This is a genomic window from Gracilimonas halophila, assembly GCF_042684365.1.
Classification (GTDB): domain Bacteria; phylum Bacteroidota; class Rhodothermia; order Balneolales; family Balneolaceae; genus Gracilimonas; species Gracilimonas halophila.
The window spans coordinates 115,343-230,685 of the sequence record NZ_JBHULI010000001.1 but is presented as its reverse complement, the minus strand read 5'-3'; the positions used below and the strand labels follow the sequence as shown (position 1 = coordinate 230,685).

At 42.4% G+C, this 115,343-nt stretch carries 97 protein-coding genes and 1 tRNA gene (2 of these 98 running past the window's edge); 48 read left to right on the top strand and 50 right to left on the bottom strand.

All coding sequences use genetic code 11. The annotated features are described in order from the left end of the window. The 5 genes in view from ACFSVN_RS01015 to gcvT are tightly spaced (at most 13 nt apart) and all read right to left on the bottom strand, a layout consistent with a single transcriptional unit that may run on beyond the window. Positions 1 to 871 carry the 5' portion of a lysylphosphatidylglycerol synthase transmembrane domain-containing protein gene (locus ACFSVN_RS01015; protein WP_390297269.1) on the bottom strand. The gene continues 155 nt to the left of window position 1, outside the view, so only the first 871 of its 1,026 coding nucleotides appear in the window; its start codon is at positions 869 to 871; the stop codon falls past the left edge of the window. Positions 872 to 876: 5 nt separating this feature from the next. Beyond that, the gene (locus ACFSVN_RS01010) at positions 877 to 1,557 is read right to left on the bottom strand and encodes a LolA family protein (protein ID WP_390297266.1); all 681 of its coding nucleotides are present in this window, start codon (positions 1,555 to 1,557) and stop codon (positions 877 to 879) included. After that, complete coding sequence (locus ACFSVN_RS01005) at positions 1,544 to 4,063, bottom strand: FtsK/SpoIIIE family DNA translocase (protein ID WP_390297263.1); 2,520 nt, start codon at positions 4,061 to 4,063, stop codon at positions 1,544 to 1,546. The genes ACFSVN_RS01010 and ACFSVN_RS01005 overlap by 14 nt, the downstream gene beginning before the upstream one ends. Continuing rightward, the gene (locus ACFSVN_RS01000; RefSeq protein ID WP_390297260.1) at positions 4,056 to 4,793 is read right to left on the bottom strand and encodes a 2-phosphosulfolactate phosphatase; all 738 of its coding nucleotides are present in this window, start codon (positions 4,791 to 4,793) and stop codon (positions 4,056 to 4,058) included. Before ACFSVN_RS01000 ends, ACFSVN_RS01005 begins: the two co-directional genes overlap by 8 nt. A gap of 13 nt (positions 4,794 to 4,806) precedes the next feature. Then, complete coding sequence (gene gcvT / locus ACFSVN_RS00995) at positions 4,807 to 5,907, bottom strand: glycine cleavage system aminomethyltransferase GcvT (protein WP_390297257.1); 1,101 nt, start codon at positions 5,905 to 5,907, stop codon at positions 4,807 to 4,809. Between the two features lie 570 nt (positions 5,908 to 6,477). Between gcvT and ACFSVN_RS00990 the strand changes: the two genes are divergently transcribed. Both ACFSVN_RS00990 and ACFSVN_RS00985 read left to right on the top strand, forming a co-directional pair. Continuing rightward, positions 6,478 to 7,602, top strand: a complete 1,125-nt coding sequence (locus ACFSVN_RS00990) for an Mrp/NBP35 family ATP-binding protein (protein WP_390297254.1) — start codon at positions 6,478 to 6,480, stop codon at positions 7,600 to 7,602. 130 nt (positions 7,603 to 7,732) lie between these two features. After that, positions 7,733 to 8,341, top strand: a complete 609-nt coding sequence (locus ACFSVN_RS00985; RefSeq protein ID WP_390297251.1) for a trimeric intracellular cation channel family protein — start codon at positions 7,733 to 7,735, stop codon at positions 8,339 to 8,341. A 72-nt stretch (positions 8,342 to 8,413) separates the two neighbouring features. Here the strand turns inward: ACFSVN_RS00985 and ACFSVN_RS00980 are convergent, their stop codons facing one another. From ACFSVN_RS00980 to ACFSVN_RS00960, 5 genes are all read right to left on the bottom strand, one after another. Next, on the bottom strand, positions 8,414 to 9,907 hold the full coding sequence (locus tag ACFSVN_RS00980) for a sodium/proline symporter (RefSeq protein ID WP_390297248.1): 1,494 nt from the start codon (positions 9,905 to 9,907) through the stop codon (positions 8,414 to 8,416). Positions 9,908 to 9,980: 73 nt separating this feature from the next. After that, positions 9,981 to 11,387, bottom strand: coding sequence for a Glu/Leu/Phe/Val family dehydrogenase (locus ACFSVN_RS00975; protein WP_390297245.1), 1,407 nt, complete (start codon positions 11,385 to 11,387; stop codon positions 9,981 to 9,983). 77 nt (positions 11,388 to 11,464) lie between these two features. Beyond that, the gene (locus ACFSVN_RS00970) at positions 11,465 to 12,184 is read right to left on the bottom strand and encodes a hypothetical protein (protein WP_390297242.1); all 720 of its coding nucleotides are present in this window, start codon (positions 12,182 to 12,184) and stop codon (positions 11,465 to 11,467) included. A gap of 30 nt (positions 12,185 to 12,214) precedes the next feature. Continuing rightward, positions 12,215 to 12,523 (bottom strand): hypothetical protein, encoded by a 309-nt coding sequence (locus tag ACFSVN_RS00965; RefSeq protein ID WP_390297239.1) that lies wholly within the window; start codon positions 12,521 to 12,523, stop codon positions 12,215 to 12,217. A gap of 181 nt (positions 12,524 to 12,704) precedes the next feature. After that, the gene (locus ACFSVN_RS00960; RefSeq protein WP_390297236.1) at positions 12,705 to 12,971 is read right to left on the bottom strand and encodes a GlsB/YeaQ/YmgE family stress response membrane protein; all 267 of its coding nucleotides are present in this window, start codon (positions 12,969 to 12,971) and stop codon (positions 12,705 to 12,707) included. 129 nt (positions 12,972 to 13,100) lie between these two features. On the opposite strand from ACFSVN_RS00960, the gene ACFSVN_RS00955 reads away from it, so the two are divergent. Together ACFSVN_RS00955 and ACFSVN_RS00950 are read left to right on the top strand one after the other, a co-directional pair. After that, entirely contained in the window at positions 13,101 to 14,378 is a 1,278-nt protein-coding gene (locus ACFSVN_RS00955) for a dipeptidase (protein ID WP_390297233.1), read from the top strand. Between the two features lie 233 nt (positions 14,379 to 14,611). Further along, positions 14,612 to 15,103 (top strand): GNAT family N-acetyltransferase, encoded by a 492-nt coding sequence (locus ACFSVN_RS00950; protein ID WP_390297230.1) that lies wholly within the window; start codon positions 14,612 to 14,614, stop codon positions 15,101 to 15,103. A 179-nt stretch (positions 15,104 to 15,282) separates the two neighbouring features. Here the strand turns inward: ACFSVN_RS00950 and ACFSVN_RS00945 are convergent, their stop codons facing one another. Beyond that, entirely contained in the window at positions 15,283 to 17,127 is a 1,845-nt protein-coding gene (locus ACFSVN_RS00945) for a M56 family metallopeptidase (RefSeq protein WP_390297227.1), read from the bottom strand. Continuing rightward, positions 17,124 to 17,495 (bottom strand): BlaI/MecI/CopY family transcriptional regulator, encoded by a 372-nt coding sequence (locus tag ACFSVN_RS00940; protein WP_390297224.1) that lies wholly within the window; start codon positions 17,493 to 17,495, stop codon positions 17,124 to 17,126. The genes ACFSVN_RS00945 and ACFSVN_RS00940 overlap by 4 nt, the downstream gene beginning before the upstream one ends. Positions 17,496 to 17,606: 111 nt before the next feature. On the opposite strand from ACFSVN_RS00940, the gene ACFSVN_RS00935 reads away from it, so the two are divergent. Beyond that, positions 17,607 to 18,932 (top strand): TlpA family protein disulfide reductase, encoded by a 1,326-nt coding sequence (locus ACFSVN_RS00935; protein WP_390297221.1) that lies wholly within the window; start codon positions 17,607 to 17,609, stop codon positions 18,930 to 18,932. Between the two features lie 24 nt (positions 18,933 to 18,956). Here ACFSVN_RS00935 and ACFSVN_RS00930 read toward each other — a convergent pair whose 3' ends face one another. Next, positions 18,957 to 19,733, bottom strand: coding sequence for a lytic murein transglycosylase (locus ACFSVN_RS00930; protein ID WP_390297218.1), 777 nt, complete (start codon positions 19,731 to 19,733; stop codon positions 18,957 to 18,959). Positions 19,734 to 20,311: 578 nt separating this feature from the next. On the opposite strand from ACFSVN_RS00930, the gene lpdA reads away from it, so the two are divergent. The 7 genes from lpdA to ACFSVN_RS00895 all read left to right on the top strand — a co-directional run bounded on the left by lpdA (position 20,312) and on the right by ACFSVN_RS00895 (position 26,949). Then, the gene (gene lpdA, locus ACFSVN_RS00925) at positions 20,312 to 21,730 is read left to right on the top strand and encodes a dihydrolipoyl dehydrogenase (protein WP_390297216.1); all 1,419 of its coding nucleotides are present in this window, start codon (positions 20,312 to 20,314) and stop codon (positions 21,728 to 21,730) included. Between the two features lie 383 nt (positions 21,731 to 22,113). Continuing rightward, complete coding sequence (gene lipB, locus ACFSVN_RS00920) at positions 22,114 to 22,839, top strand: lipoyl(octanoyl) transferase LipB (protein ID WP_390297213.1); 726 nt, start codon at positions 22,114 to 22,116, stop codon at positions 22,837 to 22,839. Between the two features lie 162 nt (positions 22,840 to 23,001). Next, entirely contained in the window at positions 23,002 to 23,883 is an 882-nt protein-coding gene (gene lipA / locus ACFSVN_RS00915) for a lipoyl synthase (RefSeq protein ID WP_390297210.1), read from the top strand. A gap of 86 nt (positions 23,884 to 23,969) precedes the next feature. Next, the gene (gene plsY / locus ACFSVN_RS00910) at positions 23,970 to 24,674 is read left to right on the top strand and encodes a glycerol-3-phosphate 1-O-acyltransferase PlsY (RefSeq protein ID WP_390297207.1); all 705 of its coding nucleotides are present in this window, start codon (positions 23,970 to 23,972) and stop codon (positions 24,672 to 24,674) included. Beyond that, complete coding sequence (locus tag ACFSVN_RS00905; RefSeq protein ID WP_390297204.1) at positions 24,671 to 25,687, top strand: NAD(P)H-dependent glycerol-3-phosphate dehydrogenase; 1,017 nt, start codon at positions 24,671 to 24,673, stop codon at positions 25,685 to 25,687. The genes plsY and ACFSVN_RS00905 overlap by 4 nt, the downstream gene beginning before the upstream one ends. Positions 25,688 to 25,767: 80 nt before the next feature. Beyond that, the gene (locus ACFSVN_RS00900; RefSeq protein ID WP_390297201.1) at positions 25,768 to 26,466 is read left to right on the top strand and encodes an AlbA family DNA-binding domain-containing protein; all 699 of its coding nucleotides are present in this window, start codon (positions 25,768 to 25,770) and stop codon (positions 26,464 to 26,466) included. 33 nt (positions 26,467 to 26,499) lie between these two features. Next, positions 26,500 to 26,949 (top strand): HesB/IscA family protein, encoded by a 450-nt coding sequence (locus ACFSVN_RS00895; RefSeq protein ID WP_390297198.1) that lies wholly within the window; start codon positions 26,500 to 26,502, stop codon positions 26,947 to 26,949. Between the two features lie 12 nt (positions 26,950 to 26,961). Here ACFSVN_RS00895 and ACFSVN_RS00890 read toward each other — a convergent pair whose 3' ends face one another. The 9 genes from ACFSVN_RS00890 to ACFSVN_RS00850 all read right to left on the bottom strand — a co-directional run bounded on the left by ACFSVN_RS00890 (position 26,962) and on the right by ACFSVN_RS00850 (position 36,523). Continuing rightward, the gene (locus ACFSVN_RS00890) at positions 26,962 to 27,150 is read right to left on the bottom strand and encodes a ribbon-helix-helix protein, CopG family (RefSeq protein WP_390297318.1); all 189 of its coding nucleotides are present in this window, start codon (positions 27,148 to 27,150) and stop codon (positions 26,962 to 26,964) included. Positions 27,151 to 27,314: 164 nt separating this feature from the next. Further along, on the bottom strand, positions 27,315 to 28,562 hold the full coding sequence (locus tag ACFSVN_RS00885) for an NAD(P)/FAD-dependent oxidoreductase (protein ID WP_390297195.1): 1,248 nt from the start codon (positions 28,560 to 28,562) through the stop codon (positions 27,315 to 27,317). A gap of 21 nt (positions 28,563 to 28,583) precedes the next feature. After that, the gene (locus ACFSVN_RS00880) at positions 28,584 to 29,405 is read right to left on the bottom strand and encodes a hypothetical protein (RefSeq protein ID WP_390297192.1); all 822 of its coding nucleotides are present in this window, start codon (positions 29,403 to 29,405) and stop codon (positions 28,584 to 28,586) included. Positions 29,406 to 29,416: 11 nt separating this feature from the next. Continuing rightward, positions 29,417 to 30,319: an Hsp33 family molecular chaperone HslO gene (hslO, locus tag ACFSVN_RS00875; protein ID WP_390297189.1), complete on the bottom strand. Its 903-nt coding sequence runs from the start codon at positions 30,317 to 30,319 to the stop codon at positions 29,417 to 29,419. Between the two features lie 435 nt (positions 30,320 to 30,754). Further along, a complete protein-coding gene (locus ACFSVN_RS00870) occupies positions 30,755 to 32,053 on the bottom strand; it encodes a M28 family metallopeptidase (protein ID WP_390297316.1) in 1,299 nt (432 codons plus the stop codon). A gap of 103 nt (positions 32,054 to 32,156) precedes the next feature. Further along, complete coding sequence (locus tag ACFSVN_RS00865; protein WP_390297186.1) at positions 32,157 to 32,579, bottom strand: hypothetical protein; 423 nt, start codon at positions 32,577 to 32,579, stop codon at positions 32,157 to 32,159. Positions 32,580 to 32,710: 131 nt separating this feature from the next. After that, positions 32,711 to 34,027, bottom strand: coding sequence for a murein hydrolase activator EnvC family protein (locus tag ACFSVN_RS00860; protein ID WP_390297183.1), 1,317 nt, complete (start codon positions 34,025 to 34,027; stop codon positions 32,711 to 32,713). After that, complete coding sequence (locus tag ACFSVN_RS00855) at positions 34,024 to 34,785, bottom strand: DUF4292 domain-containing protein (protein ID WP_390297180.1); 762 nt, start codon at positions 34,783 to 34,785, stop codon at positions 34,024 to 34,026. Before ACFSVN_RS00855 ends, ACFSVN_RS00860 begins: the two co-directional genes overlap by 4 nt. 1 nt (position 34,786) lies before the next feature. Continuing rightward, positions 34,787 to 36,523, bottom strand: a complete 1,737-nt coding sequence (locus ACFSVN_RS00850; RefSeq protein ID WP_390297177.1) for a tetratricopeptide repeat protein — start codon at positions 36,521 to 36,523, stop codon at positions 34,787 to 34,789. Between the two features lie 292 nt (positions 36,524 to 36,815). Between ACFSVN_RS00850 and ACFSVN_RS00845 the strand changes: the two genes are divergently transcribed. The 9 genes from ACFSVN_RS00845 to ACFSVN_RS00805 all read left to right on the top strand — a co-directional run bounded on the left by ACFSVN_RS00845 (position 36,816) and on the right by ACFSVN_RS00805 (position 45,791). After that, positions 36,816 to 37,466 (top strand): GNAT family N-acetyltransferase, encoded by a 651-nt coding sequence (locus tag ACFSVN_RS00845; RefSeq protein ID WP_390297174.1) that lies wholly within the window; start codon positions 36,816 to 36,818, stop codon positions 37,464 to 37,466. Positions 37,467 to 37,468: 2 nt separating this feature from the next. After that, positions 37,469 to 38,671 carry an argininosuccinate synthase gene (locus tag ACFSVN_RS00840; RefSeq protein WP_390297172.1) on the top strand — a complete coding sequence of 401 codons (1,203 nt, stop codon included), beginning with the start codon at positions 37,469 to 37,471 and terminating at the stop codon, positions 38,669 to 38,671. Further along, on the top strand, positions 38,664 to 39,629 hold the full coding sequence (gene argC, locus ACFSVN_RS00835; RefSeq protein WP_390297169.1) for an N-acetyl-gamma-glutamyl-phosphate reductase: 966 nt from the start codon (positions 38,664 to 38,666) through the stop codon (positions 39,627 to 39,629). Before ACFSVN_RS00840 ends, argC begins: the two co-directional genes overlap by 8 nt. Before the next feature lies 1 nt (position 39,630). Further along, on the top strand, positions 39,631 to 40,758 hold the full coding sequence (locus tag ACFSVN_RS00830) for an aspartate aminotransferase family protein (RefSeq protein WP_390297167.1): 1,128 nt from the start codon (positions 39,631 to 39,633) through the stop codon (positions 40,756 to 40,758). A 249-nt stretch (positions 40,759 to 41,007) separates the two neighbouring features. Beyond that, the gene (locus tag ACFSVN_RS00825; protein WP_390297164.1) at positions 41,008 to 41,961 is read left to right on the top strand and encodes an N-acetylornithine carbamoyltransferase; all 954 of its coding nucleotides are present in this window, start codon (positions 41,008 to 41,010) and stop codon (positions 41,959 to 41,961) included. Next, entirely contained in the window at positions 41,958 to 42,722 is a 765-nt protein-coding gene (gene argB / locus ACFSVN_RS00820) for an acetylglutamate kinase (protein WP_390297161.1), read from the top strand. The genes ACFSVN_RS00825 and argB overlap by 4 nt, the downstream gene beginning before the upstream one ends. A 33-nt stretch (positions 42,723 to 42,755) precedes the next feature. Further along, positions 42,756 to 43,820 (top strand): M20 family metallo-hydrolase, encoded by a 1,065-nt coding sequence (locus ACFSVN_RS00815; protein ID WP_390297157.1) that lies wholly within the window; start codon positions 42,756 to 42,758, stop codon positions 43,818 to 43,820. A 73-nt stretch (positions 43,821 to 43,893) separates the two neighbouring features. Further along, the gene (gene argH, locus ACFSVN_RS00810) at positions 43,894 to 45,183 is read left to right on the top strand and encodes an argininosuccinate lyase (RefSeq protein ID WP_390297154.1); all 1,290 of its coding nucleotides are present in this window, start codon (positions 43,894 to 43,896) and stop codon (positions 45,181 to 45,183) included. A gap of 59 nt (positions 45,184 to 45,242) precedes the next feature. Beyond that, a complete protein-coding gene (locus ACFSVN_RS00805) occupies positions 45,243 to 45,791 on the top strand; it encodes a 2'-5' RNA ligase family protein (RefSeq protein ID WP_390297151.1) in 549 nt (182 codons plus the stop codon). Here the strand turns inward: ACFSVN_RS00805 and ACFSVN_RS00800 are convergent. Then, the gene (locus ACFSVN_RS00800; protein WP_390297148.1) at positions 45,763 to 46,542 is read right to left on the bottom strand and encodes a lysophospholipid acyltransferase family protein; all 780 of its coding nucleotides are present in this window, start codon (positions 46,540 to 46,542) and stop codon (positions 45,763 to 45,765) included. The genes ACFSVN_RS00805 and ACFSVN_RS00800 overlap by 29 nt on opposite strands. Positions 46,543 to 46,569: 27 nt before the next feature. Further along, a complete protein-coding gene (locus tag ACFSVN_RS00795) occupies positions 46,570 to 47,328 on the bottom strand; it encodes a GNAT family N-acetyltransferase (protein ID WP_390297145.1) in 759 nt (252 codons plus the stop codon). Between the two features lie 313 nt (positions 47,329 to 47,641). Here ACFSVN_RS00795 and ACFSVN_RS00790 point away from each other — a divergent pair, with 313 nt between their 5' ends. Together ACFSVN_RS00790 and ACFSVN_RS00785 are read left to right on the top strand one after the other, a co-directional pair. Continuing rightward, a complete protein-coding gene (locus tag ACFSVN_RS00790) occupies positions 47,642 to 48,865 on the top strand; it encodes an MFS transporter (protein WP_390297142.1) in 1,224 nt (407 codons plus the stop codon). A gap of 128 nt (positions 48,866 to 48,993) precedes the next feature. Beyond that, the gene (locus tag ACFSVN_RS00785; RefSeq protein WP_390297139.1) at positions 48,994 to 49,950 is read left to right on the top strand and encodes an NADP-dependent oxidoreductase; all 957 of its coding nucleotides are present in this window, start codon (positions 48,994 to 48,996) and stop codon (positions 49,948 to 49,950) included. A 124-nt stretch (positions 49,951 to 50,074) separates the two neighbouring features. Here the strand turns inward: ACFSVN_RS00785 and ACFSVN_RS00780 are convergent, their stop codons facing one another. Next, positions 50,075 to 50,608, bottom strand: coding sequence for an REP-associated tyrosine transposase (locus tag ACFSVN_RS00780; RefSeq protein WP_390297136.1), 534 nt, complete (start codon positions 50,606 to 50,608; stop codon positions 50,075 to 50,077). A gap of 252 nt (positions 50,609 to 50,860) precedes the next feature. On the opposite strand from ACFSVN_RS00780, the gene ggt reads away from it, so the two are divergent. After that, positions 50,861 to 52,597 (top strand): gamma-glutamyltransferase, encoded by a 1,737-nt coding sequence (gene ggt / locus ACFSVN_RS00775; protein ID WP_390297133.1) that lies wholly within the window; start codon positions 50,861 to 50,863, stop codon positions 52,595 to 52,597. A gap of 84 nt (positions 52,598 to 52,681) precedes the next feature. Here ggt and ACFSVN_RS00770 read toward each other — a convergent pair whose 3' ends face one another. From ACFSVN_RS00770 to ACFSVN_RS00760, 3 genes are all read right to left on the bottom strand, one after another. After that, entirely contained in the window at positions 52,682 to 56,062 is a 3,381-nt protein-coding gene (locus tag ACFSVN_RS00770; RefSeq protein ID WP_390297130.1) for a DEAD/DEAH box helicase family protein, read from the bottom strand. 4 nt (positions 56,063 to 56,066) lie between these two features. Beyond that, a complete protein-coding gene (locus ACFSVN_RS00765; protein ID WP_390297127.1) occupies positions 56,067 to 57,152 on the bottom strand; it encodes a Fic family protein in 1,086 nt (361 codons plus the stop codon). Positions 57,153 to 57,239: 87 nt separating this feature from the next. Continuing rightward, complete coding sequence (locus tag ACFSVN_RS00760) at positions 57,240 to 57,869, bottom strand: type IV toxin-antitoxin system AbiEi family antitoxin domain-containing protein (protein ID WP_390297124.1); 630 nt, start codon at positions 57,867 to 57,869, stop codon at positions 57,240 to 57,242. A 1-nt stretch (position 57,870) separates the two neighbouring features. Here ACFSVN_RS00760 and ACFSVN_RS00755 point away from each other — a divergent pair, with 1 nt between their 5' ends. Next, positions 57,871 to 58,650 carry a gamma-glutamyltransferase gene (locus tag ACFSVN_RS00755; protein WP_390297121.1) on the top strand — a complete coding sequence of 260 codons (780 nt, stop codon included), beginning with the start codon at positions 57,871 to 57,873 and terminating at the stop codon, positions 58,648 to 58,650. Between the two features lie 58 nt (positions 58,651 to 58,708). On the opposite strand, the gene ACFSVN_RS00750 is transcribed toward ACFSVN_RS00755, so the two are convergent. Continuing rightward, the gene (locus ACFSVN_RS00750) at positions 58,709 to 58,978 is read right to left on the bottom strand and encodes a hypothetical protein (protein ID WP_390297118.1); all 270 of its coding nucleotides are present in this window, start codon (positions 58,976 to 58,978) and stop codon (positions 58,709 to 58,711) included. Between the two features lie 406 nt (positions 58,979 to 59,384). Here ACFSVN_RS00750 and ACFSVN_RS00745 point away from each other — a divergent pair, with 406 nt between their 5' ends. Together ACFSVN_RS00745 and ACFSVN_RS00740 are read left to right on the top strand one after the other, a co-directional pair. Next, positions 59,385 to 61,757 carry a restriction endonuclease subunit M gene (locus ACFSVN_RS00745; protein WP_390297115.1) on the top strand — a complete coding sequence of 791 codons (2,373 nt, stop codon included), beginning with the start codon at positions 59,385 to 59,387 and terminating at the stop codon, positions 61,755 to 61,757. 1 nt (position 61,758) lies between these two features. After that, positions 61,759 to 63,153, top strand: coding sequence for a restriction endonuclease subunit S (locus tag ACFSVN_RS00740; RefSeq protein ID WP_390297112.1), 1,395 nt, complete (start codon positions 61,759 to 61,761; stop codon positions 63,151 to 63,153). A gap of 111 nt (positions 63,154 to 63,264) precedes the next feature. On the opposite strand, the gene ACFSVN_RS00735 is transcribed toward ACFSVN_RS00740, so the two are convergent. After that, positions 63,265 to 63,337: transfer RNA gene (locus tag ACFSVN_RS00735), tRNA-Phe, on the bottom strand. Positions 63,338 to 63,415: 78 nt separating this feature from the next. Then, positions 63,416 to 65,122: a single-stranded-DNA-specific exonuclease RecJ gene (gene recJ / locus ACFSVN_RS00730; protein WP_390297109.1), complete on the bottom strand. Its 1,707-nt coding sequence runs from the start codon at positions 65,120 to 65,122 to the stop codon at positions 63,416 to 63,418. Positions 65,123 to 65,415: 293 nt separating this feature from the next. Between recJ and ACFSVN_RS00725 the strand changes: the two genes are divergently transcribed. Continuing rightward, on the top strand, positions 65,416 to 66,591 hold the full coding sequence (locus tag ACFSVN_RS00725; protein ID WP_390297106.1) for a Glu/Leu/Phe/Val family dehydrogenase: 1,176 nt from the start codon (positions 65,416 to 65,418) through the stop codon (positions 66,589 to 66,591). Between the two features lie 270 nt (positions 66,592 to 66,861). On the opposite strand, the gene ACFSVN_RS00720 is transcribed toward ACFSVN_RS00725, so the two are convergent. Then, positions 66,862 to 67,233 carry an endonuclease domain-containing protein gene (locus ACFSVN_RS00720; RefSeq protein WP_390297103.1) on the bottom strand — a complete coding sequence of 124 codons (372 nt, stop codon included), beginning with the start codon at positions 67,231 to 67,233 and terminating at the stop codon, positions 66,862 to 66,864. A 247-nt stretch (positions 67,234 to 67,480) separates the two neighbouring features. Beyond that, positions 67,481 to 69,067 carry a Ppx/GppA phosphatase family protein gene (locus ACFSVN_RS00715; protein ID WP_390297100.1) on the bottom strand — a complete coding sequence of 529 codons (1,587 nt, stop codon included), beginning with the start codon at positions 69,065 to 69,067 and terminating at the stop codon, positions 67,481 to 67,483. Between the two features lie 154 nt (positions 69,068 to 69,221). On the opposite strand from ACFSVN_RS00715, the gene ACFSVN_RS00710 reads away from it, so the two are divergent. Then, positions 69,222 to 69,725 (top strand): nuclear transport factor 2 family protein, encoded by a 504-nt coding sequence (locus tag ACFSVN_RS00710; protein ID WP_390297097.1) that lies wholly within the window; start codon positions 69,222 to 69,224, stop codon positions 69,723 to 69,725. Beyond that, complete coding sequence (locus tag ACFSVN_RS00705) at positions 69,725 to 72,232, top strand: M14 family zinc carboxypeptidase (RefSeq protein ID WP_390297094.1); 2,508 nt, start codon at positions 69,725 to 69,727, stop codon at positions 72,230 to 72,232. The genes ACFSVN_RS00710 and ACFSVN_RS00705 overlap by 1 nt, the downstream gene beginning before the upstream one ends. Positions 72,233 to 72,308: 76 nt before the next feature. Here ACFSVN_RS00705 and ACFSVN_RS00700 read toward each other — a convergent pair whose 3' ends face one another. The 3 genes from ACFSVN_RS00700 to frr form a co-directional block, all read right to left on the bottom strand. Next, complete coding sequence (locus ACFSVN_RS00700; RefSeq protein WP_390297091.1) at positions 72,309 to 73,241, bottom strand: tetratricopeptide repeat protein; 933 nt, start codon at positions 73,239 to 73,241, stop codon at positions 72,309 to 72,311. 697 nt (positions 73,242 to 73,938) lie between these two features. Then, on the bottom strand, positions 73,939 to 77,466 hold the full coding sequence (gene smc / locus ACFSVN_RS00695) for a chromosome segregation protein SMC (RefSeq protein WP_390297088.1): 3,528 nt from the start codon (positions 77,464 to 77,466) through the stop codon (positions 73,939 to 73,941). Positions 77,467 to 77,561: 95 nt separating this feature from the next. Next, positions 77,562 to 78,131, bottom strand: a complete 570-nt coding sequence (gene frr / locus ACFSVN_RS00690) for a ribosome recycling factor (RefSeq protein ID WP_390297085.1) — start codon at positions 78,129 to 78,131, stop codon at positions 77,562 to 77,564. A gap of 279 nt (positions 78,132 to 78,410) precedes the next feature. Here frr and sucB point away from each other — a divergent pair, with 279 nt between their 5' ends. The 6 genes from sucB to ACFSVN_RS00660 all read left to right on the top strand — a co-directional run bounded on the left by sucB (position 78,411) and on the right by ACFSVN_RS00660 (position 85,788). Continuing rightward, entirely contained in the window at positions 78,411 to 80,153 is a 1,743-nt protein-coding gene (gene sucB / locus ACFSVN_RS00685) for a 2-oxoglutarate dehydrogenase, E2 component, dihydrolipoamide succinyltransferase (RefSeq protein ID WP_390297083.1), read from the top strand. A 60-nt stretch (positions 80,154 to 80,213) separates the two neighbouring features. Then, positions 80,214 to 81,065: a pantoate--beta-alanine ligase gene (panC, locus tag ACFSVN_RS00680; RefSeq protein WP_390297080.1), complete on the top strand. Its 852-nt coding sequence runs from the start codon at positions 80,214 to 80,216 to the stop codon at positions 81,063 to 81,065. Between the two features lie 9 nt (positions 81,066 to 81,074). After that, positions 81,075 to 81,497, top strand: coding sequence for an aspartate 1-decarboxylase (gene panD / locus ACFSVN_RS00675; protein ID WP_390297077.1), 423 nt, complete (start codon positions 81,075 to 81,077; stop codon positions 81,495 to 81,497). A 178-nt stretch (positions 81,498 to 81,675) separates the two neighbouring features. After that, positions 81,676 to 82,935 (top strand): efflux RND transporter periplasmic adaptor subunit, encoded by a 1,260-nt coding sequence (locus tag ACFSVN_RS00670; RefSeq protein ID WP_390297074.1) that lies wholly within the window; start codon positions 81,676 to 81,678, stop codon positions 82,933 to 82,935. 11 nt (positions 82,936 to 82,946) lie between these two features. Next, positions 82,947 to 84,320, top strand: a complete 1,374-nt coding sequence (locus ACFSVN_RS00665) for an ABC transporter permease (protein ID WP_390297071.1) — start codon at positions 82,947 to 82,949, stop codon at positions 84,318 to 84,320. Then, complete coding sequence (locus ACFSVN_RS00660) at positions 84,313 to 85,788, top strand: TolC family protein (RefSeq protein WP_390297068.1); 1,476 nt, start codon at positions 84,313 to 84,315, stop codon at positions 85,786 to 85,788. Before ACFSVN_RS00665 ends, ACFSVN_RS00660 begins: the two co-directional genes overlap by 8 nt. 23 nt (positions 85,789 to 85,811) lie before the next feature. Here the strand turns inward: ACFSVN_RS00660 and ACFSVN_RS00655 are convergent, their stop codons facing one another. The 6 genes from ACFSVN_RS00655 to ACFSVN_RS00630 all read right to left on the bottom strand — a co-directional run bounded on the left by ACFSVN_RS00655 (position 85,812) and on the right by ACFSVN_RS00630 (position 91,698). After that, positions 85,812 to 87,185 (bottom strand): dipeptidase, encoded by a 1,374-nt coding sequence (locus tag ACFSVN_RS00655; RefSeq protein ID WP_390297065.1) that lies wholly within the window; start codon positions 87,183 to 87,185, stop codon positions 85,812 to 85,814. Positions 87,186 to 87,282: 97 nt separating this feature from the next. After that, the gene (locus tag ACFSVN_RS00650; RefSeq protein ID WP_390297062.1) at positions 87,283 to 88,041 is read right to left on the bottom strand and encodes an SH3-like domain-containing protein; all 759 of its coding nucleotides are present in this window, start codon (positions 88,039 to 88,041) and stop codon (positions 87,283 to 87,285) included. Further along, positions 88,038 to 89,786, bottom strand: coding sequence for a BatD family protein (locus ACFSVN_RS00645; protein ID WP_390297058.1), 1,749 nt, complete (start codon positions 89,784 to 89,786; stop codon positions 88,038 to 88,040). The genes ACFSVN_RS00650 and ACFSVN_RS00645 overlap by 4 nt, the downstream gene beginning before the upstream one ends. Beyond that, on the bottom strand, positions 89,770 to 90,300 hold the full coding sequence (locus ACFSVN_RS00640; RefSeq protein WP_390297055.1) for a hypothetical protein: 531 nt from the start codon (positions 90,298 to 90,300) through the stop codon (positions 89,770 to 89,772). The genes ACFSVN_RS00645 and ACFSVN_RS00640 overlap by 17 nt, the downstream gene beginning before the upstream one ends. After that, positions 90,290 to 90,901 carry a tetratricopeptide repeat protein gene (locus ACFSVN_RS00635; RefSeq protein WP_390297052.1) on the bottom strand — a complete coding sequence of 204 codons (612 nt, stop codon included), beginning with the start codon at positions 90,899 to 90,901 and terminating at the stop codon, positions 90,290 to 90,292. The genes ACFSVN_RS00640 and ACFSVN_RS00635 overlap by 11 nt, the downstream gene beginning before the upstream one ends. A 41-nt stretch (positions 90,902 to 90,942) precedes the next feature. Beyond that, entirely contained in the window at positions 90,943 to 91,698 is a 756-nt protein-coding gene (locus ACFSVN_RS00630) for a YebC/PmpR family DNA-binding transcriptional regulator (RefSeq protein ID WP_390297049.1), read from the bottom strand. 229 nt (positions 91,699 to 91,927) lie between these two features. Between ACFSVN_RS00630 and bshA the strand changes: the two genes are divergently transcribed. After that, on the top strand, positions 91,928 to 93,076 hold the full coding sequence (gene bshA / locus ACFSVN_RS00625) for an N-acetyl-alpha-D-glucosaminyl L-malate synthase BshA (RefSeq protein WP_390297046.1): 1,149 nt from the start codon (positions 91,928 to 91,930) through the stop codon (positions 93,074 to 93,076). Here bshA and ACFSVN_RS00620 read toward each other — a convergent pair. After that, positions 93,054 to 93,425: a hypothetical protein gene (locus ACFSVN_RS00620; protein WP_390297043.1), complete on the bottom strand. Its 372-nt coding sequence runs from the start codon at positions 93,423 to 93,425 to the stop codon at positions 93,054 to 93,056. The two genes, bshA and ACFSVN_RS00620, sit on opposite strands and share 23 nt — an antisense overlap. Positions 93,426 to 93,525: 100 nt before the next feature. Further along, on the bottom strand, positions 93,526 to 94,731 hold the full coding sequence (gene sucC, locus ACFSVN_RS00615) for an ADP-forming succinate--CoA ligase subunit beta (RefSeq protein WP_390297040.1): 1,206 nt from the start codon (positions 94,729 to 94,731) through the stop codon (positions 93,526 to 93,528). A gap of 207 nt (positions 94,732 to 94,938) precedes the next feature. On the opposite strand from sucC, the gene pyrR reads away from it, so the two are divergent. The 4 genes from pyrR to ACFSVN_RS00595 all read left to right on the top strand — a co-directional run bounded on the left by pyrR (position 94,939) and on the right by ACFSVN_RS00595 (position 98,542). Beyond that, positions 94,939 to 95,490 carry a bifunctional pyr operon transcriptional regulator/uracil phosphoribosyltransferase PyrR gene (gene pyrR / locus ACFSVN_RS00610; protein WP_390297037.1) on the top strand — a complete coding sequence of 184 codons (552 nt, stop codon included), beginning with the start codon at positions 94,939 to 94,941 and terminating at the stop codon, positions 95,488 to 95,490. Next, a complete protein-coding gene (locus tag ACFSVN_RS00605) occupies positions 95,483 to 96,433 on the top strand; it encodes an aspartate carbamoyltransferase catalytic subunit (RefSeq protein ID WP_390297034.1) in 951 nt (316 codons plus the stop codon). Before pyrR ends, ACFSVN_RS00605 begins: the two co-directional genes overlap by 8 nt. Before the next feature lie 98 nt (positions 96,434 to 96,531). After that, entirely contained in the window at positions 96,532 to 97,587 is a 1,056-nt protein-coding gene (locus ACFSVN_RS00600) for a glycosyltransferase family 2 protein (RefSeq protein WP_390297313.1), read from the top strand. 142 nt (positions 97,588 to 97,729) lie between these two features. Further along, a complete protein-coding gene (locus ACFSVN_RS00595; RefSeq protein WP_390297031.1) occupies positions 97,730 to 98,542 on the top strand; it encodes a glycosyltransferase family 2 protein in 813 nt (270 codons plus the stop codon). A gap of 5 nt (positions 98,543 to 98,547) precedes the next feature. On the opposite strand, the gene ACFSVN_RS00590 is transcribed toward ACFSVN_RS00595, so the two are convergent. From ACFSVN_RS00590 to ACFSVN_RS00570, 5 genes are read right to left on the bottom strand one after another with little or no spacing between them, the layout of a single operon-like run. After that, on the bottom strand, positions 98,548 to 99,729 hold the full coding sequence (locus tag ACFSVN_RS00590; RefSeq protein WP_390297028.1) for a glycosyltransferase: 1,182 nt from the start codon (positions 99,727 to 99,729) through the stop codon (positions 98,548 to 98,550). A gap of 7 nt (positions 99,730 to 99,736) precedes the next feature. Beyond that, on the bottom strand, positions 99,737 to 100,975 hold the full coding sequence (locus tag ACFSVN_RS00585) for an O-antigen polymerase (RefSeq protein ID WP_390297027.1): 1,239 nt from the start codon (positions 100,973 to 100,975) through the stop codon (positions 99,737 to 99,739). Position 100,976: 1 nt separating this feature from the next. Continuing rightward, positions 100,977 to 102,101 (bottom strand): GumC family protein, encoded by a 1,125-nt coding sequence (locus tag ACFSVN_RS00580; RefSeq protein ID WP_390297023.1) that lies wholly within the window; start codon positions 102,099 to 102,101, stop codon positions 100,977 to 100,979. 14 nt (positions 102,102 to 102,115) lie between these two features. After that, entirely contained in the window at positions 102,116 to 103,843 is a 1,728-nt protein-coding gene (locus ACFSVN_RS00575) for an SLBB domain-containing protein (protein WP_390297020.1), read from the bottom strand. Continuing rightward, positions 103,840 to 104,757 (bottom strand): DMT family transporter, encoded by a 918-nt coding sequence (locus ACFSVN_RS00570; protein WP_390297017.1) that lies wholly within the window; start codon positions 104,755 to 104,757, stop codon positions 103,840 to 103,842. Before ACFSVN_RS00570 ends, ACFSVN_RS00575 begins: the two co-directional genes overlap by 4 nt. Before the next feature lie 224 nt (positions 104,758 to 104,981). On the opposite strand from ACFSVN_RS00570, the gene ACFSVN_RS00565 reads away from it, so the two are divergent. The 7 genes from ACFSVN_RS00565 to ACFSVN_RS00535 all read left to right on the top strand — a co-directional run bounded on the left by ACFSVN_RS00565 (position 104,982) and on the right by ACFSVN_RS00535 (position 115,069). Next, positions 104,982 to 105,686 (top strand): TetR/AcrR family transcriptional regulator, encoded by a 705-nt coding sequence (locus ACFSVN_RS00565; RefSeq protein WP_390297014.1) that lies wholly within the window; start codon positions 104,982 to 104,984, stop codon positions 105,684 to 105,686. Positions 105,687 to 105,752: 66 nt separating this feature from the next. After that, complete coding sequence (locus ACFSVN_RS00560) at positions 105,753 to 107,222, top strand: TolC family protein (protein WP_390297011.1); 1,470 nt, start codon at positions 105,753 to 105,755, stop codon at positions 107,220 to 107,222. A 32-nt stretch (positions 107,223 to 107,254) separates the two neighbouring features. Further along, positions 107,255 to 108,340, top strand: a complete 1,086-nt coding sequence (locus ACFSVN_RS00555; protein ID WP_390297008.1) for an efflux RND transporter periplasmic adaptor subunit — start codon at positions 107,255 to 107,257, stop codon at positions 108,338 to 108,340. A gap of 18 nt (positions 108,341 to 108,358) precedes the next feature. Beyond that, complete coding sequence (locus tag ACFSVN_RS00550; protein WP_390297005.1) at positions 108,359 to 111,853, top strand: efflux RND transporter permease subunit; 3,495 nt, start codon at positions 108,359 to 108,361, stop codon at positions 111,851 to 111,853. 102 nt (positions 111,854 to 111,955) lie between these two features. Continuing rightward, complete coding sequence (locus tag ACFSVN_RS00545) at positions 111,956 to 112,363, top strand: DUF4293 family protein (protein ID WP_390297002.1); 408 nt, start codon at positions 111,956 to 111,958, stop codon at positions 112,361 to 112,363. Between the two features lie 6 nt (positions 112,364 to 112,369). After that, positions 112,370 to 113,287, top strand: a complete 918-nt coding sequence (locus tag ACFSVN_RS00540; RefSeq protein ID WP_390296998.1) for a DMT family transporter — start codon at positions 112,370 to 112,372, stop codon at positions 113,285 to 113,287. A 270-nt stretch (positions 113,288 to 113,557) separates the two neighbouring features. Then, positions 113,558 to 115,069, top strand: coding sequence for an MltF family protein (locus ACFSVN_RS00535; protein WP_390296995.1), 1,512 nt, complete (start codon positions 113,558 to 113,560; stop codon positions 115,067 to 115,069). Here ACFSVN_RS00535 and ACFSVN_RS00530 read toward each other — a convergent pair. Then, a protein-coding gene (locus ACFSVN_RS00530) for a GAF domain-containing SpoIIE family protein phosphatase (RefSeq protein ID WP_390296992.1) crosses the window boundary here: on the bottom strand, positions 115,062 to 115,343 show its 3' end. 1,446 nt of this gene lie beyond the right edge of the window; the window shows 282 of its 1,728 coding nt (coding positions 1,447-1,728); its start codon lies beyond the right edge, outside the window; its stop codon occupies positions 115,062 to 115,064. The genes ACFSVN_RS00535 and ACFSVN_RS00530 overlap by 8 nt on opposite strands.

The window sequence follows — 115,343 nt, the reverse complement described above, 5'->3', positions numbered from 1 at the left end:
TGGTAATGAAAAGGTGATAGGTCCCAATTCCTCCCGGTGTGGGGATGGCAATACCGACTGCACTCACTACGGTTAACACGGTGGCTTCTGTAAAGCCAAGCCCGAATTCACCCTGCATATCAAACATAAAAAAGCCGATGTAGGTCATGCTGATGTAAAAGATCCAGATCAACAGGGAATGGAAAATGAATAGTGGCCAGTTTTTAAGTTCCCGGATGGCAAGTACGCCATCCACAAAAGTGCGAATGATCTTCTGGATCTTGTGAACGAAGTCGGCGGCTTTCCCTTCCGTTTGCTCGCCCGCTTTCCTGAATAGCCAATATAGAATTCCGAGTACTGCCAGGGCGATAGCGCCATACTTCACTAAAGAAAAGATGAGGTTAAGCTGTGTATCGGGATCAGTAATGTCGACACCAAAAAGCCGGGAAAGAACCTGTGGATCTGCGATCAGAAAAACGACCACGAAAGCCATTAGCAAAAGCATTCCAATTACATCTATAATTCGCTCCAAAACAATAGTACCGATGATCTTGCTGCTGCTTTCATCCACTTGTTTGGCTACATAAACCGGACGGGCCACTTCACCCACTCTGGGAAGGGGAATATTAACGAGATACCCAAACATCACTCCGGTAAACAAAGTGGTTTTTGCAGGTACTTTCTCTTTATTGGTGAAGAGCATCTCCCAGCGTAGAGCCCGGATATAATGAGCGCCGAGGGTAACAAGGGCAAAGGGTAGTATCCATAACCATGACATGCCACGTGTTGATTCAACGACTTCAGAAAACTCGACTTCTTTAAAGGCCAGCCAAAGGAAGAGGACTCCCAGTAAGATACTCCCGATCACTTTTAATAATTTCTTTCCCTGCATATTAATCAATATCTCATATCAATGATTTCGGCATCATCCGGATAGGAAAGTTCAAATAACCCCGTCTCAGATTGTTGAAAAGTACCGTTCGTGAAGGTTGTAACGATCTCATTATCTGAAATGTCCCAGGCTTTAATTTCCAATGGGCGAAGTTGGGCATCAAGCAGTATCTCGACTCTAACAAAGACTGCAAAATCATCATTAGAAGTAAGGGTAACTCTCGTTCGCCCACTGATCTTTTCTTCTGAAACGGAATAGGTGGAATCAATACCGCTGAGCATCCGGGATGGAGCAAAGTCATCGTCTTCGGGGTAGTAGGTATCTATGATAACCCGATTCCGGTTGGGGTCATACACCCGGGAATTTTCACCATCCACCACCACGGTTTGACCTTCACTTTCCAGTTTATAGCGGACCTTATCGATCCAGATGCTGCCTGAGCTGCTTACTACTTCTTCGGTGTAGGAATCCGTGTAGGTGTGATCAAATTCAGCAGAAAAAACCTCCCCGGTATCAAAGCGTTCTTTAAGCTGATCAAAGTTCGGAGTCTGAGCAAAAAGACCGGCACTTGAGATCAGAATTAAGACAAGAAGTGACAATAATCCCTTTGCAAACCTTCCGAACCCACGGTTCGGAACAAACTGAGTTCTGAATTCTGCGTTCTGACTCCTTTTAATCATACTCATCCAGGTTATCCAAAAGTTCCTGAAGTTCATCTTCGTCCTGAATAAGCACGTCGCGTGCGGTACTGCCTTGATATGGTCCAACAATGCCTGCATTAAATAATTGATCTATGATTCTGCCGGCGCGGTTATAGCCGATCTTGAGTTTGCGCTGCAACAATGAGACTGAGCCCTGCTGATGAAGGATCACCAGTTTGGCGGCTGCCTCAAAGTATTCATCTATATCCTCTAACGGATCGGGGATCTCTGAAGTATCATCTTTTATGATAGGCAGATGGAAAGGTTCCTTATACCCTGCCTGTTGACCAATAAAGGAGTTTATCTTCTCAACTTCTTCAGTTGAAACGAATGCATTTTGGATTCGGATCATACCGGTTCCGTTGTTGAACAACATATCTCCCATCCCGATCAATTGATCGGCACCACCCTGATCTAAAATAGTTCTTGAATCCACTTTTGAAGCTACCTGGTAGGCAATTCGGGCAGGGAAGTTGGCTTTGATAGTACCGGTAATTACGTTTACGGATGGTCGCTGTGTAGCTACCACAAGGTGAATTCCGATGGCCCGGGCGAGTTGTGCAAGTCGGGCGATAGGTTCTTCGATCTGCTTTCCGGCTGTCATCATCAGGTCAGCAAGCTCATCGATGATCACCACGATGTAGGGCAGGTGTCGGTGACCTAATTCCTCATCCAGTTCACCGGTTTTATATTTTTCGTTGTAGGATTTGATGTCACGAACCATGGCCATTTTAAGCAGGTCATAGCGCTCATCCATCTCCTTACACAAACTCTCAAGTGTATCCTGTGCCTTGGAAGTATCGGTGATGATCGGCTCGTCAGAATCGGGCAGCATCGCCAAAAAGTGATTCTGAATATTGCGATATAGTGAAAGCTCGATCTTCTTGGGATCTATCATCACGAATTTCAGATTATCCGGATGGCATTTGTATAGCAAACAAGTAATAATAGTATTGATACCCACCGATTTACCTGAACCTGTTGCACCTGCAATAAGCAAGTGAGGCATCTTGGTCAGGTCGATCATGAACACTTCATTTTCGATGGTCTTACCAAATGCGACCGGAAGAACAAAATCGGTTTCCACAAATTTCTTGGTGTTGAGCACCTGCTTGATATATACTGTTTCGCGTGTCGTATTTGGTACTTCAATTCCTACTGCTGATTTCCCTGGAATAGGTGAGATCATCCTCAATCCTTTGGATGCAGTAGCCATTTTAAGGTCATTCGAATAGCTCTCGATCTTGGAGATCTTGACATCCGGCGCGGGCTCCAGTTCATATAAAGTAACAGTAGGCCCAACAATAGCGTTAATACCCACGATCTCAATTTTGTGTCGCTTCAGCTTGTCGAGGATGATGCGCTTGTTTTCCTTGATCTCTTCAAGGTCCACTTCATTGCCTTCACTGGGGGGAGGGTCCAGCAGATCTACAGTCGGGAATTTGTACTTTATGACCGGGACTTCCTTCGCTTTTTCTTTATTCAGCTTGTCGAGGTCTTTTTCATCTGCCTGCTCGTCTCCTTTACCAACATAGACGGAAACTTCGATATCGTCTTCCTCGTCATCGATCTCCTCTTCTTTTTCAAGGGAAGCTCGCTGGCGGGTATCAAGTGTCTTTACTTCAGACTGTTCCTTTTCCCGTTTTTTCTGATCTTCTTCCTCAGACTTCTCCACCAACTCATCAATGGATGGAGCCGGTTTTACGGGTTCCTTCTCATCCTTAGTTTCTGAGATGGGCTGTTTTTTAAGTTCTTCCTCTTCTTCCTTCTCTGACTTCTTCTGTGCTTTGGCGGCTCTTTTTTCAGCAAGGCGTTTTTCCCGTTCTTTTGCTTTCTCTTCTTTACGAAGCTGGCGAGCAGCACGGCGCTCTTCCATTTTCTCCTGAATATTTTCGATCCACAGCTTAACACTGTCGATAGTTTTCTGAAGATCGCGATCCACAAACATCAGCATGGTTACCAGCATCAGTACAGAAAGAATGATGATAGATCCGATATTCGTGATGTTATATAAAACCTGAGCGATGGCAATTCCGGCAGCTCCGCTCCAGATGGAATCATCAGGAAAGTCTGCGTTGGTAGTCAGCCACCCAATAAAAGTGGAAAGCAGGATCATCCCCCAGATAGAAAGAACGGTGAGCCATCCAAGGTCTTTGAAGTCACGCCGACGAAAAGTATGCCAGCCGTGATAGCCAATGATCAATGCTAAAATGATACTGGTGTATCCGAACAGGCTGTGTACTAAATAATGTGATAAATAGGCTCCAACCGGGCCGAGCCAGTTTTGTACCAGTCGGGAATTTGCATCCGGGTTGAACAGATCTATAAAAGAGATACTGCGGGCATATTGGTAATCTCCGGCATTGTAGGAGAAAATACTCAGCCCTAAAAGAACAGCGATCGACATTATGATGATGCCGATGATCTCTTTTTTGCGGTTAGCGTCTAAACCGGGAGTATTTGTAGATGTATTTAAGTTGTTCTTAGCCATTTAAATTTGTGAGGATTCCGTCCCGCATTCCGGGAAGTACGTCAAATTCATTTACTTTACAACAAAATTCAATATCGCTATTTGGAACCAGCTCAGCCAATCTTTTTGCATGATCACTTTTACTGATGGCTCCTGCTAGATCATCTCCATATTTTTCGAAAAGACCAAATGCTACTTTAGCTCCGTCTTTGGCATTATCGGGGAGGTTTCCTCCTGAAACAGCGTGTAGCAATGAACCCGCAAAAAGAGTGTCTTCAATGGCAAGGCGTCCCTGCCATCCCGAGCATATCAATACGATCTCATCATCGTGTTTCTGCAACGCATTCAAAATAGCCTGCTGATTCAGGAATGAACCCACATATACCTCATTTGCAAGAGAGGCTTTTTTGATTGCCTTTGTTCCGTTGGTAGTATTGAATATCAGTGTTTTACCCTTCACCACTTCCGGTTCATATTCTGCCGGAGAATTACCCAGGTGATATCCCTCGATCTTCGTCCCGTTCTTTTCACCGCACAACAAATAATCTTTCTGATCCATGGTGGTTGCGATCTTCATGGCATCACTCATATCGGCAACAGGGATCACCTTTTTGGCTCCGTTACTAATGGCTGTAGTGATGGATGATGACGCACGAAGTACGTCAATGATAACCGCTGATTTTCCGCGCAGCTCTTCTTCCTGAAAAGCCTGTACGGAAAAGAAAACGTCTATATAGTTAATTTCTGGCATAGTCTCTCTTTTGTTATCTCTTTATGAATGGAGGCCGGGTTACGGTCGCCTTTGCTGTTTTTTTACGAATGGCGATCTGTATCTCTGTTCCTTCAGCTGCTAATTCTTTAGCTACATAACCCATCCCTATACCTTTACCTAAAGTTATGGACATTGTTCCGCTTGTGACTTCCCCAATGGCTTCTCCTGCATCATTTTGGATCTCATAGCCCTGACGTGGAATGTTCCGATCGCCTTCCACTACAAAACCTACAAGCTGTCGTTTAAGTCCTTCTTCTTTTTTCTGCTGCAGGACTTCTTTACCAATAAAATCTCCTTTTTCAAACTTGGTGATCCAGCCAAGCCTGGCTTCCAGTGGATGAGTATCTTTGGTGATGTCGTTGCCATATAGTGCAAACCCCATTTCGAGTCGGAGAGTATCACGAGCACCAAGGCCACAAGGTTCAATACCATATTCTTCACCGGCTTCCATGATGGCATTCCATATTTTTTCAGGATCAACCTGATTCTTATCAAAATACAGTTCAAAGCCCTTTTCTCCGGTGTAGCCTGTAGCTGAAAATACGACGTCATCCATTCCGGCCAGGCTCCCCATCTTAAAGGAATAAAAGCCGATATCACTCAGATCCAAGTCGGTAAGTTTTTGGAGGGTTTCAATGGATTTTGGCCCTTGTACGGCAAGCAGGCAGGTATCGTCGGATCGATCCTTTACTTCCGCGTCAAACGCATTATTGTCTAAGATCCAGTTCAGGTCTTTTTCGATATTGGATGCATTTACCACAGCCATGTAACCGGCATCATTAAAGAGCTTATAGACGATCAGGTCATCCACGATTCCGCCATCCTCATAACACATGCATGTGTATTGCGCTTTACCTTCCGTAAGTTTAGAGGCATCATTAACGGTCACTTTTTGAATAAGGTCCAGTGCCTCCGGTCCGCTGATGTAAAACTCTCCCATGTGCGAGACGTCAAAAATTCCAACGCCCTCACGTACGGCGGCGTGTTCGGTTTTTATTCCTGCATATTGAACCGGCATTTGGAAGCCGGCGAACTCAACCAGCTTGGCTCCGGCTTTTTCGTGGATAGCGTAAAATGAAGTCTTCTTGGACATGAGTGAAATTAAAATCTATGTTAAAGAATAGCGGATAAGAAACAGCACCCGAAATTCCTGTTAATGATCGTGTGAAAGGTAAGGGTTTGTTTGCCAAAAATCGGCTAAACATAGGCATTTATTGGGAATGTTTATTTTAGATAAATGAGTCAGTGATAAAGGGTGTTTAAGTGGATTAATTTAATGGAGGCCTTAGCTACAGGCACCCTCCGCGTATTTCTTAGCAAGCTAAATCTCTGCACCTCCCTCAAGGGAGGATTTATCGGGGTGGAGTTAATTTGAGGATTCCTCATCTATATACATATTGATATTACAATAAATAGTCTCCCCTTGAGGGGAGAGCAATTCAAAAAGCTGTTCCTTTTTGAATTTCGTGGGGTGTGGTTAACAAGGTCTTGCATCCATGAAGATGCTGTAAAAATATTTACTCCCCTCTTTCGTGTTTTCTTGGTAACTGATGAACGCAATATCCGGCATCATCTGTTTTCATATCCAAGGCAAAGAATTCTTATCTTTAGCTCCGAAATTGAAAGTATGACCGTTCATCAACATTAGGTTCAAAATAAATTCATGTCAATTAACAAAGAACAGGTTAAATCAGCACTCAGCCAGATTCTACATCCTTCCGAACAGCGCGATCTTATTTCGCTGGATATGGTTCAGGATGTGATCGTTCAGGATAAATATGTATCATTTACACTCGAGTTTCCTGAGAAGAATGAGGAGCTGGAAAATCAGCTTCGCGAGAAGTGTGAAGAAGCCATTCAGAAATTCATAGACAAGGAAGCCATCGTGGATATTCAGATGGCCGTGAATCTCTCCAAGAGAAAAGAGATGGAGGATTCGAAGCCGGGACAACAACAGGCTCAACAGCAAGAAATTCTGCCCGGAGTAAAGAACATCATTGCCGTGGCATCCGGAAAAGGCGGAGTGGGTAAATCTACCGTAGCCGTAAATATTGCTGCTGCTTTAGCGAAGAAAGGCTACAAAGTTGGACTGATGGATACCGATATCTACGGTCCAAGCATCCCAACTATGTTCAATATCCACGATCGGCCGAATATCACAACTGCAAAGAAATTAGTTCCACACGAGAAATATAGCATCAAGCTGGTTTCCATGGGTTTTCTGGTGGATGTGGATCAGGCTATGGTATGGCGAGGCCCGATGGCCACCAGCGCCATCAAACAATTTATGACGGACGTGGAATGGGGTGAACTCGATTATATGATCATGGACCTTCCTCCCGGAACCGGTGACATTCAGCTTACCATTGTGCAGTCCGTTCCGTTGACCGGGGCTGTGATCGTCTCAACACCTCAAACCGTGGCACTGGATGATGCCCGCAAAGGGGTGGCGATGTTCAAAAAAGTGAACGTACCCGTATTGGGCGTGGTCGAGAATATGGCCTATTTCACTCCACCGGATATGCCGGATAAGAAATATTATATCTTTGGACAGGGCGGAGCTTCACACCTTGCGCAGGAAATGAATGTGCCGGTGTTAGGTGAAGTACCTCTTCAGCAAACCCTCCGCGAAGGTGGCGATTCCGGGAAGCCGATCGTATTGGAAGATACCGAGTCACCGGCTGCAACAGCCCTGATGGAAGTCACCGGAAACATGGAGCAGCAGCTGGCAATTAGGCTGAAAGAGCAATCCCCGACCAAGAAGGTGGATATTAAATTCAGGCCATAAATGGTTTCAAGACAAACGGGTTTTTAAATCGTAATTCGGTTTTTCGTTAATCGGTCTATCGCAAATCAGTATGATTGAAATACGATAGACCGAACGACCCATTTTCGATGGACGATTTATATATTTAAAAATGGACATAATCCACATCCTCGACCTTATCGGTACGTTCGTATTCGCTATTAGCGGTATTCGTGTGGCATCGCGGAATGATATGGATATTTTTGGCGCAACCGTGGTAGGATTTGTGACGGCCATCGGAGGAGGAACGGTTCGGGATCTGTTGCTCAATAATCACCCCATAACCTGGATGGCCGATATAACCTATCCCTTGGTGATATTAGCTGCCGTTCCCTTTACCTTTGTGATGGGCAAAAGACTCAACAACTTCAGTAAAACGCTTTTCATTTTTGATACCATTGGAATTGCCCTATTTACCATTATCGGGATGGAAAAAGCACTTTCATTAGGTCTGAGTCCCTTCATTGCGGGGTTGATGGGAATGATCACAGCCGTGGTTGGTGGAGTAACCCGGGATGTTTTATGTCGTGAGATCCCACTTATTTTCAGGAAGGAAATTTATGCGACGGCATGTTTAGCGGGAGCTGTTATATTTTATGTAGGATTGGAATTCAATCTTCCCAACAACCTGAACTATCTCATCACAACAGCCTTTATCATTACCATTCGGACGGTATCCATAAAAATGAATTGGTCCCTGCCGAAGATGAAGAAGGTGTAAAGTGCTACATCCCAAATCCCAATGACCAATTTTTGGAACTTGGTGCTTGGGATTTGGTACTTAGGAATTAACCTATTCCTTCACCATCTCCTCAAAATGCTCTTCGATATTCTCCGGTGTTTGGGTGAATTTACTGACGATCCAGGTGGCAAACAGCCCAAGGGAAAATCCGGGGATGAGCTCATACATATTATCCTTCAAAACGGGCACAAAATACCAGATGATGGTTACAAAGGTTCCGGTAAGGAGTCCTGCAATTACACCTGATTTAGTGGTTTTCTTCCAGTACAGTGCCATAATGGAAGTCGGGCCGATGGAGGCTCCCAAGCCGGCCCAGGCAAACAGAACCAACCAGAATACGATGTTCTCGGCAACCAAGCCGAAGATCAACGATAAGATCACTAAGAAAACCACTACAATCCGGCTATAAAGAACGAGCTTCTTCTGCGAAAGCTCTTCGTCTTTTTTGATGAGCTTGTCATATACATCTCGGACAACACTGGAGGCAGCAACCAATAACTGTGAATCAGCTGTGGACATAATGGCCGCAAAAATGGAGGCGATCACTACTCCGAATAAAATGGGATGAAGCTGAGTTTGAGCCAAAAGCGGGTACAGGTTTTCGGTATCGGAGCCGGGTAACATTGATACTTCGGGGAAATAAGCCCGACCGACCAGCCCGATCATGACCGCTCCTCCTGCCATCAACACATTCCAGATAGTGCCGACAACGGCTGCGTATTTAAGCTGTTTTGCATCGTCGATGGACATATACCGGGAGAGGATATGGGGATTACCCGGAGAGCCTAATCCAATTCCCACAAATCCTATAAAAGCCCCAAAACCCAGGGCAAATGGATCGATGAATCCGATTTCGTGAAGGGTGAGTTGCTCGGCCATAGCACCCCATCCGCCCAAATTCCAAATAGCGATGATCGGTAAGAAGACCAAAGCGATGATCATGAAAAAAGCCTGGATTGTATCGGTAAGGCTGACCGCCATAAATCCACCTAAAACGGTGTAAAGCAAAATGATGACTGCGGATAATATCACTCCGTTTGTTTGAGTGATCCCGAAGCTGGAAGCAAAGGCTTTTCCTCCGGCCACGAATTGTGAAGAAACATAACCCACCATAAAGATCAGGAAGATGATAACAAGAATAGCGCGAAGACTGCCTGTTTTATCGTCAAAGCGTTCGGCAAAGAAATCGGGGACGGTGATACAGTCATAGGTTTCAGTAAAGGTGCGAAGCCGTTTGGCATAGTACATGAACAGAAACCATTCCACCACAATATAGCCAACGGTAGCCCAAAGCGCGGAAGCTCCCTGGGCATAGGCCATCCCCGTGACGCCAAGCAGCAGCCACGCACTGCGACCTGAAACCACGGCTGACAGGGCTACTACCAGCCGATTCATTTTTCGTCCGCCAATAAAAAATTCGGAAATACCTTCTGAAGAGAAACGGGCTGAGTAAATGCCGATCCCGAACAAAATGATCAGATATCCTATAAATGCGGCCAATACGTAGCCGCTGCCGTCAATTGATATGGTGTTTAATTCATCCATAGTTTAAAATAATGTAGGGGCGTATTGCGATACGCCCCTACGGGATTTTAATAATAATAGGGATACATAAATATCACGGGAAAATACCCATTTGTTCGTACATGATACCGATCTTATTGATGGCACTGATGAATGCCGCAGTACGAAGATCATCCAGATCATGTTCATTCCGGATGTTAACGATCTCTTGATAGGCAGTGATCATGGTTTCTTCGAGGCCCGAATCAACCAGGTCATATTCCTCTGCGCCGTGAGCAAGATCTTCCAGTTCGGCATCAGTAAATTTACGATCTGAAATGTTTTCGATAACACCCAGTATTTTTTTCAAACTGGTTTCGTCAAATCGTTTACCCATGCGGCCGAACCGAACATGCTGAATATTTTTAAGCCACTCAAAATAGGAGACGACCACACCACCTGCATTCAGATATGAATCCGGAAGAATTAGAGCTCCACGATTCTTTAAAATATCATGCCCATCTGCTGTTGTAGGACCGTTAGCAGCCTCAGCGATGATCTTGGCTTTTACTTTATCAGCATTGTCACCGGTGATCTGACTCTCTAAAGCCGCAGGAATAAGAATGTCACATTCAAGAAACAGGGCATCGTCTCTTTCCTTGAGCTCTTTGGAATTTCCAAATCCTATGATGGAACCGTTAACCTTGCGATAGTCCATCAGTTCTTCGAGATCAATACCATTTTCATCATAAATTGAGCCCTCGATCTCAGCAACTCCAATTAACTTAGCTCCGGCTTCGGTCATATACTTTGAGGCATGATACCCTACGTTACCCAGACCCTGTACTACAAAAGTTTTACCTTCAATACCTGTTTCCAACCCGACATTTTTCATGTCTTCTTTGATATTGCAGGCTTCACGTATGCCAAAGTAAACTCCTCGTCCGGTTGCTTCAGTACGTCCACGAATACCACCTTGCTGGATAGGCTTTCCGGTAACACAAGCTTCAGCGTTTAGGTCATCTTTCATTTGGCGGTAGGTATCCAGGATCCAGCCCATTTCTTTGGCGCCGGTTCCATAATCAGGAGCAGGTACATCAATACCCGGTCCGATAAATCCTTTTTTAATGAGCTCATAGGTATAACGGCGGGTAATGCGTTCGAGCTCGGTTTCAGAATAGTCCCTGGTACTGATCTTTACCCCTCCTTTTGCTCCCCCAAAAGGAACGTCAACAATGGCGCATTTATAAGACATTAAAGCGGCTAAAGCCATGGTTTCATCTTCGTCCACTTTATGACTGAATCGAATACCACCTTTGGTTGGAGTTTTATGATGACTGTGCTCAACCCGCCATCCTTCAATAACTTCAATGGTCCCGTCATCTCGTTGTACGGGAAATGTTACATGGTATACGGTGTTACAAATCTTGATCTGGGCAAGTATTCCTTTGTCGAAGCGGGTGTATTTGGCTGCTTTGTCAAAGTTTATATTTACCTGCTCGTAGAATTTATAGGTGGACATATTCCTTTTCTCCTTTCTTATTTAAATCGTGACTGATGGTCGCAATTATCTTACACAGATACAAGGAAAAGCCGTTTTTAAAACGAGGTCGGGAGGGCAATGTGAAGATGGTCGGCCGTGCCAACATGCCGGATGGTTTTTAAACCCATCATACGGAGTGATGTTTGGAGCAGTAAATTTCTGAATTCAGTATGTCCTAAAGTTCTGAGGTCTATGGCATGTACATAGCCGGAGGACTGGGCGAAGTGGAGTGAGCGTTCATTCAGGGGGATTCCCATTGCGGCATAATCTGCGGGAGTTCTTTGGATATCGGTAATTACCAGATCACCATCAGCCAGCGTTGTGGTTGCTATGGCCACCCGCAGGATAGGATGCATGGAGCGGTACACCTGCCGTACTTCATCGTTTTTGGCATTGACAGAGGAGAGGTACATCACTCCGTAAAAGCAAAAGGCAAATACGAGTGTACCAAGTCCGGCAAGGCTGAATTTGAGAAGTAGTCGTTTATTCGAGGTTCTTCTGAAGAGGAAAAGTACATAGAGCAGTAGCAAAAGTACGGTTGCAAAGATTCCACCGCCTAAAGCCAGCCAGCCATTCCACCCAAAAGATACATTGAGGAAAATTGAAGTTCGAATAAGAATGAAAAAAGGTAAGATCCCAAGCCCTGTGATCAGCAGCCCCCAGAATAAAAATTGCAGCCATTTCTTTTTTGTATCAGATGACTCAGGTGTTTGGAGTACATCCGTTTTATTGAGATTGAGCAGCCAGTCTATATCTTTTTGGGAGATCTTATCCATAGCCGATTCAACGAAAAAGAGGGCACAGGGTTACATGCTTCGGTAAGATCGTCGCAGCAAAAATGGAAAGCTCTGCAGAATTACGATTAGTACGATCACGATGGGGATGATCTCGTATGAATTTTGATCAATGGCTTTGCCCAGGTTCATTAAATGATATATGAATAATATACCCGAGGTGAAAAGACTGAATCCGTATGCCCATGCGGTTCTGGTCCATAGGGCAAAAGAAGTGACAAGAGATGTGATTCCGGTAATAAGAGAAGCGGAGAGAACAAGAAAAGGAAGTTCATTATTCTGAAATTCGAAAAGTCCTGTTGTATAATTGCTGGCTTGCATGCCCCCAAAGAGTTTTACTATTTGATATATACCAATCAGTAAAAAAAATAGTTGAAGGAACAGGTGTACTCTTCGGTCTTTTACATTCATTCTGAAATAAAATTAAGGTTTGAGAGGTCTCTCTGTAATACCTAATCCCAAACCCCGGAAAATGTTCCTTGATCACATAAAAAATCTCAAATCAGAGGGCTTCTGTTTCAGAAAAGATGGGATCGTCCTGTCTAAAGACGTTCACGGTAAATAACATTCCAACTGCACCTACAACTGCGTAAAAAGCGGCTCCTGCCAATCCCAAAATATGCACGATGGCAGTTCCGGCCACAGCACCAAGAACGCCAAATGCGAGGCTTGGAAACATGGTAACCCCGCGGTCTTTGGTGATAATTCTACTCAGCCATCCAATAACAAGTCCTATGGTGATATAAGCCAAAATATTCATAAGTGTCATAACAGCCCTCCTTTTGTTAATATATATTAAATTAATGGGATATAAGGCCTTTACGTTCCGAATGGATATACAACTTTGCTAAAATTCATATAGATTCCCCGCCTAATCTTAACAAGAACTGTACATATTATGAAATCAATTCTTCTTTCTTCCTTACTGTCTTTTGCTCTTCTTTTGGGATGCGCCCCAAGTGAGCAGGAAATATTTGATAAAGCCATGGATATTCATGAGCGGGTAATTACGCTGGATACCCATGTGGATATTAACGTGAACAACTTCACCGAAGAAACAAATTATACGCAGCGACTGGATACTCAGGTTGATCTGATCAAAATGGAAGAAGGCGGCCTTAATGTAGCGTGGCTTATTGTTTATACCGGCCAGGATACGCTTACGGAAGAGGGATATGCCGATGCCTATGAAAATGCGATCAGCAAGTTTGATGCTATTCATCGCTTGACAGAAGAAATTGCTCCCGACCAGATTGAACTTGCTACAACATCTGAAGATGTTCGGAGAATTGTGGCAGAAGGTAAAAAAGTAGCAATGATCGGAGTTGAAAATGCCTATCCGGTTGGGGAAGATCTTTCCCGAATTGAGGAGTTTTATAATCGTGGAGCCCGATATATGTCGCTTACCCATAATGGTCACAGCCAGTTTGGCGATTCCAACACCGGTGAAAGAGACGGGGAATGGATGCACAATGGCTTAAGTGATCTTGGTCGTGAAGCGATCGCTGAAATGAACCGGGTCGGAATTATGATCGATATCTCACATCCTGCCAAAACCACGAACATGGAAACCATGGAATTATCGGCAGCCCCGGTGATCGCTTCGCATTCCTCTGCGCGTGCAGTGTATGATCACAGTCGAAACCTAAGTGATGAAGAATTACTGAGGCTGAAAGAAAATGGCGGAGTAGTTCAGACCGTTGCTTTCCGTGGCTATGTAGATGGTGAAAAACATGCAGCATGGCAGGAAGCTTCGCGCACAATTTTGGAAGAAGAAGCCGAAAAACTTGGTTTTGAAATGGTTGGCTGGGGAGATATCCGTGAAATGAGCGATGAAGAACGAGAAGAGTATATGGAAATGTACCGAACCGCTCAGGATAATGCAGAGCCGAGAATTGAGAATGAAGTGAATGTAAATACCCCTCCGGTTAGCGTAGCTGATTTCGCGGATCATATCGATTATATGGTAGACCTGATCGGCATTGAGCACGTCGGGATCAGTTCTGATTTCGACGGTGGTGGCGGAGTTTATAACTGGATGGATGCTTCCGAAACCTTCAACGTGACCCATGAGCTGGTGAAACGAGGGTATTCTGAAGAAGAGATCGCAATGCTGTGGAGTGGAAACCTGCTGAGAGTTCTGGATGAAGTTCAGGCAGTAGCAGACGGGATGTGATCTGTTTGTTACGACGCAGAGCGATCGTAACAAGTCAGCCTTTCTGATTCTTTTATATGATTCGTGCCGATGCTATGCGTCGGCACGTTTTTTTTATATAGACTTTTTACTGCTATAAACTAATTAAAGCCAAATTATCTAATTGCTAAGAAAAGTTAGAAAGGAGATATAAATTTTAAACCGGCGCCTAATATTCTTAACTTTAGGTCCATTTTTAATCAAACCAAACAAGAGTGATTGCAGAAGCAGACGTCGCAACAGATGTCAAGATTTTAAAAGCCGATTTAAATAATTCTAAACACGCCTCCGATATAGTCAAGATCGTCGACCTTTTTGCGAGAGATCCTATGGGGCAGGATCAGGCGCTGGACGAGGAAGTCCGCGTTGATATGATCACAGAAATGAAGAAAGTGCCCACCACCATGACCTACATCGCTTATGCCGATGAAAAGGCGCTGGGTATTGTGACCTGTTTTGTAGGTTTTTCCACCTTCACAGCAAGTAAAGTGTTCAAGATTCACGATGTAGCGGTTCACCCCGATGCACGCGGAATGGGAATTGGAACCATGATGCTGGAAAATATAGAGGAAGAAGCCAAGGAAATGGGCTGCTCCAAAATTACTTTGGAAGTTCGTGAAGACAACCCTGCCCGACGTTTATACGAAAAGCAGGATTTTGAATACGGCGATCCCAAATGGTATTTCATGACCAAAGACCTGGCGTGAAAGAATAACGAATATCGAAGTGAAGCCTCTTCTTAGCGGAAGGGGCTTTTTTTTGTGGGGTGAAGTTTTTTGAGATTTTATGCGTTCCCAAGCTCCGGCTTCCAGTTACAAAAAAATATTAATACGGATAAGCCCTGAGATTGATAAACAACAAAGTTTTTTAAGGAGACGGTGAAGTTTTATTGGTTTTGAAGTTTAGCAGGTTTTGGAGGAATAGGTGGCGGTGGAGGGGCCGTTTTCCCGATAGCTTGATAGTACGCGACTGCAGCATCGTGAGATCTCTTACTAATTTCCCTTAACTCTGAATAGGAATTTTGTAGTTTTTCTTTAGAAATTTTTTGATAGTTAAGGTTTACAAACTCATTATAAGCCTGACTTCTTTCTTCTCTAGCTTTCTCCATGACAGATCTTAGGTTCTGAACTTCATCACTGCTCTTAAATTCTTGATTTCCTGTTTCCGGCGGTACAACAGATAGTTTCCCGGGATACATTTCCTTAATTGTCTCTCTTTCTGAACTGTTTTCTTCAAGATTTGAATAAGCCATCCCAAATTGATCTTGAGCAGCTTCATTTCTCAACTCGTAATATGCGCCTCTGACTTCATTCAGCAAATCAAGATACTGATCATATGGAGTATCTGGTATAGTTTTAATGGAGATGACGGCCTCGCGTGGATCTGTGCTGCTGTTATCCAAAAACTGTTTAATATTCTCTTTCACTTCATTTAACTCAGCAGGTTCTTCATTCATCAGAAGCCTGCCGTCACTGTTCATCAAAATTCGCATCAGATTTTGAGTTTCTATCGGTGCCTGTGGCTCAGGAGGTGCAGGTGGCAATGTCAGTTCACTGCTATCATCACTTTCGTTGGAAGAGTAATTAATTATAAATGCCTCATGCTCTCGAAGGATTCCCTGAACATCCGTTACAACTCCAAACTTTGCATCAGGGCTGACTTTCATTCTGACTAATCCGGGACTTTCGGGCATTTCTGACAAAAGACTATCCAATTCATCTAAGGTCATACGGTTCTCATTCACGAGGAGTGAATTGTCTTCCAGAATTTCAATGCTAAGTTTATCGGAGGTGTCAATATCAGGTGAAGTCTCATTAGATGCCGGTTCACATCCAAGCATAAGTGACAGCCCCGCAAAGAGGGGTACTATCATTCCAACCTTTATAAGAAATTTCACATTTGTTTTGGATTGAGTCATCATTTGTAATCTCCGTTTGGTTAATGAAAAATTAAAGGTGCTTGCCAGACTGTGTATAGAATTTCCCTCCATTATTTTGAGTAGCATACGCTGATAATCTTTTATGTTAGTGCCTTTAGATAGTACGGCCTCGTCAGCAAGGTATTCGTGATTAAGTGCAATAGCGTTTTTATAGAAATAGAGCAGCGGGTTGAACCAAAAGATTGCTTTTAAAAACTCCACAAAGAGAATATCCAGCGAATGTCTCTGCCTTACGTGAGTAAATTCGTGATTGATTACCTCGTCGGGAATTTTTCCACTTTCAAACTGTCTTCTGTTAAGGAAAATGGTATTTAGGAAGGTATGTGGAATTACATTTTCAGTTAGTAATACAACTTTGCATCCTCTTATAAAACGTGTTCTATTTCCATTGATCGTTAACTGAATTCTGCGGATGATTCGTATCAGCCTGATGAGCAGTAGAGCCGATATCGAAACGTAGAGGATAAAAGCGATTTTAAAGAGAGTCTCCCTCGAAATCGAGGCAGAATTATTTTCTATGACTGTGTCCGGAACTTCTGAGTCCAACCTCAAGTCTTCAATATTTTGATAGTTTGGGACAGATACTGTTTCCCCGGAAGAGAAAAATGCGGACCAAGGCATTTCCAACGGTGCGAGCCCCACTGGAATCATCGGGATAAGCAATGAGAAAACAAGACTCCAGAGTAGAAATACCCGGTTAAAAGTAAATCTCTTTTCTTTCTCCAGAAAAACCCGATATACAAATAGCAAAAGTGCCAAACTTACAGACGAGTAGATGAAATAAGCGATCATTTATTCCTCCTCTCTATTTCTTGCTCAACAATATCCTGTAGTTCCTCAAGCTGCTCTTTGGTTAAATCGGTCTCTTTGGTAAAAAAGGAGGCGAATTGAGAAGCAGAGTCATTAAAAAACTTCTTGATCAACCCATTTACATGCTTCGAGAAATAATCTGATTTCTTCACTAATGGGTAATATTGCCGCGAGCGTCCCATTTGTTCGTAATCAACAAATCCTTTTTCGGTCATGCGTTTTAATAGGGTTGCTACCGTGGTTGGGGCCGGCTTGGGTTCAGGATATTCGTCGAGCAGGTCTTTCATGAAAGCCTTTTCCAGCTTCCAGAGATATTGCATCAGTTCTTCTTCGGTTTGAGATAATTGCATGAGCTTCTACAAAATTAGAATTGTTTCTACAAATGTAGAATAAAAAATCAAACTTCCAAAATTTTCTTATACTAGCGCTGTAGTAATTCAACTCTTTCTGATTTTTATGCGATGAGAAACCTATTCATATTATTTTTATCAATATTTCTGCTGATCTCCTGTATGGAGGAAAAGACCGGGCCTTCTTTTAAGGTAGAGCTTCCCCTTACAGAGAACACCGGGCAGGTTCCACCTATTTTAGCACTCACCATGGGCGGGAGTTATGTGTTTGAACCGGAGTATCCCGGAGAGCCAACCGAGCTGCCGGAGGAGTTAACAAAGGGCGAGGTCGTTCATGGGATTTTAGACCTTCAGCAATATGTAGTTCAGGGCTTTGCTGAAGGGTTTATTGATTCTGCCATTTATCGGAGAAATATGATGCTGATCGAGGATCATACGGTGACAGATGAATGGGTGGATGTGATCTTCACGGTGGCTGTCGGTAAAGATGAGAACGGGGAAATGCTGGTGTTTGTGGAGGATCAAAGCGGAGAGTTTGATGAAGAATATCCCGTGTATTTTGAGCCATCCACGGTAGAATTTCAGGATAATGTATTTGAGGTGATGGAGGCAAAGGTGACAGCGAGAATGGAGTATTTTAATGGAGAGAAAGTTATACATCATGAGGGCCCGGCCAGCCTTTTATATTTATCTGACACCCCTCCTTCAGAAAGTCTCCAGCTTTATTTCGATCATTTGCGAATGGGAACGTGGGCCGTAAATGATCAAACCTTCAATGTGGCACTCATCAAGGAAAGTGCTCCGCCGTACCGGATAGAGCCCTATACGTATTTCTATATTGATCTTGATGAGGATGGTCGGTTTGATATAATGGACGATGGAATGGAAGCTTATCCTGTAACAGAACCGTTCAATATTGCCGGAGAAAGCTGGGAGATCTCAGACATAAAGATGGATGGAAGCGCTGTGACCATCGTGGAATCGGAGGTAGAAGTAGATCCTAAAGCTGCACTGCGGCCCGGGACGGAAGCTCCCTTATTTAAAGCTGAAACATTACAAGGGGATGAATTAAGTCTGGCCGATCTGCGTGGGAAATATGTGATGATCGACTTTTGGGGCACCTGGTGCGGTCCGTGTATAGAGGCTCTTCCGGTTATAAAAGAAGCATATGCAGCTTATGGCGGAGAGAACTTTGAGATCGTGGGGATTGCCAATGAGCTAAACCTGGAACGCTTTGAAGATTTTGTGGAGCGGGAAAAACTAGAGTGGCCTCAGATCCCTGAGATATATGAAAAGGACAGCGAAATCCAGGAATTATATTCAGTCAACTCATATCCGACGTACTACCTGTTAGATCCTGATGGTGAGATTGTGGAATACGGAATGGCACTGTCAGCCGATAATTTGATGGAGACCCTGACGAAGTATCTGGAGTAGCGGAAGCTGATAGCTAAAGATGAATCACTCCGTCTCTTCCATTACCAACACAGCTTCATCAGCCAAAGCTAAAACCACTTTTGTGTACATGCTGCTGGGATTGTATCTGAAAACAGCCTTCTCCACCGAGCCTGTGATCTCTTTGAAATGTGCTAAATAGTTGGCTACTGATTTGATGTTGTTTGGCATATGATACAGATCATCACCCACCCACCAGCGGTTGAGGGAGTAGGGAATAAATTGTGCATATGACATTGCCCCGGCATAACTGGATTCAAGAGAAAGAACATCCATATTTCTCTTCTTTGTGAATTTCAAAAGTTCTTCCAGCTGTGCTTTGGCAAACTCTGCGCGATGTCCTTCCGCATACATGGAAACATAGGCATTGAATGGATTATAACTTCCTCTATATCTTCCAAATTCTGATTCGATCCCGATGATCCCCGCGATCACATGTTTGGGAATTCCGTATTCTTTCTCGGCAGATTCCAAATCAGCAGCATATTCAGTCATGAAATCCCGGATCTTGTCCCGCTTACGGTCATATTTGATCACTCCCTGATAATCTTCAAAATTCTCGATCTTGATCTCAGCAGCCCGGGTGAATTTCCCTGTAATATCTTCCACCAGTTTGAACCGGGGGTCTTCTATCATTTGATTGAACGCGTAGCCCTTAGCCTCAAAATATTCCGCAAGTTCTTTGATGTTTTCCTTCATCTTGACCGGGTCCGGATTTGAAGAGGAAGCCATGACTGGTACAGCGATAAAAAGTAATAACAGGGTGGTGATCGTCTTTTTCATAGTCTTTAGCGGTTTTTTGGTCTCTCTGCATCATTATACTAAAACTGGAGGCAATAGAGAATTAAAGATTGTGAATTTTTGGAAAAGTGAAACAAAGTCATCCTGAATCCAGATCCCCATCTGACCTAAAGGCCGGGCAATAGAATCTTACCAAGAGCCGTCCGATGGATGAGTCTTATAGGCCCGATGGTTCTAGTGAATACCACCCACACCTTTGTTTCCTCTCCCGGGAGAGGAAGACGTTCTGGTGAATGGGGAGATAGCTTAGAGGATATTGCCAATGGCGATAACCTATAATCCAACACAGAAACCACCTAAAGAGCTTCCCCGCTCGGGCGGGGATTGAGGGGTGGGTGAAAGGTGCTATGGATACGTAAAAATGCTTTCGATATCGAAATTGTCTTAGGACTCGGTCTGTTGGAGCAAACCAAGTCTTAAACAGACAAATATTCAATATTCCTTGTTCAATACTCGAAGTTCAAACTAAAAACCCTTACCTTTTAGGGCTTTTAAAAGTCCGCCATGCTTGGTTTCTCTGAGGATGGCGCCAAATTTCAAAACTATTATCAAAAAGTACCATGGCAAAAGAATTTGATGTATGTGTAATCGGGTCAGGCCCCGGCGGATATGTAGCCGCCATTCGCGCTTCTCAGCTTGGCTTCAAAACCGCAATTGTAGAAAAAAGACATCTTGGCGGTGTTTGCTTGAATATCGGATGTATTCCTACGAAGGCATTGTTGCGCTCTGCAGAAGTGTATGAGTCGATAGAGCATGCTTCGGATTATGGAATCAACGTAAAAGATTACTCAGCCGATTTTGGCGGCATGGTTAAACGAAGCCGTGGCGTTGCCAATAAAATGAGCAAAGGCGTTCAGTTCCTCATGAAAGCGAATAAGATCGATGTATTCATGGGAACGGGTGTTTTTAAGTCAAAATCTGAACTGGCTGTCAATGATGACAAAGGAAAAGAGCAGGAAAGTATCAAAGCCAAGCATTTTATTGTGGCTACCGGTGCCCGCCCGCGTGAGCTTCCAAGTCTGAAGATCGACGGTGAGATGATCATCGATTCTGAAAAAGCCATGCAAATGGAAAAGCAGCCTAAGAAAATGGTGATCGTAGGGGCCGGTGCTATCGGTGTTGAGTTTGCGTATTTCTATCACACTATCGGAACCGAAGTTACTTTGGTTGAATTGCAAGACACCTTAGTACCGGTTGAAGACAAAGATGTTGGAAAAGAACTCGGCAAGATCTACAAGAAAAAAGGCATCAATGTGATGACCGAGAGCACGGTCGAGAACGTGAAGAAGAAAGGCAAAGGTGTTGAAGTCACTGTGAAAACCAAGAAAGGCGAAGAGAAGATCGAAGCTGATGTAGTGCTTTCTGCCGTTGGTGTAACCGGAAACATCGAAGGCCTTGGCCTAGATAAAGCCGGCGTTAAAACCGAGAAAGGTTCTATAGTGGTTGACAAGAAAACCTACAAAACCAATGTAGACGGCATTTATGCCATCGGTGATATCATCGGAGCTCCATGGCTGGCACATAAAGCTTCTCATGAAGCGACTGTTCTTGCTGAACAGCTAGCCGGACAAGACCCACACCCGATCAACTATAACAACATTCCGGGCTGTACTTATTGTGAGCCACAGGTTGCTTCTGTTGGATTGACCGAGCAAGCCGCTAAAGATGAAGGCTATGATGTGAAAGTCGGAAAATTCCCGCTTTCTGCATCAGGAAAAGCAACAGCACTCGGACACGAAGAAGGCTTCGTTAAGGTTGTATTTGATGCCAAATACGGTGAGTGGCTGGGTTGCCATATGATTGGGTTTGGCGTGACTGAAATGATCGCTGAAGCGGTTGTAGCCCGTGACCTTGAAACCACAGGACATGAAATTATCAGCGCGGTTCACCCACATCCAACGATGTCAGAAGCGGTGATGGAAGCTGTGGCTGAAGCGTATAACGAAGGTGTTCACTTAGGAACTCCTGTTAAGAAGTAGAACATCGAACAAGAAATATCCAACATAGAATGTTGAACGAATTTGGCTCCTTCGGGAGCCATTTTTGTCTTGGTTGATATTACTTCGCGGTCTGACGGCTCTAAGCCCGTCTGACCGATTTTTGTTTAAAGCCAAAGCCTTTATAATAGATCAGACCGGTTATCGGTCATATCGTGTACGAGGCAGAAAAAATCCTCCCTTGAGGGAGGTGTCGACCGAATGGGAGACGGAGGGTGTTGTCACCAAGAGCAAGTAAGTTTTTATTAAACTTCATACTCCCTGGCAACAACACCTCTCACAACAAATCAGGAACAGCTGATTTGTTGATCTCTCCTCAAGGAGAGACTTTATTTCTTTGGATATTTATGATTTAGAATTAAAAAATGCCTCAAAAAATCATCGATCTGTACGATCTGGGCCATGCCGCATATCAGCCGATATGGGATCTGCAGAAATCCGTTCAGCAGCGACTTATTGATGAAAAGCGGGCAGAGCAAAAAGGCGAGCTCAATGGAAAACGCCTGGATGACCTTCTGTTTTTTGTGGAGCACCCACATGTTTATACATTGGGTAAAAGCGGCAGTGAAGAGAACATGCTGCGCTCAATGATAGAATTGCAGCAATTGGAAGCCGAGTTCATCAAAATTGATCGTGGTGGAGATATTACCTATCACGGCCCCGGGCAAATTGTAGGCTATCCCATTTTGGACCTTGACCGTCATTTTACGGACGTCCATAAATACCTTCGCTTTCTTGAAGAAGTGATGATCCGGGTTTGTTCGGATTTTGGTTTTGAAGCACATCGAATTGAAGGCGCTACCGGCGTTTGGGTAGAGAACGAAAAGATCTGCGCCATGGGCATCCGATGCTCACGCTGGGTTACCATGCACGGTTTTGCGTTCAATGTAAACACTGATTTGAGATATTTTAATAATATCGTTCCTTGTGGAATTGATGATAAGGCAGTAACCAGTTTACAAGAAATTTCAGGTAAAGAAATTGACCCCGAGGAAGTTAAAGAGCGGATCGTATTTCACTTTCAAAATGTTTTTGAAGTCTCCATTTCAGATAAAGGTTCTCTGCAAGAAGTGGAGCAGATAATTTCGTAACTTTAATTTGTAAGATATAATGGAAATGAGGTTTGTGAAAAGCATCATTTTCACCAAAGAGTTTCTCCTCCCGGGAGGAGATCAAGAGGAGGGTAAAAGGTGAATAAAGCCTAAAATGCTTTAATGACTTTTTCTCCTCCAAAAAATCACTAAAGAAGCACCATGATCAAAGAACTTCAGGTAGTAGACAAACCATCAGAGAAAAACCGTCGGCCCGATTGGTTGCGTGTTAAACTCCCATCAGGAGAGAAATTCAAAGAAGTTTCGAAAACCATTCGGGACAATAACCTGAATACCGTTTGTTCGGAAGCACGCTGCCCGAATATGGGTGAATGCTGGGGAGCCGGAACAGCTACATTTATGATCCTGGGAGACGTTTGTACACGTTCCTGTGCCTTTTGTGCGATCAAGACCGGTCGCCCTCCGGCTGACCTTGATTGGGACGAACCGGCGCGAGTGGCTGATGCCGCTGCCAAGATGAAACTGAAGCATGTTGTACTTACCTCGGTAAACCGTGACGAACGAAAGGACGGCGGTGCTCCAATTTTTGCTGCTTGTCACGAAGAAATTCGAAAAGCCATTCCCGGTGTTACCATCGAATCTCTTATCCCGGATTTCCGCGGAGAATGGGATGCCGCCCTTCAAATTGTATTTGATACTCCGCCGGATGTGTTGAGTCACAATCTGGAAACCGTCCCAAGTAAATATCGCCGAGTTCGCCCTCAGGCCCGCTACGAGCGTTCACTTGAGCTTCTTCAGCGCACCAAAAACTCAGGAATCAGAACCAAGACCGGCATCATGGTTGGATTGGGTGAAAAGCGTGAAGAAGTTATAGAGCTGATGCAGGATTGCGCGGATCACGGCGTAGATGTATTGACTATTGGCCAGTACATGCAGCCTACCAAAATGCACCATCCTGTTATTGATTGGGTTCATCCTGACCAATTTGCAGAGTACAAAGAGATCGGTGAAAAGCTGGGTATTGAGCATGTGGAAAGTGGGCCGCTGGTTCGTTCTTCCTATCATGCAGAGCGTCACGTTTAGTTAGATATTTGGTATACGAAAAATCCGTAAACCAATAACTACTAACTAAGCATCCGTTATAGTAACTTGCGAAAAAGACAAGGCAAATGATCGCACTATTTACAGTATTGGCTATTAGTTATGTGTTGGGATCTATTCCGGCTTCACTTTGGGTAGGCCAGATATTCCATAAAATGGATATCCGTAATTTTGGAAGTGGAAATCTCGGAACTACCAATGCATTTCGGAATTTGGGGTGGAAATCGGGAGTAAGTGTTTTATTTCTTGATTTCATGAAAGGTTTTATTGCCTCCTACTGGGTAGCCATGTATGCTTTCGAAATCGGTAACGGTCCCATAGCTCCTCCCGGTTGGGAAGCCGATACTTTTTTGAAGATCACCTGTGGTTTATTCGCTGTTGTTGGACACATGTTCCCTGTCTTCGCAAATTTTAAAGGCGGAAAGGGAGCCGCAACAGCTTGCGGAATGTTATATGGGATCGAGCCTATTTCAATTGGTATTTCAAGTGTTATTTTTATCGTTATTGTATTCACAACTCGATATGTTTCACTTGCTTCCATTCTGGCAAGTTTTATCTATCCTATCAGTTTGTTGGTGATGCGCTTTGGATTTGGATACTATGTGGATGGAAGCATTATTATTTTTGCTATCCTGATAGCCAGCGGTATCATCTATAAACATAAATCTAATATTAGTCGCTTGCTGGACGGTACAGAAAGCAGAATAAGTTTCTCAGGCAATAAGGAGAATAAAAAAGAATCTGTTGAAGATTTGGCGGAGGCGGAAGTATGAGCAACAGGAATGTTACCGTGATCGGTGCCGGGAGCTTTGGAACTGCACTTGCTATGGTGTTGGATCAGGCCGGAAATAATGTTCAGCTTTGGGCACGTGAAGAAAGTATTGCTGATCATATCAATGAAAAGCATAAGAATCCATCCTATCTGAGTGATATTAAATTATCAGATTCGATCATCGCTTATAACGACCTGGAGCAATGCATGCAAACCCAGGATATGGTTGTTTTTGCGACACCGTCTCACACCCTTCGTGATGTGGCTGTAAAACTCAAACCCTGTCTCGATGGACACGAAATATTAGTGACGGTAGCTAAAGGAATTGAGAATGATTCTTTTAAGACCATGTCTCAGGTATTGGTTGAGGTGATGCAGGGAACTACGCTTGAAGATAACATCGGAGTTCTTTACGGGCCAAGTCATGCTGAGGAAGTTGGGATGTTAAAACCGACAACGGTTGTTGCATCGGCTTATTCAACCCGAACAGCCAAGATCATACAAGAAACATTTTTAACACCTATGTTTCGTGTTTATGTGAACAGTGATGTGATAGGGGTTGAAATTGGAGGTTCAGTAAAAAATATCATGGCTATTGCGGCGGGTATTGTGGATGGTGCTGAGCTTGGGGATAACGCCAAAGGAGCTTTGATAACGCGGGGTCTCCATGAAATGAAACGTATGGGAATGATGATGGGCGCTCACTCAGATACGTTCTCAGGATTGACGGGTATGGGCGATCTGATCGTAACTTGTACCAGTTCTCACAGCCGGAACCGTTCGGTCGGTTTTCGCATTGGAAAGGGTGAGAAGCTGGACGACATTGTTAAAAGCATGAACATGGTGGCAGAAGGTGTGAAAACAACAAAATCTGTATACGACTGGGCCACAAAAAATAAGGTGGAAATGCCGATAACCAAGGCGGTGTACGGTGTTTTATTTGACAATGTGGATCCAAGGGATGCGTTGTACAACTTGATGACGCGCGACCCCAAAAACGAAATTGTTATGTAAATCGAGTTTCATGTTTCGTGTTGAGGGTTAAAAGAAAATAAACCCGCAACACGAACCTGCAACTCGCAATCCTTTGAAGAATGGAAGATGAGTTTGAATTTTACATGCAGTACTCTGACACTGTAAAAGTATCTAAGCTGACAAGGTCGGATCTCAAAAACCTTATTCAAACGGGAGAGAGCAGCTTTTTGGAATTCAAACACAGTGTAGCTTCTCCAGAAAAAATAGCACGTGAAATGGCGGCCTTTGCAAACACCAAAGGCGGAACTATCCTGATCGGTGTTGAAGACAACGGAGAGATCCTCGGGGTTGAGGGATATCATGAAGAGGAGTTTTGGTTAAATCAGGCGGCATCTGAAGAATGCATTCCTGAGATTCCCATCGAAATTGAATTGCTGAATGTTGGGGAACGGGACGTATTGATCGTGAAAGTTCCGGAAGCTATAGAGAAACCCATTTATGTAAAAGGAAAGCAAACCCGTCAGGTATATATTCGCCTTAAAGATGAAAGCGTGGTTGCCAGCGATGAATACATTGAAGTGCTCAAGCAAAATAGCTCCGACGAGGGAGTTACTTTTGAGTATGGTGAAAAGGAACAACAGCTTTTCCGGTTTTTGAATGAATACGGAGATATCACGGTTAAGAGATTCTCACTGCTGATCAGTGTAACAACCTATCGGGCAGCTAAAATTTTGGTGAACTTGGTAAGTGCCGGTGTACTTGACTTGTTTGAAAAAGATGGCGTAACGCATTACACATTTTCCCATAAAACTTCGTAATTTTCACTCGTTCTAAATAAAGGAGCGAAACCCATGAGTGTTCAAGAAGAAAGTTTAGATGATGTTATTTCCTCACTGATCGATGTGGAGGAAGAAGAACCTGCAAATCCGCAACCGATCACGGAAGAAGACTATCAAAAAAATGAGCTTACCGGTGAGCCCGTGACCCTTACCGAACGTGCGGCCAAACAGGTTGAGAAGATCAAGAATGAAGAAGGTCTGGATGAAAACCTCTATCTCCGTGTGGCGGCAGATGGCGGTGGATGCTCAGGCTTAAGTTACAAACTTGGCTTAGATCATCGCACGGATGAGGATAAGATATTTGAAAGTCATGGTATGGAGATCATTGTAGCCCCCAAACACTTGATGTATCTGGAAGGAATGCAGATCGATTACCCTGATGGATTGGATGCCCGTGGTTTTACTTTTGACAATCCCAACGCCGTTGAGAATTGCGGATGCGGAACTTCCTTTGCTATTTGATTAAGAAGCTTTTCAGGAACACGGAATGTTTTCTTTGTCTTTCCACATTCCGGCTGCCGCCATCAAGTGGTCGCGTTTTTTTTCTAAAGTGACTTCCTCAAGATAATGTTCAATCGCTTCGCGGATGATGTTACTTTGGGTCGTACCACGCTCATTGGAAAGCTTTTCGATGGCTTTTTTCTCTTCTTCGGTAAGGTAGATCTGTGTTCATTTCTTAATTCTCTCCAAATATGATGTATATGATATACATCGTATGGAGATTTGTTGAAAGAAATGGAACTAATCTCTAAAACAAGAAAAATGATTTTGCGCTACAACTATAGAAGGGATCACGGTCAGTACTACGAAAAGGAAGCATTCCATCATCAATCATTGTCTTTCTTGGCGATAAGCCTTACGCCTCGCTTGAACGTAATGTAATGCCAGGTCCATTCTGCAAATACCCTAAACCGATTACGGAAGCCGATCAGAAAGAAAATGTGGATCAACCCCCACATCAGCCATGCAAAAAAGCCGCTGAATTTAACCCCCCGGATATCGGCAACGGCTTTTGCACGGCCAATGGTTGCCATAGTTCCTTTGTCCACATATCGGAAAGGTTTTCGGGTTGATGCGGAGTCGTTATTCTTAATGAGGTTGCCGAGGTATTTTCCCTGCTGCAAAGCAACCGGTGCAAGCCCGGGTAGTGGATTCCCGGTTTCATCTTTTACATGGGCAGCATCTCCCGCAACAAATATCCGATCAGAACCTGCGATGGAAAGATCTCCTTTTACCATAGCACGGCCCATTCGATCGGTTTCAATGCCAAGTCCCTGAATAATGGGGGAAGCTTTTACTCCGGCTCCCCAAATAATATTCGGTGTCTCAATAAATTTCCCTTCAACTTGAACGCCATCTTCTTTGATTTCCTGAACGGGTGAATTCAACAGAACTTCAACACCCATATTTCTGAGGGTCTCCAATCCTTTTTCAGGAAGTGGCTGGTCGAATCCATTGAGAATACCCTCCGCTGCTTCTATCAGATAAATCTTCGTTTCCTCCGGCTTGATATTCCTGAAATCCCGCATCATACTGCGTTTGGCAATTTCAGCAATGGAACCGGCCATCTCTACTCCGGTAGGCCCGCCGCCAATGACCGCATAAGTGAGATATGGTTTACGCTTTTCAGGATCGATGATCTGCTCGGCTTTCTCAAGAGAAAGCAAAATTCGTTCACGGATCTCCAGAGCATCGGACAGGGACTTTAGTCCCGGTGCATGACTTTTCCAGACTTCATTTCCAAAGTAATTGTACTGAGCTCCGGGCGCTAAAACAAGATAATGGAAGGGGAGGCTGGCTCCGTTTCTCAGGTGAATACGGTTGGCTTCTTTATCAATTTGAGTGACTTCACCCAATACTACCTGTACATTTTTCTGCTTGCTGAAAATAGCCCGAATTGGGATGGCAATATCACCGGGTGAGAGGGCAGCCGTGGCTACCTGGTATAACAATGGCTGGAAGAGGTGATGATTGGTTTTGTCAACAATGGTAATGTTGAAATTAGATTTAGCCAGCTTTTTTGCAACGGAGATCCCTGCAAATCCACCTCCGACAATGATCACATTTTTCCCCATTATTCAACAATTAGAAGGTGGTTATTCTTTTATTTTTGGTTTTGAAGATCCATCAATATGTTGTTCATTAAATTCATTTTCTGGAATCTTGATCTCACCCGAACTGATTTCCTTTTCTGGATCAATGGCACTGGCTTTAAAATGCCGTTCTATTTTCCCCTGGAGTGTTTCGGTAAGGTCTTTAAGAGTGGTTTTCTTTTTGGTTTTCCGGCCTTTTACAAATTGGGCAAAACCAAGGGAAGCTGCCATTATGATTCCAGAGAAGATCAGAGCAGGAGCAGTATCATTTCCGGCTCGGTCAAAGATTACTGCTGCTAAAAGCATAAATGCTCCGAATCCGGCTAATATGGAAGGCAGGTATAGCTTGTTAAGTGTTTTAAGACTTTGTTTAACGGTAACTTTGGTGCTTTCACCAATTTTCTCCAGCTTTACTTCAGGAGAAGTTGAAGAGGCGAAGAGTCTAGCGGGACCCACCGGCTTTGCTTTCCAAACTATTTTATTTCTGCGGTGAGAAATTTCTCCTAAGGTGTTGAAATGAAATTCGATCTGGCTCTTAAGTTCATTGAGGAGCTTCTTATCGATGGACCCATGCGCAAATCCAACAACTTCTGTACTGTTAAAATCATTGGTATCTACAACGATAGGTTCGTCTGTAGCAATTCCACTGTGCTCAAGATAAGCCTCATAGATATATTTCTTTGGAATATTTAGGTCTTTTGCGATCTCGTAGATACGATCGATTCCATCTGGATGATCTCGTTCTTCGGACGATGAACCATCTCCAAACTTTTGTAATAATTGAGCTTTTTGAATGATCTTCCTTATTTCATCTTCCGAAAACATATTTTTATGATCTAATTTAGTTTAGCCTGAGCATCCATGATTATTTTCTCAACTTCCTCTTTCGAAATTAGCTCTTTCTTGTTACAGTATTGGCAAACCACTTCCTGTCCTTCTCCTTCCATATCTTTGAGATCGTCAAGGCTTAACATAGACAATGCATTCTTAAATCTTTTTCGGGTACACCGACAGAAGAAATCTACGGGCTGACGATTCAGCTCTTTAACTTTCAGAGGTGATATGGCTTTTTGCATGATCTCATCAATATACTGTCCGTCAGATAATAACTCATCGATCGGAGGGAATGAACCCAGTCGTTCCTGAAGCATATCAATTTGCCCATCAGGAGCGCCGGGAAGGCGTTGGATCATAAGTCCGCCGGCATTAGTTACATTTCCATTCTCATCAATACCCACATCAATTAAAAGAGCGGAAGGAATTTGCTCAGATTGGGTGAGGTAGTGAGCCACATCACTGTTCACATCCCCTTTTACCAACTGAATGCTGCTGGTTCTTGGTTCGGCTTCATTATATAATACTTTTGAGAACGTGAGAACACCAAGTCCAAGGCCGTCACCGAGTTGGGTTTCAGGATCAGAATAATCGAGTTCGGCAGCAGGGTTTTGAACGTATCCGCGAATTTCACCAACCTGGTTAGCTTCAGCTACCAAATATCCGATGGGTCCATTGCCATCCATACGCAGCTGAGTGCGTTCCTCTCCCTTAAGCTCAGATGCAAGCAGCATGGTTGCTGTAAGGGCCTTGCCCAGGATTACGGTGTTGAGTAAAGAAAGGTCGTGATTTTCCTTTGCGGTTTTTACAACCTCGGTTGTTTTGACCACAGAAATTTTAAAATGGCCGTCTGTTGTAATTCCCTTGATCAGTCGGTCTTTGAAATTATATTCTTCAATGTTCATAGGTGTAATAAAATGGTATTAAAAGGATCTCTTTTTGAAATTATTTGCCCCAAAGATACGCAGAAAAATGGTTTTTATTGGATGAAGGCATATTTGATCTACTGATACCTTGGTACCAATTACCCACCCCTTCCCGAATGCTTTCGGGACCCGAGCGGGGAGGCTCCTTGGTTCGTTTTTATGCTGAACTACAGTTTTTAGCTATTTGCGAGAAAGTCTATTCTATTTCAAATCTTAAAAAAGCGTTTTCCTCTCCCGGGAGAGGAAACAAAGGAGAGGGTGGGGTTAGCTAAGGCATAGTAATTCCTCATTAAATCGAACATAAAAAAAACGCTCCGACGCGGAGCGTACGGAGCGAGTCTGAATTCGTTTGTCCAAAAAAAAGCCCCAACACAAAGTGCGGAGCTTTTAATTGTCTTTAAAATTCAATATAACTTAGTCACCAAACGATCCGGCAGGACCGGGGAATACCACAGGACTTTCAAACCCGTCTTTGGAAACACTGGCAACACCGAAATAGTAGTTGTCGATGACAATGTTCTCCAGGGTATGCTCAGTTACATCAGCGGGCACAAACACGCTTTTCTCCCACTGGTTAGAATCTGTGAGTCGCCAGTAGATCTTATAACCAGCAAGTTGTGGGTTTTCATCAGGGTCAAGTTCTTTCCAGCTTAAGGTTGTGCTTGGTCTAACCGCACCGGAAACTTCCACATTGGCGGGCGGACTTGGAGCCCAACTCATTGCAGCCATAGTCACTGCATTCAGCCCGGTCAATTTAGCAACGAAATCAAATTCGACCTCGCTCAATACATCACCATACTCAACACCATCCTCAGTTCTGATATCCTGATGCTGGCGATTATAATCTTCATTGGTTTCCATGATCCGCACGCCCGGGAATCCGGCATCGTTAAACGGCCGGTGATGTCCTCCACGGCCAAAACGATCTAATCGGTAGATCATCATAACGTCCAGATTTCGAATATAAAGATCCGCCATCTTATCGATGTAGCGAGCTAAATTTCGTGAAGGGGAGTCTACTTCGCCACCCGTAAAGCGTCGAATTCGTGCTTCACGTTCTGTTTCAACAGCGCGGGTTCCTTCCGAAAACACCCGTGCCGTGGTATTGTCAATTACCCCATTGATGCCTTGTATATTTCCGATCATATCATTGTTGATCACTCCCTTGATATCCCAGCCTTGTTCTTTGGCATATTCAGCGAGTATCTGTCCGCCAAACAAGCCCTGCTCTTCACCGGAAAGCTGTGCATACATAATGGAACCTTCAAATTCATATTGAGTCAAAATCCGGGCTGCTTCCAATACACCTGCCACGCCGGATGCGTTATCATTAGCGCCGGGCGATACAGACTCACCATCCATTACGCTACTCACCCGCGAATCAATATCACCACTCATCACCACAAAACGATTTGGGTCAGCCGTTCCTCGTTGTATAGCGATCACATTTACGATCTCAACCGGTTCCGGTATCCTGTTTTCGCCACCTACATAATCACGAACGTAGAATACTTCGAGACAACCACCGCAAGCTTCAGAGATATTTTCAAATTCCTCTTTCAGCCATCTGCGTGCTGCTCCTATTCCTTCTGTTTCTGAAGTAGTATCAGAGAGTGTGTGGCGGGTTCCAAAGCCAACTAATTTAGTGAGGTCAGCTTTTACACGTTCTACTGATGGAGCTTCTCCAATTTCTCTTAAAACTTCTGTCTGCATGGTTTGGGCCATGCCGAATCCTGCAAGTAAAGTGGCTAACACAAATGACAAAACCGTAGCTTTTATTGATCTCATAAGTATCTTATTTATTGAAATGATCTTGTTAATCTTCATCCTGATCTAGGTAATCCTGTAAATTCTGCCGAAATTTAATTTGGGCTTTCAATCCTGCACGGTGACCGAGTAACCCGCCCAATCCACAGGCGAGTATCACTGTGAACATAAAAGTAAGTTTAAAATCTCCCAGCCCGGCATCATAAAGTTCCACCCAAACGAGAGGTGGTATTGCTACCAACAAAGCAAAGATATAGGGCACCGGATTTGCTCCTTGTAAACGACGCATAAAACGTCGCCCGGTCACAAAGGTTATATTGAGATATACCAAACCAAAGCCAAGCAGGAATAAGGTGCCGGTAAAGGAAGGGTCACTTACTTTTTTTAGAAATTCAGAAGAGAAAAGTGTAAATGCTGCAGAAACTATAAATACACCTGAAGCATAAAAAATTAATCGGGGCAGGTTATCCAAAATGGGTATTATTTAAATAATGGTGAATTCTTTTAAAGTCTGATTGAAATTCCTAAAAACCAATCCCAAATTCCAATCCAAACATATCTTTTAACGATGTGTACAGTTTTAATAAATAAATGAAAGGTATTCTACCTTCCGGAAAGCCAGGTTTCAGGGTTTACAAATTCCCGGTCAACACGTACAGCAAAGAATAAAACTTCTCCTAATTCTGACTGTGAAGTACCTGATCGGCCAACCACACCGCCCTGGCTCAGAACTTCTCCAACCTCAACGTCAATACGACTAAGGTTTCCATATACGGAATAATATGAACCATGCTTAACCACAACCACGTCTCCATATCCCCGTAAGGGAAGGATGTTTAACACATAACCTTCTGATACAACTCTAACTTCAGAACCTGCTTCACTTACAATATTTATCCCATCATTTTCCGTCACAGTTCCATATAAAGGATTTCTTGTTCGGCCAAATTTTCTGGCGATCGTCTTACTTTCCACCGGCCAGGGTAGTTGTCCTTTTGCCTTAGCAAAAGACTCTTCAAACATGGAAAGCTCGGCATTACTTACGGCGCTGTTTCCTGAACTTGCACTCGAATATCTTTGTACTTCTCTTTCACGACGGTCAGCATCTGCGATATTTCTGGCTTGTTCTAATTTTCTTAATCGTTCCGCTTCGGCTTCCGCCTCGGCCTGTTCCAATTCCCGGAATGTATTTTCGAGACCTTCTTTGGCCTCACGGGTTTTTCGAAGTTCAGTCAGCCATGTACTTCGCTCTTGTTTGATCTCTTCAACGGTTTGCTCTTGCTGCTGTCGCTGACTCGCTAACTCGTTTTTCTCTTGCTGGATCTCGGTAAGAACCTGCCTGTTTCTGCTGTAGCTGTCTTCTAAATTCTTTTTAACCCTATCCAACTCACGTTTAGCTTGGCTTATAGCATCAGCCTGTTTAGTTTTTTGCTCATCGAATCTGCGCAGATAGTTAGACCTGACCAACATCTGGTTGATTGACTCGGAAGTAAGCAACATTTCAAGATTCCCTGAGCGCCCGTTCTTATAGGCATAGAGTACGATCTGTTTATAGTTCTCGATCAATTGTTCGAGTTCGAGTTCCCTGAGTTCTATTTCTTTTTCGGTAAGCGCTATTTCCGCATCGATCTGATTTTGCTCTTCCTGAAGACTATTGATCTTGTCATCCTGTAAGGCGATCAGGTTATTCAAAGATTGAAATTGCTCATAAGATCGGTCAAACCGTTCTTCAGCCTGATTTACCCGCTGCTGATAGTTTTTGATCCGGGCTTCCAAAACATTGATCTCTGCCCTTGTATTCTCCTGATCTCTTAAAAGCTGTTCTCTTCGCTCCTGATAGGTTTGAGCAAACAAATTACTGCTTAACAGTATCACAACTAATACCGTGATCACTGCTTTTATGTAATTGCTAAATCTCATGAGCGTTCAATTTTAATACTTTCGGGGATATCGATGATTAACTTCAGGTTATTGGGATTTACATTCAGGCTTCTGACTAAGAAAACAACTCTTGAGTTACCATCAGAACTGAATATCGTTATTTTTCGGGGCAATTTGAACCCTTCCAGTTCACCGTAACTTTCATAGATGATCTCAGAGTAAGGGGCAGATCCGCGCCGGTTTTGAATGACTTGCTCAACCCACCCATTCTCCTTATTCACAAAAACCCGGGAACCATCCTTTAAACGAAGCTGGTATGAATTATTGCTTTCTAAAACTGAGTTTACTTCTTCTTCAGATACCCTGAAATTGATCAGATCCAGGATATTAATGGATGTTAGCTCATTCAGACTTGTCATCCGCCCATCATAGATCGAAATTTTTTGAGCTTCTTTATCAAGCCTGTTATAGATCAAAATTGAGTCTTGGTCTACCAGCATTTGTCCGCCTTCAATCCCAATTCTGTTTTGAATGGTAAGCAGGCTCAGCTGCCTGTTTGCTTCAAAATCGATAGTAACACGGTCACTGTTTCCCGGTTCACTTACCAGTGCCCTTCCCTTACCCGATAACGTTTTAAGTTCTTCTGAATAATCAGGAATGGAAGAAACGACCGTTTCTTTGCTAACAGAACTCCTGCTAAAATCTCCATCGGTAACAGAACGAGATGTACTGCAAGCAGAGATCAAAGTTGCCGCTAAGACCAGAAATGCTAATAAAGAGAAGGGAGTTGAATTCACATTAATTAATTTTTTCTTGCAGATGAGTCCGGCTTGAATCTTCTTCCAGTGCTTTTTCCCACCAGTCCTGAGCTTTATCGAGGTCACCAAGTTTCTCATATACATCGCCCATATGCTCGAATACCTCAGCACTTGACTCCCCGGTATCGATCGAGGCCTTAATAAAACGCTGAGCACGATCATAATCTTCTAACTTAAAATATACCCAACCTACGGTATCTAAATACGCTGCATTCTCGGGGTTGACTTCAATAGCTTTTAGGGCTAATTCTTTCGCGCGTTCCAGATTTTCTCCGCGAACTGAAAGATTGTACGCGTAGTTATTCATGGCATTATCGTTTTCAGGGTCATACCTGAGGGCCAGTTCATAGGCTTCGTCAGATTCCTCATGTTTCCCAATATTTGCCCGTGTATCACCAAGCGTACTGTAAATAACAGATTTGAAAGGACGACGAGCCGGTGCTCTAACCGCATTGGAGAGCCATTGTTCAGCTTGGTCATTTTGATCCAATAACATATAGGCACTGCCCACAAAAAACTGAATAAAAGCATCTTCAGGAACTGATTCGGCCGCTTTTTTGCCTATCTCAACCGTTTCCTGGAATTTTTCCAGACTCATCAAAAGTTGAAGCCTTTGTCGCCAGGCGATCTCATCTTGAGGTAATAATTCATTTGCTCTCTCCAGGTTTTCGAGCGCTTTTTCGGACTGAGTCGTTTGTACATAATACTGACCGGCTAAGGTAAAAGCTGGCCCGTAATCAGATTCAGTTTCGGTAAAAGAGTCCAAGACTCTTTCTGTTTCTACACGAAGCTGGATGTTTTGCGGGTCATTTTGGATCCTTGAATATAAAAACCGGGCAATGTTCATTTTATCCTCTGCTTCTAACAGGGGATCAGAAATAAAATTAGTTAGTAAAGTGCCTGCACTGTCCCATTTTTGTTCGTCAAGGTAAATTCCAGCTAAATTAATGAGTGATTGAGGGTCGCGTGCATTTCGGGTTAGAGCATCATTAAGCGTTTCTGTGGCTTTTTCCGTACGGCCCGTGTTAACGTAATATTCCCCAAGCAAATTTAGCATTTCCAGGTTGTCCGGATCAGCTTCCCTGATCTTTTCAAGTTGTGCGATCGCTGAATCCGGAATTGCTAATGCTTCGAAGTTTCTAAACTTCATCAATAAAACGGACGGATCAGCACCTCTCAGTTTTAAAATGTCATTCAGGGTCTGATTTGATTTAACAAACTCCCCATAATCCTTATAAGTATCAGCGAGCATATATAGTGCATCAAAATCACCGGGATGATAATCGAGCAAGGTGTTTAACTCCCGGAGCGTTGCTTCATTTTGCCCGGCAGTTCTGTAAATACGAATAAGCTTCAGCCTGAACCATTTATTATCAGGTTCTGAATCTACGGCTCGCTTTCCATAAATAGCTGCATTTGGGAGGTCATTGAGTTGCAGGTAGGTATCTGCCAGGGCATAATCAATTCCGGTTGCCGAAGGCAGATTTCGTTTCGCTTCTAATAGCAACTGTCGTGCACTTTCATACTCTTCATTCTCAAAAGCTTCCATTCCTTTGATATAAGCGGACTTTCCGGACAGCTCTTCCTGAGTCTGTACTTGCCCATAAACAGGGATCACAAACAGCACTGCAAAAAATATATTCAGATAGTATTTCATGGCATTCATAGTAACGCTAAGTATAACAGGAAAGTGCCATTTATGCTTGCTTAGATTCATCTTTCTAAGCTTCTAATTGTGTTCTTTTAGCATTGTTTAGTTAACCTGAAAGAAATCTCAATTCATGTCCTGAAATTAGTATTTGTTTAACAAGTAATACTTTAGCTATTTTAGAGGCATGCTAATTCAAAGCACACATAGGATCAATTTCACTTCCCTTCGGCGGCGGCTCCGGCAACGGCGGTAGTCATACTATTGCTGCATCTTTAAGCAGCGCTCATCTTTTTACCGCGAGATCCTAACTGACAACTTCCACAGGCGAAGTTTATTCACTCACTTTTTTATACAATCAATGTCCGTTCAAATTTTCATAGCCACCGAAATACATACTTTCCTTGCAGAAGATATCTGCAATTTGATCGAAAAAGCTGCGCATCAGCGTGGAACCGGTATTGCTAAACGTGAGCCGGCATACATCAAAACTAAAATGACGAACGGTAATGCCGTTATTGCTTTAGACGGAGATCAGCTCGCCGGCTTTTGTTATGTTGAAGTCTGGGGAGATAAAAAATATGTAGCCAACTCAGGGCTGATCGTACATCCCGACTACCGAGGACAGGGACTTGCCAAAAAGATCAAAGCCAAAGCATTCGAACTATCCCGAAAAAAGTATCCCGGATCAAAATTGTTTGGCATTACGACCAGCTTACCGGTGATGAAGATCAACTCAGATCTGGGATATAGGCCGGTAACATTCTCTGAGCTTACTCAGGACGAAACCTTTTGGAAAGGTTGCCAAAGCTGTCCCAACTACGATATCCTGACCCGAAACAACCGCAAGAATTGCCTCTGTACGGGAATGCTTTTTGACCCGACACACCCCAATAACAAGCCTAAACAAGAACGCGAAAAAAACATAGCTAAATATTATCGCTGGGTGAAATTGAAAACCGTGAAATACCTTAAGAAAATTAATCCCATAAATTTGTTTTTAACCTTATAACCATGAGCAAAAAGAAAAAAGTTTTACTCGCCTTCAGCGGCGGACTTGATACCAGTTACTGCGCTATTTGGCTCGCAAAAGAAAAGGGGTATGAAGTTTATACCGCAGCTGTAAATACCGGTGGATTTAATGAAGCCGAAGAAAAAGATTTAGAGGAAAGGGCCAAGAACCTGGGCATCAAAAATCATGTGATGCTGAATGTGGAAGAAGAATTCTATAAAAAAGGTATCAGGTATCTGATCTTTGGAAACGTGCTTAAAAACCACACCTATCCGCTTTCCGTAAGCGCCGAACGTGTTTTTCAGGCTGTGGCTATAGCCGGGTACGCCAGGGAAATTGGAGCCGATGCTATCGCTCATGGAAGCACCGGGGCCGGAAATGATCAGGTCCGCTTTGATCTGGTTTTTAATGTAATGGCACCCGAAATGGAGATCATTACCCCGATCCGTGAACAGAAATTAAGTCGCGAGGAGGAGGTGGAATATCTGAAACAAAATGGGATCGATCAGGAGTGGGCGAAGGCAAAATACTCCATAAACAAAGGCCTCTGGGGTACTTCTGTGGGTGGGGCCGAAACGCTGACTTCACACAAAAGTTTACCTGAAGAAGCCTGGCCGACTGAGGTGGTTAATGATGATTCCTTATTGGTTGAACTGGGGTTTGAGCATGGCGAACCAAGAACGATTAACGGTGAACAATTAACACCGGTAGAATTGATTAAAAAGCTGGATTCTTTAGCTTCACCATACGGGATTGGTAGAGATATTCACGTTGGAGATACCATCATTGGCATCAAGGGACGTGTGGGATTTGAGGCTGCCGCTCCGATGCTCATCATCAAAGCGCATCAACTGTTGGAAAAACATACCCTGGGTAAATGGCAGTTGTACTGGAAAGATCAACTGGCAGAATGGTACGGAATGCTGATGCACGAAGGGCAGTACCTTGACGCTGTGATGCGCAATATCGAAACCTTCTTGGAGGACACACAAAAGAATGTTTCCGGAAAAGTATTTCTAAAACTAGAGCCCAAGCGATTTGGGTTGCAGGGTATTGAATCAGAAAATGACCTAATGGCTTCTAACTTCGGCCAATATGGTGAAATGAATAATGCATGGAGTGGAGAGGATGTAAAAGGGTTTACAAAGATTCTGGCTAATTCAATGCTCATTCAGCAAAAAGTACAGGAACAGAATAATGATTAAAGCAGGTGTCATGGGCGGAGCCGGGTATACAGCCGGAGAACTAATTCGAATTTTACTTCACCATCCTGAAGTGGAACTTAAAAGTGTGGTAAGCCGAAGTCACGAAAGAGAATTCCTGACTAAAGCTCATCCAGACCTGACAGGAGAAACTGATCTTAAGTTTGATTCAGATTTGAGTCAGGATGTAGATGTTGTTTTTCTTTGTTCAGGACATGGAAAGTCAAAGGGCCTGGTTGAAAAGGGAGGTATTCCTGACTCTGCAAAGATCATTGATCTGAGTACTGATTTCCGTCACAAAGATAGTTCTCACGATTTTATATACGGTCTTCCGGAGCTGAATCGAGAGGAGATCAAAAAAGCCGATCACATAGCCAATCCAGGATGTTTTGCAACGTGTATTCAGCTTACACTGCTGCCCCTTGCCCATGCCGGTTTATTGAGTGAAGATGTTCATGTAACAGCAATCACCGGAAGTACCGGCGCCGGCCAGAATCCAACCGAAACCACGCATTTTAGCTGGAGAAGTAATAACGCCTCTATCTACAAGCCACTCACACATCGACACCTCAAAGAGATCAAGCAAAGTTTGAGACAGCTTCAAAATGATTTCAACAATGAAGTTCTTTTTATCCCAATGCGCGGGGCCTTTACAAGAGGAATTTTAGCAGCGTCTTATTTATCAACCAAAAAATCGTTGAGTGAAATAACCTCAATGTATCAGGAATTTTATACCGACCACCCCTTTATTTATCTATCAAAAGATCCGGTGGATGTAAAACAGGTAGTTGGAACTAACAAAGCCTTTCTCTTTCTGCAAAAAGAAAACGGTAAAATTCTCATCACCGGGGTTATTGATAACCTGGTGAAAGGAGCTTCCGGCCAAGCCGTACAAAATATGAATCTGGTTTTTGGCCTAGATGAAACGACAGGACTCACTCTAAAATCAATGGCCTTTTAAAATGAATCTATTCCAAGTATATCCGCTTTTTGATGTGGAGCCGGTGAAGGCTAAAGGCAATAATGTGTATGATGCTGCCGGGCAGAAATATCTCGATTTCTATGGGGGACATGCCGTCATTTCCATTGGGCATTCGCATCCACATTACGTGGAGCGAGTGAATGCACAGTTGAATGATATCGGGTTTTACTCAAATTCAGTTCCCATCAGTATTCAGGAAGAACTCGCAAAGAAACTGGGCAAACTTTCAGGCTATAATAACTGGAACCTGTTCCTTTGTAACTCCGGGGCTGAAGCTAATGAGAATGCATTAAAAGTTGCCTCAGCTCATAATCAGCGCAAGAAGATCATAGCATTTAAAGGTGGGTTTCACGGAAGGACTTCCCTTGCAGTTTCCGTTACTGATAATCCAAATATCCTTTTCCCGGTGAATGAAGGAGCTGACGTTCTTCACTTTAGTTTTGAAGATTTTGAAGGAGTGGAGTCTGCTCTGAAAAATGAGGATGTCAGTTCAGTGATTATTGAAGGCATTCAGGGAGTAGGTGGAATTGTTGCTCCTTCCGTCAGATTCTTGAATCATCTGCGAAAACTATGTAATGAAACGGGCACCGTACTGATCCTCGACGAAGTACAATCGGGCTTTGGACGAACGGGTGAGTTTTTTGCTCATCAGTTGTTTGGGATAGAGCCGGATATCATCACAATGGCAAAAGGCATGGGTAATGGATTTCCGGTGGGAGGTGTGCTTATCCATCCCAAATTTGAAGCTTCATTTGGAATGCTGGGAACTACCTTTGGAGGAAATCATCTCGCCTGTGCGGCATCTTTGGCTGTATTGGAAGTTCTTGAGCAGGAGAAACTCATTAGTAATGCAAAAGCAATGGGCCAATATCTGGAAGCCGGCTTAAATCAACTTCCAAAAGTAAAAGAAGTACGGGCATTTGGGTTGATGGTCGGTGTAGAATTTGAAGAACCGGTAGCAGAATGGAGAAAGAAATTGCTTTACGGACACTACATTTTCACCGGCTCTTCAACCAACAAAAATGTACTGCGATTGCTGCCACCACTTTCCATTGGGAAAGAAGAATGTGACGAATTAATTACAGCGTTAAAGGAGGTTTTGTGGTGAGAAATTCCAAAATAAAGAAAGTCCTCCCTTGAGGGAGGTGCCGGACTGAACGAATGTGAAGTCTGGCGGAGGGTGTTGTCACCAAGGATAATTTAGGTTTAGTCAATCTTTTTTCTCCTTAGCACCAACACCTCTCACAACAAATCAGGAACAACTGATTTGTTGATCTCTCCTCAAGGAGAGACTTTCTTGAGTCCTAAAAAACTTGGGTTTTAAAAGTAACTATATAACAACAGTCTCAAATTAAATATGAACTCATTCCTATCCATAAAAGATGTTGAGAACCTTCCGGGATTGGTGAAAGATGCACTGGAAATAAAAAAGAATCCGAATATGTATAAAGAACTCGGACGTAATAGATCGATGTGCCTGATATTCCTTAATCCAAGTTTACGCACTCGTTTGAGTTCCCAAAAAGCAGCTTTTAATCTTGGACTGAATACTGCTGTGCTGGATGTTGGAAGTCAGGGCTGGAAGCTGGAATTTGAAGATGGCATCGTGATGGATGGCGATAAAGCTGAACACATAAAAGAAGCGGCTGCCGTAATCGGTTCTTATTTTGATGTGGTAGCAATCCGTGCCTTTGCCAAACTGGAAGACCGGGCTGAAGATTATAGTGAGCAGGTGATGGAATCCTTTAAAAAATACTGCCCTGCTCCGGTTATTAATATGGAGTCTTCGACGGGACATCCTTTACAGGCCTTCACCGACCTTATCACCATAGAAGAATATAAGACTGTCGAAAGGCCGAAGGTGGTTTTGACCTGGGCTCCACACCCAAAAGCACTTCCTCAAGCTGTAGCAAATTCATTTTCAAGATGGATGCTGGAAGCAGAATTTGATCTTACTGTTACCCACCCCGAGGGCTATGAGTTGGTTGATGAAGCCGTTGGAAATGCGAAAGTGGAGTATGATCAACAAAAGGCGTTTAAAGATGCAGATTTCGTATATGCTAAAAACTGGAGCAGTTATCACGAGTATGGGAAAGTTCTTTCAACGGACCCTTCCTGGATGGTAACATCAAAAAAAATGAGCCTGACAAAGAATGGTAAATTCATGCACTGCCTTCCGGTAAGGCGAAATGTGATCGTGGAGGATACAGTACTTGACAGTGATCAGAGTCTTGTTATTCAGCAGGCTGCAAATAGAGTGATCTCCATGCAAACCGTACTTAAGAATATCTTAGAGGGATTAAAGAAATGAATTCCATAAAAGTCATAAAAGTAGGGGGAAAGGTGATCGATGATGACCAGAAACTGGATACTTTTCTGGAGGCTTTCATGTCCATAACAGGCCCTAAAGTTCTGGTTCATGGGGGCGGATCAGTTGCTTCTGTGCTGGGTGAGCGACTTGGCATCAAACCGAATTTAATGGATGGCAGGCGTATAACGGATGCCGAAACTTTGGAGGTGATCACCATGGTGTATGGTGGTCTTGTTAATAAGAAGATCGTAGCAAAATTACAGTCACTTGGCGGAAATGCCCTGGGGTTATCCGGAGCCGACCTTAATATCATTTCTGCAAAAAAACGAGATCCCGAGCCCATTGATTTTGGATGGGTCGGGGATGTGGAACAGGTGAACTCGCAATGGTTTTTAAAACTCCTTGGTGAAGGTGTGATCCCGGTTTTAGCACCTCTTACGCATGATGGAAGCGGACATATGTTGAATACTAATGCGGATACCATTGCTTCATCCGTTGCTTCGGCTTTAAGCTCCGATCTTGAAACGGAACTCATACTTTGTTTCGAACAGGCTGGAGTGATGAATGGTGAAAAACTGATCACTGAAATGAATCTGCTATTATATCGGCATTTAAAAGGTACAGGAATTGTGACCGATGGAATGATCCCAAAGATAGAGGTAGGATTTCAGGCTCTCAAGAATGGGGCCAAGAAAGTGAGTATCAGGCATTATGAGGATGTAGCAAAGCCGGATTCAGGAACAGTTTTTATATCAAATTAGGTACTGGAAAAATTCACAACAACAGAATCAATCATGAATAAGATCGAGCAACTTACTGAACAGGCCATCGAGCTTTTGAAAAAGCTGATCTCAATCCGGTCTTACAGCGGCGAGGAGGATGAGACTGCCGCATTGATTTCAAACACATTGGAAGAATTCAGTTTTATTCCACAGAGAAAGGGAAATAATGTTTGGGCGTGTGCGGGTAAATTAGATCGTGAAAAACCAACTCTTATGTTGAATTCCCATCACGATACGGTCAAGGCTTCATCCAAATGGACTAAGGATCCCTTCACACCAGCTTTAGAAAATGGGAAATTATTTGGACTTGGAAGTAATGATGCCGGCGGCCCTCTGGTAAGTTTATTAGCTGCTTTTATTTATCTGTCTCAGCAGGAGCAACCTTATAACTTGGTATTTCTTGCTTCGGCTGAGGAGGAAACTTCAGGGAAAAATGGCGTTCCGATCGTATTGCCTGAATTGGGAGAAATTGACCTCGCCATTGTAGGTGAGCCCACTTCGATGGAGCTGGCTATTGCCGAACGTGGCTTGATCGTACTTGATTGCGTGGCTCATGGAGAAAGCGGCCACGCAGCGCGGAATGAAGGAAAAAATGCTTTGTATAAAGCCATGAAAGATATTGAATGGTTTCGCACCTTCCGGTTTGAAGAGGTATCCGAGGTTCTTGGAGAGATCAATATGACGGTTACGATGATAGAGGCAGGAAGTCAGCATAACGTGGTTCCGGACGAATGCCGTTTTGTGGTGGATGTGCGTCCCAATGAATTTTATTCGAATGAGGAAGTGGTTGAGATCATCCTCAAACACGTGGATTGTGAGGTAACTCCGAGATCAACCAATTTGAACGCCTCCGGAATAGCGCCCGATCATCCTGCAGTTAAAAAAGCTCAGCAATTGGGAATCAAAACTTATGGTTCTAAAACAATGTCGGATCAGGTTCACATGCCTTTTAACAGCGTCAAGATCGGCCCCGGAAGTACACACCGTTCGCATACGGCGGATGAATTTATTTACCCGGATGAAATCCGTGATGGGATCAAAACATATATTAAACTTTTGGACAACTTAAAGATATAACGTGTTACCGTGCTTATGTGTTAACATGTATTTCGTTAACACATAAATACATTTACAACTAAATACCTGAGATATGAAGAAACTTTGGGAAAAGGGAATTGAAACCGACGCATTTATTGAAAAATTTACGGTTGGGAATGATCGGGAATTGGATCTGGAGCTTGCGAAGTATGACGTCCAGGGAACCATAGCCCATATCACCATGCTGGAATCGGTTGGTTTACTGGAATCAGATGAACTTGAGGAACTCACAGATGAACTAGATCGCATTCTGAATGAAGTTATTGAACCGGGTGACTTTGAGATCGAAGAAGGTGTGGAAGACGTACATTCCCAGATCGAACTTATGCTTACCCGGAAATTGGGTGGTATCGGTAAAAAAGTGCATTCCGGCCGTTCACGTAACGATCAGGTGCTGGTTGATATTCGTCTTTATCTGCGCGATCAGATCAAAGAGATCGCTTCTCTGTCCAGGAAATTATTCGATACATTGATCTCGCAAAGTGAATCAAATAAGGCGATCCTTCTGCCCGGATATACACACACCCAAGCGGCCATGCCCTCGAGTTTTGGGATGTGGTTTGGAGCCTATGCCGAGAGTCTTGTGGATGATCTGGTGTTGCTCGAGTCAACCTATAAGGTCATCAATCGAAATCCACTGGGTTCGGCTGCGGGCTATGGATCTTCTTTCCCTTTAGACCGAACTATGACCACCGAACTGCTCGGTTTTGAGGGACTGAATATGAATTCTGTGTATGCACAAATGGGGCGTGGAAAAACCGAGCAAACGCTCTCTTTTGCTATGGCAGGACTTGCGGGAACGCTCAATAAACTGGCTTCCGATGTTTGCCTCTATAACAGCCAAAACTTCAACTTTATCAAGTTACCCGATGAACTGACCACGGGTTCCAGTATCATGCCGCATAAAAAGAACCCGGATGTATTTGAGTTGATCCGTGCCAAAACAAACCTGCTTCTTTCTCTGCCCAATCAAATTATGATGACCACTTCAAACCTGACCTCCGGCTATCACCGTGACTTTCAGGTTCTAAAAGAGATCCTGTTTCCGGCTATTCAGGAATTAAAGAATTGCCTGTTCATCGCCGATCATGCTACCGGAAAGATTCAGGTGAATGATCAGATCTTAGATGACCTAAAATACAAGCTCATCTTTTCGGTGGAAGCAGTAAATAAACTGGTGTTAGACGGAACTCCTTTTCGAGATGCTTATCAGAAAGTAGCACAGCAGATCGAAGATGGAAGTTTTGAACCGCCTACTGAGCTTAACCATACGCATGAGGGTAGTGTAGGGAGTTTGGGGAACGAGGAGATTCGAAGTAGATTGGATGAGTTAGAGATCTAAGTCACAGGATGTAAGGTCGTTGGCCTGATATCTTTCCTCTTTTATCATACTATCAAACAATGAATCAGCTTTATTTCATAACACTTATTCCGCCCTCTCCGTTAAGAGACGAAGTTCAGCAATTGAAGCTGAATGTGAGAGATAAGTTTGGCAGTAAACATTCGCTGAATGCTCCCCCACATATCACACTTTTGAGCCCTTTTCGTTTTGAGGAAAAAGATCCGGAACGTCTGCATTCTATGTTAGAAGTATTTACACAGGGATTTGATCCCTTTAAAGTTCAGCTACATGACTTTTCAACCTTTCCGCCCCGTGTAGTTTTTATTGATGTGGTCAACTCACCCGAACTCACCGATTTACAAGCCAAACTTGAAAAGCTGGCTCGATCGAATTCGGAGCTTTTCAACTACAACTATGATGAAAGGCCATATCACCCTCACTTGACGCTGGCCTTCAAAGATCTCACCAAAAGTGATTTTTATGCTGTTTGGAAAGAGTTTGAGGATCAGGAATTTCGAAAGGATTTTTTAGCAGAACAGCTTTTTTTGCTGGGCCACAATGGAGAGGAATGGAAAGTTATCAGGAGTTATCCGTTGGGACTGAAGTAGGTTCAAAGATCTCTTTCACATTTTGGTGCAGTTTCTCAGCAAGTTCTTTTCGGTCGTTCGAGATAATTGCTTTTTCACCAAACCGAATTTTGCAGTCGATCTTTGTTGTTTGTGACAGCTTTAACAGATGCTCCATGAACCCATCCCTTGCACCAAAAAAGCAAACGCTGTCTCTTGCATGTACATCTCGGGGACCGGTTTTGTAGCTGATGGATGCAGTATGCACCGGCACTTCCTTTTCCGCAGGGAATTGAAGTAAAGAGGCGTGGAAAGGTAAGATATCTTCTCCGCCTGATGAGGTAGCTTCAGGGAAAAAGATCAATCCCTGATACTCATTCATAGATTCTGACAATTCTTTATTTACCCTTTTTACGTCGGTTCTGCGGTTCCGGTCTACAAATATCACCCCAACAGAATGTACCATAAAACCCAAGATCGGCCAGTTTCGAACAGCCTTCTTGGCTACAAAAGTGCATTTCAGGCTCAGATAAAGTGGAACAATATCCAGATAGCTTAAATGATTAGAAACGAGGAAGAAAGGAGCATCCGGAGGCACTCCCTCTATTGTAACATCCATATTAAAAATGAAAGCAGTTCCTTCTGCCCAGGTTCTCATAAATAGATTTCGCCAAGGCTCATATCTTGATCTGAGGAGTTTGGGAATCACCAACCCTATAGCATATATGGTAAAGGTAGAAAGGGTAAATATGATCAGCAGGGCGAGCTTTGTAAAACCGCGAATTTTACTCATTAATTTAACTGCTGTAATTAGTGGTTTTTACCCAAAGAACATTTTTCTGGTCCGGTCAGATATGTTTTCAACATCAAGGAATATCATCACATATAGAAGTTCGAGATCTTCATGGTATGCCGGTTTGCTAATGATGTCACAGCCAACACTCAGGTAGTTTTCAAGTAATGCAGGAGCTTTGAACTTCTTTTTCAGGGAACACACTTTCTCCTCTTCGTTTTGCTTGAAAGGAGGTTTGGCTCTTATCTGATATTCTTTATGGATCACGCCCTGACTCTTAAGCTCCTCATAAATGGCCAGCCCTTCTTCAGGTGAAGTGGCAGGAATACCCAGGCTTCCCAGCAAATATCTTTTATCCAATGCTTGCAAGTAGCCTGCAAATCCTTTCCAAAGTAAAAACAGAACACGTCCGCTTCTGTGCTTTTCTTCTATACAAGCCCGGCCAACCTCGAAACTTTTAGAAAGGACTTCTCTGGGAAGATCCTCCAAATGAAACAGGCTTTCTGAGTAAAATCCCTCGCCCGTTGCCGCTTGTTCATACGTTTGTAATCGATAGGTGCCAACTATTTCATCGGATGCATTTTCTTTAACGATGAGATGATGACACTGAGCATCATATTTATCCTCATCAATATCTTTTGAGGAATCAAACTCCCGTTCAAGTTCCTGATAAAAAACCCGGTATCTCAATGATAGAGCGCCCTGTATTTCTTCGTCAGTTCGTGCAATACTCACGGTATACCGATGATTGGAAATATCCGGCAAGATCTTTTTTTCTGCTTTCAACTTTTGTCCTACTGTATTTTTTAAAGTCTCTGTATCAATTTTCTCTTAAGCCAACAATTTAGGGGATATAAAAGATTCCGGTTGTCAAATTTTAAAACCAAGAAAATTATGCCTGACCTCTAACTATAGTCTCATCATTGCCTGAAATGAGCGCCTAAAAATATCACTAAATCCATTCATCATTTCAATAGGATATCAGGAAAGGCAAAAGGTTGGTACTCCCTTTCAATTATCAGTATCATTGTCAGCATTCGGAACGGATTCGGCAAAAGCTGTTTTTAGTTTTTCCGTAATTGAACAATCCCCTATAATTTTGAGCACTTCAGCAGAAAGATCAAACCTTCATTTACTAAGTGATGTAAACCTTTATATCATATTTGGTATCACGTTAACAGCAGTGATGGGAGTTTCCTCCATCGCTCCTGCCTTTCCTTCCATTGCCGACGCTATGGATGTCTCGGCTCAACAGATCGGCCTGCTCATCACCTTCTTTACCCTGCCGGGAATTTTCATCACCCCGATACTTGGCCTTTTAGCGGATCGCTTTGGGCGGAAGATCGTTTTAGTACCCTCGCTGTTTCTTTTTGGGATCGCGGGTACCGCCTGTGCGTTTGCCACCTCTTTTGAGCAAATGCTTTTCTTCAGAGCACTTCAGGGAATGGGAAGTGCTTCATTAGGTGCCTTGAATTTAACTTTGATCGGAGATCTTTATTCCGGAAATAAACGTGCCACGGCTATGGGATATAATGGAAGTGTTCTGAGTATCGGAACGGCTTTCTATCCTGCCGTTGGTGGTGCGCTCGCTGTGATAGGCTGGCACTATCCTTTTTTCTTGAGCCTTCTGGCCATCCCTGTTGGACTCTTCGTCCTCACTAAACTGGAAAAAACCGGGTCTAACGGCGGACTCAATATGTCCGAGATCTTCTCCAATGTAGCCTCTTCACTGGTTTCAAAAAAAGTGATACCGCTCTTTGTGGGAATATTTCTGACCTTCATCATGCTTTATGGAGGATACATCACGTTCTTTACCATACTGCTGGATGAAAAATTTGGACAGAATTCATTTTGGATCGGTATCATCTTATCCGGCTCTTCTTTTATGACGGCCTACGCTTCTTCCCAGCTTGGAAAATTAACGACAAGATTTTCTGAAGTAGGACTCATTCGCACCGCCGCCATTCTCTATTTATCTATCTTTCTGATGCTTCCCCTTGTTGAAAACATCTGGTGGTTCATTATTCCCGTTATCATATTCGGAGCAGCCCAGGGTATCAATATCCCCAGCATTTTAAACCTCCTTACCGGCTATGCCGATAAAGAATATCGGGCAGCCTTCCTCTCTGTGAATTGGGTGGTAATGAGAACCGGTCAGGCACTTGGCCCCTATCTGTTGGGTTTGGTCTATGCCGGGTTCAGCCTCGATGCCACTTTTTATGCCGCCGCCTTTGCAGCAGGGTTGTTTGTGATCTCATCTGTATTCTTCATGAAAGAAGAGTGGTACATAACTGCAGATGCAAGTATGCTCGAAGATATGTAGCTCATATCCCCGGTATTCAATTCTATACATCGGGGTCATAGGTTCAAACAATTCAGGCCGGCGAACTCATCTTTATCTACCCTTGTTTTGTGAAAAAATGAAGATCAACAAACTAAAGGAAATTTATTATGAGTGAACAAATGAAGGCCGCTTTTATTGAAGAATATGGAGACCTGACTAATATCAAGAGCGATGAATTAGACAAGCCCAAAGCCGGTGAAGGAGAAGTATTGGTGCGGGTTAAAGCTGCCGGAGTTAATCCCGTTGACGCAGCTGTTGCGCGGGGTATGCTTAAAGATGCCATTCCCGGTGAATTCCCTCTTATTCACGGATGGGATGTAGCAGGTGTAGTGGAAGAAACCGGCCACTCGGTCAGCCGTTTTAGTCCCGGGGATGAAGTCTATGCGTATGCAAGACGCCCGAAGATCCAACACGGAACCTTTGCAGAATATGTGTGTCTACCGGAATCTTATCTTGCTGAACGGCCATCCAATATTTCTATGGAAGAAGCCGGCGGGATCCCATTAGTGGGATTAACAGCCTATCAATCCATTTTTGATTTTGGCAGACTTAAAAAGGGCCAAACCTTGTTAATTTTAGGTGCTTCAGGCGGGGTAGGTACGTTAGCTATTCAATTAGCGAAATCTGTTGGCGCAAACGTAATTGGTGTGGCAAGTGAAGCCAACCATGAATACATGAAAGAACTCGGCGCTGATATCACAATTGATTACAAAGACAATCATGTTGGGGAAGCGGTTCAAAAAGCCCAACCTGAAGGCGTTGACCTTATCTTTCATTGTTCCCGCGGAGATTCTTTTGCCCAAGTTATGGAAACCGGTGTGTTAAAAGATGATGGGAAAGTTGCATCCATTACCAACAGCAAGCCCGACATTAGTGATGAGATTGAATTCAAATACGTATTTGTAGAACCAAATGCAGAACAGCTTGAACATATTGCGGTGCTCGCTGATAACGGCAAAATAAAAGTACCCGTTTCCAAGACTTATTCCCTGGATGAAGCCGGACAAGCTCTTCAGGAAATTGAAAAGCTTCATACCAGAGGGAAATTGATTATTACCCCTTAAGAGCTGTGACATCAAAATAGACTCCAAAGCCGGTCCTTCGGATCGGCTTTTTTTATACCCCCCCCTAAATACTCGTCACGAAGCTCCGGCTTCGTGATGCAGTCCGGGAAGCTCCGGCTTCCACTCAAATGATTCTCTGAATATCTAATAACCCACTACCTCCCAAATAATCCCTCGCTGAAGAATACCTCCAGTCCTCCGGTTTATCCACATACCCTCGCTTAACCGGGTTAAAGTGCACATAATTAATCTTCTGATTCAAGATCTTCTCCGTAGATATTTGCTTGGGATGATAACCCTCCTGCCACACTTGAAATACAGACTCCTTTTTCCCGCGTTTTCGTGAAAAAGCCAGCTGTTTCAAATAAAGCTGATAATTCTTTGATCTCAGGAAATCCAGGATCTGCTTTGCCGTATACGATTTAATGCTTTGCATACATGTTTTTAAATCTTCTTGCTCGGCAATGAGATGAAAGTGATTTTCCATAACGCACCAAGCATACACTTTTAGATCATTTTTATATTGATGATGCTTTATAGCCTCAATGACAAAATTTACTATCTCAGGCTTTGAGAATAGAGGTAATCCATGTACAAAACTGCTGGTAAGTAGATAGGGATACCAAGGTTCGTGTTGTTTGTATCGGCTTCTTCCCATCGTGTTTTTTTTAGTAAGAGCGATTCGGATGAGATTCCTTACAATCTTTTTTTAGGACACCGGGATGGTTTAATATTTGGCTTGTTCCTTTGCTGGAAGCTGGAGCTTCCGGGACTGCGTTGCTAAGCCGGAGCTTAGCAACGAGGAAGTTTTCCCGTGCATTCGAGGTGTAACATTTTTGAAAAGGTTTGTTTTGTAAAAGGCATTATCGGATTGTATAATCCAACACATAGTTAATAAAATCAGACCCCGATGAAACGCTTTTACACCTTACTTTTTCCATTCCTGTTTACTTTAATTCTTATCCCCGTTGAAACCCTCCAGGCCCAGATCGACCGCGAGGCCGGTAACCTGATCTCCACTCGTTCAGAGGTGATAGCACAACGGGGTATGGTGGCCACCAGTCAGCCTTTGGCAACCCAGGTAGGGTTAGAAATTTTGAGAAACGGTGGGAATGCGATCGATGCAGCTATCGGGGCCAATGCCGCAATGGGACTTATGGAACCCACCGGTAACGGCATCGGCGGTGATCTCTTTGCCATAATCTGGCATGCTGAAAGCCAGCAGCTTTACGCGCTCAACGCCAGCGGACGTTCTCCGCGCGGACTCTCCTACGAGCGACTGATGAAGATCCTGGAAGAAAAAGGAGAAAACAGTATTCCGGCTTATGATCTGCTTTCAGTCTCTGTACCGGGAGCAGTGGATGGATGGTTTGAGATGCACGAACGGTTTGGCTCAGTTGATATGAGTGATATTCTTTCGGAACCAATCTGGTATGCTGAAAACGGATTCCCGGTCAGTGAGGCAATCTCGGCAGCATGGAGACGCAGTGTTCCTTTTCTGAAGACTCAGCCCGGCGCTTTTGAAGAGACTTTCACGATCGACGGCGAGGGACCGGAAAAAGGAGAAGTGTTTCGCAATCCTGATCTTGGGAATACCTTCCGTCTGTTGGCTGAACAAGGTCGGGATGCGTTCTATCGGGGAGAAATAGCCAGGAAGATCGATATCTGGATGAAAGAGAATAACGGCTACCTGCGCTATGAAGATTTCGATAAGCATGAATCGGAGTGGGTAGAACCGCAAACAGTGAACTACCGTGGCTATGATGTGTATCAGGTAGGCGGAAACGTACAGGGAACAGCCGTTCTTCAGATACTGAATATCCTGGAAGGGTTTGATCTTAGCGAAACCGGATTCGGTACTACAGAAACCCTTCACCTGATGATCGAAGCCAAGAAACTGGCTTTTGAGGATCGAGCGAAACACTATGCTGACCCCGCTTTTCATGATGTTCCTTATGATAAATTACTGTCCAAAGAATATGCGGCTGAACGTCGTGAGCTGATCGGCGACCGTGCCCGCAGAGACCTCACCACCGGTGTTGAAGTACTGGAAGATGGGGACACTATTTACATGACCACCGCCGATGAAGAGGGTAATATGGTCTCTCTCATTCAAAGTAACTTTCGGGGAATGGGAACCGGATTTGTCGTTCCCGGAACCGGATTCAGTTTTCAGAACCGGGGCGAGTTATTTTCACTCGATCCGAATCACCCGAATGTGTATGCCCCGGGCAAGCGGCCATTCCATACCATCATCCCCGGCTTTCTTATGAAAGACGGAAAACCGATCATGGCGTTTGGTAATATGGGCGGCGGGTATCAGCCGATCGGACATGTAAGTATTCTTACGAACATCGTTGATTTTGGAATGAATGTACAGCAGGCCGGTGACGCCTTCCGTTGGGAGCATTCCGGCTCTACCCAGCCTACCGATGCCCTTTCGGATAAACTCACCGACACAGGACAGGTAAGCATTGAGTCCGGCGTGAGCTTTGAAGTGGTGCAAGCCCTCCGCCAAATGGGGCATGATGTACAGATCGGAGACAGCTTCTTCGGCCGCTTCCAGGCCATCATGCGCGACCATGAAAAGGGTGTGTATTTCGGAGCTTCGGAGTCGAGAGTGGATGGCCAGGCTGCGGGGTATTGAGAGCCTCGTTTTTTTTGCTTCACGGGAAGCAGGAGCTTCCGGGACTGCGTTGCTAAGCTCCGGCTTAGCAACGAGTATTAACCCTTAACCCACCTTAATCTCATTCAATCCCCGAACCTTCTCCACCAGCAGATCAATAACTTTGGCATTGTTATCAAAGACTCCATCTAAGCCGTCTTCATCAATAAAATTGAACGGTGGTTCGTAGAGATTGGCAACATCCAGGTGGCCTTTTTCCGTGTAAAATTCAATCATCTGCTCTATAAACTGAATTTGATTTGAGCTGAGTTGGTTATTCTGCAAAAACTGGTCGAATTCTTTAACGACGGCTTCACGATCCAGCCCAGAGACTGATCGTACAAATTCTACTACCTTCAGGTTCTTACCTACGAGCTCGTGAAATTCCTCCGGACTGATGCTTGGATCCGATTCCAATAAGAACTGCTCCAGGGTTTCAAGATCTTTGTCCGTGAGTGGCTTAGCTTTCCGAATCTTCTCAATAATCAAATGATTGCTGTGCTCTTCAATGAATTTTCTAATCTTTCTTAGGTACCGATCTTTATTTACCCCGGAGTCGGATGCAAAGCTATCATCTATCTCAATCTCACCAAACTCATCCTCAAAATCCGTATACACAGGAGCGCGACTCTTTCTTTCAATGAGGTGCATAAGATCCCGCAATTGCTGACGAATTTCTTCAAGATTGGTGACTTTCGGGGAGGTCCAAAATTCTTCACTTATCGCCTTCTCAACGGTGGGAAGTACTTTCTTTACTGCAGGAATATGCTTCTTTGAGTACAAATGCTCTGCCAACTCTATCACGACTTCCTTGGTCTTTTTCTGCTGTAATACGCCATCCATTTCTTCATGCTGAAGGGTGAGCATAAGCAGATCAAACCGGCGGGACATTTCGTCTTCGTCGATGTTTGCCGGTATCAGTTCTGCCAGCTCACGTACGATTTCTTTGCGTTCCTGGGGTTGCAGGTGATCCCACACGGCTCGTTCACTGAGCTTATCTACTAGTTTCAATTTAGGGCGAACCTGAACACTTTGACGCTCGAGGTTGGACACCTGCTGATGCAGCAGATCAAGTAAATTCGTTCTGTACTGCTGAAGTTCTTCATCTCTGTTGTAAGGCTCATTCTTAAGTTTAGCAGTCAGAAGAAGCCGCTTTTCAAAGATCTTTGCTGTAATTGATGCTGAAGAAGTCGTTTCGTAGCCTTCCGGATTTTGCTCGAAGAACTCAAAGTTTCCACAATAGTCGAAAATGAGGAAGTGCTGCTTATCACTTCCCGGACCAAATAAGTCTTCTCGCAGCCGCGTACCTCGACCTATCATCTGGTTAAACTTGGCTTTGGAACGGACGGGCTTAAAGAACACAAGATTTACACAATCTGGCGCATCAATCCCGGTGTCCATCATATCTACAGAGATGGCTATAACCGGTCTTTCATCGGGCAGGCAAAACTTTTCAACCAAATCCTGAGCATACTCAACTTTGTTATCAATCACCTTTGCAAATTTTCCGGCATACTGAGGAAAGTTCTTGTCGAATACCTCTTTAATGAATACGGCATGCTTGTGATTTTTGGCAAACATGATGGTATCGCCCAAACGATCTCCACCTTCAACCTTGATACCATGCTCCATGAGTTGCTTCAATACTTTCTCAACCGTATCCTCATTAAACAACCATGCATTGAGTTTGCCAGGATCGATATGATCGGGAACGGCTCCGGTTTCATCATCGGCGAGCAAATCATCATACTGCTTTTTTTCTTCTTCAGAGAGCTCAGCGTATTTTATACCCTCGGTTATAAACTTACCTAAGACAGAGATGGTTTTAGGCGGAACCAAATAACCATCGCTCACCGCTTCTTCCAGTCCATAGGCGTAGGTAGGATTCCCTTGCTCAGCATTGAATAGATTGTAGGTGTCGTGATCTACATCTTCTTTAGGCGTAGCTGTCAAGCCAAGCAGCAAAGAATCAAAATAGTCAAAAATAGCTTGGTACTTATTGTAAACACTTCGGTGAGCTTCATCGATAATCACCAGATCAAAGTGGCCGGGATCGAATTTCCGCTTTCCTTCTTCCAGGTTCTCGATCTGATTCAGCATGGTGGGGTAAGTACTGAAGACTACCCGAGCCGCATCGTCATTCTTTTCTTCCACTAGGTTTACGATAGGAACTTCGGGGAGATGTTCTGCATAATTCTTATATGCTTGCTTCACCAAGGCATTGCGATCCGCTAAAAACAAGACTCTTTTGGCCCATTTCTTTTTGAGCACCATGTCGGTGATGGAAATAGCCGTTCGGGTTTTACCGGTACCGGTGGCCATAACTAATAACGCCCGTCGGTGACCCTCCTGAAATCGTTCTCCTACTCTTCGAATAGCAGCTACCTGATAGTAACGGCCCGTAATTTTCTTATTAACCTCCGCCAGTTTAAGCGACTCTTTATTTGCTCGCTGAAAGAACAGCTTCTGAAGGCTGTCCTTAGTATAGAACCCCAAAACAGATCGGGGCGGATACTGCTCATCATCCCAGATCCAGATCTCGTAGCCGTTCGACATGAAGATGACCGGGCGAACGCCAAACTCTTTCTCCAAACAATCGGCATACAACTTGGCCTGATGCTGTCCTTCATCGTAACTGCGAGTAGTTCGCTTGGCCTCCACCAAAGCCAATGGTTTTCCATTGTCATCCCAAAGCACATAATCCACATAGCCGGTTCCGGATTTGTTAGGCATCCCTGAGACTTCATACTCGCGTACGTTCCGTTCAGCCGGGTCCCAGCCTGATTCCCGAAGCATGACATCAATCAACAGTTCACGGGTCTCTGCTTCATTGTAATCGTGATTGTCAGCGTACTTGCGGGTTTGCAAGCGCATCTGCTTGATTTCCCGATTACGCTGCTCTAAGGCTTTGTCTTTTTCTTCCAGTGACTGCTGTAATTCCCGCAACCGATCTGCCCGTTCTTCCATTTGGAATTCGAGTTCCTGCAGTCGGGCCAGTGATTCTTTAGAAGCCGATTCTACCTTGGGGACTTTATCAGGATCAAATTCCAGTTCAGGTTTGGGCTCTTCATCGGTAGTGTAGGTGCTATAAAGCCAATACATCACATGAAAAACTTCCCTACAAACTCGTAATGCATCATCTTCCGTGACTCGTTTATTGTCGTGAAGTGCAATATTGCCGACCTTCCGAATCACTTTGATCTTCTCATACACCTGGTAGCCAATGATCTTTTTGAAGCCCATCTCATTGGTGATATTATACAAGCCGGTGTCGTAGGGAAGCTCTAAGTCTTCATCATGCTCATACATCCACAGCACCACCTGCTCAATAAGATGCCGGGCACGGCCGCAGGCTCCACGCGGGTCAAAATGCACAAGTTTCTCCACGGCTTTGGCATTGTCAATAAACTCAGGCCAGTCGGGATGTAGAAAGTCAAAATTGGACATCGCTTTACTTGTTATCTACTAATATTTCCAACAAATTGTTGTTAATGTAATAATTATCTCTTCCCTGTTTTACTTTTTTTAGAAAATTGGCCTCTGACAGTTCATCTAAGTATTTGGTAGCGGTAGGGCGACTGACTCTCAAATCATCTTTCAGGTGATTGATTTTGGTATAAGGATGCCTGAAAATATGGTTGATCAGATCCTGACTGTAAAAAGAAAATTGTTTTCTGATTTCGTGTTTCGCCCTTAGCATCTCTTCGCGAATCTGCGTGATGTCGTCAATCGTGCCGATCGATGTTTGCTTGACTCCTTCAAGCAGATATAAGATCCAGCTTTCCCAATCATTGTGGGTTCTTACGCGTTGCAATAGCTCGTAATATTTTGGCTTATTTTGTACGATATACCTACTTAGATAAAGTACCGGAATATCCAGCAATCCTTTTTGAACCAGGTACAGCATGTTGATGATGCGTCCGGTTCTTCCATTTCCATCATAAAACGGATGAATGCTTTCAAACTGAACATGAATAATGGCCATTTTAATGAGTGGATGAACATTTGAGAGCTCATCGTTATTGATGTATTGCTCCAGGTTATCCAGGGCTTTGAGGATGACATCTTTGTGTTGAGGCGGGACAAACACAACTTCTCCCGTTGAAGGATTCGTTAGTTTTGTCCCAGGTAAAGCCCGAACGCCTGCATCGTTATCTTCCAGGTTTTCCTGAATGGCAATGATGTCGTTAATCCGTATAAGGCCACCTTTTTGAATACGAACAAAGCCTTCTTTTAATGCAACGGCGTATCGCTGTACCTCCTTGGTGGTTTGGTCAATTCTCTTCTCTTTTTCTACATCTGCCTTGTAAAGGGCATCGCTGGTTGTTACAATATTCTCAATCTCAGAGGAATCTCTTGCCTCCTGAATAGGCAGCGTATTGAGGAGAATCCCCTGATTTGGAATAGTTTGTGAAATCCCCTTTAACTCAGATAAATACTGCTGAGCTTCCAGCGCTTTTTTGAGTACTTCCGGGGTTTCCACGTTTACTTTGGGAGGAAGCGGACGCCATTCCCATTCTTTTGGTTCGGATATCATAAAATTTTGGTTAATTCTTTACACATGGAAGAGTATATGTAAAAAATACCCGAATTTCTTTACATATAATAAAAACGTGTAAACTATCTAGTGATTTGTTTGTGTATTGCCCAAAGCGGTACAGTAAGGAGTAATTACATTTTTAACCCTACACATCTCCGCAAATTTCAGAATTTCTTTATAAGTCGCCTTCCCATCACTAATCCCCCGTTTCAGCGCTTCAATAGCTACATCAAGACCGATTTGATTGCGGAATTTGAAGCAGTCGGCAATGGTCTTGGCCGGGTTGAATACTTTTAATGAGATACCATCGAACTGTTTTGTTTGTACTCCTGCACTTAGGGTCTTTTCTGAGAATCGATATACGTTTACAGGTGGATAATCGAGTGTGGGGTTACGACTTGTTCGAGGAAGAGCTATATGTACTTTATGAGGTATCTCGTCAGTTATATCATGAAGATCTAGGGCGGATATAAGGCATACGACTGCCTCCGGTATTTTTCGGGCTACAATTACCAGATCGGGATTACTAAGAGGCTCTTTATTCTGAAGCTGATACACGCCTCTCTCAAGTTGAGTTAGATATCCCTCATCTCTCATATAGTATAGGGTACGGGGTGATATACCAGCATCCAAAGCCTCTGCGGTACGCATTACTCCCTGATATTCTTTAAAAATCCGGACAGCGTCTTCTATTTTATTGTTTGAAACGTACATTATGTATAAATATGCATACAGTTTTAAGAAACTGGCTTTTGAAGATCGGGCGAAACACTATGCTGATCCCGCTTTTCATGATGTTCCTTATGATAAATTACTGTCCAAAGAATATGCGGCTGAACGTCGTGAGCTGATCGGCGACCGTGCCCGCAGAGACCTCACCACCGGTGTTGAAGTGCTGGAAGATGGGGACACTATTTACATGACCACCGCCGATGAAGAGGGCAATATGGTTTCCCTCATTCAAAGTAACTTCCGGGGAATGGGAACCGGATTTGTCGTTCCAGGAACCGGGTTTAGTTTCCAGAACCGGGGCGAGTTATTTTCACTCGATCCGAATCATCCGAATGTATATGCCCCGGGTAAGCGGCCATTCCATACCATCATCCCCGGCTTTCTTATGAAAGACGGCCAGCCGATCATGGCGTTTGGTAATATGGGCGGAGGGTACCAGCCGATCGGACATGTAAGTATTCTTACGAACATCATTGATTTTGGAATGAACGTACAGCAGGCCGGTGACGCCTTCCGTTGGGAGCATTCCGGCTCTACCCAGCCTACCGATGCCCTTTCGGATAAACTCACCGACACAGGACAGGTAAGCATTGAATCCGGCGTGAGCTTTGAAGTGGTGCAAGCCCTCCGACAAATGGGGCATAACGTGCAGATCGGAGATAGCTTCTTCGGTCGCTTCCAGGCCATCATGCGCGACCATGAAAAGGGCGTGTATTTCGGAGCTTCGGAATCGAGAGTGGATGGACAGGCTGCAGGGTATTGAGAACCTCGTTTTTTACTTCACGGGAAGCTGTAACTTAGCAACTAAGGAAAAACTAATTTCAATTAAGAAACAAACTTGCAAAAACAAAAATAATATTCACAATAGTTAAAATAGTTATCCAGATCGTGAGTGTTTTAATGTTCTTGTTTAGCTTTAAATTTTCTTTTAAAAAAACTATGTCTAAAACTGATCTATAATTTTTTGATAAGGATTGACCTGTATTAGCAATTTGAACTAACAAATTTGCTAAATCAACAGGTTCGAGATCATCTTCTAGAATGGTTTTATAATTTTCTTTCAGTACATCATTGATCTTTGAGTCTGACATAATTTAAGTATTGGTTGGATGTTTAGTCAGTAATAAAGTTAATAGTCCTCATAAAGACAATAATGATAAGCCTCTCTATTTACTTTCGGCTACTGGAAAGTATTTGTACAGGCACTCGAATGGATTGAGCAAGTGCATTAAGCTACACAGCAGAACATAAAACTATCTATTCTTTCAAGGAGTGTATTTGCGTGCACTCCTTTTGTGCATCTATAGACTTGCACTTAAACTGTTTTTTATTACTTTGTTCTTAAATGCCAATCTTTTGATTGGGTACAAATAAATGGGACTCATGGCTTGTTCATAGTCCCATAGTTCGCTGACGATAAATTAGATTATGAGTATTTTATTTCTCATTATCAGCACGTTTTTAAATAATAGCTACTAATACCAATTTCTCTAAAGGATGAATTTCTCTAAAATAGACGAGTATATAAAACAGAGTACAATCAAGGCAGTTGAAAATATTGACCTTGAATCAAACAAAATTAAATACTCGGAGAAGATAGAAGGCCGAAAAATTTCTAAAATTTCTGGTGAGGAGGAGATAGTTAGGGCATATCTTATGACACTGTTATCAAATGAACTGGGCTACCCTTTAGAAAAATTAGAAATTGAGCGTGAATATGATATTGGAAGACCAAAAGTAAACAAACCTAGAATAGATTTATTAGTAAAAGATTCTAAGGGAAATCCGTTTTTATACATAGAAGTAAAAAGTCCTAGTGAGTATGAAATTGATAAAGATGAGGTAATTGAGAAACAATTATACAACTTAGCATCTCAAGAAATAGGTAAAGGAAATACAATAAAGTATCTAATACTTTATACAGTTGAAATTGTTGATGAGTCTATAAAAGACAAATGTATTGTTATTGATTATGAAAAATATAGCTCATTTGATGATTGGAAAGAGGACCGAAACTTTGTTGATGAAATTCCAAAAGATTACGGTAAAGCAAAGAAAGAGCCTTACAAAAAAGGTGGAAACAAAGATCTTGAAACTAACTTTTCTCATACTCAATTAAATGCTTTAAGGGAAAATCTACATAATGTTCTCTGGGGGGGTGGAGGAACCGATGATAATGATGTTTTCTCAAGTCTTGTAAATTTAATCCTTGCTAAAATTCAAGATGAAAGTGAAAAGAAAAATGGAGAAGTATATGATTTCCAAATTTTTGCTTACAGTGATGGAGAGAGTTTTGAGTCAAATGATAAATTATTCGATAGAATAAATAGTCTTTATAGAAGGGCTTTAAAAAATAGACTTAACATTACAGATAAGAAGCGACTTGATAAATCTTATGTTATAGATGAGAATAAGTTTTCCTTAAATAAACTAAAGTACACAGTTTTAGAATTGGAAAGATTTAGTTTTGTTGATGGAAAAAATAGCTTGGATGGAAAAGATATACTAGGAGATTTTTTTGAAGGGATCATAAGAAATGGTTTTAAGCAATCTAAAGGACAGTTTTTTACTCATATTAATATTGTCAGATTTCTTTTATGGGGATTACAATTAGATAAACTTGCAATTGAAAAGGTCAATAATGACTTAGAACTACCTTATTTAATTGATCCAAGTGCTGGAAGTGGAACCTTCTTAATTGAGTATATGAAGTTTATTACTGAAGCATTAAAGAGAAGATTCTCAGATAAATTACATGATAATCGAGATGTAGAAGATAAATTTCATCATTGGTTTAAACCTGATCATCGAGAAAATAAATGGGCATCGGATTATATATATGGAATAGAGATTAATTTTAATTTAGGTACAGCTTCTAAAGTAAATATGATTCTTCATGGTGATGGCTCAACTAATATTTTCATTAAAGATGGCTTGCTACCTTATAATCATTACAGCAAAGAAACCGCTCCTAATTACTTAAATCATTCTGAAATAGATGAAGAATATTCCAAAAAGCCAGTTAACAGTCAGTTTGATTGCATCATAACAAACCCACCTTTCAGTGTTGATTTAGATAACGATACCAAAAAACAATTAAAGGATAACTTTCTTTTTGGCGATCAAAAAAATTCAGAAAACTTATTCATTGAAAGATGGTATCAACTGTTAAAGCCTAATGGAAGGTTTGGTGTAGTACTCCCTGAAAGTGTATTTGATACCACTGAGAATAGATACATTAGGTTATATCTTTTTAAATACTTTAAAATTAAATCTGTCATTTCCCTGCCCTCAATTGCTTTTGAGCCATACACTAGCACTAAGACAAGTTTGCTTTTTGCTCAAAGGAAAACAAAAGGGGAAGTAAAAAAATGGAATGATGAGTGGGATAAATATTCAAAGAGATGGTCTGAATTAAAAACAAGAGTAGAAAATCTCATTAAAGTTTACATACAAAAACAAGAAAGGAGCAAATATCCTTCAATAAAAGACTTAACTGAGAAAGATGATAAATTACTGATACTGGAACTAATCGAGCCTATATATAATGATGAATACGAAAAGATGTCTGTTCGAGATTTATTAAAAGATTTAAGGAAAGAAATTAATGAGCTTTTAAAATTTGATAATGATATCAAGGATGTTTTTGGTTATGTAAATAGTTGGTGGGTATTCTTTCAGGTATCTAAGCAAATTGATTATGAAATATTTATGGCAGAGGCGGAGAAAATTGGTTACAAGAGAACTAAAAGATCAGAAAAGCTTACTGAAAATGAATTGTATAGAGTTGATGAGGATGGAAAGGTAATTGTCGATGACGGTAAAAAGGAGACAATACTAGATTATTTGAGAGATATAACTTGGGATTAAAATGATTGTACACTTTAACACAGCATTTTCTAAAATTGGCAATCAGAAGTACTTAAAACCTAGTGTTGGTTATCGGCATTTTTTCGATAAAAAAGATGCTGTGGTTACGAATGCCCATAATACAATACCTTTAAAAAAAGTATTATTTGAATGTGAAAGGACGACCTTTAAAAAAGGAGAGCTGGAAGAAGAATTCAATTTAGTCGATTTAGAAAACATCGAGAAAAGACTGAATAGTCTTTATGATGTTCAAAAGGTAGATAAGATTGGCTCAAATAAATATAAAATCGGGAAAGGAGATATAATAATTTCTAAAATTCAACCTAGAAATGGGGACATATATCTATTAGGTACTAATGAAGAATTTCTTTGTTCAACAGAATTAATCGAATACAAAATTAGTAAAAAATATTACCCACTATTCTTTTACTATCTAATAACTTTGCCAGAAGTATTGGCTGAATTAGAAAAATTGGAAAGCGGTAAAACTCATCGCAGAGTATCTAAATATGATTTATTACAAGTAAGAATACCACTTGTGAATTATGATCAGCAGTTAGAGTGTGCAGAGTTAGTCAATGATAAGCAGAAAGAAATTTTTGATCTTAAAAAACAGCTTAAAGACACCCGGGATACAATAGATAAAATATTTACCAGAGAGTATGGCTTTGACTTTGAAAAAGTAAATAGGTTAAGTAGAGGTCTAGATCAAAAGACAAACTTCAGTAGGTTTGCAAATGATGAATTGAAGTTTGATATCAGCTTAAAATATAGAGCTGCATTTGATAGCGTTATTAAGCCAATTAACTTTAAATGGATTCCATTAGATAAAGTTTTAAAGGTAAAAGGAGGGAAAAGGCTACCAAAAGGACATGAATTAGCGAATCATGATACTGGGATATACTATGTACGTGTTGATGACTTAGATTGGACTGGAAAGTTTAACATTGAAAATATTCAGTTCATAAATGAGGAGACAAGGAAGATTATCAAAAAATATATTGCAGATAAAGATGATCTTTTAATCACAATCGTAGGGGCAACTGTTGGAAAATGTGGCATTGTACCAGAAGAGTTATCAGGTCATAACATTACAGAAAATTTTGCTAAACTAGTTATTCGGAATAAAAAGCTATATGATCCAAAATATATCCTCTACTGCTTGCAATCATCTCTCGTTCAGTTGCAAATACTTGAATTTACAGGTAGAGCTTCTCAAGGCAAATTAGCTTTATTTCGAATTAAAAAAATAAGAATTCCTGACCTCAATATTAGCAGACAGAGAGAATTGGTTGAAGAAATCGATGAAGAATTTGAGAAACAGAATTCAATTCGTAACGATATTTCAAGATTAAGAGATGAAATAGACGAAATTATGAGAGGATATATCAAGTGAAATATTTTCTGCTCTCAAAAAATCTCTCCATTTATACAGAAATGTTTGCACTAATGTTTGCACTCAAAATAAAAAAGCCCATGTAAATCAACGACTTACATGGGCTTCGGGTGGGACCGGGCGGATTTGAACCGCCGACACACGGATTTTCAGTCCGTTGCTCTACCGACTGAGCTACAGTCCCTTTCACAAGGACGGCAAAGATAAAGGGTTTATTATCTACATACAATATTGAATTCAATATTGAGCAAAAAAGCTGAGTTTAATCTGAGATATGAATGTCTTTCAATCGCAATTGCAGGGTTCGGCGGCCGTTCCAGTGATTTTCCTCGATTACATACGCCACCTTGAACGGGTTCCCGTTTCGCACACCCGGCAGATATTCATGCATATTGAACCCGATCGTATCGAAAATACCTGAATTTTCCTGCTTCACCCGCATCTTAAGGTGTCCGTTTCCAACGATGGTCGGCTCGCCCACCACTTTCACTTCTTCACTTACAAAAATAGGCCGGAGGTTTCCGGGGCCAAAAGGTTCGAACTGACTTAGCAGTTTCCAGAACTTCATATCCACTTCACCCAAGTCAAGTTTGGCATCTATAGTGAGTTCCGGCTCGAATGAATTTTCGGACAGATCGGTAAAGGCCAGCTCGTTCATGCGCCGTCGGAATTCGGAGAGATTCTTTTCGGTGAGGGTAAGTCCGGCAGCAAATTCGTGCCCTCCAAATTGCTCCAGCAGATCTTCACACTTCTTGATGGCATTATAGATGTTAAACCCTTTGATGCTTCGTGCCGAGCCTTTCACTTTACCGTCCACGTTACTGAGCATAATGGCAGGACGATGATAAAGATCTACCAATCGCGAAGCCACAATGCCGATCACCCCAAGGTGCCAGTTTTCCCCATAAAGGACGATGGTCGAGGTTTCCTCCATATTGAAATCTTCATCGATCTGAGCCATAGCTTCTTTCATGGTCTGGGAATCAGTATCCCTGCGCTTCAGGTTGATGGATTCCAGCTCATAAGCATGTGACTTTGCTTCAGACAGGGTTTCTGAGATCATCAATTTCACAGCCGTGCTGGCATCACCCATACGTCCGGCTGCGTTGATGCGCGGGCCAATGGAAAAAACGATCTTGGCTGTGTTCACTTCATCTTTAGACACATTGATATGGTCGAGTAAAGCCTTGATGCCCACACGAGGACTCTTCTGGATCATATTCAATCCTGCCTTCATCAATACCCGATTCTCATCAATAATAGGTACGATATCGGAAGCGATGGAAATGGCTACAAGGTCCAGGAATTTATAGGCCACGGATTTAGGTAATCCCAGTTTCACAATGGTTCCCTGAATCAGTTTAAAACCAACTCCGGCACCGGAAAGACCATCAAAAGGATAGTTGCAATCAGGACGTTTGGGGTCAAGTACTGCGACCGCATCCGGGATCTCATCTCCTACCGTGTGATGGTCACAAATGATAAGATCGATACCTTTTTCTTTGGCAACTTTAGCTTCTTCAATAGCCGTAATTCCACAATCTACGGAAACGATGAGGGAGGCATTGATCTCCTCGGCATATTTTATGCCATCCGGATTTATTCCATAGCCTTCTTTAAAGCGGTGGGGAATATAATAATCGGCTTCAACCCCAAATTCTTTCAGAAATGTATAGATGCAGGACGTAGCCGTAGTCCCGTCTACGTCGTAATCGCCGTAAACGAGTACTTTCTCACCTTTGCGGATAGCCAGTGCCAGGCGTTCGGCACCAACATCCATATCCTTCATTAAAAAAGGATCGTGGAGGTTATCTATCTTTGGTCGGAAAAAGTATTCTGCATCATTGTATGTTTTTATGCCGCGTATAGCCAGCAAACGGGCTATTTTGTCCGGAATTCCAAGCGTGTCCCCTAATTCCGGGACATACTTTTCCTCTTCCGGCTGCGCGTATACCCAGCGGAATGACATGATTATTTTGTGCTTTATTTTTATTCATAAAGGCTGATCGGCGGTCAAACCGGTACGCCAACGCAAACTGCGTTTTATTACATATAAAATACTATTAAACAGGAGAAAAACAGCATCTTTGTTTATATAAATTAAAGTTTAGCCCTGTAAAGTTCATTCTGTAGCAGATATATCTCATCTTACAAACTTTTGTATCCCTCTTTGCAAATAGGTTGAGAACCGGCAAATAAATCCCGAACTTTGGAAGCGGTTCCAAGGTCCCGTCTTTCCAACATAAATCCTTACCTTTTATTATGACAAAAGTACTCACTAAAGAATCCATACCATTGAATAAAGAGAATAAGAACTTCCTCATTTTTAACGAATTATCTAACAAAGAACATGAGCAGGTGGTGATCTGTTCTGATCCAGAGACCGAATTGAGAGCCATCATTGCCATTCATAACACCACACTTGGGCCTGCCCTCGGCGGAACCCGCATGTGGAACTATGAATCTGAAGATGCCGCTATGAGAGATGTACTTCGCCTCTCGCGCGGCATGACCTATAAATCAGCTATCTCCGGGCTGAATTTAGGCGGTGGTAAAGCGGTTATCATCGGCGACCCTCACACCGAGAAGACAGAAGCTTTGTTCCGTTCTTTTGGCCGTTTTGTAGATGGACTTGGTGGGCGATACATCACTGCTGAGGATGTCGGGATGACCGAGAAGGAAATGGAGTGGATCTATTCCGAAACCAAGTATGTAACCGGAATTCCCAAGGCATTGGGCGGAAGTGGCAATCCATCTCCCGTTACGGCTTATGGTGTTTACATGGGTGTAAAGGCTTGTGCCAAAAAAGCCTATGGCAGCGATTCACTGGAAGGCAAAAAGATCGCCCTTCAGGGAGCCGGGAACGTGGCATCATATTTTGCACGTCACGCTTCCAAGGAGGGAGCCAAATTATATATCTGTGATATTTACGAAGACAAAGCCAAAGAGCTGGCAGAAGAAGTGGGCGGTGAATTGGTAGACCCCGATTCCATCTACGGACTTGATGTCGATATTTTTACCCCATGTGCCTTGGGTGGAGTGATCAACGATGATACCATGGACCAGTTCAAGTGTGATATCATTGCGGGCGGTGCGAATAACGTGCTGGATGAAGAAGATAAGCATGGGCAGATGTTGCTGGACAAAGGCATCATTTACGCACCTGATTATGTGATCAATGCCGGAGGGATCATTAACATTGCGAGCGAGCTTGAGGGATATAACGAAGAGCGTGCGTTGCAAAATGCCGGTAATATCTATAACACCATTACTGATATTCTGGATTATTCGGAAGAGCATGGAATGCCGGCTCATAAAGCCTCCAATGCCTTAGCTGAAAAACGCATTGAAACCATTGGGAACATCAAAAATAAATACTCCTCAAAAGCGAATGTCTCCGGAAGACTGGGCGAGGTTTATAAGCGATTTATCGATTGATCAACTTTCATAAAGATTATTGGAAAAGGGACGTATAAACTGCGTCCCTTTTTTTTGTTAGTGAACTTTGGCGAACTCCACCCTCACCTTTGTTTCCTCTCCCGGGAGAGGAAGACGCTGTGGTGAATTGGGAGATAGTTTAGAGGATATTGCCAATGGCTATAACCTATAATCCAACACAGAAACGGCCTAAGGAGCTTCCCCGCTCGGGCGGGGATTGAGGGGTGGGTCGAGGTTGCCACAGCATCAAAAGTAAACTTCTGAACCAATTCACCTATGAGTCAAGGCCCACTTCTCAATTTCCCGTCTCACCGAATCCGTATTATTCTTTGCATCCAATTCGGTAAACCTCAGAAAACTCACTCCAAATTGCTCAATGATATATTGGCGCTGTTTATCAGCTTCAATGTTGAAGTCATGAGATCTGCCATCTATTTCGATAGCAAGTTTTAATTCCCGGCAAAAGAAATCCACGATAAACCGATGGATGGGATGCTGTCTTCGAAATTTATATCCCAAAACTTGCCTGTTCTTGATTGCTTTCCAAACCTCAATTTCTCCGGGAGTTGAATTTTTTCGAAGCCAGCGAGCTTTGGCTATTAAATCTTCCCGGTAAGGAATGACTGGTATTCTCTTCTTCATAGTACCCTCTTTTTCCCAAATACGATAAAATTTGAGATAATGACAAGTGTTGCTCTTTAGGCGAACTGCACCCTCACCTTTGTTTCCTCTCCCGGGAGAGGAAGACGGTGTGGTGAATTTGGAGGTAGATCGCAGTCTATCACCAATGGATAGAATCTACAATCCAACACAGAACCAACTAAAGAGCTTCCCCGCTCGGGCGGGGATTGAGGGGTGGGTCAAAGTTGATAAAGCATCGATACTAAAACTAAGAATACACCGGTTCCAACACCCGTTCGATCTTCAGCTTCTTGCCCGTCACTTCCTTGAAAAGTTGGGATTTTCGCTCTGCACCCCAGATCTCAAGATAAGGTTCCCCTTCCGTCCAGATGTTAATTCTGATATGATCGTCTTCGGAATGCACTTCCAGTTCTTTTACGTTTTGGAAATGGCTTCGGTCCAATCCATCGGCTACTCTCAGGATCCCGGAAAGCTTTTTAATTCTTTTCCTTATCTCGGGCGACATTTTCCAGTATTCGCCATGCCTTTTCTTGGGTGTTGACCGACGGTGATAGCGAGCCACATTGGCTATGATCTCAATTTCATGTTCCTTGAATCCTTTCAGGTCAGAGTGCCGGATGATGTAGAGAGCATGTTTGTGATGCTTGGAATGGGAGATGTAATAGCCAATGTCATGTAGGTAAGCGGCATATTCCAAAAGTTCACGATCGCCATCTTCTAGTTTCATTTCATCCTGAAGGGCATCAAAAATAGTCAGCGCCATATTGGCTACATGTCGCGAATGATTTTCATGCCAGTCGGTTTTTCGAAGTAACTCAAAAACACTTCGACGCCTTGGATCCGCAAAAGCTCCGGTCCACGGCAAACCTATCATCTCCTTCTTCAGGTAACGGATCACAATTCCTTCACGCAGTGCCTGTGATGAGATCTTGATGGTTTTGATCCCAAATTTACGGATCAGGTAATCAACCAATACCACACCGGTATTTATGAACCCAATGCGTTTGGTGTCAAGCCCGGTTACTTTTCTACGCTGCTTTTTATTGAGTTTAATAAAGTAATCATAGAACTCTTTGAAATCCTGAGCCGAGAATTCCATCTCATTCAGGGTCATGTCCACCGATTTACCTTTTCGGGCTGCGATCATTTGTGCAATATTCTCCATGGTACCCGAAGAACCGATGATGGTATCGGTACGGTGTTGAGCAAATGCCTGAGCTACGTCACGAAGCTGTTCTTCATAATGAGATTCCAGTTTCTTAATGTCTTCTTGGGTGATAGGATCGGCAGGTTTGAAGATCTCCGTCATTCGGGAAACTCCGATCTTTTTACTGGCTGTGTAGAAGAATTTCTCTTCATTCCCCAAAATAAATTCTACGCTGCCTCCCCCAACATCTGCAACCAATACCGGTTTTTCCGTTAACTTTACTCCGTGACGAACGGCCAGGCCAATTAACTCAGCTTCGACCCTGCCGGGAATGGCAAGCATTTTGACGCCAACTTCATCAATGCTTCTTTGAATGAATTCACCCCCGTTTTCTGCTTCGCGGATGGCAGAAGTGGCATAGGCAAGAATTTCTTCACATTCGTAACTGTCAGCCAGCCGTTTAATGTTCTTAAGAGCAGAAAGGCCTCGTTTGAATGCGCCATCGGATAGTCGTTTCCCCATCCCGCCCTTGGCAAGTTGCACCATTTCCTTGAGCTTATCGAGGGTTCGAAAACTGCCATCAGAAAACACATCCACTATGATGGCGTGAAATGAGTTTGTGCCTATATCAATAGCTGCAATGCGTTTAATGGGTACAACCTGGTTGTTATTGCTGCTGCTGATCACGATTTATAGGTGTCTTTAAAGCTTGATTAATCATACACAAAAGATAGCAGTTTTTACAATGGATAGATTTAAGAATAATGGATACTGCAAATCCTGTTTGCTCTATCAGTTTTGAATAGCTACCATAGGCTAACTCAAGAACCAACTTTTATCTATGCGATTCATATTTCTGCTACTTTCTATTTCGGGATTGTTGCTCGGAGCCTGCGAGCCCAAAGAAACTCAAATACCGCCATCTCCGGATGAGGTAAACGCCGTTCTCGATGATTGGCATTTAGCTGCGGCAGAAGGAGACTTCGAACGATATTTTGATCACTTTGAAAGTGACTCTTCTATTTTCATGGGGACGGATGCTACCGAACGATGGACTATTGATGTATTTAAACCATGGTCTAAACCTTATTTTGAAGACGATGGTGTGGCATGGACCTTTACTCCAACTTTTCGTAAAGTTTATTTTTCGGATAACGGTAAAATAGCCTGGTTTGATGAAGAACTCGATACTCCTAATCTGGGACCGAGCAGGGGCTCAGGGGTTTTGGTAAAAAATGAAAATGAGTGGAAAATTGCCCATTACAACCTTACTATTCCAATCCCCAATTCTATTGTAGATGATGTGGTACAACAAATTGAAACTGAACTAAACAAATCAGAGTAATGATGAAGAAAGGGATATTAGGCACATTAATAGCAGTTTTTTTAATATCGGCTCAGGCCTTTGCTCAGCTGCAATCGCCCGCTGAATTTTTAGGGTATGAGCTTGGGGAGCAATGGACTCCTCATTACAAAGTGGTGAATTATTTTCAGCATGTGGCTGAAGAGTCACCGATGGTTACCCTTAGTGAATATGGGAGGACCAATGAAGGACGGGAGTTGGTGTATGCTGTCGTTACCACATCGGATAATCAAGCCAATATCGAGGAGATACGTCTCAATAACCTGAGACTGACCGGGCTTGAATCCGGAGAGCCTACCGAAAACCAAAAAGCAATTGTGTGGCTCAGTTATAACGTGCATGGAAATGAGACTTCTTCCAGCGAGGCTGCATTGAATACCATTTATAAACTGGTAACGGAGAAAGGAAATTGGCTGGAGAATACGGTGGTGATCATGGACCCGATGGTGAATCCGGATGGACGTGATCGGTATGTGAATTGGTTTCGAAGTGTGGTAGGTGAAGAGGTAAATGTGAATCCTGAGTCACGCGAACATAGCGAACCATGGCCCGGCGGACGTACCAATCACTATTACTTTGATCTGAACCGTGACTGGGCATGGCAAACACAAGTGGAAAGTCAGCAGAGACTTCCTCTTTATAACAGCTGGATGCCTCATGTACACGTCGATTTCCACGAGCAAGGCGTAAATTCTCCCTATTATTTTGCACCGGCAGCAGAACCGTTTCATACGGCTATCACCGGTTGGCAGCGTGATTTCCAGACGATGATCGGAAAGAATCACGCCGAATACTTTGATGAGGAAAATTGGTTGTACTTTACTAAAGAAGTATTTGACCTGTTCTATCCAAGCTACGGAGATACATGGCCTACCTTCAACGGAGCTATTGGAATGACTTATGAGCAGGCCGGCCATAGTTCGGCAGGACTTGGAGTTCTCACAGCCGAAGGGGATACGCTGACCTTGCACGATCGACTTACACACCACACGACTACCGGATTATCGACTGTGGAGATCACAGCTCAAAATCACCAGAAAGTGATCAACGAATTTTCGAACTATTTCAGCAATACGATCGAAAATGGTGCGGGAGAGTACAAGACTTTTATTGTTAAGAAGAGCAGTAATCCGGATAAAGTAACAAGCTTGCTGCAATATCTGACGAAACAGGAAATTGAAGTTGGTACTGCAACGAGATCATCCAATACCAATGGCTATAACTATAGCACGGGAGAGACCGGCAGAGTGAGCATCGAAGAAGGTGATTACGTGATCAGTACCTATCAACCTAAAGGTACTTTGGCGCGGGTATTATTCGAGCCAAAACCTGAGTTGGTCGATTCAATGACTTATGATATTACCGCCTGGGAAATGCACTATGCGTTTGGTGTGGAAGGATATGCCATCCCCGGACGGGTAAATGCCGGTCCTGTTACATCTGTTACCGAAGACGAATTGACCCCTTCAGCTGATAAACCTTATGCTTATCTGGCAAAATGGAATTCAATGGACGACCTGAAGTTCCTGTCACAGATCCTGCAAAAAGGAGTGAAGGCCCGGTATGCTGAAGAAGCGTTTACCCTGGATGGCAGAGCATATGATCCAGGTACACTGATCATTACACGGAACGGCAATGAGCATTTAGGTGACGATTTTGATCAAATTGTAAAGGATGAAGCGGCCCTTCTTAACCGTAGGTTGATTCCTGCCACTACCGGCTTTGTTGAAACCGGTAAAGATTTTGGATCTTCAGCAGTGCGTTATATTGAGACTCCGAAAGTAGCACTGCTTTCCGGTAATGGAACCAGTTCCAATATGGTTGGTCATATCTGGAACTATTTTGATCAGCAGATCGACTACCCTGTAAACCTTATCAATACCGATGATATTGGGTCTGTAGATTGGGACGATTACCATGTATTGATCATGCCGAGTATGTATGGAAGTTCAGTCGGTGATAATGAAATAAATGCCATCAGAGACTGGGTGCGCAGTGGCGGTACTTTGATCGCAATGGAAGGAGCCAATAATTTACTTTCAGGTAAAGATGGTTTTGCTCTTTCACGCAAGCAAAATGAATCTGCTGAAGAAAGCGAAGATCCGGATGCAAAACTAACTAATTATGGCGAGGCGTCACGGGAACGTGTTAAATACATGAACGCCGGTTCTATCTTTGAAACCACAATGGATAATACGCATCCGCTCGCTTTTGGGTATGGTGAATCCTACATGTCCCTCAAGTTAGGTTCTACTGCTTTTGAATATCTGGACAATGGGTGGAACGTCGGGGTAGCTAAAGAAGATGCACACCGCAGCGGTTTTGTAGGAAGTGAGGCTAAGAAGAGCCTTGAAAACACACTTTCTTATGGAGTCCAGAATATGGGACGAGGACAGGTTGTATATATGATCGACAACCCTCTGTTCCGTGGTTTCTGGCACAACGGTAAATTGCTGTTCGGGAATGCAGTGTTCTTTGTAGGGAATTGATGGTGTTATAGTGCGAAGTTGTTAATGTGTTGCGGTGTTACATTAGAAAACACCGTAACACGTAAACACTTTAACACTACCGAGCCAATTCCGCTTCACTTGCAATAAATCCAAATGCAGCCCAGTTTCCTGCATCATATACATCCTGCCAGATCTGATAGGCCCTTTCGGTACGGCCGTTTATGTGATGCCAGAATCCAAGACCGTAACCAAGTGTGGAATTATCTAACTCTGAGTTTTCACCGGAGAGCAATTCATCAGAATTAAAAACACTTTTAAATACCATCAATAATTCATGGTAGCTGGTGTTTTCAATGAGTTCCATGTCTGCAGCAACCTGATCAAGAACTTTGCCTGCTTCTTCATCATGGCCTGCTTTTCGCAGAGCCATATATTGCCAATACCAGAAAGCGACCCGCATATCATTATTATCAGCTACCTGAAGTCCTTTTAAATAAGCACGGTTAGCCAGGTCATATTCGCCTTTAAGATAATGAGCCAACCCTAAATGATACCAGGTATTGGTTTGTAGTGAGCTCAGCGGAATATTTTGAGCATTGGGTAATCCATCAGTTTCAACGATGTCCTGATCTCCTTCGAAAAGTCGTGCAGCGATCTGAAAATCACGGATGGCGAGATCAAATTCACGTAAGGTAATATAGCGGTGGCCGCGATGGCGGTATAGTTCAGGCTCATTGGGAAACTCAATAATGGCTGATGAAAGCTGAACGATGGCTTCGCGATAATTGCCGGCATAAGCGGTCTTTCGAGCCTCCCAAATGTAGCTGTCCGCTAACCGATCTTCTTCCAAAGCTAAAGCACTAAGGGAATCGATACGGTTGGTGAGGGCAGGAGGTAGAGAGTCGATCTCAGTTTTCAGGGTATCACCTAAGAGTGAAATGGTTTGTGCAGAATTCGGGAGGTTCTCAAATCTTGCTTCATCTGTTTCTGTCTGACATGCAGAAAAAATCAGTGTGATAGCGATCGCACAAAGGAATAGATGTTTCATAAGAGCCGGAGGATTGTTTGAAATGAATGATGTTGCCAAATATAAAATGGTCTTGCGCAACTTCAATAATTATTTGATAGAAATATCAAAAAAGAAGAGGGGAGGGTGAGAAATGAAGGGCATAAAAATAGCCCGCCGGTTAGTTCCGTGGGCTTGTTTTTTGAATAACTGCTCCCAATATACGGCGGAAACCATGCCTCGACCAAATTTGATTTCTTTTGTATAACTAATAGAAAGTAATAATAAACCTTTGACTTACTTAAGTGTATAAATGATGTTTTTTAAGCCCTTAATTTAGATTCCTTAATTGAGGAGATGAGATAAATTAAAGAAAGGATAAGGCTAATTCTGTGCGAAAAAGAAAAAATAGTAATTTGAGTTAGCTAATTTTCAATGCCCTGGCGACTTTTCCCACCCCTTCCCGAATGCTTTCGGGACCCGAGCGGGGAAGCTCCTTGGTTGGTTTCTGTGTTGACTTGAAGATCGTAGCCACAGGCAACATCTTTTAAGTTATCTCCTAGTTCCCCAAAGCGTCTTCCTCTCCAGGGAGAGGAAACAAAGGTGAGGGTGGGGGCGGCTAAAGCTCAGTATTTCTTCACTAAATCCATTAATTACACAAAAAAAGCTCCTAAGCAGAACATACGGAGCGAGAAGAACTTCAGGATTGAATATTCCTCTGTTCGATATTCAATATTCCTTAGAGCACATCCTCAACTTCATCCAATTTCACTCCAACCAACCGGGAAACACCGGTGTCCGGCATGGTAACGCCGTACATCATTTCGGCCTTACTCATGGTTTTTTTGTTGTGGGTGATGATGATGAATTGTGTGTCCTCACTGAAGTTCTTGATCATTTTGGCAAAGCGCTCGATGTTGGCATCATCAAGAGGGGCGTCTACCTCATCAAGAACGCAGAAAGGTGACGGTTTCACCAGGTAAATGGCAAAAAGGAGAGCAATGGCCGTCAGTGTTTTTTCTCCACCTGAAAGCTGTGAAATACCGGATGGTCGTTTACCCCGCGGCTGAGCTTTAATTTCGATACGTGCTTCCAGCGGATCTTCCACATCCTGCTCAATGATAAGATCGCAATAGTCATCGGCTTCAAAAAGTGTCTTAAATACTTGCTGAAAGTTTACGCGGATCTTCTCAAATGTCTCATTAAATCGTTTTGTCGCTGTTTCATTGATCTCATCTATGGTTTCAAGGAGCTGTTCTTCTGCTTCCTCAAGATCCATGATCTGCTCTTCGTAGAAATCAAGTCGCTCCTTTTCCTCTTTATACTCTTCTATGGCCAATGGGTTTACTTCTCCGATGCTGTTCAGCTTTTGCTTCAGCCAGCTGATCCGCTCTTTGGCCTGTTCCGGAGTTTTATCTTCGGGAAGCTCACCGGTCACCTGTTTCATCAGGATGCCGTAGGTTTCCCAGATATGATCGGATAAAGCCTGACTTTGCATGTCCATTTTCTCACGCGCCATATCGAGATGGTGGACCAACTCCATATTCACTTCTTTACGGCGACGTACTTCCTTCAACTCTTTCTCGATCTCATTGATGGTTCCGCGCTGTTTAGCGGCTGCTTCCTCAGCCTTTTGAAGAGCTTCATCAGCCTCCTTCTTCGCTTCACTGTTCGTAGTGATATTCTCCTGAAGTTCCTTAGTACGTCCGGTCAGCGTTTCGATACGTTCCTTGCTTTCCTCAGTCAGCTCTGTGCGATTCTCAATTCGTCTCTTCACATTCTCGATACCGGTTTCGGCACGCTGCACATCCCGCTCGAGATTATCTACCTTATTCTTAAGATCCTGGTGCTTGAGCTGCGTATCGTTATATCGGCTTTGAGCAATAGAGCGTTCTTCTTCCAGTGTCTCAAGGAGCTCTTTTTTCTCCTGCTGTTTTTCATCCAGTTCCAGCATTTTCTGCTGTAATTCCTTTTGTTTGGGCTGAATGGAATTGAGTTCTTCCTGAGCGCTACCTTCACTGCTCTTAAGGTTATCCTTTCGGTTAACCAGCTCCCCAATATTTTTTTGATAGACCTGAACCTTGGAGCTCAAGCTGTGCTGTTGCTGCTCAAGCCGACGCACTTCCTGCTCTTTTTCTTTCAGGATCTGGCTAAGCTTTCCAATATCAAGTTTTTCATATTTCTCAACGATCTGCTGTAGATAATCTTCCAGTTTGGAGATCTCTTTCGTTGTTTTGGCTTCTTCTTTTTCGAGCTTCTCAATTTTATCTTTGAGTCCTACCCGAACTCCGGCATTTTTGCTCTTGCTGCCACTCTGAAAAAATTTGGCATTAGTGATCACTTCCCCGTCAAAGGTAACCCCTACAAGATCATCCTTCTTCTTTGTTCCTGCATAGGCGTCTTCAACAGAGTCAAAGACCATTACGTTACCGAGCAGTAATTGCTTTAAGGCAGAATATTCCCGCTTCGATTTAACTTCATCAAAAAGGCTGCCATCTTTAACGGGGTAGGTAGCGGCAAGTTGATCAAGAGGGATGAAAGTAGCCCGGCCTTTTTTGTTTTCTTTTAAGATCTTGGCAGCACGCTGAGCTTCGTCCAGTGTTTTTACAATCACGAAATTCAGTACATCTCCAAGTACGGCTTCAAGAGCTACGGCATGCTTTTGGTCGGTGTCAAAGATGTCGGAGACGGTAGTCATATCTTTGAAATCGAAACGATGATTTTCGATCAGATATTTAACACTGCCGGGGAAAGCTTCATTGGAACTGGTGAGGTCGTTCATCAGGCGTATCTCAGATTCCAGCGATTCCTTCTTGCTTTGAAGGGTCCGCAACTCGTCTTTGATCTCATTCTGCTTATCAGCGAACTGCTCTCTCTTTTCGCGAGCTGTTTCTAATTCTTCCTCGAGTTCATCCCGCTCAACAACAAGATTGTCCAGCTTTTGCTCGATCAACCCTTGTTCACCATTTAGATTCTCGATCTCATCATTAAGGTCAACGATCTCATTATTGATGCGCTCCAGATCACCTTCCGTATTTTCAAGGCGACTTTCAATTTTAATACGCTTGGTTTGAAGCTGACTCAATTCGTTGTTCGTGGCACTCAGCTGAACTTCGATCTCATATAGTTCACTTCGCTCACGATTGTACTGCTGCTGAATCTGCCCATACTTTTTCTTTGAATCCTCGAGTGCCTTATTGGATTTTTCGAGCTCATCATCGAAACCTTCCAGCTTGTTCCGGCTGGATTCCAATAACTCGGTTAATTCTTTAAGATCTTTTTCCCCGGTTTCGATGTCCTTGCCATATTCAGCGATCACCTTTTTCTCATTCTCGATCTTCTCACGCGTGATCCGAAGATTGGTGTCGGCCTCCCGAATAGCATTATGCAGTTGACTTACCCGGCGTTGGGCTTCAGCTTGTTTCCGTTCTTTTTCAACTAATGCGGCACGGGCTTTTTCATCATTTTCTTCAAGCTCTTCAATAGCTTTGGTGATCTCCCTTTTTTCTTTATCCGCATTGTTAATGCGTTCCTTTAGCGGTTCAAGCTCATTCTTGATCTTATTAAAGTCATGAAGGGTAAGTGCTTTATCTAAAAGCTCTAATTCATCTCTGTAAACCTTGGCTTTTTCAGCTTTTTCAGCTTGAATTTCAAGTGACCGGGCTTTCTTTCTCAATTCCACCAAAAGATCATCAACACGCTGCAGATCTTTTTTGGTTGATTCCAGCTTCCGAATGGTCTTTTTGCGCTGATCTTTATATTTGGTAACTCCTGCAGCTTCCTCAAACAGTCGGCGGCGGTCATTGTTCTTATCATTCAGGATCTCCTCCACCATTTTCAGCTCTATCACGGAATAGGCGTCCGAGCCCATACCGGTATCCATAAACAATTCCATGATATCCTTCAGCCGGCAAGAAGTACCGTTGATGAGGTATTCACTGTCTCCAGAACGGTAAAGTCTTCGCGAGATGGTTACCTCACTATACTCAATAGGTAGAATTCCTTTGTCGTTGACAAACGTGAGGGACACTTCAGCCATCCCAAGGGCTTTCTTTTGAGCTGTTCCGTTGAAGATCACGTTGCTCATGGCGGAAGACCGAAGCAATGAAGGGCGCTGCTCACCCAAAACCCAACGCAGAGCATCTACAATATTCGATTTACCACACCCATTCGGGCCCACAATAGATGTGATCCCACTGTCAAACTTTACCTTTGTCTTGTGAGCAAAGCTTTTAAAACCCTGTAATTCAAGTTCGGATATATACATGGATTGGTGTTACGGTGCTGATGTATTGAAGTGTTACGGTGTTAAGGTGCGGCAAGGAAAACCTTAACACCGTAACACGCAAATACTGTAACACCTTAAACTGTCATTATTTCTTCTTCTTTTTTATTAAGGAGTTCTTCTACTTTGGCTGTGTATTTATCCGTCAGTTTTTGAATTTCGTCTTCAGCCTCATAGCGGGAGTCTTCTGAAAGTGATTCACTCTCTACCGTTTTCTTAACTTCATCATTCGCATTTCGGCGGGAATTTCGGATACTGATGCGAGCCTGCTCTGCAATATCTTTCGAGTGCTTAACAAGTTCTTTACGGCGCTCTTCGGTAAGGACAGGAAGTGGAATCAGGATCCGGTCGCCATCGTTACTTGGGTTCAATCCCAGTCCGGCCGACATGATCGCTTTCTCAATATCCTGCATTCCCGTTTTATCGTATGGAGAAACGACCAGTAAGCGCGCTTCCGGCGCACTGACGTTAGCTAGTTGTTGTAAAGGAGTCTGAGATCCATAATAGTCAACCTTCACGCCTTCAATAAGTGAAGGACTCGCCTTTCCTGCTCTAATATGTGAGAGTTCTTTTTTGAAAAATCCGGTGGCTTCATCCATGTGAAGCTCTGCTTCATCAATTATATCTTGTAATTCTTCCGCTATCATAGTGCCAAAACTTGGTTTATGCTGGTTTACTGACTTTGCGAAGTTAACAAAATCAGAAGTGAGGACAAACCAGAAGTGTATATTAGACGCTGATGATTGAACTTTAAATGGAGAGAGAAAGTCTGAGAACTGGGGATATAAAGTAAACATCTGAAAAAGCGCTTTCCTACATTTTAAAAGAATGATACTTATTTTGAACTAATTGGAATTATCCTGAACTTTAGAGTCCGTTGAAAATTCCTTAAAACAGCCTTACAGGCACCAAAAGAAAACAATTTTATGGCGAAGGTAGAAGTGGTCATGCCCCAGATGGGCGAATCAGTAATGGAAGGTACAGTAATTGAGTGGACCAAGCAGGTTGGCGATACCGTTGAGGTAGATGAAACACTGCTTGAAGTAGCCACCGATAAAGTGGATACAGAAGTGCCCTCTCCTGAAGCCGGTGTACTTGTAGAAATTTTAGCTGAAGAAGGTGATGTGATCGAAGTAGGAAAAGCGATCGCCATTATTGAAACGGATGCGGATGCTGCCGGCGATGTTTCTTCAGGTGGATCAGAGGAAGCTGAATCTGAAGAACCCGCTCAAGAAGAAGAGCCAGCAGAAGAAGTAACGGAAGAGGAGTCTGCTCCGGTGGCTTCAGGTGGGGGCGATGAAGGTGAACGAATTGAAGTTCAAATGCCCCAGATGGGTGAATCAGTAGTGGAAGCTACTGTCATCGGGTGGTCTAAGCAGGTTGGCGATACGGTTGAGGAAGATGAAACACTCCTTGAGATCTCAACGGATAAAGTGGATAGTGAAGTACCGTCTCCGGCAGCCGGAACATTGGTAGAAATTCTTGCCGAAGAAAATGATACGATCGAAGTTGGGCAAACCATTGCTGTGATCGCGACCGGAAAAGCAGCATCGGGTGGCGGATCTTCAAAGCCGGCTCCCAAAAAAGAAGAGAAGAAAGAATCGGCTCCTGCAAAACAGGAATCACAAGCAGCAGCTTCAAACGGAACCTCAGAAGGATCCGAGCCACAGCGCATGGGTAGTGACGGTCGTTTTTACTCTCCGCTGGTACGTTCAATAGCAAAAGAAGAAGGAATCAGTCAGGAAGAACTTGAGGCCATTGAAGGTTCAGGCCAGAACGGACGTGTTTCCAAACAAGATATTTTATCTTATGTAGAAGACAAGAAAGCAGGGAAAGTTTCTGCACCTGCAGCGCAGAGATCAGCCGGTAGCGGCCTCAGCAAGCCAACTTCAAAATCTTCAGATGGATCTATATCGGCCGGTCAGTTGGATGTTAAGCACTCTCCATCCGGTGATGTTGAAGTGATCAAAATGGATCGCATGCGTAAGATGATCGCCGAGCATATGGTGAAGTCTAAGCAGACTTCAGCCCACGTAACCACTTTCGCCGAGGTTGATGTAACCAATATGGTGAAATGGAGAAACGCTAATAAAGCAGCATTTCAGGAGAAAACAGGAACAAAGCTTACGTTTACTCCTCTTTTTGTAGAGGCCATTATCACAGCAATGCTTGAGTTCCCTCTGATCAACAGTTCTGTTAATGGTGATGAGATACACCTTAAGAAGGATATTAATTTTGGATTGGCTGTTGCCCTAGGCGAAGGCGGAGAAGGCGGGCTGATCGTTCCGGTTATCAAAAAAGCGCAGGAGAAGAACCTGGTAGGTTTAGCAAATGCTGTTAATGAAGTGGCCATAAAAGCCAGAAGCAAGAAATTGAGCCCTGACGATCTGGTTGGTGGAACTATTACCCTTACCAACTACGGAAGTGTTGGAAACCTGATGGGAACTCCGATCATCAATCAGCCACAGGTTGCCATTATTGGTACCGGCGCTATTGAAAAACGACCGGTTGTGTTGGAAACCGATGCCGGTGATGTGATCGCAATCCGACAGATGATGTTCTTATCTATGAGTTATGACCACAGAATTATTGACGGCGCTCACGGTGGGGCCTTCCTGAATAGGATAAAAGAGATCCTGGAAGACTTTGATATGAGTCGGTCGGTTTAATTTAAATTCTTACCTAATTATTAGGAGGCGCCCCAAAACGGCGTCTCTTTTTATTTGCGCATGAAACAAGTTGCAACCATAAAAGAAGTCCGAGCTGAAATAGCTGAGTTAAAAGCCCAGGGAAAGCGAATTGCATTCGTTCCTACCATGGGTGCTTTACATGAAGGTCATTTATCTCTTATTCGCCTTGCAAAGCAAAAAGCAGATGAAGTGGTGGTTTCTATATATGTAAACCCTGAGCAGTTTGGCCCTAATGAAGATTTTGAGGATTATCCCCGCCAGATGGAAGATGACCTCAAAGCATGTAAAGCTGAAGGTGTGTCGTTGGTTTTCACCCCAAATGATGAAATTATGTACGGATCCGGTACAAAATATTTCAGCATCGATATTGAACATATGAATGAGCATATGGATGGTGGAAGTCGACCCGGTTTTTTTGAGGGAATAGCTCTTGTAGTGAATAAATTCTTCAATATCATCAAACCTGATGTAGCTATTTTTGGTCAGAAAGACATTCAACAGTTTCAGATCCTGAAGCAGATGGTACATGAATTTAATCATGATATAGAGATGACCGCCGCTCCTATTGCCCGTGCCAATGATGGTTTGGCTTTGAGCAGTCGTAATGCTTATTTGAGTGATCAGGAAAGGGAAATTGCTCCAGGTTTATATCGTGCTTTAAAGTATGTGGAGAGACAGATCCGGGATGGAGTGATGGAGCCTAAGTTATTGTTAGGACATCAGCAGGATGAATTGGAAGCGAAAGGATTCAAAAATGATTATCTTAATGTGTTTTCGATGAAAACAATGAAACCGGTTAAAAAACTTGAAGCCGGTTCAACCTACATACTGGCAGGCGCAGTATATTTAGGAAAGACCCGCCTGATCGACAATATAATTTTAGACCTCTGAGCGATACCGATGAAAATCACGATGTTTAAATCTAAATTGCACCAAATGGCAGTAACCGAGGCCAACCTGATGTATGAGGGTAGTATTACCATTGATCAGGATCTGCTGGATGCTGCTAACCTCCTTCCTTATGAAAAAGTACAGGTGCTGAATATCACCAATGGTTCTCGTCTTGAAACGTATACCATTCCCGGTGAGCGGGGAAGTCGTGTTTGCTGTTTAAATGGAGCTGCAGCACGTTTAACTCAGGTTGGTGATCGTATTATCGTGATAAGCTATGCGGAAATGACTCCTGAAGAAGCCAAAGACCACAAGCCCAAAGTGGTGATAGTTGATGAAAATAATGATCCAAAAGAGATCATTGAAAATACTCAGCCCGGTACTTCGTATGACCTTGAAACAGGATTGGTAGACAATACTCTTGTAGATTAATATCGGTTTTTGGGAATCCATTAATTCAGGAATGGGATCTACTTTTTTCGGGAAAAATGAAAATTGGGGCAACAAAAACAATAGCTTTCCGTAATTGTAAAACTATTTTTGTAGTATATGCGTCATATTCTGAAAAGCGTATATTTTAAATCATTTCCATTTATAAACATTTAGGTACATGAAAAAGAAATATTTAATTCCGGCTACTGTGATAGTACTTTCTTTGGTAGCTTGGTTTGTTTTCGGGGGGGATACATCAGATTCGGTTGAGCTTACTACATCTCCTAAAAAAGGTGAGTTTGTCGTCGATGTAACTACAACAGGAGAGTTAAGAGCTAAACAATCAGTAGAGATAAGAGGGCCGCAGGGTGTTCGTGAAATACGCCTTTTTAATTTGAAAATTCAGCGTCTCATTCCGGAAGGAACTATCGTGAAAGAGGGTGATTTTGTGGCAGAATTGGATCGTTCAGAAATTACAGGACGGCTTCAGGATGCATTGTTAGAGCTGCAGCAAGCTCAATCTCAGGTAACACAGGTTTCATTGGATAGTACGCTTACACTCTCACAGGCTAGGGATAACCTTATTAATTTGGAGTACGCACTTGAGGAAAGGCAAATAGCGGTTGATCAGTCGCAGTATGAATCTCCGGCTGTACAGCGTCAGGCAGAAATTGACCTTGACAAAGCACGCCGACAGCTTGCTCAGGAAAAGAAAAACTACGTAACCAAAGTAAAACAGGCCGAAGCTCAAATGAGTGAGGTTGAAGCCGATCTACAGGAAGAGCAAAATGAGGTTAATAAGATTCGCTCATTGCTACAAAACTTTACAGTAACCGCACCTGCACAGGGAATGGTTATCTATAAACGTAACTATGATGGCAGTAAAGTTACAGAGGGAAGTGATATAAGCGCATGGAACCCCACCGTAGCAGAACTTCCTGATTTCTCATATATGGAATCCGTTACGTATGTAAATGAAGTGGATGTTCAAAAAGTTACGAAAGATCAAAATGTTGAAATTGGACTTGATGCTATTCCGGATAAAAGACTGACCGGAAAAGTAACAAGCGTGGCTAATATTGGAGAACAGCGACCTAATTCTGACTCAAAGGTTTACGAAGTCATTATTGCCGTCACAGAATCTGATAGTGTCCTTCGCCCGGCTATGACTACAAGTAATAGGGTGATTGTACATCGGGTACCGGAAGCGATGTATATTCCTCTTGAAACCATTCATGTTCAGGATTCAACAAGCTTTGTTTTCAAACAGGATGGACTTTATCCGGTAATGCAACAGGTGGAACTTGGATTGATGAACGAAAATGAAGTGATCGTTCATCGCGGGCTCAGCATGGATGATGTTATTTACCTTTCAGTTCCGGCTGATACAGTGGGTATTGAGCGGATGTATCTGGAAGAAGAAATTACGTCAAATTAAGGGGCGTTCAAGTGCTGCAAAAAATACTTTACAACTTTGATATTGCCCTTGAAGCCATCCAAAGGAATAAACTCCGTGCTTTTCTGACTTCTCTGGGGATCATATTTGGGGTTTCTTCGGTAATTGCCATGCTGGCGATCGGAACCGGGGCGCAACAGGAAGTGCTGCAACAAATGGAGCTGCTTGGAACCAACAATGTAATTGTACAACCGGTAGTTGAGCAGCGTGAGGGAAATGTAAATGATGAGGGAAATTCAGGCAGAGAGCAGAATAAATTTTCTCCGGGATTGAATCTTAAAGACCTTGAAAGTATAAAAGAATTTGTGCCGCAGGTAGAAAGGCTAAGCCCGGAAATTATGTATGAAACTTCCTTTATTCGAAATGCGAGAATAAGGTCTGGCAAGTTGGTAGGGGTAAATAAAGATTATTTTGATATCACGAATTTTAAAATTGTGGAGGGAAGTAATTTCAGCGATATCCAGATAGCAAACTCGGAACCGGTTGCCGTAATCGGATATGATGTAAAAACTCGCTTTTTTGGAGGAGAAAGTCCCATCGGCAAAAAAATTAAAGTGGGCCATTTATGGCTTACGGTAATTGGGGTTATCGGGAAAAAAGAGGTCTCCACAGAAAATATTGAAAACCTGGGTATCAGAAACTTCAATCTGGATATTTACGCCCCCGCAACTACGGTGCTGCTTCGTTTTAAGAACAGAGCAGTACTAACTGCTAATGATTTACAAAGTGGCGGAGGAAGCTCAGTAATTTTTATGGGTGGAGCAATGATTAGCAGCTCAGGTGGTGGAGGTGGTAATAACTCAGGTGATGGCAACTATAACCAGCTAGATAGATTAATTGTCAAGGTTACGGATACTAAATTCAGTGGTGAAATTGCGGATCTGCTTTCCCGAATGCTCAAACGCAGACATAATGATGTGGTAGATTTTGAAATTATTGTACCCGAACAATTACTTCAACAAGAGCAGCGCACGAAACGGATCTTCAATATTGTACTCTCTTCCATTGCTTCAATATCTCTCATTGTTGGAGGAATAGGGATTATGAATATCATGCTGGCTTCTGTAGTAGAACGATATCGCGAAATTGGGGTACGGATGGCCGTGGGAGCACAGAAAAAAGATATTGAGCTCCAGTTCCTGACAGAAGCTCTGACTATTAGTATAACAGGCGGTTTTATAGGGATAATTTTAGGAATGGCATTTAGCTATGCGATTGAAGCATCCGCTGATATTGCTACTATTGTTACTCCCGGTTCCATTTTTATCTCATTTGGCGTTGCACTTGTTATCGGAGTGGTTTTCGGATATTACCCCGCTAAAAGAGCCGCACAACATGACCCTGTACACGCATTAAGACATGAATAAAAAAAGACTTCTCACATTCGTTGCCGTTATTTTGCTGTTCCTAACTGTAAATGTACAGGCACAGGAACAAAGAACTCTAACTCTTGAAGAGAGTATCGAGATCGCAAAGGAAAATAGTCCTTTGGCAAGGGCAGCAAATTTTGGATTGATCTCAGCAAAATGGAGGTATAAGTCCTTTAGGGCAGATCTGTTACCAAGTTTGACACTGGGTGGAGATGCTCCAAATTACAACAAGTCTATATTTTCCAATGTGCAGGACGATGGCACGGTTACTTTTTCATCACGTACTCAGTCAGAAGCATCGGTGGATCTTTCGATACAGCAAAACATCATGCCCACCGGAGGTAATCTGTCCCTTTCAAGCGGTATTACAAGACTAGGGATATTTGCGGGAGAGAATACTTATTTATGGCAAAGTACTCCGCTTGTCGCCTCAATAAGGCAGCCGATATTTCAGTTTAACAGCCTGAAATGGAGAAACAAGATAGAACCTCTTAGATATCAAATTGCCCAAAAGCAGTATGTGGAGGACATGGAAGACCTGGCTTTTAATACCACGCAAAGCTTCTTCGACTTCCTGTTGGCGAAGATAAATATTGAAGTGGCTGAGTTTAATGTAACGGTGAACGATTCCATCTATAATATTTCCCAAGGACGTTATCAGGTAGGCAGTATAGCAGAGAACGATCTCCTGCAAAGTGAATTAGCATTACGAAATGCAGAGACGTCGCTCACTACGGCACAGCTTAACTTCCAGCGTGCGGAAGAAAATTTTAAGGCCTTATTGGGAATTCCGGACCAGGTTTCTATTGAAGTATTAGCTCCTGAAGAGGCCCCAACTATGAATATTGATGTTGAAAAAGCTCTTGAACTTGCACAGGAAAATAATAGTACGTCACTGGAATTCGAACTGAATGAAATTCAGGCGAATCAGGCGTATGATCAGGCACGTAAGGAAGCAGGATTTTCAGCTACCATTCAGGCAAGTTATGGGTTGAACCAAACTTCGGAGACTTTTGACCGATTATATGAAGATCCTCAAAACAGGCAGTTCTTTTCCCTGGGATTTGAGATACCCATTTTTAATTGGGGCAAGAATACAGCTGAAATCCAAGCTGCTAGGAATCAACAGGTTTCTACCGCTAATACTATTGCCTATCAAAAACTTCAGTTCGACCTCAATGTAAGAAGTACAGTAAGGGAATTTTCACAACTTCAAAGTCAGGTTGATCTTGCCAGAATATCCGATGAGATCGCTGACCGCAGATATGAAGTGGCCAAAAACCGGTATTTGATCGGGAAGATCGATGTAACCAATCTCTTTATCGCTCAAAACGAGAAAGACAGTGCCAGAAGAAGTTACATTCAGGCGCTCCGAAATTACTGGACGGGATATTACAATCTTCGTCGCCTTACTTTATATGACTTCGAGCGCAATGCCCCCATCGTTATGGATGTTGACCTGTAAGTGATCGGCGATCATCCTAAGTTTTAAGAAGAATATTCGGGCAGCAATTCCAGAAATCTGGCAGAAGTTTTAATTCCACGATAAAAGTCTTTGATCGCAAAGTTCTCGTTTGGAGAGTGAATGGCATTGCTTGTAAGGCCAAAGCCCATCAGGATGGACTCAACTCCCAATACCCGTTTGAAGTCTGCTACAATTGGAATAGAGCCCCCTTCACGAGAGAATAATACTTCTTTGTCATAGATCTCTTCAAAAGCCTTAGCCCCTGCTTTGAGCCCGTAGAAATTTAAATCGGTTACAGAAGGATGTCCGCCATGATGTTCGGTCACGGTTACCTTCACTGTATTAGGTGCCAGGGACTCTACGTGCTTTTTAAAAAGCCCTGCAATCTGCTTGGGATCTTGATCCGGAACAAGGCGCATACTTATCTTGGCATTCCCTTTGGAGGGAAGCACGGTTTTTGCCCCTTCTTTCTGATATCCGCCCCAAATACCATTTACATCAAGAGTTGGCCGGGCTGATGCTCTTTCAAGCGTACTGTATCCTTTTTCACCGTGTACTTCTTTGATGTCTAATGTATTCTTGTATTCCTCTTCATCAAAGGGGAGTTGCGCAAAGGCTGTTCTGTCAGCTTCAGTCAATGGGATCACGTTATCATAAAAGCCGGGAATCTGGATCACACCATTTTCATCTTTGAGTTTTGCAATGATCTCACAAAGTACATTCAAAGGATTCTCGACAGCGCCGCCATATACTCCGGAATGAAGATCCCGGTTTGGACCAACTACTTCTACTTCCATATAGGCGAGCCCACGCAAACCATAAGTGATGGAGGGCTGGTCTTCGGCAAACATAGCCGTATCAGAAATGAGGACCATGTCACAGGCAAGAAGATCTTCGTGCTCTTCAAGAAAAGGAACAAGATTTGGTGATCCGATCTCTTCTTCACCTTCAAGAATGAATTTTATATTTACAGGAAGTTCATTTCCGGTTTTGATAAAGGATTCGATAGCTTTCACATGAGTAAACGACTGGCCTTTATCATCACTGGCGCCCCGGGCGTAGATCAATCCATTTTTTACGGTAGGTTCAAATGCAGGGGAATCCCAAAGTTCATCAGGATCGGAAGGCTGAACATCATAGTGACCATAGATCAAAACAGTAGGTCGGTCTTCATGCGGACAATGTTCGGCATATACGATGGGATGTCCGGGAGTGTCAAATTTCTTAACGGTATCCAGTTCCAGGTTCTCAAATTGAGAGATCAGGAAATTTGCGGCTTTTTGGATCTCTTGTTTTTTACTGGAGTCAGTACTTACACTCGGGATTCGAAGGAGCTCAAAAAGTTCTTCAATGAATTTCTCTTTATTTGCTTCTATATACTCTTGAGGTGTGCTCATAATCAATAAATATGTGACGTTATTGTGCGGTAACCATAACTGATATTACTACTGAAAATAATCAGTTTGACACAGAACTTCTGTTACTTTTTCTATACTATAATATTTTAATCCCTTCGTTCCGGACCCAACCGAATTGCCCATTTCCAAGCCGGATGTATAACCAGTTTTCGTGCTTTGCACTTTCCCATTGATCAATAGTAAGATCGTATCCTTCATAAGCTATACTGATAAGTGTACTTTCAGGCCGGGGCTGTTGTAAAACTCGCTGAGAGTTAGAAATGAGAATAGCTTCATCGTAACGTTGATTTACATAGTCGGCATAAAAAGCTAGTCCGGCGACGACTGAGCCTGTAATGACCAACGTGATAAGATATGGAGAAGTTTTTCTGAGAGGGAGTTTTTCAAGCCATCCAAGATATAAAAGAGTCAGGCCTGAAATGGTGATCAGGAAGCCAATTAAAAATAAACCGAATGCAGTTATCTCATCATTGATCCAATCCACAGCGCGATCCCAGGGCAATTTAGGTAAAATGGCAGATTGCCGGCTGAATTGGCTGTTCACAAAGTTCAAGGCTTCATTAGCTTGCTGGTCGGTGGTTTCGAAATCATCCGCTTTCAGGAAATAATATTTGGCAAGCCCCATGGAGTCTAACTGAACGGCAGTTATGCCCATGTTTAGAAATAATGCACCGGACTCCTGACCCTCAGCCTCTATAGATCTGTATAAGGCCATGGCCTCGTTGAGATCTCCATTTTCAAAAAGCGTATTAGCTTCATCAAAAGTACCTTGTTGGGCAAAAAGGGCAGAGCAATAAAAAAGGCTGAGGAACAACAAGATCAGCTTTTCTTTCATGAGAGTTTCCCGATCTTTTTGATTAAGTCTTTTGTTTTCTGAAGGTCTTTATCAAGCGCTTCTTGTGAAGCATTGGGAGCGTAAGTTATGGTTTCACATTTAGTAAGTAATCTTTTTAACTCGGTCATGATTTCAGTATCCCCAAGCTTTTCAATGTGAAGGATAAGATCGTTATGGGAAAGACCGGCAGGGGGTAAGTTCAGTTTGTCAGTAATGAATTGGACCAGGGTTTTTTCTATAAGATGATAGCCCAGCTTTAAATCTGTTGTCTGCTCAGCCTCGCTCAACGTTTTATCTGCACTTTCTCTGGCAGTACGTGAGCGTGCAAAAGCGGTGTCGTTGCTCATTCGGTCATGATATTTTTTGAAACCGAAAGCACCTGCGGTCAATAATATGGGGAAGAAGATCATGATCCACACAAGCGTTCTCTGATGAAGGGGGGTTGTCTTCCCTGACGTCCATTGAGCAAGTCCGGTGATGGGTTTTATATCAAATCTTAAATTATTCTGAGTAACCTCGTTTGCATCAGGGTCTCGCTCTACACTGAATGATAGTGGGGGCAGTACTTTGATTACATATTCCTGCTGTTGAGGATCATAAAAGGCAACACGGGTTTCAGGAATGGAATATGTGCCTTCATTTCGCGCTATCACGATATCGGTAAAAGTACGGGTACCTGATATCTCTCGGTTGGTTCTGTCAATAGCGGAGGTTTCCTGTGGATTGTACTTTTCCAGAGATTCAGGGAGATTGTATTCCGGTTTATTCACTAGGGGAACATTACCGGTTCCGGATATTTGTGTTATGATCTCGATACTTTCACCTACAAATGCATTTGGATTTGAGATCGACCTGGTGATCTCAAAATCACCTACGGCTCCTGTAAATTCTGCATTTTCCAGGTTAGGGAGAGACTGTACATTTACTGTAACCGGAGTAGATTGAATATTCATGCGTTCCTGATTCAAGCCAAATCCAAAGGGATCAGAAGAACTGCGCCTCGAGCGAACAGATAAATTGATCTCAAATGGGCTTAAAGTGAGTTCCCCCGATTTAGTAGGGAAAAGAGCATATTGAATAAGCCGGGCCTTTTGGTATCGAACGCCATTCACAATGGTTGAAGTGGTTTGAGCCCGCTGGGGGTATTCCAGTTCCTCTTTCCAGAAGCCCTCCGCTTTCCATCCGGGTGTGGGCTGGTAAGACGAGACCTCTACCCCGTTCTTAAAATATAGTACTACATCAGCTATGATTTGTTGTCCAACCACAGGATCGTTTGTGCTGGGCTCAATGCGAACATAAATATCCGGCGCCCGTTCTGCTTCTCCTGAATCTAGTGTAGCGGGATCTAAAACTTCAAATGAGATGGGGTCTGTGTTATAGGTTTCACCATCAACTTCAATTTCAATGGGTGGAATGGTATAATTGCCCGGGGATTGTGCGATCAAAGCATACCCAAAAGTATAGGTGACAGACGGCTTCCCATTGATCAGCGCATATTTTGTTCCACGCGAAGTGCTGCCCCGCAGCCAGCGCAAGCCATTGAACTCAGACAGTTCGGGTTGTTGGACTGAACCCATTGAGGTCCCGCTGATATTCAGTTCCAGCCTAACTTGTTCTCCGGTGAAAATATTAGTCTCAGAAAGAGTAGCTTCAACCTGTACATCCTGAGCCAATCCGGGAATAAAGCTAATAAGAGAAAAAATCAGTAATAGTAGAACCTGATTCAGCTTACCAATCTTTGTCATGCTTGGCGCTTCCATCTGATCGTTTCTTTTTGAATTCTTTTAGCAGTTCCTTTTCCTTTTGGGCAAGTGCCTGGAGGATCTTTTCAGCATCTTCTTTACTAATCTGCTGAGAGTCTAACTCTTCTGGATTCATTTCCTGAGCCTCTTGTTCTCCCTGGTTTTCTCCCTCACTTTCCTGAGATTCTTGTTCTTCTGCCTGCTCTTGTTCGTTTTGATTTTGCTGCTGATCCTGCTGGCTCTGCTGATCCTGATTTTGTTGTTCCTGGTTTTGCTGCTGTTGTTGCTGTCGCTCTTGTTCTTCCTGAAGCTTTTGCATCAAAGCATTCAGCTTGGAATCATTAGGGTATTGATTTAACCCTTGTTGTACTGTGTTAATAGCAGTTTGAAGGTCAGCATTTATAAAAGACTGGGCTCCGTTATGAAAATACTGATCAGCAGACTGCGCCAGAGCCGGGGTGGCTATCAGAAAAGAAAAGATAAAGAGAATGATCGCTTTCATAGGGTCAGTTTTCATTTATATCAGAAACATTTTTAATACGTTCTATAAAGTCGTTGAAGGCACGAACGGTGTCGTCATCTTCAAGTGCTTGCTGCATCAGGTTATAAGCTTCTTCATATTTTTTCTCAGCCACAAGTTTTTCAGCCTGTCGCTTCATGGCAATGGCATATTCACTGGGTTCAGGAGGAGGTTGATTTTCCTGATTTTGATCTTCGCCTTCGCCTTCTTCATCTTGTTTTTCCTGTTCTGCCAACGCACGTTCAAAGTTATGCTTGGCTTCCATATCTGATGGATTTAGCTTAAGGGCGTTTTTAAAATGAGTAGCGGCCGGTTTCCAGTTTTTACCTTCAGCAAGCAAAGTGCCAATATTGTATTCAGCCAAAGCTTTTTCTTCAGGATCATCAGCCAACAGCCGAAACTCCATGAACGAATCAATGGCTTCCTCTACTTTTCCTTGTTTTGCTCTTGCATTACCAAGATTGAAATAGAGTTTTGCATTATCCGGTTCTTGCTCTATGGCAGCAAGGTAGAGTTCTTCAGCCTCTTCAAAATTCCCATTTTCATAGGCCTCGTTAGCTTTACGACCATCGTTGGCAGCAGAAGCTGTAAAGAGCAAGAAAAGAAGGCAATATGAAAAAATTCTGGTCACGATAAGTATCAGATCTCCTCGGCTAAAGCGATGGTTTCATCATCCATCAGCATGTTAGTAAATACATTATTGACGTCATCATTATCTTCAAACTTTTCCATCATCCTGAGATTTGAAATAGCGACTTCCGGATCCACTTTAGTTTCCGTTACTGCTTCGCGGATCAGGGTGGCAGATTCTATCTCAAATCCGGCTTCTTCCAGGCGGTTTCGAACATCAAAAAGTTCTTCTCGGGAGGTATAAACAACGAACATTTCATTGTCGGTATCCACATCGGTTGCTCCGGCGTCTATAGCTTCCAGCATAAACTCTTCGTCGTCTAATTCTTCGGATTGAACCTGGATCATGCCTTTTTGTTCAAACATATATCCAACGGAGCCGGTAGTGCCCATATTACCTCCAAACTTTGTAAAAATATGACGTAGTTCACCAACCGTTCGATTGTTATTGTCTGTAGTAACTTCAATGAAATAGGCAATGCCACCCGGCCCATATCCTTCGAAGGTGGCTTCCTCATAGCTTGCGCCTCCGGTATCTTCCCCGGTTCCTCTTTTAATGGCCCGCTCAATATTGTCCTTCGGTACATTGTCAGCCTTGGCATTATCTATGGCGAGGGAAAGCCGTGGATTTCCTTCCGGATCACCTCCTCCTTCACGGGCTGCAACCGTAATTTCCTTGATATGCTTAGAAAAAACCTTAGAACGTTTGGCGTCCTCTTTAGCTTTTTTGTGGCGAATGTTCGCCCATTTCGAATGTCCTGCCATCTGAAGTTTTTGCTAAAATTTTAAGTTATTTACAGCACATTAATATACAAAAATGAATGCATGGATAAGAAACACGAAAGCATATTTTTATATTATTACCAAATGTATTTAAGAACTTTGTTATTGTATGAAGAAACCTATCCGTTATACCTTATGTTGAATGCTTAATCACTGAGATAGAATCTGTATTTTTAATCGATACAACCAAATAAAGCACGAAGATCATAACATGAATATAGGAATTGCCTGTTACCCAACGTTTGGAGGAAGTGGCGTTGTGGCCACTGAATTAGCAAAAACTCTTGCCAAAAGAGGACATCACATTCACATGATGAGTTATTCCAGGCCTGCAAGGCTTGATACGCTGGAAACCGGTATCACCTATCATGAAGTTTCCATTAATTCATATCCTTTATTTGATTATCCACCCTATGCGCTGGCACTGGCCTCTCAAATGGTGAACCTTATTGAGTTTGAAGATCTTGATCTGTTGCACGTGCACTATGCGTTACCACATGCAACCAGTGCTTATTTAGCAAAGCAGATCATGGCTGAGCGCGGGGTCCATGTTCCAATTATCACAACGCTGCATGGAACGGATATAACATTGGTGGGCAGAGATCCAAGCTATAAGCATGTAGTGGAATTTTCTATTGACAAAAGCGACGGGGTTACGGCAGTATCCGAATATCTAAAGCGAGAGACCTATGAACATTTCGATATAGAACAGGATATAAGGGTGATCCCAAATTTTATCGATTTGGAGCGTTTTCAGAAGTCAAATAAAAGTCATTTCAAGAAAGCGATCTGCCCCAATGATGAAAAAGTGGTAGTACACGTTTCAAATTTCAGGAAAGTTAAACGAGTTCCTGAGGTTGTAACAGTATTCGCGAAGATCTTAGAGTCCGGAATTGATGCTAAACTATTGTTGGTAGGTGATGGCCCGGATCGACAAAAGGCAGAACAGCAGTGTCGTGATCTGAAAATTTGTGATCATGTTCGATTTCTTGGGAAACTGGATCAGGTAGAGGAAGTGCTTTCCATTGCTGATCTGTTTTTAATTCCTTCCGGTTCAGAAACATTTGGCCTCGCAGCACTGGAAGCAATGAGCTGCAGTGTGCCTGTTATAAGTTCCAATATCGGTGGCTTGCCGGAAGTGAATATACATGGCAAAACCGGATATTTATGCGACCTTGATGATGTGGAGTGTATGGCCAATTATGGAGTGAAGATCCTCAGTGACCCTAAATTACATAAAAAATTATCTGAGAATGCCCGTAAGCATGCAATGACATTCAATCAGGATGAAGTAGTAAAGCAGTACGAAGAATTATACCTTGAAATAAAAGACAAAGTTAAAACAGCCCCCACTTCTTAAGGGCATTCGTTTTACCAACGGCAATATATTTACACTTTTTGAAGTTCAGCGTAGATTCTATAAGAACAGAATCATGTAATACGTATGCAATGGCAACGATAACATCTTTCATATTTTTAGTTATCTGTTGACTTTTCTTTTTGGTACACAGAATTAAATGACTGACTTCTACATTTTCTTTATTGGATTTGTTAACCCAAACAATAGGTTTTTCAAGTTCAGCAATGAAATAATCCGGACGATCTTTGCCGGGAACCTGTTTTATGATTTTAGCATTAATTGGGAGCTGGTAAGTTAGCTCTTCAGGCCCTTCAGAAATAGATGTGATCTCTATGTTAAATGGTTTCATAGTAATTTTTTACGTCATCACTTAACAAAAGTATAAACAAAAAAAGCCTAATCGCTTGAAAGATTAGGCTTTTCTAAAACATGAATTTAAAACTAATTTTCTAAGCAAGTACCTTAGAAACTTCTTCAGCAGCTTCTTTAAGCAATACAGCAGAGATCACATTTAGGTCACTATTATCAATGATCTGTTTGGCTTCTTTAGCATTAGTTCCCTGCAAACGAACAATGATCGGAACATTGCTTACTTTTTCTGCAATTTCGGGGTCTTTAACGGCTTCAATTACTCCATTGGCTACACGGTCGCAGCGAACAATTCCACCAAAGATGTTGATCAAAATTGCCTTTACGTTAGGGTCTTCCAAGATGATGCGGAATCCATTTTTTACGGTATCAACATTAGCTCCTCCCCCAACGTCAAGGAAGTTAGCAGGCTCACCGCCGGATAATTTGATGATATCCATGGTGGCCATTGCGAGACCGGCACCGTTTACCATACACCCAACATTTCCATCTAACTTGATGTAGTTGAGGTTATATTTTTGAGCTTCCAGTTCAAGCGGATTTTCTTCTGCTTCATCCTTAAGCTCAGCAAGATCTTTGTGGCGGAACAGGGCGTTGTCATCAAAAGTTACTTTGGCATCCAAAGCATATACTTTATTGTCAGGAGTAACTATGAGCGGATTGATCTCGAACATATTGGAATCAGTTTCTTCATAAGCTTTGTATAAAGCCTGAATCAATTTAATTCCATTTTTGAGAGCTTCACCTTCCAATCCAAGTTCGAAGGCAATTCGACGAGCCTGATTTGGCTGAAGATCCATACCCGGCTCAACCCATTCCTTTATGATCTTCTCCGGAGTCTCTTCTGCAACCTTCTCGATCTCAACTCCACCTTCGGTAGAAGCCATGATCACATTCTTACTGACTGCGCGATCCAACAAGATACCGAGATAAAACTCAGATTTTATGTCAACTCCGTCTGTTACATAGAGTCGCTGAACGAGTTGTCCTTCTTCACCGGTTTGAATAGTAACAAGAACATCACCAAGCAGATTTTCAGCAGCTTCTTTTACTTCTTCTATGGTCTTGCAGAGCACAACACCTTTGGCATTATTCTTTTTTGTCCGGCCTTTTCCGCGTCCACCGGCATGGATCTGAGCTTTCACAACAAAAAGTTCTGCTCCTTCTTCCTTCAGTTTTTTAGCGGCTTCAACAGTTTCTTCAACAGTAGTAGTTGCTATTCCGGCGGGAACAGCCACATTATATTTCTCAAGAATTTCTTTGGCTTGATACTCGTGTATTTTCATGGATACATTTTTAAGTATTAAAAGCGATTTTTCGGGTGCCAATAATACCGAGATTAAGAGCTAAAAGAAAGCAAAGCGAACATTCTTTAATATCCGGAGAAACTAAATATTTATTTGACGCCTTATTCTTGGTAAAATGATTTACCTTTGGCATTTACTTATCACAAACGCTAACTTTATCATTCAAAAGTAAAAAGGTATTCTCGCTTGAAGAAAGCTAAGATCATGACTGCAGAAGATTTAGACCGCACCTATTTGCGGTTTGCCCATCAATTTCTGGAGGGTTATGATGATTTTGAACGACTTGCCATTATTGGAATGCAGACCCGCGGAGTACATATAGGAAAACGGATTGTCAGTGAAATAGATAAAGAGTTTGGTGCAAAGATAGATTTTGGTGTACTCGACGTAACTTTTTATCGTGATGATTATCGTTCCAAGCTTAAAATGCCTGAAGTGCAGGTAACAGAGATCCCCTTCGATCTTTATGATCGTGATATTGTGCTGGTTGATGATGTGCTTTATACCGGCAGAACCGTACGCTCTGCTATGGATGCCTTGATGGCTTATGGCCGCCCCAGAAGTATTAAATTTTGTTGTATGGTTGACCGGGGGCATCGCGAATTACCAATATCAGCTGATTATATGGGAATCTATCTGCCAACCTATGAAAATGAAGAAGTTCGAGTAAAAGTTAATGAAATTGATGAAGAAGACGCAGTTTATGTGGTAGAAGTTGAGGAGGGTAGCGATGAGTAGTAACTCCGGTGAATATCAGTTTAACCAAAAACATTTACTCGGGCTTTCGGATTATTCGAAGGAAGATATTCTCTTTGTGTTGGAGCAAGCAAAGTACTTCAGGGAGATACTGGATCGTCCGGTGCCCAAAGTACCAACGTTGCGTGATAAGACTATTGTAAATTTATTTTATGAAAACAGTACCCGGACCCGCCTTTCCTTTGAGCTTGCTCAAAAAAGAATGGGGGCCGATGTAGTGAATTTCTCGAGTGGCTCATCAAGTACCAAAAAAGGAGAATCACTAAAGGACACGATCCGCAATATCAGTTCAATGAAAATTGATATGGTGGTTGTAAGGCACGAAAGCCCGGGAGTGCCTCATTTTCTAACCCAATGTGTTGATGCAGCAATACTCAACGCCGGGGACGGAGCTCATGAGCATCCTACACAGGCTCTGCTTGATATGTTTACCATGCAATCCACATTTCCGGACCTGACGGGTAAAAAGATAGCGATCATCGGTGATATTTCTCACAGCCGGGTAGTACGGTCAAATATCATTGGACTTAGAAAACTGGGGGCTGAGGTTGTTTTATGTGGTCCTAAAACACTAATGCCGGTTTTTGTGGAGGATATGGGGGCAAATGTGTCATATTCTCTGGAAGAAACACTGGCATGGTGTGATATTGCCATGGCATTACGTATACAGTTGGAAAGGCAAGATAAAGGAACCGAATTTTTCCCTTCGTTAAGAGAATACCATGAGCGTTTTGGTATCAAACGTACACATCTTGAGAAATATCCTGATTTTAAGATCATGCATCCGGGCCCTATCAATCGGGGAGTAGAGATGGAAAGTGAAGTAGCGGATAGCGACAGGGCTGTAATTTTAGATCAGGTTACGAACGGGGTTGCGGTACGAATGGCTATTCTCTATCTATTGAGTGGCGGCACAAGAGTTTGAAATACTTGGTAACACAAAGCTCGAATTAAATTAATACAAGCTTAATATTGTATGCAGAACTTGGCCAGCTCTGTAAGGCTTAAAAAAATAGTTAAGATATCATTACACAAAAAAAACCAGATATTACTATAGGTATTCCTGTTCTTAATGAAGAGGAACATATAGAGAGAGTAGTTAATGGCTTTCTGGACAGTTCATATCCCAACATCAAGGAAATACTAATAGCAGATGGGGGAAGTACAGACCGCACGCAAGAGATCGTTAAAATGATTTCTGCTAAAGATCCCCGAGTTAAATTAATTGATAACCCTGGTCGTTTTCAGTCTTATGGATTGAATGAAATGATTGAAGTTACACAGGGGGAAGTATTTTTAAGGGCAGATGGGCATTGTATCTATCAAGAGCACTACATTGAAAAAACTGTAGAAGCATTATTAAAACCCGGAGTTAAAAATGCCGGTGGCTCACAGCGATATGTGGCAAAAAATACTGTGCAGGCAGGTATCTCAATTGCCGTAAAAAGTTTTTTGGGTAACGGAGGGGCAAAGTATATGGATGAATCGTATCAGGGCTTTGCCGACACAGTTTTTTTAGGATGCTTTTGGTCGGAAGACCTAAAGAAATTAAAAGGGTATAACACCGATAACATTACCAACCAGGATTCAGAACTCAACTTACGGTTAATAGAAAACTTTGGAGAATGTATTTATGTGAGTCCGGAGGTAAAAAGTTGGTACTTTCCGCGTGATACCTTTTTTACATTATTCAAACAATATTTCAGGTACGGAAGAGGAAGATTGCTAACTAAGATAGAACATCCTGAAATGTCTCCGGTAAGGGGTTTACTCCCTTTCACATTTGTCTTTTTCCTGATCTTTTATGCTCTTTTTGATCTTGTGTCTGCAACGAATTATTTCTTTGTTTCTTTTCTAACGGTATTGATTGTAATTCTATTAGCAGAGTCACTGCGGATTGTTCTAAAAACGGATAAAAAATTTCTGAGAGAAATGTGGCAGGGAGAAAAGCAACCACCCTCAAAATTTAGCAGATGGGCACATACCGTTATAAGTATTGTGCTGATGCAGTTAGCTCATTTTAGTGGGGTATTATATCAGCTTATCCGGAGTGTTATTCTTAGAGTGAAAGGATGGTAGGTGACGTAGGCTCACAAGAAATGGTCAAAATAATGAATGATTGTGAGGGCTGGTAAGGAGTCTGCTACAATAATTGTAGTTTTATTTTTACAATAGAGGAAGAGCTCCTGATCATTTACTTGCCAGATTACAAACAATGAGTATGAATAATAAGCCCTTAATATCTGTAATTATTCCATCTTACAATCGACCGACTTTATTGGTTAGGGCGATAGAATCAGTTATAGATCAGAGCTACCCAAATGTAGAGATCATTGTAGTGGATGATGCTTCTGATATAGATATTAAGCCTGAAATGGAAAAATATCCTCAGGTTAAGTTGCTCAGGAACTCAGAAAACAAAGGAGCCTGTTATTCCAGAAACAAAGGGCTTAACGAAGCTAAAGGATACTATATCAATTTCCTGGATGATGATGATATATTCTTGCCCGGTAAACTTGAGAGACAAGTAGCCTGTTTCGAAGGATCAGAAGATGAAAACCTGGGCATGGTTACCTGTCATTTGGAAGATGAGAGATCCGGAGAACTGAAGGTGATATATAATCAAGTGCAGGGAGATATCTACAAATTGTTGCTGTACAAATATGCAGTATCAGGAACAGAAACCATGCTTTTTAGAACTTCAGGAGTAAAAGACATCGGAGGGTTTGATGAACGTCTGGAATCAAACCAGGAATACGATCTACTTATCAGATTCTCTGAATTCCATACTGTTGATTTTGTGAATGAGGTATTAACCAGGAAATTTCGATCTAGAGATCAGATCCATTTAAATTTTAAGAAGAAGGTTAGAGGGGCTAAGTATCTGTACAAAAAACATAATTATCGCTTTAAAGAGATCGGTTTCTTTTTTTGGTTAAAAATGCAATTCAAGTTACAGCTCCTATTATTCCGATTTAGGATTGGACAGATTTTCGGTGAAAATGCTTATCGATTATTACTCAATAAAAAGTGATCGAGTTAATAAAAGAGGTTCTTATAAAGCTCTATATGTGCTTTTATATAACTTTCCATGCCAAAATTATCTTGAGTAAACTGTAGTTGTTCTTTTAAGTTAATTTTAGGTTTTGCAGCCATTTCTACAATGGCATCAGATAAAGCTTTTGGGTTTTCCTTGCTGACAAGTATCCCATGACCACCGGAAAGAATAACCTCCGGTCCGCCGCTCTTAGTTGAAATGACCGGTAATCCACATGCCATGGCCTCGATCAAAGAAATACCAAAAGGCTCGTTTCGACTTGGTAGAATAAAGCCATCCACTGCCTGCATCCACTTCTGAATAGAACCTCTTGGTTTAGGACCGTGTATGTGGAAGTTTTGTATTCCTTTCTTCGCGATCGTTGATAAGACAGCAGCTTCAAACTCCGGTTCTTCATTACGGCGACCGATAAGATGGAGATCGACCTCAGTCCGTTCATTAGCCATTGAAAGGGCCTCAACAAGAAGATCTATTCCTTTCTTATATCTAAAGTTAGCTACACTCAGAAGCTGGAAACGACCACTGCTTAACCCTAATTCTTTTTTTAAGTTTTGCTTGGAATCAATACTGACAGGGAAAAAATAGGAGGTATCAACGTAATTGTGGATCGTGTGAAGTTTGGAGTCTAATTCAGGGAATTGTGCAAGTATATCCTTACGTAACTGAGGCCCAACTGCAATTATAGCATCTGCAGAGTGCAGAGATTCCAATAGAAGTTCTCTCAACTTTGGTTTTTTGACCGTATGGTAGAAATCCACTCCATGAATTGTTATAACCACCGGACAATTAAGTGCATTCTTAAGTGCCGGTATCGCAAGCCCTGATGAGTACAGAAAATGGATATGAATTAAATGGGGGTTCTTTTTTCGAAGATCAGAGGTCAGTTTTTTTGAAAGTGATGATCTGATCAAGAAAGGAAAGATCTTTGAAGGCAGAGAAAAGTACCGAACTCGATCCGTTTTGATATTATCAGGAGAGTATAGAGGAGCTCGGTTCTTATGCTGCTTAGCAGTGAAAGGGATCGCATAAGGAGTGGGTACTAATACCTCAACATCAAATTGAGTTGAAGTGGCAGAAGCATGATCTCTTACAAAAATTCCATCATACGGTTGAAAGGCATTTGGAAAAGAATGGGATATGATCTGTATGTTTTTCTGCCTCATATCCACTTTACTTATAGATCTTTTTTAAAAATATATATTGTACTAAGGCAACCATAAGAACCCGAAATAAAGCTGTGGTAACAGAATGGAGATAAAAAGAGTAGAATGTCATCATAGCTGTAAATGAAAGAGTGAGGAGAATACTCATCCTTATGAAAGAAAAACTTCTCAAGAAGTAATAGTTGGCAAGTTTACATGCCGCACCAAAAGAAAAGCTTAATAACAAAACTCCCGTTATCCCAAAATCTTCATAAAAAGATTTTATAAAAGTGTATGTATTCATTCGAATAGAAGGGGTGACGTTAGTAAAAGGTTCATGTACATACATTAAATTAGATTCCGGCCAGAGATCAAAGCGTACTAACCATTTAAACAGACTTCTGAAGCTGGACTGGCCATATACAAAGGAAAAATCCTGACTTAAAAAATTATCCAGAGCAGTAACCCCTCCTGTTACATACAAATAAGAAGTTTTTAAAGCGAATTCCTTGATCGCATTTTGAGTGCTGATCGTAGTTCTTATTTCCATTAAGAACACAGTAAATAAGGAAAGAAGAACAACGAATAAGCCCGTGTAAATCACAATCTCTATCAGTTTCTTTCGCCTCCTTTCTTTTGACAAAAAGTAAGCTGAAAGCACATAAGCCAATACAAAAAAGAACAGACTGTTAAATAGAGTATATCGTCCAACCGTGACAAGAGAGGCTACGAAAAAACTTATAACGATCATTATTCCCCAGAAACGTAACCTGCTTTTTAGCGCAAATAGCACACCTCCGAATAAAGTTCCTGCAAACCCTATATTTATCAGATAGTTACCAAGTATAAATAAAACCGGCGGGGGATTTAATGGGTCAAGCTGATAAGCTACGATCTGGTTTCGGACTGCAATAGGTATTCGGAAATAAACATCATAGCCCCCCAATTCTTTAGAAACTGCAATAAATATTAATGAAGCTCCTAAAAAGGTGATAAAAGAAAGCATTAATACAATGAGAAACAGCCCCTTAGGATCAATGATGTCATCCAGGGATCTTTGGGGTAAGGAGATGTCTTTTATATCGTAAATAGCCAGGAGAAGGTATCCTAGTGTAAAAGCCAGAATTCCATATAATATAAGGAGTATGGTTTCTGAAGAGGCAGGATATATATTGTAAAGCTGAAGATTGTATAGAAAAAAAACAATTCCCCATATCCCTAAAAAAATGCAAAGGGGAAGATATTTATATAAATAATCGAGCAGCATGTTAAAGCAACTCTTTTAAAGCCTGCTGGTTATTTTTATAAAATAAATCAGCCCGTATATAAAAAAGGGACAGTAATACCGTGAAGAACATCACGATAAATAATATTCTGGTTCGTTGCGGCTTATATCTTTTTTCAGGAACGGAGGGAGGGTCAACAAGGTAAAGGTTGGAGTTAATTTTTTGCTCATCAAGTAAGGCTTGTTCATACTGCAGGCGAAGGAATTCACTTACCTTTTCTCCTACTAAAATATCACGGCGTAATCGTAAAAAATCAGCTCCCTGCTCGGGGATATAATCGAGAGCAACGAAAGTATTGTTCTGAGTACTCTTTAATTGTTCAATTTTATCGGTAATGGCTTTTATTCGGCTTTCTATCTCGTTGATGCGGGAAGGGTTTTGAAAAGCATTTTCAACATAATTCCGTTCTATCTCAAGGCTGATTCGTTCTTTTTCCAGTTCAGCAAGGCCGGAGATAGTAACACCTAATTGCGCTTCAAGATCTAAAATTCCGGTACGGGTTTGAAACCGGGCAAGTGAATCTTCATCAGCATTTAAGTTATTTTGAATATCACGATAATAATTTTCGATATATGTACGGAAGTTAGATGCCTCAGCCTTGTCAACTTCCAGTGCAATTTTATCCAGTTCCTGATACAGAAAGTCAACAATCTCAGCCGCTTTTTCAGGATCTTCTTTATAGATATAAGAGATCGTAAATGTTTTATTCTCGTTGTCAGTAACTATCAGGTTTTCAAATATTTCCTCATATACATCTTCACGATATTCAGCTTTATATACTTCAGCTAGGCCAAATTCTTCATTCAAACGGTCATACATTTTATTGGTATGAAGGTATTCAATATAGGTGGCCACTTCTCCGCCACCTGCAAAATTTAATCCCAGAGATGAAAACTCGGACATTAAACTGGATAGTGAGGTTTTGTTCTCATCTAATATGACAATAGTAGCATCACTCTTGTACCATTTTGGTATGACTAGTAAAATGATAACAGTGAGGATACCTACTATAGCATAAATGCCAAATAATAACTTCCAATTCGATATCACTAACCGAAGGAAGAACATAGCATTGTTCTTTGTCTCTTTATCTGATTGGCTATCCATGGAGTAGGTAATAGTTAATTTCTGATATTTTGAATGGCTACATAAGTCGTAATAATGCCCGTAATAGTACTTATACCGGTCAAAATTAATTGAATGCGAGTATTCTTGATCTGTTCTTTCTGTACTTCGTAGGTACGCTGAGCATTGAGCTCATCATACGGCTCCCGATCCACAAAAATTCTATCTCCGGATTTGATCTGAGTTTCATTTGGTCTATACCAAGTACTGCTTCCTGCTTTAATAATGAAGGTGCGTTCTTCATTTGCAGAAAGCGCAAAACCACCCGCCCGGTTAATATAATCTCCAACAGTTTGATCAGTTTCAGTAAAAGGATAATAACCGGGGTTATTAACTTGTCCGAAAACAAATACAGTTTGCTCATCACGAGGGATATACATCCGGTCTCCATCATAGATCTTCACTCCTGCTAATTGTTCCTCATCGCTGATATCTATATAAACTTTATTTTGGCTTAGCTTGGTTTCCAGGTCCAGGTAATCAAATCCCTGAGCCAATTGATCAGAGGTTCGTTTGAGAAGTTCGGTATTATACTCATTAGGGATTTCATTTTCCTGTGAACCGGCTCGAATTAAATATGAAGCAGACGGCAAAGCTCGATCAGTAAGGTTCCCGGAGATAGTCAGTAATTCTAAAGCAGTTGTTTCTCCATTTTCTATGGGAAAATTACCCGGGGTTACTACTTCTCCGTATACCCAGGCTGAAGCGGAACTTTTTAGGCCTTGATCGGCGGGCACTATCAATCGGTCATTTGGTAAAATGTCGAAGCTACTCCAGTCTTCCCGAAGCACTTCAATTTTTTGCTGTGTGCCATTTTCATTCCTGAAAACAAATAGTTTTGAAGTATCAGCTTCCGGTTTAAAACCGCCCGCAATCCTAACGAGTAATTCCGGAGTGTCGGATGAGGAATATTCAAATTCATTTGCATCAAGTACAGCACCTGAAATACTGACGCGGGGGGCTTTATTAGATAAACGGCTGACCGAAATTTGGTCTCCGTATTTAAGGATAGGATTTTTATGAGACTCACCTGCTTTAAAATAAGCAATTAAGTCTGCGGTATCTGTAGTCCCATCCCGATGATCAATAGTTATATTTCGTAGTGAAAATGAACCGGATGTGTTTAGCAGGTTGCCAAGGCTGCCGGATTCGGTTGTTTCAATACTATTCCCATTTACAGCTTGATAAATAGCTGCATCAACTCTTGAAAAAGGAGGAACAACATGTTTTCCGGGGAACTCAACCCCACCTGTAACCTGAATTGACAAAGGCCGGGCACGTTCTAAAGAGATTCTGGTATTTGGGGCTTTGAAGATATTCTTTGCCTTTTGATCTATAGTCTTTTGCGCTTCTGCTATGGTTTGATTGGCTACCTTAACTGCTCCAAGCATCGGGAGAATTATATCACCCTGAGGATTAATTAATAGCGCACGAAGTACAATACTTTCAGTTCCCTGAAGGCTTACCGTTATAAGATCATTAGGGCCAAGTAGGTATTCATTAATGTCAATTTCACCATCCGACATAAAAAATTGATCGCCTGAGCGGGCACTTAGTGCATCCAGATAGTAGTACCCAGCTGTAAAAGGATTGAAGTTAAGGTTGAAATTACTTGAAGGTGGGTTTGTTACCTGTCCATTTTGTTGCGCTTTCACCCCGGTATTTAATAAAAGTAAAAAGCCGGCAAAGGATAGGAGAAGAACAAAATATTTAGAAAAGTTCATTTTTGATGTACCTGAAATTGACTTTTAAATTTTGAGGGATTCAATCGGGCTAAAGCAATACCTGTGATCACGAGACCAGCTCCAATATATTGAAGTGGCGTGAGTTCTTCACCCAATAAAACGAGGCCAAAAACGAGGCCTAGTACCGGCACTAAATTCTGATAGGCTGCCGTTCGCACCGCACCAATCTTCTTTACTCCATTATTCCAGATTATATAGGCCAACCCTATAGATAAAACCCCACTATATAAAATCCCGCCGTAACCTATCACTGAAATACCGCCCCAGTCTAAATTGATCATAAAGGGAAGTCCGATAATAAATAACCCAATTAAACCTATAATAGACATGAAAGCTGAATATTGGAGGGGGCTGTAAACTCTTAGGTATTTTCTGGAAAGGATGGTAAAGGTGGCCCAGCAAACAGCTGCCATAAGTATAATGATGTTACCCAGAAAAGTTTCAGACTCAAAAGACAACGAATCTTCACCGCCCATAATAATGAATGTGACGCCTAAAAAGGCAAAAAACACCCCTAGTGATTTATATAGAGTTAACTTTTCATCTGTAAAAAACTGAGAAAGCAAGGCTACCCAAATTGGGATGGTCCCTAACATTACGGCTGCATTAGCGGCATAAGTGTAATTCACGCCAATAATAAAGAAGAGTTGGTACATCACATTTCCAATGACCCCAATCCCAGCCAGTTTCCAGAAATGTTCTTTTTCCACAATTAGTGAGTATCCTTTCTTGCGGGCGAAGTAGGAAAGCATAGCCGTCGCAAAAATAAAACGCAGGGCGTTAAAGCTATAAGGATCCATTTCCTCCAGCGATATCTTGACGATACTGAAGTTCAGCGCCCAGATAATGGCAACCAGGATGAGGCTTAAATCAATTAGGTATTTACGAAACAAGAAATCAATGTTTTAGTTGTGCCAAAGGTACGTGGAATTGATTTTTAAACCGAACCTAATCTTGAGTATAGCGTAGAGTTCATCATTTGATAACATGAAGGCTCCTTAGAAAATAATGTCACCCCTCTTTTGCATAAGATTAATTTTGTGAAAAAAAGTGGGAACTATTTAGAAATAACCGTAGTTTTGTGACCCTAATTCAAAAAACGACTTTGAGTCAAATAATGGGAACATCTGAAAGAAAGGAACGAGAAAAAGAGCGAAAGAAGGCTTTGATACTTAAGTCAGCAGAAGCTTTGATTCTTGAGAAAGGGCTTGACAATCTGAATATGGATGAAGTAGCCGAACGGGCGGAAGTAAGCAAAGGTTCTCTTTACAGCTACTTCAGAAGCAAAACTGAATTAGTTCTCGGTATCTGTAATAAGGCCACAGGGATGTTATCCAGGGAGATTTCAGAAGTATTGACGCAGGACATTCCGGGTATTAAAATGGTTTACTCCATAGGGGCCACCTTCTTGAATTTTGTAAGGGCACATCCTGAATTCTTCCGTTCCATGCGCTTTTTTGATAATCTTAAAGATACGGATCAACTATCTGAGAGTGATTATATAGAAATGTGTCAAGGAAATATGAACACTTCATTTACCAGTATGGTCCGTGCTATTCAGGTGGGGATGCAAGATGGTTCCATACAAAGTTCATATGATCCCAAAGAGCTGGCTGTTCTGTTATGGAGTACTTCACATGGGTTAGTAAATATGGCCTATCTCCATCAAAATACCCCGCATTTTCAGTTGCTTAAAAAGAATGACATAGACATGAATTCCTTGTTTGAGGCCTACATGAAATTGATAGGCTGCGGAATAGCAACGGAAGGTGAGGTTGTTCATGATGACTTGAAGTCAATTTTTGAAACAGAAAAGAAATAAGCTCGTAATAAGCCATCGATTTTTACCCAATTTAGAACTGAATTATACATGATACCAAATAACTATATGCGCTCCCTTTTAATAACTGTCGGATTAATAGTTTTTAGTTTGAATGCATATGCGCAGGTAAAGACAGATAGCTTGCTCAATGATGCTGAACTTACATTGGAAGATGCCATACAAGTAGCTGTGGCAAATAACCCTGAGGTAAATCAAGCTATACTCTCCGTAAAAGATGCTGATGAACTTGTTGATATCGCTTATAGTGAAGTGTACCCGAATATATCATCATCATTAAATTATACGCGCAATATTGAAATCCCTGTAAGCTATCTGCCGGCTCAAATATTTGATCCGAATGCACCGGAGGGCCAACTTATTGGAGTTCCATTTGGAACAGATAATAATTGGCAAGGAGGCTTTACGGTTCAGCAAAACATCTTCAGGGGAGAGGTATTTGTAGGGTTGTCCACTTCGGAGATTTATAAAGCTGTTCAACAAGAAAATCTCAGGGCGGTAACTCAGCAAATTATCACTCGCACCCGAGTCGCTTATTATCAGGTGTTGATCGCAAAAGAACAACTGCGGCTTCAGCAAACTCAGATCAAAAGATTGGAGCAGAATTTAAATGATAACCAGGCACGAGAACGAGCGGGTTTGGTTGATGAGTATGCCGTTCTACAGTTAGAAGTGCAATTAAGCAATCAAAGGCCCCAGCTTATTGAAGCAAGATATGCGGTAGATGAGGCGTATAGGAATCTAAAAGTAGCCTTAGGGATACCGCTTGAAATAGATTTTGAGATAAAGGGAAACCTGAACTCATTTGATATTATTGCAACTGATGTAGTATCCGATGAGAATGCTGGAATCAAAAGAATCGATCAAATGAATCCGTTTACTTTCGAGAAAAAGAATGACGAATGGTCATCATTAATAGAAGATCGCGGTGATGTTCGGGTTTTGGATGCGCGTTTAAGTCTAAATGAGAAAGAAATTCAAGCTGTCAAAAGTAGATTTCTCCCTACTATTACCGCTTCCTATAATTTACAATGGAGTGCAGCTCAGTCAGGATCTCCCAAGTTTTTTCAAAACCCAGAGCCAAATACAGCTCCAAATCGAATTCAATCGCTGGCCATAAATGTAAGCCTCCCATTATTCGAGGGTTTTAAAAGAAAGTCAGATGTGCAGCGTGCACAGATTGCCCGAAAGGATATTGAAGTACAGCAGCGTGCAGCGAAGTTAGCTGCTGAAAATGAAATTGCTTCTTCTGCTGAACAACTAAACAAATCTTATGAAACTGCAACCGCACGTAAACAAGCACTTTCCCAGGCCGAAGAAGGATATCAGCGGGCCTTAAAAAGATTGGAGAATGGTATTGGTTCACAAATGGAAGTCACGGACGCGGAACTACAAGTGCGTCACGCTGAAGTGGATTATGCGTTGATGGTATTTCAATATTTAAGTGCAAAAGCACAGTATGACCTGGCAACAGGTCAGGTTCCTTTTGTAGATACAATAGAAATGGATATAGAATGATTTTTAACAGAAAAGACAAGAACACAATCAGAATGAAAAAATTTAATTATCTAATTGCTCTATCACTGTCGGTATTAGTAAGTGCTTGTTCCGGCGATAATGCTGAAATGGCTGAAAGTGGAGATGAGCTGGTGAAATCAGTAAATGTAGTTACTCAGGATGTAAAGCCTCGTACATTTACCAGCTATGTGCGGGTTATCGGTACTGTGGAAACATCTAATGATATTATGATCTCTGCAGAAGTAAATGGCAGGGTTATGTCCTATGCTGTATCAGAAGGTGAGCAAGTTCGAAAAGGCCAGACCATTGTTAAAATTGATGATGCAAAACTGAGGCAAGAAAAAGCCCGGTTAGAGGCTCTTGCCAGTCAGGCGAAGGAAAATTACGAACGGTTAAAAAGGATATATGAGGAAGATGGAATTGGGTCGGAGATCGAATACCTGAATGCCAAGTATAACTATGAGCAAATGAATTCATCACTTGAGTCCATAAAAGTTGACTTAGCAAACACGAGTATAAAGGCTCCTTTCAAAGGTAAGCTTGAGTCCAGGATGGTTGAAGTTGGTGAAATGGTTGCCGCCGGGACACCCGTTATCAGGTTGATTGGATCAGAGGATTATATCATATCCGCTGGAGTGCCAGCCCGATATGCCGATGTTGTACAGACCGGAGATGACGTATCTGTATGGTTTGATACGCAAGACAGTGACACACTTAATACACCTATCGCTTACACGGGAAGCAGTATCAATCCGCAGAACAGAACTTTTAGGATCGAGGTGGATCTACCTCAAAAAGCGAATCAATACAAAGTAGATATGATAGCCAACCTTCGACTAAATACGCTTAGAAGAGATAGTGTTCTGGCTATAAGCGAAGAATATATCTACTCCAAAAGAAATGGATATGTAGTGTATGTGCTTTCTCAAAATGAAAAAGGAGATCCTGTTGCAAGCGAGATAGTAGTAGAATTGGGTCCATCCTATAAAACGGATGTAATTATTGAAAAAGGGCTGATGCCGGATGACAAACTGATCACCATTGGCTCCGCCTTTTTAGATGATGGCATGCGGGTGACAGTTAAGGAATCAGCTAGCACAGAAATAGCATCAAATTAATTTTATTCGGAAATCATTATGAGTACCGATCAACAAAAGAACGGACATTTAACAAAAGGGGCCTCTCTGCCAGATGCGGACAACCGCAAGGAATTTTGGTTATCTAGCTTTTCCATAAATAACCGGATCAGCGTATTGGTTTTGATTACACTGGTAGCGGTAATGGGAGTCGTGTCCTATATCAACATTCCAAAAGAGAGTTTTCCAAGTATCAACATCCCAAATATTTTTGTGGTTACCGTGTATCCGGGAGTATCACCTGAAGATATGGAGAGTTTGATAACGCGTAAGCTCGAAGATGAGCTGGGTAATATCTCAGATGTTAAAACAATGACATCTACATCTTCAGAGGGATATTCAAACATCAACCTGGAGTTTGAACCTAGTGTAGACATTGAAGATGCATTGCAAAAAGTGCGGGAAAAAGTTGATCTGGCAAAACCTGAACTTCCCGAAGATGCTGAAGATCCGGTAGTACAGGAAATCAACTTATCAGAGTTCCCGATAATGAACGTGAACCTTTCTGGAAAGTATGATGAAGAAATACTAAAAGAGATTGCGGAAGATCTGCAAGATAAAATAGAGGCCATCCCATCGGTTCTTGGTGTAGACCTGACCGGCGCTTTGGAGAGAGAAGTTCAGGTAGATGTTGACCTGGCGAAAATGAAGTATTACGGTATTGCATTTGGAGAAATAATACAGGCAATATCTGCAGAAAATGTTACTGTTCCCGGTGGGGATATATCTGTGGGGACTAAAAAATTCTTACTTCGCGTACCCGGGCAATATGATGATCCTGCTCTTTTGGAAGACATCGTTATTAAGGGTGAAGAGCAGAGCCCAATCTATATTCGTGATGTGGCAAGTGTGACTTTTGGTTTTAAGGAAAGGGAGACCTATTCCGAACTTGGAACAGCTCCGGTAGTAACGCTGGGTGTTAAAAAGCGGACTGGTGAGAATATCCTTGAAACAGGCGAACGAACGAAAGAAATCCTGGATGAAGCCATCCCCACTCTTCCTCCAACAACTACCTACACCATCACAAACGACCAAAGTGTTGAAGTTATATCGATGGTGAGTAACCTTGAGAACAACATCATTTCAGGCCTGATATTGGTGGTTGGCGTATTACTGTTTTTCCTTGGAGTGAGAAATGCTTCTTTTGTCGGAGTTTCTATCCCTCTCTCTATGTTTTTATCGTTTATTGTGCTTTCTGCAATTGGTATTACCATGAACATGATCGTGCTTTTTTCACTGATCCTTTCATTGGGTATGCTGGTTGATAATGCCATTGTGGTGGTAGAAAATATTTATCGTTATTTGGAAGAGGGTTACGATAATTTTGAAGCTGCTAAGAAGGGAACCGGTGAAGTTGCCGTGCCCATTATTGCGGGTACTATGACTACTATTGCAGCATTTGCACCTATGGTGTTTTGGCCGGGAGTGGTAGGTCAGTTTATGAGCTATCTGCCAAAAACGCTCATCATTACACTTTCAAGTTCACTATTTGTTGGGTTGATTATCAATCCGGTGATCTGTGCGCTCTTCATGAAGGTGGATGGTCAAGAGAACAGAGCCTCCCTAACTAAAAGCGGAAAACGAATTCTATTCGGAGCGGCAGCCTTTTTTGCGGTAATTGCCCTGCTTTCAAGTTTTGTTAGCTGGATGATGCTCATCATATTAGGAGTCGCATTCTGGCTAAGTAATAAATACATCCTTGAGCCTATTGGTCGCTGGTGGCAAAGAGATGGGCTAAACAGTGTTATAAATAAATATGAAACATCGCTTGTTTGGGCTCTTGATCACCGGAGAAGTACAATCGGTATTTCAATAGCCGTGCTGATCTCAAGTGTATTTATGTTGATGGCATTTAATCCCGGAACAGAGTTTTTCCCGGAAGATATCCCACCTAAAGATGTATATATCCAGATTGAAACACCGATTGGGTCAGATGTAGAGTTCACAAAAACGATAGTTGATGAGGTTAGGGACCGCGTTGAAAACCTTCCCAACTATGTGGATGTAAATAGTGTGCTGGCAACATCCGGTGCAAGTATAACTGCCGATCCTGGCTCAAGCGGGGGCGGGAATACCCCAAACAAAGGTACAGTTGCGTTAAATTTTGTCGATTTCCAGGAACGCGAGGGTGATGTGTTTGAAGCCATGGAATTCCTCAGAAATCATATGACCGAAAATATCGTAGGTGCTAAAATTACGGTGGAGCAACCGCCAAATGGCCCTCCAACCGGAAAGCCGGTAAATCTTGAAATTTATGGTTCCAATATGGACCAACTTACGACCATTTCAGATCGTGTTTTGGCCATTCTTGAAGAAGATTCAGTTTTCGCAAAAATGGATGGACTGGAGTCGAACCTTCCCGAAGCGCGCCCTGAAGTAAGGATTGAGGTAGACCGTGAAAAAGCAGCATTATATGAGTTAAGCACCAATACAATTGGAATGACCATCCGTCAGGCAATTAACGGTGTTGAAGCTTCGAAATTTCGGGACGGCAAAGATGAGTACGATATCATTGTCCGGTTAAGTGATGAATACCGAGACGACATGAGCACCTTAAGTGACTTGACTATATTCCAAGAAGCAAACCAGATCCCTCTTTCAGAGGTAGCAACTTGGAAAGTTAGTGATGGGCTCGGTGGGATCAATCACAAAGATTCCGAAAGAGTAATTACCATAAGTGCTGACGTACGCTCCGGATATCAAGCCAACGCCGTATTAGCTGAAGTTCAGGGAGTACTTTCCGATTATCTTGAGGATCTTCCTGAAGGGTATAACTACGGGTGGACCGGGCAGCAACAAGAGCAGGATGACTCATTCGAGTTCCTGGGAGTAGCCTTCCTGATTGCCTTGTTTTTGATCACCTTTATATTGGTTTCTCAGTTTAACTCGGTAGCAAAACCGCTCATTATTTTAAGTTCAGTTATCATGTCTATGGCCGGAGTATTCTATGGGCTGGTAACTTTCCAGATGGCATTTGGTTTGATGGCATTTCTTGGGATCATTTCTCTGGCGGGTATTGTAGTAAATAACGCTATCGTACTTATTGATTATGTGGATATCCTCCGCGAACGAGATGGTTTGAATTTACGAGATGCGTTAGTAAAAGGCGGTAAAGTACGTTTCCGCCCGGTAATCCTGACAGCTATCACCACAACACTTGGACTTGTACCGCTGGCTATCGGTTTCAACTTTGACTTCATCGTTTTGGTAGGAACGCCAATCGAGTTTTTAACAAATCTGGGTTCGTATATTTACATGGGTGGTGAGCAAGCGGCCTGGTGGGGGCCAATGGCCATAGCCGTAATTGTAGGGTTAACCTTTGCCACCGCGTTAACATTGATTCTTGTACCAGTGCTTTACAGTTCAATAGAACGAACCCGCCGGTCCTTGAATAAAACCATGTTTGGCACTACCGAGCCTGGTATCATTAAAGATCAAAGTGAACTTAACGGGGAATCAAAAACCCGGAAAACGCCGGAACTTGCAGTCGATTAAAAGATCAAAAATGTTGAATAATGAAGTCCGTACTTTTAACAGGTACGGACTTTTTTATGTCTGAAAACTTTTATCTTTAGCAAAAACTCAAAACCTATTTCCGTGATACAACGACTTCAGACCTTATTTCTAATACTCGCAACATTGCTAAATGTAACAGTCTATTTTACTCCTATTTATGAGAAAGCCATGGACGATCCTCAGGCATGGATTGGTATCGGCCTGGCAAGTTCATTATTGATCGCTATGGCACTGAATATCACAAGCATATTTCTTTATAATAACCGGAACACTCAAATTACGTGGGTAAAACGTGCGGCTCTCTTTCAGGTGATCGGTTTTGGCTTTTGTATCGGGGTTTTGTTCTCTTTGGGTGGTATTGGGACATATCTTTGGGATGAAGCTTTGGGAACAGGGCTTGTTTTTGCAGGCTTGATCTTTCAAATTCTTGCCATGCGTTTTATTCGGAAGGATGAAGAGCTGGTGCGTTCTATGGACAGGATCCGGTAGGTTATTTTGGATCATCCCTACTCCAAATTAAAAGTTTACGGTATTCTTGCTGTTGGTCTTTCAACTTTCGGAATTGCACCGGTTCTGGTAAAATTCGCTACGGATTATTCCGCTCTCCTCCTTGTGACCATCCGCACCATTGGGGCATTCCTGATGTTGATTCCCGTTTATTTGTATCAAAAGAAGAGTAAAAAATATGATGTCAAATCTGTTGGCAATGAAAGCAAATGGATGGCATTAGCCGGTATTGCATTGGGGTTGCACTTCACGCTATGGACAAGCTCACTGTTCTTTACCTCCGTTGCATCAGCCTCTGTTTTGGTAACTATCCATCCCATCATGCTTATAATCGCAGAGCGGGTTTTATTCAAAATGAAGTTTGCATCAACTGTATGGATCGGCGTATTTATTGCTTTCTCAGGCTCTGTTCTATTGGGTTACTCTGATTATAGCAGTGAGTCCACTTTTGCCAACCCGGTGTTGGGTAATGCGATGGCTTTTGCCGCAGCGGCTATTTTCGCCGTGTATTTTTTAATTGGAAGAACGGTACGGCAAAATAGATCATGGCTGGGATATGTATTTCCGGTGTATGGTTATGCGGCAGCTACCTGTTTGGTTATTTTGTTGGTTGTGGAGGGAATACCGACACATATTGAACCGGTAGTACTTTGGGCAGGAATAGCACTAGCTGTAGGACCGCAGCTGATGGGGCATGGTTCACTAAACTATGCTGTAAAATATGTATCACCTACTTTGCTATCCACCTTGATTCTGACAGAACCGATATTTGCAACCATTCTGGCCTTTTTTATTATCGGAGAATTGCCGGAAGTATTATCATTCATAGCTATATTTGTCACATTAATAGGGGTGACGTTAACCTGGAAAAAGAAGCCAAAACGTCTGAAAACAAATTCTGAGTAGTATAGACGATCATAAGATTAGAGAGCTCTATAACTCTAAATGTGATACAGAACCTTTTTAAGAATTAGAACGCATCTCTTAAGTTTATAAAAAACAGAATTCTACGAATGTTCGTGAACCTTTTGGCATCTTTAAAAGTTTAAAAGCTCGAATAAATTAGACAATGCTAAGATTGAAGTAATTCACACAAATTAAGTGTAGTTTACGTAAGGTATTTGGATTTGTAGATTCATTATAATTTAACATTGATAATGAGAACAACCTTAATACATGGTTATTAAAAATATACATATCAGCAGGGCATCAAGGTATTTGGTGCTAGGCGGAATTGGGGTGCTTTTATTCATGGGGTGTTCCGGTGATGTCGAGAAAACCCAAGAGAGTGATATTACATTACCTGTTACGGTGATGGAGCCGGTCGAAAAAGATCTTTCCAAGATCAAAAAGAATGGTGTGCTCCGAATGATCACGAGCTATAGTTCAGGATCTTACTTTTTGTATAGAGGGATACAAGTAGGTTTTGAGTATGAGTTGCTCAAAGAGTTTACAAAAGAAAATGAGCTCGCGCTGGAAGTAATAATACCCGGCCCGGATGAAAGTCCTTATGATCTTTTAAATAGTGGAAGGGGCGATATTATTGCAGCTAATTATACTATTACACCTGAAAGAAAACAGGTAGTTAAATTTACCCGTCCATATAATATTGTTGATCAGCAGGTTGTAGTTTCAGATGATCTGGGGTTCAAGCCTGAAAGTATAACAGATCTTGAAGGTATCCCAATTAGCGTGAGAAGAAACAGTTCATATTTCGTGCGCCTGCAGGAATTGAGAGAACAGGGTTTTCCGGTTCAGATCAATGTAATACCTGAAGATATGGACACGGAGACCGTGCTGTTTCAGGTGGCAGATGGGACCCATCAGGCCACCATAGCTGATGACAACATTTACGAGGCAGCCAGTAAATATATGTCAGGATTAGTGAAAGGGCCCTTGATCGCCGAAAGCGATACCATTGCATGGGCCATTCGTACAAATGCTCCTGATCTGGAACATCAACTGAACAGGTTTTTGTATAAGCATTTTCGTTTTGATGAAGATGGTGTTCCAAAACGATCTGCTTTTTTGAATGTACTCCGAAAGAAATATTTTGAGTCCGGAAATCAAATTGCCGATTATTTTAGCCCGGGCTATCAGGAAGGGCAGATTGGGACGTTCTCTCCATATGATAATATGATCAAGGAAGTAGCTACGGAATTTGACCTGGATTGGGTGATGTTAACTGCTATTGCAGCTCAGGAGTCTAAGTTTAATCCCTCATCGGTTAGTTGGGCCGGCGCTGTTGGGATCATGCAGGTTTTACCTCGTTTTTCAGAGATCTCTTCTGATTCACTATACATACCTGAAGTAAATATTAGAGAAGGAGCTAAAATTCTATCCTCTCATCTAAAGCATTATTCATATATGGATTCCACCAATCGATGGTCATTTGCTTTGGCTGCTTATAATGTAGGTCAGGGCCATTTAGCGGATGCGCGTCGCCTCGCGATCGATCACAATAAAGATCCGAATGAATGGAATAATGTTTCAGAGGCATTGCTCAGGTTAATGCAAAGGAAGTATTATCAAAATGCGAGATATGGATTTGCCCGCGGCATCGAAACGGTACGATATGTGAATGAGATCATGAATCGATACAATACGTATCAAACAGTATTGGCTTACAACCAAGCTAAACAATCTACAGGTTCAGGCGGCGTATTGGGGCTTCAGACACTTAATTGACTTTAAGGACCATCAAAGTGATATCATCATACTGCACCCCATCTGAGAAATCTGTGATATCTTCAATCACAGCGTCCATAATATCCTGAGAAGGTTTTTTTAGGTTCTTTTCAAGACAAGCTATTAAGCGATCCTCTTCATACTCTTCTGTATTTTGGGGATTCATAGCTTCAGTTACCCCATCAGTATAAAGGACCACTACATCTCCGGGCTGAAATTCTACGGATGCTGATTCATATGGTGCTATGGACGGCATAGCGCCTAATATAACGCC

What these genes read in the sequence shown, in the direction of transcription:
- ACFSVN_RS01010 (WP_390297266.1), bottom strand. Translation starts at nt 1,557, where the DNA reads ATGAGTATGATTAAAAGGAGTCAGAACGCAGAATTCAGAACTCAGTTT.
- ACFSVN_RS01005 (WP_390297263.1), bottom strand. Translation starts at nt 4,063, where the DNA reads ATGGCTAAGAACAACTTAAATACATCTACAAATACTCCCGGTTTAGAC.
- ACFSVN_RS01000 (WP_390297260.1), bottom strand. Translation starts at nt 4,793, where the DNA reads ATGCCAGAAATTAACTATATAGACGTTTTCTTTTCCGTACAGGCTTTT.
- gcvT (WP_390297257.1), bottom strand. Translation starts at nt 5,907, where the DNA reads ATGTCCAAGAAGACTTCATTTTACGCTATCCACGAAAAAGCCGGAGCC.
- ACFSVN_RS00990 (WP_390297254.1), top strand. Translation starts at nt 6,478, where the DNA reads ATGTCAATTAACAAAGAACAGGTTAAATCAGCACTCAGCCAGATTCTA.
- ACFSVN_RS00985 (WP_390297251.1), top strand. Translation starts at nt 7,733, where the DNA reads ATGGACATAATCCACATCCTCGACCTTATCGGTACGTTCGTATTCGCT.
- ACFSVN_RS00980 (WP_390297248.1), bottom strand. Translation starts at nt 9,907, where the DNA reads ATGGATGAATTAAACACCATATCAATTGACGGCAGCGGCTACGTATTG.
- ACFSVN_RS00975 (WP_390297245.1), bottom strand. Translation starts at nt 11,387, where the DNA reads ATGTCCACCTATAAATTCTACGAGCAGGTAAATATAAACTTTGACAAA.
- ACFSVN_RS00970 (WP_390297242.1), bottom strand. Translation starts at nt 12,184, where the DNA reads ATGGATAAGATCTCCCAAAAAGATATAGACTGGCTGCTCAATCTCAAT.
- ACFSVN_RS00965 (WP_390297239.1), bottom strand. Translation starts at nt 12,523, where the DNA reads ATGCAAGCCAGCAATTATACAACAGGACTTTTCGAATTTCAGAATAAT.
- ACFSVN_RS00960 (WP_390297236.1), bottom strand. Translation starts at nt 12,971, where the DNA reads ATGACACTTATGAATATTTTGGCTTATATCACCATAGGACTTGTTATT.
- ACFSVN_RS00955 (WP_390297233.1), top strand. Translation starts at nt 13,101, where the DNA reads ATGAAATCAATTCTTCTTTCTTCCTTACTGTCTTTTGCTCTTCTTTTG.
- ACFSVN_RS00945 (WP_390297227.1), bottom strand. Translation starts at nt 17,127, where the DNA reads ATGATCGCTTATTTCATCTACTCGTCTGTAAGTTTGGCACTTTTGCTA.
- ACFSVN_RS00940 (WP_390297224.1), bottom strand. Translation starts at nt 17,495, where the DNA reads ATGCAATTATCTCAAACCGAAGAAGAACTGATGCAATATCTCTGGAAG.
- ACFSVN_RS00935 (WP_390297221.1), top strand. Translation starts at nt 17,607, where the DNA reads ATGAGAAACCTATTCATATTATTTTTATCAATATTTCTGCTGATCTCC.
- ACFSVN_RS00930 (WP_390297218.1), bottom strand. Translation starts at nt 19,733, where the DNA reads ATGAAAAAGACGATCACCACCCTGTTATTACTTTTTATCGCTGTACCA.
- lpdA (WP_390297216.1), top strand. Translation starts at nt 20,312, where the DNA reads ATGGCAAAAGAATTTGATGTATGTGTAATCGGGTCAGGCCCCGGCGGA.
- lipB (WP_390297213.1), top strand. Translation starts at nt 22,114, where the DNA reads ATGCCTCAAAAAATCATCGATCTGTACGATCTGGGCCATGCCGCATAT.
- lipA (WP_390297210.1), top strand. Translation starts at nt 23,002, where the DNA reads ATGATCAAAGAACTTCAGGTAGTAGACAAACCATCAGAGAAAAACCGT.
- plsY (WP_390297207.1), top strand. Translation starts at nt 23,970, where the DNA reads ATGATCGCACTATTTACAGTATTGGCTATTAGTTATGTGTTGGGATCT.
- ACFSVN_RS00905 (WP_390297204.1), top strand. Translation starts at nt 24,671, where the DNA reads ATGAGCAACAGGAATGTTACCGTGATCGGTGCCGGGAGCTTTGGAACT.
- ACFSVN_RS00900 (WP_390297201.1), top strand. Translation starts at nt 25,768, where the DNA reads ATGGAAGATGAGTTTGAATTTTACATGCAGTACTCTGACACTGTAAAA.
- ACFSVN_RS00895 (WP_390297198.1), top strand. Translation starts at nt 26,500, where the DNA reads ATGAGTGTTCAAGAAGAAAGTTTAGATGATGTTATTTCCTCACTGATC.
- ACFSVN_RS00885 (WP_390297195.1), bottom strand. Translation starts at nt 28,562, where the DNA reads ATGGGGAAAAATGTGATCATTGTCGGAGGTGGATTTGCAGGGATCTCC.
- ACFSVN_RS00880 (WP_390297192.1), bottom strand. Translation starts at nt 29,405, where the DNA reads ATGTTTTCGGAAGATGAAATAAGGAAGATCATTCAAAAAGCTCAATTA.
- hslO (WP_390297189.1), bottom strand. Translation starts at nt 30,319, where the DNA reads ATGAACATTGAAGAATATAATTTCAAAGACCGACTGATCAAGGGAATT.
- ACFSVN_RS00870 (WP_390297316.1), bottom strand. Translation starts at nt 32,053, where the DNA reads ATGCAGACAGAAGTTTTAAGAGAAATTGGAGAAGCTCCATCAGTAGAA.
- ACFSVN_RS00860 (WP_390297183.1), bottom strand. Translation starts at nt 34,027, where the DNA reads ATGAGATTTAGCAATTACATAAAAGCAGTGATCACGGTATTAGTTGTG.
- ACFSVN_RS00850 (WP_390297177.1), bottom strand. Translation starts at nt 36,523, where the DNA reads ATGAATCTAAGCAAGCATAAATGGCACTTTCCTGTTATACTTAGCGTT.
- ACFSVN_RS00845 (WP_390297174.1), top strand. Translation starts at nt 36,816, where the DNA reads ATGTCCGTTCAAATTTTCATAGCCACCGAAATACATACTTTCCTTGCA.
- ACFSVN_RS00840 (WP_390297172.1), top strand. Translation starts at nt 37,469, where the DNA reads ATGAGCAAAAAGAAAAAAGTTTTACTCGCCTTCAGCGGCGGACTTGAT.
- argC (WP_390297169.1), top strand. Translation starts at nt 38,664, where the DNA reads ATGATTAAAGCAGGTGTCATGGGCGGAGCCGGGTATACAGCCGGAGAA.
- ACFSVN_RS00830 (WP_390297167.1), top strand. Translation starts at nt 39,631, where the DNA reads ATGAATCTATTCCAAGTATATCCGCTTTTTGATGTGGAGCCGGTGAAG.
- ACFSVN_RS00825 (WP_390297164.1), top strand. Translation starts at nt 41,008, where the DNA reads ATGAACTCATTCCTATCCATAAAAGATGTTGAGAACCTTCCGGGATTG.
- argB (WP_390297161.1), top strand. Translation starts at nt 41,958, where the DNA reads ATGAATTCCATAAAAGTCATAAAAGTAGGGGGAAAGGTGATCGATGAT.
- ACFSVN_RS00815 (WP_390297157.1), top strand. Translation starts at nt 42,756, where the DNA reads ATGAATAAGATCGAGCAACTTACTGAACAGGCCATCGAGCTTTTGAAA.
- argH (WP_390297154.1), top strand. Translation starts at nt 43,894, where the DNA reads ATGAAGAAACTTTGGGAAAAGGGAATTGAAACCGACGCATTTATTGAA.
- ACFSVN_RS00805 (WP_390297151.1), top strand. Translation starts at nt 45,243, where the DNA reads ATGAATCAGCTTTATTTCATAACACTTATTCCGCCCTCTCCGTTAAGA.
- ACFSVN_RS00800 (WP_390297148.1), bottom strand. Translation starts at nt 46,542, where the DNA reads ATGAGTAAAATTCGCGGTTTTACAAAGCTCGCCCTGCTGATCATATTT.
- ACFSVN_RS00785 (WP_390297139.1), top strand. Translation starts at nt 48,994, where the DNA reads ATGAGTGAACAAATGAAGGCCGCTTTTATTGAAGAATATGGAGACCTG.
- ACFSVN_RS00780 (WP_390297136.1), bottom strand. Translation starts at nt 50,608, where the DNA reads ATGGGAAGAAGCCGATACAAACAACACGAACCTTGGTATCCCTATCTA.
- ggt (WP_390297133.1), top strand. Translation starts at nt 50,861, where the DNA reads ATGAAACGCTTTTACACCTTACTTTTTCCATTCCTGTTTACTTTAATT.
- ACFSVN_RS00770 (WP_390297130.1), bottom strand. Translation starts at nt 56,062, where the DNA reads ATGTCCAATTTTGACTTTCTACATCCCGACTGGCCTGAGTTTATTGAC.
- ACFSVN_RS00765 (WP_390297127.1), bottom strand. Translation starts at nt 57,152, where the DNA reads ATGATATCCGAACCAAAAGAATGGGAATGGCGTCCGCTTCCTCCCAAA.
- ACFSVN_RS00760 (WP_390297124.1), bottom strand. Translation starts at nt 57,869, where the DNA reads ATGTACGTTTCAAACAATAAAATAGAAGACGCTGTCCGGATTTTTAAA.
- ACFSVN_RS00755 (WP_390297121.1), top strand. Translation starts at nt 57,871, where the DNA reads ATGTATAAATATGCATACAGTTTTAAGAAACTGGCTTTTGAAGATCGG.
- ACFSVN_RS00750 (WP_390297118.1), bottom strand. Translation starts at nt 58,978, where the DNA reads ATGTCAGACTCAAAGATCAATGATGTACTGAAAGAAAATTATAAAACC.
- ACFSVN_RS00745 (WP_390297115.1), top strand. Translation starts at nt 59,385, where the DNA reads ATGAATTTCTCTAAAATAGACGAGTATATAAAACAGAGTACAATCAAG.
- ACFSVN_RS00740 (WP_390297112.1), top strand. Translation starts at nt 61,759, where the DNA reads ATGATTGTACACTTTAACACAGCATTTTCTAAAATTGGCAATCAGAAG.
- recJ (WP_390297109.1), bottom strand. Translation starts at nt 65,122, where the DNA reads ATGTCATTCCGCTGGGTATACGCGCAGCCGGAAGAGGAAAAGTATGTC.
- ACFSVN_RS00725 (WP_390297106.1), top strand. Translation starts at nt 65,416, where the DNA reads ATGACAAAAGTACTCACTAAAGAATCCATACCATTGAATAAAGAGAAT.
- ACFSVN_RS00720 (WP_390297103.1), bottom strand. Translation starts at nt 67,233, where the DNA reads ATGAAGAAGAGAATACCAGTCATTCCTTACCGGGAAGATTTAATAGCC.
- ACFSVN_RS00710 (WP_390297097.1), top strand. Translation starts at nt 69,222, where the DNA reads ATGCGATTCATATTTCTGCTACTTTCTATTTCGGGATTGTTGCTCGGA.
- ACFSVN_RS00705 (WP_390297094.1), top strand. Translation starts at nt 69,725, where the DNA reads ATGATGAAGAAAGGGATATTAGGCACATTAATAGCAGTTTTTTTAATA.
- ACFSVN_RS00700 (WP_390297091.1), bottom strand. Translation starts at nt 73,241, where the DNA reads ATGAAACATCTATTCCTTTGTGCGATCGCTATCACACTGATTTTTTCT.
- smc (WP_390297088.1), bottom strand. Translation starts at nt 77,466, where the DNA reads ATGTATATATCCGAACTTGAATTACAGGGTTTTAAAAGCTTTGCTCAC.
- frr (WP_390297085.1), bottom strand. Translation starts at nt 78,131, where the DNA reads ATGATAGCGGAAGAATTACAAGATATAATTGATGAAGCAGAGCTTCAC.
- sucB (WP_390297083.1), top strand. Translation starts at nt 78,411, where the DNA reads ATGGCGAAGGTAGAAGTGGTCATGCCCCAGATGGGCGAATCAGTAATG.
- panC (WP_390297080.1), top strand. Translation starts at nt 80,214, where the DNA reads ATGAAACAAGTTGCAACCATAAAAGAAGTCCGAGCTGAAATAGCTGAG.
- panD (WP_390297077.1), top strand. Translation starts at nt 81,075, where the DNA reads ATGAAAATCACGATGTTTAAATCTAAATTGCACCAAATGGCAGTAACC.
- ACFSVN_RS00670 (WP_390297074.1), top strand. Translation starts at nt 81,676, where the DNA reads ATGAAAAAGAAATATTTAATTCCGGCTACTGTGATAGTACTTTCTTTG.
- ACFSVN_RS00660 (WP_390297068.1), top strand. Translation starts at nt 84,313, where the DNA reads ATGAATAAAAAAAGACTTCTCACATTCGTTGCCGTTATTTTGCTGTTC.
- ACFSVN_RS00655 (WP_390297065.1), bottom strand. Translation starts at nt 87,185, where the DNA reads ATGAGCACACCTCAAGAGTATATAGAAGCAAATAAAGAGAAATTCATT.
- ACFSVN_RS00650 (WP_390297062.1), bottom strand. Translation starts at nt 88,041, where the DNA reads ATGAAAGAAAAGCTGATCTTGTTGTTCCTCAGCCTTTTTTATTGCTCT.
- ACFSVN_RS00645 (WP_390297058.1), bottom strand. Translation starts at nt 89,786, where the DNA reads ATGACAAAGATTGGTAAGCTGAATCAGGTTCTACTATTACTGATTTTT.
- ACFSVN_RS00640 (WP_390297055.1), bottom strand. Translation starts at nt 90,300, where the DNA reads ATGAAAACTGACCCTATGAAAGCGATCATTCTCTTTATCTTTTCTTTT.
- ACFSVN_RS00630 (WP_390297049.1), bottom strand. Translation starts at nt 91,698, where the DNA reads ATGGCAGGACATTCGAAATGGGCGAACATTCGCCACAAAAAAGCTAAA.
- bshA (WP_390297046.1), top strand. Translation starts at nt 91,928, where the DNA reads ATGAATATAGGAATTGCCTGTTACCCAACGTTTGGAGGAAGTGGCGTT.
- ACFSVN_RS00620 (WP_390297043.1), bottom strand. Translation starts at nt 93,425, where the DNA reads ATGAAACCATTTAACATAGAGATCACATCTATTTCTGAAGGGCCTGAA.
- sucC (WP_390297040.1), bottom strand. Translation starts at nt 94,731, where the DNA reads ATGAAAATACACGAGTATCAAGCCAAAGAAATTCTTGAGAAATATAAT.
- ACFSVN_RS00605 (WP_390297034.1), top strand. Translation starts at nt 95,483, where the DNA reads ATGAGTAGTAACTCCGGTGAATATCAGTTTAACCAAAAACATTTACTC.
- ACFSVN_RS00595 (WP_390297031.1), top strand. Translation starts at nt 97,730, where the DNA reads ATGAATAATAAGCCCTTAATATCTGTAATTATTCCATCTTACAATCGA.
- ACFSVN_RS00590 (WP_390297028.1), bottom strand. Translation starts at nt 99,729, where the DNA reads ATGAGGCAGAAAAACATACAGATCATATCCCATTCTTTTCCAAATGCC.
- ACFSVN_RS00585 (WP_390297027.1), bottom strand. Translation starts at nt 100,975, where the DNA reads ATGCTGCTCGATTATTTATATAAATATCTTCCCCTTTGCATTTTTTTA.
- ACFSVN_RS00580 (WP_390297023.1), bottom strand. Translation starts at nt 102,101, where the DNA reads ATGGATAGCCAATCAGATAAAGAGACAAAGAACAATGCTATGTTCTTC.
- ACFSVN_RS00575 (WP_390297020.1), bottom strand. Translation starts at nt 103,843, where the DNA reads ATGAACTTTTCTAAATATTTTGTTCTTCTCCTATCCTTTGCCGGCTTT.
- ACFSVN_RS00565 (WP_390297014.1), top strand. Translation starts at nt 104,982, where the DNA reads ATGGGAACATCTGAAAGAAAGGAACGAGAAAAAGAGCGAAAGAAGGCT.
- ACFSVN_RS00560 (WP_390297011.1), top strand. Translation starts at nt 105,753, where the DNA reads ATGCGCTCCCTTTTAATAACTGTCGGATTAATAGTTTTTAGTTTGAAT.
- ACFSVN_RS00555 (WP_390297008.1), top strand. Translation starts at nt 107,255, where the DNA reads ATGAAAAAATTTAATTATCTAATTGCTCTATCACTGTCGGTATTAGTA.
- ACFSVN_RS00550 (WP_390297005.1), top strand. Translation starts at nt 108,359, where the DNA reads ATGAGTACCGATCAACAAAAGAACGGACATTTAACAAAAGGGGCCTCT.
- ACFSVN_RS00535 (WP_390296995.1), top strand. Translation starts at nt 113,558, where the DNA reads ATGGTTATTAAAAATATACATATCAGCAGGGCATCAAGGTATTTGGTG.